The organism is Paraburkholderia panacisoli (genome assembly GCF_008369935.1).
GTDB classification, from domain to species: Bacteria; Pseudomonadota; Gammaproteobacteria; order Burkholderiales; family Burkholderiaceae; genus Paraburkholderia; species Paraburkholderia panacisoli.
Map to the genome: position 1 here is coordinate 1 of NZ_VTUZ01000003.1, position 115,343 is coordinate 115,343.

Annotated in this window: 95 protein-coding genes, 4 pseudogenes and 1 riboswitch; of the genes and pseudogenes, 71 read left to right on the forward strand and 28 right to left on the reverse strand. The window is 60.5% G+C overall.

Annotated elements, in window-relative coordinates; genetic code table 11:
* Positions 1-115: 115 nt before the first annotated feature.
* Entirely contained in the window at positions 116-1,303 is a 1,188-nt protein-coding gene (locus FVF58_RS04780) for a tyrosine-type recombinase/integrase (RefSeq protein ID WP_149668780.1), read from the reverse strand.
* Positions 1,304-1,631: 328 nt separating this feature from the next.
* Here FVF58_RS04780 and FVF58_RS04785 point away from each other — a divergent pair, with 328 nt between their 5' ends.
* The 3 genes from FVF58_RS04785 to FVF58_RS04795 are packed head-to-tail and all read left to right on the forward strand — an operon-like array spanning position 1,632 to position 5,516.
* Positions 1,632-3,302, forward strand: a complete 1,671-nt coding sequence (locus tag FVF58_RS04785) for a GMC family oxidoreductase (RefSeq protein WP_149668781.1) — start codon at positions 1,632-1,634, stop codon at positions 3,300-3,302.
* Between the two features lie 24 nt (positions 3,303-3,326).
* Positions 3,327-4,583, forward strand: a complete 1,257-nt coding sequence (locus FVF58_RS04790; RefSeq protein WP_149668782.1) for a CaiB/BaiF CoA transferase family protein — start codon at positions 3,327-3,329, stop codon at positions 4,581-4,583.
* A gap of 30 nt (positions 4,584-4,613) precedes the next feature.
* On the forward strand, positions 4,614-5,516 hold the full coding sequence (locus FVF58_RS04795; RefSeq protein ID WP_246216931.1) for an enoyl-CoA hydratase-related protein: 903 nt from the start codon (positions 4,614-4,616) through the stop codon (positions 5,514-5,516).
* Positions 5,517-5,831: 315 nt separating this feature from the next.
* On the opposite strand, the gene pqqA is transcribed toward FVF58_RS04795, so the two are convergent.
* Positions 5,832-5,906 (reverse strand): pyrroloquinoline quinone precursor peptide PqqA, encoded by a 75-nt coding sequence (pqqA, locus tag FVF58_RS04800; protein WP_149669113.1) that lies wholly within the window; start codon positions 5,904-5,906, stop codon positions 5,832-5,834.
* Between the two features lie 508 nt (positions 5,907-6,414).
* Between pqqA and FVF58_RS04805 the strand changes: the two genes are divergently transcribed.
* The 3 genes and pseudogenes from FVF58_RS04805 to FVF58_RS04815 form a co-directional block, all read left to right on the forward strand.
* Positions 6,415-7,176 (forward strand): carboxymuconolactone decarboxylase family protein, encoded by a 762-nt coding sequence (locus FVF58_RS04805; protein ID WP_149668783.1) that lies wholly within the window; start codon positions 6,415-6,417, stop codon positions 7,174-7,176.
* A gap of 391 nt (positions 7,177-7,567) precedes the next feature.
* On the forward strand, positions 7,568-9,088 hold the full coding sequence (exaC, locus tag FVF58_RS04810) for an acetaldehyde dehydrogenase ExaC (protein ID WP_149668784.1): 1,521 nt from the start codon (positions 7,568-7,570) through the stop codon (positions 9,086-9,088).
* A 275-nt stretch (positions 9,089-9,363) separates the two neighbouring features.
* A pseudogene (locus FVF58_RS04815) lies at positions 9,364-9,798 on the forward strand (HPP family protein); the annotation flags it as partial.
* Between the two features lie 162 nt (positions 9,799-9,960).
* Here the strand turns inward: FVF58_RS04815 and FVF58_RS04820 are convergent.
* Entirely contained in the window at positions 9,961-11,943 is a 1,983-nt protein-coding gene (locus FVF58_RS04820) for a sigma-54-dependent Fis family transcriptional regulator (protein WP_149668786.1), read from the reverse strand.
* 838 nt (positions 11,944-12,781) lie between these two features.
* On the opposite strand from FVF58_RS04820, the gene FVF58_RS04825 reads away from it, so the two are divergent.
* The 5 genes and pseudogenes from FVF58_RS04825 to FVF58_RS04845 all read left to right on the forward strand — a co-directional run bounded on the left by FVF58_RS04825 (position 12,782) and on the right by FVF58_RS04845 (position 19,938).
* On the forward strand, positions 12,782-14,938 hold the full coding sequence (locus FVF58_RS04825; protein WP_149669114.1) for a PQQ-dependent dehydrogenase, methanol/ethanol family: 2,157 nt from the start codon (positions 12,782-12,784) through the stop codon (positions 14,936-14,938).
* A 482-nt stretch (positions 14,939-15,420) separates the two neighbouring features.
* Positions 15,421-16,398 carry a LysR family transcriptional regulator gene (locus tag FVF58_RS04830; protein ID WP_149668787.1) on the forward strand — a complete coding sequence of 326 codons (978 nt, stop codon included), beginning with the start codon at positions 15,421-15,423 and terminating at the stop codon, positions 16,396-16,398.
* 395 nt (positions 16,399-16,793) lie between these two features.
* Positions 16,794-18,503: an FAD-dependent oxidoreductase gene (locus FVF58_RS04835; protein WP_149668788.1), complete on the forward strand. Its 1,710-nt coding sequence runs from the start codon at positions 16,794-16,796 to the stop codon at positions 18,501-18,503.
* An 80-nt stretch (positions 18,504-18,583) separates the two neighbouring features.
* Positions 18,584-18,904, forward strand: a pseudogene (locus FVF58_RS04840) (MlrC C-terminal domain-containing protein); the annotation flags it as partial.
* Between the two features lie 20 nt (positions 18,905-18,924).
* The gene (locus FVF58_RS04845; protein ID WP_149668789.1) at positions 18,925-19,938 is read left to right on the forward strand and encodes a D-cysteine desulfhydrase family protein; all 1,014 of its coding nucleotides are present in this window, start codon (positions 18,925-18,927) and stop codon (positions 19,936-19,938) included.
* Positions 19,939-20,007: 69 nt separating this feature from the next.
* Here FVF58_RS04845 and FVF58_RS04850 read toward each other — a convergent pair whose 3' ends face one another.
* Positions 20,008-21,444, reverse strand: coding sequence for an MFS transporter (locus tag FVF58_RS04850; RefSeq protein ID WP_246216934.1), 1,437 nt, complete (start codon positions 21,442-21,444; stop codon positions 20,008-20,010).
* 301 nt (positions 21,445-21,745) lie between these two features.
* On the reverse strand, positions 21,746-22,861 hold the full coding sequence (locus tag FVF58_RS04855) for an enolase C-terminal domain-like protein (RefSeq protein WP_246216935.1): 1,116 nt from the start codon (positions 22,859-22,861) through the stop codon (positions 21,746-21,748).
* A gap of 178 nt (positions 22,862-23,039) precedes the next feature.
* Between FVF58_RS04855 and FVF58_RS04860 the strand changes: the two genes are divergently transcribed.
* The 7 genes and pseudogenes from FVF58_RS04860 (at position 23,040) to FVF58_RS04895 (ending at position 29,861) form a co-directional block, all read left to right on the forward strand.
* On the forward strand, positions 23,040-23,720 hold the full coding sequence (locus FVF58_RS04860) for a FadR/GntR family transcriptional regulator (protein WP_188130711.1): 681 nt from the start codon (positions 23,040-23,042) through the stop codon (positions 23,718-23,720).
* A gap of 94 nt (positions 23,721-23,814) precedes the next feature.
* Entirely contained in the window at positions 23,815-24,786 is a 972-nt protein-coding gene (locus FVF58_RS04865; RefSeq protein ID WP_246216936.1) for a ketopantoate reductase family protein, read from the forward strand.
* 108 nt (positions 24,787-24,894) lie between these two features.
* Positions 24,895-25,998, forward strand: a complete 1,104-nt coding sequence (locus tag FVF58_RS04870; RefSeq protein ID WP_149668791.1) for a mandelate racemase/muconate lactonizing enzyme family protein — start codon at positions 24,895-24,897, stop codon at positions 25,996-25,998.
* 468 nt (positions 25,999-26,466) lie between these two features.
* The gene (locus tag FVF58_RS04880; protein ID WP_149668792.1) at positions 26,467-27,351 is read left to right on the forward strand and encodes a LysR substrate-binding domain-containing protein; all 885 of its coding nucleotides are present in this window, start codon (positions 26,467-26,469) and stop codon (positions 27,349-27,351) included.
* 266 nt (positions 27,352-27,617) lie between these two features.
* Positions 27,618-28,307: pseudogene (locus FVF58_RS04885) on the forward strand (MFS transporter); the annotation flags it as partial.
* 152 nt (positions 28,308-28,459) lie between these two features.
* Positions 28,460-28,882, forward strand: coding sequence for a VOC family protein (locus tag FVF58_RS04890; RefSeq protein WP_149668793.1), 423 nt, complete (start codon positions 28,460-28,462; stop codon positions 28,880-28,882).
* Between the two features lie 136 nt (positions 28,883-29,018).
* Positions 29,019-29,861, forward strand: coding sequence for an oxidoreductase (locus FVF58_RS04895; protein ID WP_149669118.1), 843 nt, complete (start codon positions 29,019-29,021; stop codon positions 29,859-29,861).
* A gap of 20 nt (positions 29,862-29,881) precedes the next feature.
* On the opposite strand, the gene FVF58_RS04900 is transcribed toward FVF58_RS04895, so the two are convergent.
* Complete coding sequence (locus FVF58_RS04900; protein ID WP_246216937.1) at positions 29,882-30,787, reverse strand: LysR family transcriptional regulator; 906 nt, start codon at positions 30,785-30,787, stop codon at positions 29,882-29,884.
* 142 nt (positions 30,788-30,929) lie between these two features.
* Between FVF58_RS04900 and FVF58_RS04905 the strand changes: the two genes are divergently transcribed.
* Complete coding sequence (locus FVF58_RS04905; RefSeq protein ID WP_149668794.1) at positions 30,930-32,441, forward strand: CoA-acylating methylmalonate-semialdehyde dehydrogenase; 1,512 nt, start codon at positions 30,930-30,932, stop codon at positions 32,439-32,441.
* Between the two features lie 101 nt (positions 32,442-32,542).
* Here FVF58_RS04905 and FVF58_RS54650 read toward each other — a convergent pair whose 3' ends face one another.
* Positions 32,543-32,710 carry a hypothetical protein gene (locus FVF58_RS54650; protein WP_188130712.1) on the reverse strand — a complete coding sequence of 56 codons (168 nt, stop codon included), beginning with the start codon at positions 32,708-32,710 and terminating at the stop codon, positions 32,543-32,545.
* A gap of 57 nt (positions 32,711-32,767) precedes the next feature.
* On the opposite strand from FVF58_RS54650, the gene FVF58_RS04910 reads away from it, so the two are divergent.
* The 10 genes and pseudogenes from FVF58_RS04910 (at position 32,768) to FVF58_RS54655 (ending at position 43,422) form a co-directional block, all read left to right on the forward strand.
* The gene (locus tag FVF58_RS04910) at positions 32,768-33,685 is read left to right on the forward strand and encodes a LysR family transcriptional regulator (RefSeq protein ID WP_149668795.1); all 918 of its coding nucleotides are present in this window, start codon (positions 32,768-32,770) and stop codon (positions 33,683-33,685) included.
* A gap of 195 nt (positions 33,686-33,880) precedes the next feature.
* A complete protein-coding gene (locus FVF58_RS04915) occupies positions 33,881-34,906 on the forward strand; it encodes an NAD(P)H-dependent flavin oxidoreductase (RefSeq protein ID WP_223191121.1) in 1,026 nt (341 codons plus the stop codon).
* Positions 34,907-35,909: 1,003 nt separating this feature from the next.
* Positions 35,910-37,319: an MmgE/PrpD family protein gene (locus tag FVF58_RS04920; RefSeq protein ID WP_149668796.1), complete on the forward strand. Its 1,410-nt coding sequence runs from the start codon at positions 35,910-35,912 to the stop codon at positions 37,317-37,319.
* Between the two features lie 26 nt (positions 37,320-37,345).
* Positions 37,346-37,576: a tautomerase family protein gene (locus FVF58_RS04925; RefSeq protein WP_149668797.1), complete on the forward strand. Its 231-nt coding sequence runs from the start codon at positions 37,346-37,348 to the stop codon at positions 37,574-37,576.
* A gap of 18 nt (positions 37,577-37,594) precedes the next feature.
* Positions 37,595-37,798, forward strand: coding sequence for a tautomerase family protein (locus tag FVF58_RS04930; protein ID WP_149668798.1), 204 nt, complete (start codon positions 37,595-37,597; stop codon positions 37,796-37,798).
* A 188-nt stretch (positions 37,799-37,986) separates the two neighbouring features.
* Positions 37,987-38,283 carry a DUF485 domain-containing protein gene (locus FVF58_RS04935; protein ID WP_149668799.1) on the forward strand — a complete coding sequence of 99 codons (297 nt, stop codon included), beginning with the start codon at positions 37,987-37,989 and terminating at the stop codon, positions 38,281-38,283.
* A gap of 17 nt (positions 38,284-38,300) precedes the next feature.
* Positions 38,301-39,947, forward strand: a pseudogene (gene actP, locus FVF58_RS04940) (cation/acetate symporter ActP).
* Between the two features lie 609 nt (positions 39,948-40,556).
* On the forward strand, positions 40,557-41,444 hold the full coding sequence (locus tag FVF58_RS04945) for a LysR family transcriptional regulator (RefSeq protein WP_149668800.1): 888 nt from the start codon (positions 40,557-40,559) through the stop codon (positions 41,442-41,444).
* Positions 41,445-42,591: 1,147 nt separating this feature from the next.
* Positions 42,592-43,116, forward strand: a complete 525-nt coding sequence (locus FVF58_RS04950; RefSeq protein ID WP_425468927.1) for a YceI family protein — start codon at positions 42,592-42,594, stop codon at positions 43,114-43,116.
* Positions 43,117-43,185: 69 nt separating this feature from the next.
* Positions 43,186-43,422, forward strand: a complete 237-nt coding sequence (locus FVF58_RS54655; protein WP_425468915.1) for a hypothetical protein — start codon at positions 43,186-43,188, stop codon at positions 43,420-43,422.
* A gap of 81 nt (positions 43,423-43,503) precedes the next feature.
* On the opposite strand, the gene FVF58_RS04965 is transcribed toward FVF58_RS54655, so the two are convergent.
* Entirely contained in the window at positions 43,504-44,391 is an 888-nt protein-coding gene (locus tag FVF58_RS04965) for a LysR family transcriptional regulator (protein ID WP_149668802.1), read from the reverse strand.
* Between the two features lie 307 nt (positions 44,392-44,698).
* On the opposite strand from FVF58_RS04965, the gene FVF58_RS04970 reads away from it, so the two are divergent.
* From FVF58_RS04970 to FVF58_RS04985, 4 genes are all read left to right on the forward strand, one after another.
* Positions 44,699-45,898 (forward strand): MFS transporter, encoded by a 1,200-nt coding sequence (locus FVF58_RS04970; protein WP_149668803.1) that lies wholly within the window; start codon positions 44,699-44,701, stop codon positions 45,896-45,898.
* A 145-nt stretch (positions 45,899-46,043) separates the two neighbouring features.
* Positions 46,044-46,658, forward strand: coding sequence for a gamma-glutamylcyclotransferase (locus FVF58_RS04975; protein WP_223191122.1), 615 nt, complete (start codon positions 46,044-46,046; stop codon positions 46,656-46,658).
* A gap of 337 nt (positions 46,659-46,995) precedes the next feature.
* Complete coding sequence (locus FVF58_RS04980; protein ID WP_149668804.1) at positions 46,996-47,955, forward strand: alpha/beta hydrolase; 960 nt, start codon at positions 46,996-46,998, stop codon at positions 47,953-47,955.
* Between the two features lie 874 nt (positions 47,956-48,829).
* Positions 48,830-49,141 (forward strand): hypothetical protein, encoded by a 312-nt coding sequence (locus FVF58_RS04985; protein WP_149668805.1) that lies wholly within the window; start codon positions 48,830-48,832, stop codon positions 49,139-49,141.
* Between the two features lie 707 nt (positions 49,142-49,848).
* On the opposite strand, the gene FVF58_RS51210 is transcribed toward FVF58_RS04985, so the two are convergent.
* Positions 49,849-50,013 (reverse strand): hypothetical protein, encoded by a 165-nt coding sequence (locus FVF58_RS51210; RefSeq protein WP_188130734.1) that lies wholly within the window; start codon positions 50,011-50,013, stop codon positions 49,849-49,851.
* A gap of 656 nt (positions 50,014-50,669) precedes the next feature.
* On the opposite strand from FVF58_RS51210, the gene FVF58_RS04995 reads away from it, so the two are divergent.
* Together FVF58_RS04995 and FVF58_RS05000 are read left to right on the forward strand one after the other, a co-directional pair.
* Positions 50,670-51,713 carry an AraC family transcriptional regulator gene (locus FVF58_RS04995; protein WP_149669121.1) on the forward strand — a complete coding sequence of 348 codons (1,044 nt, stop codon included), beginning with the start codon at positions 50,670-50,672 and terminating at the stop codon, positions 51,711-51,713.
* A gap of 297 nt (positions 51,714-52,010) precedes the next feature.
* On the forward strand, positions 52,011-52,943 hold the full coding sequence (locus FVF58_RS05000; RefSeq protein ID WP_149668806.1) for a hypothetical protein: 933 nt from the start codon (positions 52,011-52,013) through the stop codon (positions 52,941-52,943).
* A 331-nt stretch (positions 52,944-53,274) separates the two neighbouring features.
* On the opposite strand, the gene FVF58_RS05005 is transcribed toward FVF58_RS05000, so the two are convergent.
* Positions 53,275-54,576, reverse strand: a complete 1,302-nt coding sequence (locus tag FVF58_RS05005) for an MFS transporter (protein ID WP_149668807.1) — start codon at positions 54,574-54,576, stop codon at positions 53,275-53,277.
* Between the two features lie 74 nt (positions 54,577-54,650).
* Positions 54,651-55,874 carry a CaiB/BaiF CoA transferase family protein gene (locus FVF58_RS05010; protein WP_149668808.1) on the reverse strand — a complete coding sequence of 408 codons (1,224 nt, stop codon included), beginning with the start codon at positions 55,872-55,874 and terminating at the stop codon, positions 54,651-54,653.
* A gap of 146 nt (positions 55,875-56,020) precedes the next feature.
* On the opposite strand from FVF58_RS05010, the gene FVF58_RS05015 reads away from it, so the two are divergent.
* From FVF58_RS05015 to FVF58_RS05090, 16 genes are all read left to right on the forward strand, one after another.
* Entirely contained in the window at positions 56,021-57,232 is a 1,212-nt protein-coding gene (locus FVF58_RS05015; protein WP_149668809.1) for an ABC transporter substrate-binding protein, read from the forward strand.
* Between the two features lie 11 nt (positions 57,233-57,243).
* A complete protein-coding gene (locus FVF58_RS05020; protein WP_149668810.1) occupies positions 57,244-58,086 on the forward strand; it encodes an HTD2 family dehydratase in 843 nt (280 codons plus the stop codon).
* A gap of 40 nt (positions 58,087-58,126) precedes the next feature.
* Complete coding sequence (locus FVF58_RS05025; RefSeq protein ID WP_149668811.1) at positions 58,127-58,870, forward strand: SDR family NAD(P)-dependent oxidoreductase; 744 nt, start codon at positions 58,127-58,129, stop codon at positions 58,868-58,870.
* Between the two features lie 17 nt (positions 58,871-58,887).
* Positions 58,888-59,814 (forward strand): NAD(P)-dependent oxidoreductase, encoded by a 927-nt coding sequence (locus tag FVF58_RS05030; protein WP_149668812.1) that lies wholly within the window; start codon positions 58,888-58,890, stop codon positions 59,812-59,814.
* Between the two features lie 4 nt (positions 59,815-59,818).
* Positions 59,819-60,697, forward strand: a complete 879-nt coding sequence (locus FVF58_RS05035; RefSeq protein WP_149668813.1) for a branched-chain amino acid ABC transporter permease — start codon at positions 59,819-59,821, stop codon at positions 60,695-60,697.
* 1 nt (position 60,698) lies between these two features.
* Complete coding sequence (locus FVF58_RS05040) at positions 60,699-61,697, forward strand: branched-chain amino acid ABC transporter permease (RefSeq protein WP_223191130.1); 999 nt, start codon at positions 60,699-60,701, stop codon at positions 61,695-61,697.
* The gene (locus FVF58_RS05045) at positions 61,694-62,488 is read left to right on the forward strand and encodes an ABC transporter ATP-binding protein (RefSeq protein ID WP_149668814.1); all 795 of its coding nucleotides are present in this window, start codon (positions 61,694-61,696) and stop codon (positions 62,486-62,488) included. The genes FVF58_RS05040 and FVF58_RS05045 overlap by 4 nt, the downstream gene beginning before the upstream one ends.
* On the forward strand, positions 62,481-63,242 hold the full coding sequence (locus FVF58_RS05050; protein ID WP_149668815.1) for an ABC transporter ATP-binding protein: 762 nt from the start codon (positions 62,481-62,483) through the stop codon (positions 63,240-63,242). Before FVF58_RS05045 ends, FVF58_RS05050 begins: the two co-directional genes overlap by 8 nt.
* A gap of 30 nt (positions 63,243-63,272) precedes the next feature.
* The gene (locus FVF58_RS05055; RefSeq protein WP_223191123.1) at positions 63,273-64,196 is read left to right on the forward strand and encodes an SMP-30/gluconolactonase/LRE family protein; all 924 of its coding nucleotides are present in this window, start codon (positions 63,273-63,275) and stop codon (positions 64,194-64,196) included.
* An 87-nt stretch (positions 64,197-64,283) separates the two neighbouring features.
* Positions 64,284-65,498: an FAS1-like dehydratase domain-containing protein gene (locus tag FVF58_RS05060; RefSeq protein ID WP_149668816.1), complete on the forward strand. Its 1,215-nt coding sequence runs from the start codon at positions 64,284-64,286 to the stop codon at positions 65,496-65,498.
* Between the two features lie 34 nt (positions 65,499-65,532).
* Complete coding sequence (locus FVF58_RS05065) at positions 65,533-66,699, forward strand: CoA transferase (RefSeq protein ID WP_149668817.1); 1,167 nt, start codon at positions 65,533-65,535, stop codon at positions 66,697-66,699.
* Entirely contained in the window at positions 66,696-67,895 is a 1,200-nt protein-coding gene (locus FVF58_RS05070) for a CaiB/BaiF CoA transferase family protein (protein ID WP_149668818.1), read from the forward strand. The genes FVF58_RS05065 and FVF58_RS05070 overlap by 4 nt, the downstream gene beginning before the upstream one ends.
* A gap of 43 nt (positions 67,896-67,938) precedes the next feature.
* Positions 67,939-68,520 carry a cysteine hydrolase family protein gene (locus FVF58_RS05075; protein ID WP_149668819.1) on the forward strand — a complete coding sequence of 194 codons (582 nt, stop codon included), beginning with the start codon at positions 67,939-67,941 and terminating at the stop codon, positions 68,518-68,520.
* A gap of 7 nt (positions 68,521-68,527) precedes the next feature.
* Entirely contained in the window at positions 68,528-69,340 is an 813-nt protein-coding gene (locus FVF58_RS05080) for an HpcH/HpaI aldolase/citrate lyase family protein (RefSeq protein WP_149668820.1), read from the forward strand.
* A 111-nt stretch (positions 69,341-69,451) separates the two neighbouring features.
* Positions 69,452-70,081: a GntR family transcriptional regulator gene (locus FVF58_RS05085; protein ID WP_149668821.1), complete on the forward strand. Its 630-nt coding sequence runs from the start codon at positions 69,452-69,454 to the stop codon at positions 70,079-70,081.
* A 314-nt stretch (positions 70,082-70,395) separates the two neighbouring features.
* Positions 70,396-71,709, forward strand: a complete 1,314-nt coding sequence (locus FVF58_RS05090; protein ID WP_149668822.1) for a replication-associated recombination protein A — start codon at positions 70,396-70,398, stop codon at positions 71,707-71,709.
* Between the two features lie 100 nt (positions 71,710-71,809).
* On the opposite strand, the gene FVF58_RS05095 is transcribed toward FVF58_RS05090, so the two are convergent.
* Complete coding sequence (locus tag FVF58_RS05095; protein ID WP_149669124.1) at positions 71,810-73,120, reverse strand: multidrug effflux MFS transporter; 1,311 nt, start codon at positions 73,118-73,120, stop codon at positions 71,810-71,812.
* 103 nt (positions 73,121-73,223) lie between these two features.
* On the reverse strand, positions 73,224-74,207 hold the full coding sequence (locus tag FVF58_RS05100; RefSeq protein WP_149668823.1) for an aldo/keto reductase: 984 nt from the start codon (positions 74,205-74,207) through the stop codon (positions 73,224-73,226).
* 805 nt (positions 74,208-75,012) lie between these two features.
* Between FVF58_RS05100 and FVF58_RS05105 the strand changes: the two genes are divergently transcribed.
* The 5 genes from FVF58_RS05105 (at position 75,013) to FVF58_RS05130 (ending at position 80,426) form a co-directional block, all read left to right on the forward strand.
* The gene (locus FVF58_RS05105) at positions 75,013-76,008 is read left to right on the forward strand and encodes an ABC transporter substrate-binding protein (protein ID WP_149668824.1); all 996 of its coding nucleotides are present in this window, start codon (positions 75,013-75,015) and stop codon (positions 76,006-76,008) included.
* Between the two features lie 24 nt (positions 76,009-76,032).
* Positions 76,033-77,067: an ABC transporter permease gene (locus tag FVF58_RS05110; protein WP_149668825.1), complete on the forward strand. Its 1,035-nt coding sequence runs from the start codon at positions 76,033-76,035 to the stop codon at positions 77,065-77,067.
* On the forward strand, positions 77,061-77,885 hold the full coding sequence (locus FVF58_RS05115) for an ABC transporter ATP-binding protein (protein WP_149668826.1): 825 nt from the start codon (positions 77,061-77,063) through the stop codon (positions 77,883-77,885). Before FVF58_RS05110 ends, FVF58_RS05115 begins: the two co-directional genes overlap by 7 nt.
* A gap of 185 nt (positions 77,886-78,070) precedes the next feature.
* Complete coding sequence (locus FVF58_RS05125) at positions 78,071-79,114, forward strand: ABC transporter substrate-binding protein (protein ID WP_149668827.1); 1,044 nt, start codon at positions 78,071-78,073, stop codon at positions 79,112-79,114.
* A gap of 325 nt (positions 79,115-79,439) precedes the next feature.
* Positions 79,440-80,426 carry a hypothetical protein gene (locus FVF58_RS05130; RefSeq protein WP_149668828.1) on the forward strand — a complete coding sequence of 329 codons (987 nt, stop codon included), beginning with the start codon at positions 79,440-79,442 and terminating at the stop codon, positions 80,424-80,426.
* Positions 80,427-81,081: 655 nt separating this feature from the next.
* Here FVF58_RS05130 and FVF58_RS05140 read toward each other — a convergent pair.
* Positions 81,082-81,636: a fasciclin domain-containing protein gene (locus tag FVF58_RS05140; protein ID WP_149668830.1), complete on the reverse strand. Its 555-nt coding sequence runs from the start codon at positions 81,634-81,636 to the stop codon at positions 81,082-81,084.
* A 664-nt stretch (positions 81,637-82,300) separates the two neighbouring features.
* Here FVF58_RS05140 and FVF58_RS05145 point away from each other — a divergent pair.
* A complete protein-coding gene (locus FVF58_RS05145) occupies positions 82,301-82,846 on the forward strand; it encodes a site-specific integrase (RefSeq protein WP_246216938.1) in 546 nt (181 codons plus the stop codon).
* 46 nt (positions 82,847-82,892) lie between these two features.
* Here FVF58_RS05145 and FVF58_RS05150 read toward each other — a convergent pair whose 3' ends face one another.
* Positions 82,893-84,140: an acyl-CoA dehydrogenase family protein gene (locus FVF58_RS05150; RefSeq protein ID WP_149668831.1), complete on the reverse strand. Its 1,248-nt coding sequence runs from the start codon at positions 84,138-84,140 to the stop codon at positions 82,893-82,895.
* 314 nt (positions 84,141-84,454) lie between these two features.
* Between FVF58_RS05150 and FVF58_RS05155 the strand changes: the two genes are divergently transcribed.
* On the forward strand, positions 84,455-85,366 hold the full coding sequence (locus FVF58_RS05155) for a LysR family transcriptional regulator (protein WP_149668832.1): 912 nt from the start codon (positions 84,455-84,457) through the stop codon (positions 85,364-85,366).
* A gap of 66 nt (positions 85,367-85,432) precedes the next feature.
* Here the strand turns inward: FVF58_RS05155 and FVF58_RS05160 are convergent, their stop codons facing one another.
* From FVF58_RS05160 to FVF58_RS05175, 4 genes are read right to left on the reverse strand one after another with little or no spacing between them, the layout of a single operon-like run.
* Positions 85,433-87,040 (reverse strand): rhodanese homology domain-containing protein, encoded by a 1,608-nt coding sequence (locus FVF58_RS05160; RefSeq protein ID WP_149668833.1) that lies wholly within the window; start codon positions 87,038-87,040, stop codon positions 85,433-85,435.
* Positions 87,037-87,633 carry a cysteine dioxygenase family protein gene (locus FVF58_RS05165; protein ID WP_149668834.1) on the reverse strand — a complete coding sequence of 199 codons (597 nt, stop codon included), beginning with the start codon at positions 87,631-87,633 and terminating at the stop codon, positions 87,037-87,039. The genes FVF58_RS05160 and FVF58_RS05165 overlap by 4 nt, the downstream gene beginning before the upstream one ends.
* Complete coding sequence (locus FVF58_RS05170) at positions 87,633-88,445, reverse strand: class II aldolase/adducin family protein (RefSeq protein WP_149668835.1); 813 nt, start codon at positions 88,443-88,445, stop codon at positions 87,633-87,635. The genes FVF58_RS05165 and FVF58_RS05170 overlap by 1 nt, the downstream gene beginning before the upstream one ends.
* A 15-nt stretch (positions 88,446-88,460) precedes the next feature.
* Positions 88,461-89,537 carry an LLM class flavin-dependent oxidoreductase gene (locus FVF58_RS05175; protein WP_149668836.1) on the reverse strand — a complete coding sequence of 359 codons (1,077 nt, stop codon included), beginning with the start codon at positions 89,535-89,537 and terminating at the stop codon, positions 88,461-88,463.
* Positions 89,538-89,828: 291 nt separating this feature from the next.
* Between FVF58_RS05175 and FVF58_RS05180 the strand changes: the two genes are divergently transcribed.
* On the forward strand, positions 89,829-90,185 hold the full coding sequence (locus FVF58_RS05180) for a cupin domain-containing protein (RefSeq protein ID WP_149668837.1): 357 nt from the start codon (positions 89,829-89,831) through the stop codon (positions 90,183-90,185).
* 512 nt (positions 90,186-90,697) lie between these two features.
* Here the strand turns inward: FVF58_RS05180 and FVF58_RS05190 are convergent.
* Positions 90,698-91,549, reverse strand: a complete 852-nt coding sequence (locus FVF58_RS05190) for an alpha/beta fold hydrolase (RefSeq protein ID WP_149668838.1) — start codon at positions 91,547-91,549, stop codon at positions 90,698-90,700.
* Between the two features lie 123 nt (positions 91,550-91,672).
* Between FVF58_RS05190 and FVF58_RS05195 the strand changes: the two genes are divergently transcribed.
* The 8 genes from FVF58_RS05195 (at position 91,673) to atzF (ending at position 102,712) form a co-directional block, all read left to right on the forward strand.
* Positions 91,673-92,494: a LysR substrate-binding domain-containing protein gene (locus FVF58_RS05195; protein ID WP_188130730.1), complete on the forward strand. Its 822-nt coding sequence runs from the start codon at positions 91,673-91,675 to the stop codon at positions 92,492-92,494.
* Positions 92,495-92,869: 375 nt separating this feature from the next.
* Positions 92,870-92,969: riboswitch (guanidine-I (ykkC/yxkD leader) on the forward strand.
* Between the two features lie 58 nt (positions 92,970-93,027).
* The gene (locus tag FVF58_RS05200) at positions 93,028-94,098 is read left to right on the forward strand and encodes a putative urea ABC transporter substrate-binding protein (RefSeq protein ID WP_149668839.1); all 1,071 of its coding nucleotides are present in this window, start codon (positions 93,028-93,030) and stop codon (positions 94,096-94,098) included.
* 36 nt (positions 94,099-94,134) lie between these two features.
* Positions 94,135-94,947, forward strand: a complete 813-nt coding sequence (locus FVF58_RS05205; RefSeq protein WP_149668840.1) for an ABC transporter permease — start codon at positions 94,135-94,137, stop codon at positions 94,945-94,947.
* Positions 94,944-95,735 carry an ABC transporter ATP-binding protein gene (locus FVF58_RS05210; RefSeq protein ID WP_149668841.1) on the forward strand — a complete coding sequence of 264 codons (792 nt, stop codon included), beginning with the start codon at positions 94,944-94,946 and terminating at the stop codon, positions 95,733-95,735. The genes FVF58_RS05205 and FVF58_RS05210 overlap by 4 nt, the downstream gene beginning before the upstream one ends.
* A 16-nt stretch (positions 95,736-95,751) precedes the next feature.
* Positions 95,752-96,456, forward strand: coding sequence for an urea amidolyase associated protein UAAP1 (locus FVF58_RS05215; RefSeq protein ID WP_149668842.1), 705 nt, complete (start codon positions 95,752-95,754; stop codon positions 96,454-96,456).
* Positions 96,457-96,472: 16 nt separating this feature from the next.
* On the forward strand, positions 96,473-97,114 hold the full coding sequence (locus FVF58_RS05220) for an urea amidolyase associated protein UAAP2 (protein ID WP_149668843.1): 642 nt from the start codon (positions 96,473-96,475) through the stop codon (positions 97,112-97,114).
* Positions 97,115-97,288: 174 nt separating this feature from the next.
* On the forward strand, positions 97,289-100,888 hold the full coding sequence (uca, locus tag FVF58_RS05225) for an urea carboxylase (protein ID WP_149668844.1): 3,600 nt from the start codon (positions 97,289-97,291) through the stop codon (positions 100,886-100,888).
* A gap of 18 nt (positions 100,889-100,906) precedes the next feature.
* A complete protein-coding gene (atzF, locus tag FVF58_RS05230; protein ID WP_149668845.1) occupies positions 100,907-102,712 on the forward strand; it encodes an allophanate hydrolase in 1,806 nt (601 codons plus the stop codon).
* 87 nt (positions 102,713-102,799) lie between these two features.
* Here the strand turns inward: atzF and FVF58_RS05235 are convergent, their stop codons facing one another.
* From FVF58_RS05235 to FVF58_RS05250, 3 genes are all read right to left on the reverse strand, one after another.
* Positions 102,800-104,038 carry a hypothetical protein gene (locus FVF58_RS05235; protein WP_188130713.1) on the reverse strand — a complete coding sequence of 413 codons (1,239 nt, stop codon included), beginning with the start codon at positions 104,036-104,038 and terminating at the stop codon, positions 102,800-102,802.
* A 577-nt stretch (positions 104,039-104,615) separates the two neighbouring features.
* Positions 104,616-106,043 carry a cytochrome P450 gene (locus tag FVF58_RS05245; RefSeq protein WP_149668846.1) on the reverse strand — a complete coding sequence of 476 codons (1,428 nt, stop codon included), beginning with the start codon at positions 106,041-106,043 and terminating at the stop codon, positions 104,616-104,618.
* A gap of 375 nt (positions 106,044-106,418) precedes the next feature.
* The gene (locus FVF58_RS05250; RefSeq protein ID WP_149668847.1) at positions 106,419-108,383 is read right to left on the reverse strand and encodes an alpha amylase C-terminal domain-containing protein; all 1,965 of its coding nucleotides are present in this window, start codon (positions 108,381-108,383) and stop codon (positions 106,419-106,421) included.
* Between the two features lie 338 nt (positions 108,384-108,721).
* On the opposite strand from FVF58_RS05250, the gene FVF58_RS51215 reads away from it, so the two are divergent.
* The 3 genes from FVF58_RS51215 (at position 108,722) to FVF58_RS05265 (ending at position 111,562) form a co-directional block, all read left to right on the forward strand.
* Complete coding sequence (locus FVF58_RS51215; RefSeq protein ID WP_188130714.1) at positions 108,722-109,609, forward strand: hypothetical protein; 888 nt, start codon at positions 108,722-108,724, stop codon at positions 109,607-109,609.
* 2 nt (positions 109,610-109,611) lie between these two features.
* Complete coding sequence (locus tag FVF58_RS05260; protein WP_425468918.1) at positions 109,612-110,178, forward strand: hypothetical protein; 567 nt, start codon at positions 109,612-109,614, stop codon at positions 110,176-110,178.
* Between the two features lie 454 nt (positions 110,179-110,632).
* Positions 110,633-111,562, forward strand: a complete 930-nt coding sequence (locus tag FVF58_RS05265; RefSeq protein WP_149668850.1) for a hypothetical protein — start codon at positions 110,633-110,635, stop codon at positions 111,560-111,562.
* A 241-nt stretch (positions 111,563-111,803) separates the two neighbouring features.
* On the opposite strand, the gene FVF58_RS05270 is transcribed toward FVF58_RS05265, so the two are convergent.
* Entirely contained in the window at positions 111,804-112,205 is a 402-nt protein-coding gene (locus FVF58_RS05270; RefSeq protein ID WP_149668851.1) for a hypothetical protein, read from the reverse strand.
* Here FVF58_RS05270 and FVF58_RS05275 point away from each other — a divergent pair.
* Positions 112,204-112,404: a hypothetical protein gene (locus FVF58_RS05275; protein ID WP_149668852.1), complete on the forward strand. Its 201-nt coding sequence runs from the start codon at positions 112,204-112,206 to the stop codon at positions 112,402-112,404. The two genes, FVF58_RS05270 and FVF58_RS05275, sit on opposite strands and share 2 nt — an antisense overlap.
* 149 nt (positions 112,405-112,553) lie before the next feature.
* Here the strand turns inward: FVF58_RS05275 and FVF58_RS05280 are convergent, their stop codons facing one another.
* The 4 genes from FVF58_RS05280 to FVF58_RS05295 form a co-directional block, all read right to left on the reverse strand.
* Positions 112,554-113,666, reverse strand: a complete 1,113-nt coding sequence (locus FVF58_RS05280; RefSeq protein ID WP_149668853.1) for a PAS domain-containing sensor histidine kinase — start codon at positions 113,664-113,666, stop codon at positions 112,554-112,556.
* A gap of 284 nt (positions 113,667-113,950) precedes the next feature.
* Positions 113,951-114,427, reverse strand: coding sequence for a hypothetical protein (locus FVF58_RS05285; protein WP_149668854.1), 477 nt, complete (start codon positions 114,425-114,427; stop codon positions 113,951-113,953).
* Between the two features lie 35 nt (positions 114,428-114,462).
* Positions 114,463-114,837, reverse strand: a complete 375-nt coding sequence (locus FVF58_RS05290) for a DUF3564 domain-containing protein (RefSeq protein ID WP_149668855.1) — start codon at positions 114,835-114,837, stop codon at positions 114,463-114,465.
* Positions 114,838-114,906: 69 nt separating this feature from the next.
* On the reverse strand, positions 114,907-115,242 hold the full coding sequence (locus FVF58_RS05295) for a c-type cytochrome (RefSeq protein WP_149668856.1): 336 nt from the start codon (positions 115,240-115,242) through the stop codon (positions 114,907-114,909).
* Positions 115,243-115,343: the final 101 nt, after the last annotated feature.

The following is a 115,343-nucleotide window of genomic DNA, read 5'->3' on the forward strand; positions in this document are numbered from 1 at the left end:
CGGCCCCGATGGCCGCCAGGACTCTCATCATGAAACTTTATGCGCAGTAAGCTGATGCTGACGCCTTGCTCACAAAGCGTTTGCCACGGTGACTCTACATAACGATCCACGGTAGCTAATAGATCATTGAAGTGTCGAGTTCACGATGCCGCAGCACATCGGCTACTTCCTTAAGGGTGCTTCCGGTGGCCAGCAGCCGACTTGCCAGCGCGTGCCTCAGTATGTGCACCCGCGTATGAGGTAGTCCGCAGCGGCAATAGGCCTCGCGTACGATCTTGCGTAACACCTCGGGACCGATAGGGATTGCGACCGGTGCGACGTGGCGAACAAACACTCGCCTGCTTGTCGTCGGAGGTCGCTCTGCGCGAAGATAGGTTGCGATTGCCTGGCCCGTGCTCTGCGGTAACGGCAGCACGTCGACTCGACGGGACTTGTTCTTGACGATTCGGAGCGTTCCCGCTTCCCAGTCGATGTCGTCCAGATCGATGCTGACAACTTCGCTGGCTCGCAGGCCCAGGTCGACGAGACAGCGGACCATTGCGTAGGCTCGACGCCTAGATGGCAACCCTTGCGGAAAAGCGTCAAGCAATTGGACGATCTCCTCCCGCGACAGCGTCTGGGGCAATGTCGCGAGGCGCCGGTTCGCAGGTGATGCAATGACCGGCAGCAAGTGCGCTACAGAGTCGCCCAATGTTGCTCGGAAGCGAAGATATGCGCGCAGCGTGCCCGCGACAAGCTTTACACTGGCCGGACACAATCGCCGAAGCTCTGTCTCGATAAACTGCCGCAGCTCGTCCTGAGTAGGAGACCTCAGCACGCGCGAGCCAGCAACGTGGCTCTGTAGCAGAAAGGATCGCAGGATCTTGAGTCGCTGCATTCGCGTACTTCGCGCAAGTCCGCGCGCGCGATCCATGTATTCGTCAAAGCGGCAAAGTTCGTCGTCAACCGCGGAGACAACCTCGATCTTGCGTAGCACATCGGCCTCATCCAGTGAAATGAGCAGATGCCGCAATGCCGCTCGGACATCGCGCACGTGCCGTCGCACTGGCGGTGGACAGGCACAGCGCGGAAGGTGTTCGGTAATAAACTTCCGAACCGAATCATCTGTAAGGTCACACGCAGCAACTCGACGGCGTCGTAGCCAGCGGGCGAAGTGAGCTACGCAATACACGTACACCTTTGCGGTGTGGTCGGCGTAGCCTCGCCTCGCGAGATACTTCCAATATCCTGCGACGTACGGAGCGAGAACGCTGTCGTGCAGCCACGAGGCCGGAACAGCGTGAAGTGAAAGAAGCGTATCCATGAGGGCTCCTGCAGTGGTATGGCCACTGCAGGAGACTCCCGTTTTTATGTGAAGTCCAGTTCAGTCTGACGAGGTTGGCGACTGCGCTTGACTGCGCGTCCGTTGGACCGCATCCGTCAACGTGACATAAAAAAGCTGTTCGCATTAGATGCACCCAGCGCAGGACAGCCTTGGGTTGACGCGCGACGTCTCTAGGCCCGGGGGCATTGCACACTCTCGCGAACGGCCTTTTCGCTGCGCTGGGTTAGGCAGTTTCTTTCCGCTTTTTATAGATGATCGGTCTAATTTATGCCGGCAGAGCTGAAAACCGCTCGTGAGGATAAATCCGATGCAAACGCAAAGTACGACATTTGACTTTATCGTTATTGGCGCCGGCTCCGCCGGCAGCCTGCTCGCGAATCGTCTGAGCGCCGACAAGACGAAGAATGTCCTGCTGGTCGAGGCGGGCGGCACCGATGATTACATGTGGATCCACATCCCCGTCGGCTATTTATATTGCGTCGACAATCCGCGTACGGACTGGCAATTCCGGACTGAGCCGGACAAAGGACTCAATGGCCGGCAGATTCTTTACCCCCGTGGCAAGACGTTGGGCGGATGCTCCAGTATCAACGGCATGATCTACATGCGTGGCCAGGCTCGCGACTATGACCATTGGGCGGATCTGACGGGCAATCCGGAATGGACGTGGAGCAACTCATTAAAGGACTTCAGGGCCCATGAAGACTTTTACAGGCTCGATCCGAAGCAAGGTGAATTGCTGACGGGCAATGTCGAAGCGATCGCGAGGATTCACGGAAGCGGTGGCGAGTGGCGTGTCGAAAAGCAGCGTCTCAAGTGGGAAATCCTTGATGCGTTCGCCAAAGCGGCGGAACAGGCGGGCATTCCTATCATCGACGATTTCAACACCGGCGACAATTTCGGCGTCAGCTACTTTGACGTCACACAGAAAGACGGCTGGCGCTGGAATACTTCGAAGGCCTTCCTGCGTCCGATTAAACACCGGTCGAATCTCACGACGTGGACTAACTCCCGTGTGAAGAAGCTCAGGATCGACCGTGACAGAAACGGTGCGCTGAGTTGCACCGGTGCCGAAATTGTTCGCGATGGCGAGCTTGTCTCGGTGAGCGCCGCCCGCGAAGTCGTGCTGAGCGCTGGTGCGATCGGTTCACCGCATATTCTGCAGCACTCCGGTATTGGGTCGGCGTCTCTCTTGAAAAAGCACGGCATTGATATTGTCCAGCACACACCGGGTGTCGGTGCAAACTTGCAGGATCACCTTCAGATTCGCGTGGTCTATAAGGTTGAAAACTGCGAGACACTGAACGTTCTTGCGTCGAGCCTGCTCGGCAAGGCGAAGATCGGCTTCGAATACGCGCTGCACCGGTCGGGTCCGATGAGCATGGCGCCCTCTCAGCTCGGGGCCTTTACCAGGAGCGATCCGTCAAGGAAGCACGCAAACATCGAGTATCACGTGCAGCCACTGAGTCTCGAAGCGTTCGGGCAGCCGCTGCACACGTTTCCGGCGTTCACCGCCAGTGTCGCCAATGTGAACCCGACAAGCAGGGGCACGGTGCACATCAAGAGCGGCAACTTTGAGGATGCGCCGGCCATTGCCCCGAACTACCTCAGTACGGAAGACGATCGGAGAGTCGCCGTCGACGGCCTTCGCTTGACGCGACGCATCGCGAGCCAGGCGGCTCTCGCGAAATACAGGCCGCAAGAGTATAAGCCCGGCCCACAGTACGAATCGGATGCTGAGCTCACGAAACTGGCGGGCGACATTGGCACCACGATATTCCACCCAGTGGGGACTGTGCAGATGGGCAAGTTCGCTGATCCGAATGTTGTGGTCGACAGCCATCTTCGCGTGCGCGGGGTCGCGGGGCTTCGGGTGGTAGACGCGAGCGTGATGCCCACGATCACCAGCGGCAATACGAGCTGCCCCACCATGATGATCGCCGAGAAAGCTTCCCACTGGATTCAGGAAGGCGTTTGACTTTATTCAACCAGGGAATTGGCTATGGCTGAGAACAAGACTGGGGTGAAGAAGCGCTTGCCCCTTGAAGGAATAACGGTTATCGATTTCTCGCGTGTGCTGTCGGGACCGTATTGCGCGATGACGCTTGCTGACCTCGGGGCACGCGTCATCAAGATCGAGCGTGTGGGCACGGGAGACGATACGCGTGCGTTCGGTCCGTTCGTCGATGACGAATCGGCGTACTTCATGTGTTTCAACCGAGGAAAGGAGAGCATCGCGCTCGACTTCAAGTCTCCGCGTGACCGCGAACTTCTCGACCGCTTGTTGGACAAGGCCGACGTGGTGGTCGAGAACTTCCGGCCCGGGGTGATGGCTCGGCTCGGCTACGGCGCCGAGCAATTGGCGAGAACGCATCCGCACATCGTCTACGCATCGATTTCGGGCTTTGGCCACACCGGCCCGTTCAAGGACCTGCCAGGTTACGACACCGTAGTGCAGGCTATGGGCGGTGTCATGAGTCTGACGGGCTGGCCAGACACTCAGCCGGCCCGTGTTGGCACGGCCTTCGGGGACCTCGGTGCAGCACTATTCGCCGTGATAGGTATTCTGGCGGGGTTATACAAGCGTTCGAGGGATGCGCAAGGCACGCACGTAGACATCGCGATGCTCGATTGCCAGGCGGCGTTGATGGAAACGGCGTTTGCCAGGTTCGACGTCGAAGAGAAGGTGCCCACGAGGACTGGCGACGCCCACCCCTCGCTCGCGCCGTTCGAAAGCTTTGCTGCCGGGGATGGCCGATTCATCATTGCCGCGGGCAACGATCAGCTCTTTCTTTTGATGGCGGACGCCCTGGGCGTGCCGGAAGTGGCCCTCGACCCGTTGTTCCTTACGAACGATCTCCGCGTGCAAAACCGGGGCGCCATGATCGAGGCCATCGAGCGGGTAACCCGCGCCGCATCTGTCAGCGCTTGGCTCGACAAGCTGAACGAGGCTGGCGTGCCCTGTGCTCCGATCAACACGATCGACAAGGTCATCGATCATCCGCAACTGCTCGCGCGCAACATGTTCATCCAGGTCCAGGGGAAGTCCGAGCGGAAAGTGAAAACAGCCGGAAATCCGATCAAGATGAATACGTCCCCCGATGAGGACGTAACAGTAGTCAGGAGAGCACCGGCGGTGGACGAGCATCGCGAAGCGATTCTGGCTGAGTTGATGGCTTCGTCGGGCGCCTACACATCGCAGGCTGATTCCGAATCAGGCGACGATGAACTGGAGCGCTCCACCGGCCTTGCAGCATGACGCCGCCATTTTGAACTGACAGGTGAATATATGAAGACCGACGTTTCAACAGCGCATGGCGCATCCGCCAACCAAACCAGGATGCAGATGATCGAACCGAACCCTGGACCTGCTGTCGCGGGCGCGAATGTAGTTGCCGCCGGAGCCGTGTCGGAAAACGGCGTGTATGAAACCATCAAGATCGATCGAAGGGAGCGTGTCGGCCTGATCACACTCTATCGCCCGAAGAACCTGAACGCGCTCAATGTTCAGATGTCGCACGAGGTGCTCGCAGCACTTACGAAATTTGATCAGGACGATGGAATCGGCGCCATCGTGATCACGGGCAATGCGCGCGCATTTGCAGCAGGGGCGGACATTGAGGAAATGGTCGACAAGTCCTTCGCCGACTGGCACGCGAAAGACCTTTTTGCCGAATGGGACCGCATTCGAACGATTTCGAAGCCGATCATCGCGGCTGTTGGCGGCTATGCCCTCGGCGGCGGTTGCGAACTGGCGATGGCGTGCGATTTCATCATAGCGGCCCATGATGCCCAATTCGGTCAACCGGAGATCAAGCTCGGGATACCGCCTGGTATTGGCGGTTCGCAGCGCTTGACGCGTGCCGTCGGAAAGTCGCTTGCGATGGACCTGATTCTCACGGGCCGGAATTTGCGCGCGGATGAGGCATTCGCAGCCGGCCTCGTTGCGCGCGTTGTTCCGTCGACTGACTTGCTGCAAACTGCGCTCGAGACAGCGCATACCATCGCAGGTTATAACTTGCCTGCCGTACGGCTTGCGAAGGAGGCGGTCTCTCGCGCATTCGAGACGTCGCTGAGCGAGGGTGTGTTGCACGAGCGTCGGCTCTTCCAGGCCGCGTTCGCGACAGAAGGCCAAAAGGAAGGCATGTACGCATTCCTGGCCAAGCGCGCTCCGGTCTTCCGCCATCGGTAAGCCATGGCTTAGCGTCGGTGCTCGCGCCCGACCACTTCTTCGTTTGGAAATCGTCTCCGGTTTGGTGGGCGGCTCGTCGACTCGCGGTAGTCGACGTCGTAGCGCTTGCCCATGGGAAAGTACGATGGTTCCTGTGAAATTAGCGATCAACGAGCCGCGTGAGGCGTCCAGCTTAGCCAGGCGCATGCACATTGCGTGCAACGAGGTGTTGCCTAAGAAGCGTGGCCGCGTTTTGCGTTGCGCGCATGTGTGGATGCGGTGCCACTGCAGCGCCGCCGCCCCGCGAGTGCCGGCGAGCGGCGCAGCGGCGCCCATTCAGCGGTTGGCGATGTAAATCGTGATTTCAAAACCAAGGCGAAGGTCGGTATAGGCCGGGGTAGTCCATTGCATGCATGTCTCCTTAAGTTCAGCGTAGATGAAAAGCCGCCTCACAGATGCGGCATTGTCACCAAGTGCAAGCTCCATGCCGGGGACGATTCCAAAGCCTCATGGAGCGCACGTAAGCTGCCAGGGAGTGGAAAGTGGCATCGGCGCAGGAAATACGCTTCGCCGTCGAGTTGCTGCAGACCGATATCTGTATAGCTGGTGTAAGGAGAAGAGGGCTCAGCGTTCGATTCTCCTGCACACGGTGTCGCAAAGCGAGACACTGGTCGAAGCGCACAAATGAGATCCCGCAAATGTGCTGTGTCGTTCGTTGCCGGAGCTTCGCTATCTGTCAAACAGATAGCCATATATCTTCCCTTCGCTTGTCAATCGCAGCAAACGGTGCGAGGGTTGACGTTGGTCATGCTCCTGACCGTATGGACGATATGACGGACTTTCCCCTGATATATTGGGCAACCGCGGATCGCCTTAACGGTTTGTCAGACTATCTATGTCTATCCCTAACGGAGAAGTGATGACACTTACTACCAGACAGCAATCGATCAAGGACGAGTTCATGCGCGTGCGGAATACCTGGGCTCCGCAATGGGAAAGTATTCTTCGCAACGACTGTGAGTTCCTGCATGCCTACCTTAACCTCTCGGCGGTACCACTGCGGCACAACCATCTGGAGGACAAGGTCAAGGAGTTCATCTATATTGCCTTGAATGCGTCCTCCACCCATCTGTTCGCGCCCGGCATCCAGATGCATCTGAAAATGGCGGTGGATTTTGGTGCCACACGTGAAGAACTGATGGAAGTGCTTGAGTTGACCAGTACGGTTGGTATTCACGCTTCGAATGTGGCGATGCCAATCCTCGCCGAGGTGCTTCATGAAGAAGGTCTCCGACAGCCGGAAGGACCTGCCGATAGCCGTCGTCAAGCATTGAAGCAGCGTTTCACCGAAGTACAGGGGTATTGGGATCCCATATGGGACCAGACCCTGGAACTCGATCCGGATTTCTTCGACGCGTACCTCGAGTTCTCCTCGGTTCCATGGAAGAACGGCGCTCTCGAGCCGAAGGTCAAGGAACTCGTGCTTTGCGCGCTTGATGTCGCTGCCACACATCTGTACAAGCCGGGCATCAAAATCCACATGCGCAATGCACTTCGCCACGGGGCAACTGCCGGGGAGATCATGGAGACTATCGAGATTGCGAGTGTTATCGGAATCCACGGTGCACTGATTGCTTCTCCGATGCTGGAAGATGCAATTGCGGCTGCGCAGGATGCGTGAATTTAACGGAAGGTAGATCGTATTTCCTTCATCCTGGGTCGCCAACTTTGGCGACGGGTGGTGGGCGCTCCATCAGTTCATCCCATGATGATTAGATATCCGAATCGCTGACAGAGACCCGAATAACACTGTAGCACCTTGATACAGCGTGCACGATTATGTGTCGCCAAACAATACAGATACTTCGGTCGCCGCGCTTCGGGTTGCGCATATCGGTGCATTGAAGCGTCAGCGCCTGAAACGCCGCGTCGCTTCCATTAAGCAGGCGCCGCCGAAGTGGCATGGTTCTCGCAAGGATGGTATCCAGCGCAAAGCGCCAGTCGATTGAGATCGCCGGTGCTCTCGCTCATTTCTCTTCTTTCCGGATGCCAGCTACTGGAGGTAGGTCAATATGAACCACGCAGAGTTGCAGTTTCTCGATATAGAGTTTCCGTTTAAAAAGAAGTACGCGAATTTCATCGATGGCAAGTGGGTCAAGCCGGTCGGCGGTGAGTACTTCGACAACATTTCGCCGATCACCGGCCAGCCGTTCACTTCAGTTCCGCGTTCGCGCGAAGCGGATATCGAACTCGCGCTGGACGCCGCACATCGCGCAAAAACGGCTTGGGCGAAGACGTCGCCGACGGATCGCGCAAATGTCTTGAGCCGCATCGCGGATCGGATCGAAGCACACCTGCGGAAGCTTGCAGTGGCTGAAACGATCGACAAGGGCAAACCGCTGCGTGAGTCGCTGTCCGGCGACATCCCGCTCGCCATCGACCACTTCCGCTATTTTGCCGGCTGCATCCGTGCGCAGGAAGGCTCGATCTCCGAAATCGACAGCGAAACCGTGGCGTATCACTTTCACGAGCCTCTCGGTGTGGTCGGTCAGATCATTCCGTGGAACTTTCCGCTCCTGCTGGCTGCCTGGAAGATTGCTCCGGCGCTGGCCGCCGGCAATTGCATTGTCCTCAAGCCCGCCGAGCAGACCCCAGCGTCGATACTCGTGTTGGTGGAGCTGATCCAGGACCTGCTGCCCGCAGGCGTGCTAAACGTTGTGAACGGCTTCGGGCTCGAGGCGGGCAAACCGCTTGCTACCAGCAACCGCGTCGCCAAGATTTCGTTCACTGGGGAGACCTCCACTGGCCGCCTGATCATGCAGTACGCGAGCCAGAACATCATCCCGGTTACGCTCGAGCTCGGCGGCAAGTGCCCGAACATTTTCTTCGCCGATGTGATGGATCAGGATGACTCGTACTTCGACAAGGCGATCGAAGGTTTCACGATGTTTGTACTGAATCAGGGCGAAGTGTGTACCGCCCCGTCGCGCGTGTTGATCGACGAGAAAATCTACGATCGTTTCATTGAGCGCGCGCTCAAGCGTGTCGCCGCGATCCAGCAGGGCCACCCGCTCGATCCGCAGACTATGGTCGGTGCGCAGGCGTCGCAGGAACAAATGGAAAAGATTCTTTCGTATATCGATATCGGCAAGCGGGAAGGCGCGCAGTGTCTGATTGGCGGCGAGCGTAGCGTGCTCGGCGGTGAGCTTGGCAAAGGCTATTACGTGAAGCCGACCGTTTTCCACGGCCACAACAAGATGCGTGTGTTCCAGGAAGAGATCTTCGGACCAGTCGTTTCCGTGACCACGTTCAAGACGGAAGATGAAGCGCTCGAGATCGCCAACGACACGGTGTACGGTCTCGGCGCTGGGGTCTGGACGCGGGACGGCACGCGGGCGTACCGCTTCGGCCGCTCGATCCAGGCCGGTCGCGTGTGGACGAACTGCTATCACGCGTATCCGGCGCACGCGGCCTTCGGCGGATACAAACAGTCGGGCATCGGACGTGAAACCCACAAGATGATGCTCGACCACTATCAGCAGACGAAGAATCTGCTGGTCAGCTACGGCGAGAAGCCGCTCGGCTTCTTCTGAATAGGACCGTAGTCACTTGGCCTGCGGGCGGTTGCATGTTGTTGGCGCTGCCCGCATTCGTATGTGTACGTCGCCTCGGCAACGTGCATTGACGGAGCAACACGAGACTCCTGAAGATGTACTGCGCGTAGTCGCTACGCCGGCCACCGTCGAGTTTGAGTCAACCTGGGCAAAACGCTCGTCGGCTATCTGTCAGGATACGTACGTACAGACGGTTCGGGGCACGAATTGCAACCTGTGCATCTATTGCTTTCCGGTGGACCCAAGAATATCCCATGATTGACTGGCTTCACCGCTTCATTCCGTCACGCGTCTCGGTAAGCTGGTCCGAACGCATTCGTTCGTGCGTGGGGGCATTGATCGGCATTGCGATCACAGCGATGGGTATGCGCAGCTTCAACGAGGGCAGCGCATTGGTTCCATTCCTGGTCGCGCCTATGGGTGCGTCGGCGATCTTGCTCTTTGGAGTGCCGGCAAGTCCGATCGCTCAGCCGTGGTCGTTCGTTGGCGGGAATTTGATTTCCGCCACGATTGGTGTGACCTGTTCGCAATTTATTTCTGATCCGGTGCCCGCGGCGGCTGCCGCGATCGCATTTGCGCTATGTGCGATGTTCGCGCTTAGATGCGTGCATCCTCCTTCTGGCGCCGTCGCACTCACGGCCGTATTGGGAGGACCCGGCATTCACTCTCTCGGATACGGGTTCGTGCTCTATCGGCACAGTCAGGCGTTCGCTGACTTTCAACGTACCGAATGACACGGGGCGATGTCTTCTGGCCATATGCTGGCGTATTCACCGCATGTTTCGACAAAGCAGTACTAGTAGAAGACGGTGGATTTGGATTGCCTTAGGAGTCGTCGCGTCCAGGCATGGTCACATCTTGTGCAACTTGCGATGCAGAGTCGCTCTGCCAATGCCAAGGCTGCGCGCAGTGGCCGCAATATTGCCATGGTGATGTTCGAGCGCCTGGCGAATCGCATCGGTTTCCATTGCCGCCAATGTGCCAGGTGTGCATGACGACGACGGCGTATTCACGTGAGCCGTGTCAACCTGCTTGACCAGTTCCAACGGCAGGTGTTCGGCACGGATTTTGCCATCTGGGTCGCCGAGCGCGGCCGCCGCCCGAAGCACGCTGCGCAACTCCCGCACATTACCGGGCCATCGATAATTAAGCAGCGTGTCCAACGCGTCGTTGTCAAGCCTATAGGGTGCGTGCTCTGCGAAGGCGCCGAGGGATTCGCGCGCGAGCAGCCAGTCGATCAGTTGACGAAGGTCCGAGCGCTCGCGTAGCGGAGGCAGCGTGATGCTGACACCGCTCAAGCGATAGAACAGGTCTTCACGGAATTTGCCCTCTGCGACGAGTCCGGGCAACGACCGATGAGTCGCGCATATGAGGGAGATATTTACGGCTGTCTCGCGGCTGCTTCCGAGCCGGGTGACCTTGCGCTCCTGCAGCACGCGCAACAGTCGGCCTTGAATCTCGAATGGCATGTCGCCGATCTCATCGAGAAAGAGTGTGCCATTGTGGGCTTCCTCGAACTTGCCCGGCGCTCCCCCGCGCCTTCCCCCTGTGAATGCACCGTGCTCGTAGCCGAACAGTTCCGATTCGACCAGGCTGGCTGGCAGCGCAAAGCAATTGATGGCGACAAGGGAGCCGCTGCGCCGCGGTCCCCCCGCATGCAGCCGCTGAGCGACCACTTCCTTGCCAGTGCCCGTCTCGCCATAAACGATAACCGGAATGTCGCGGTCGAATGCACGTCGCGCCTTCTCGAACGATGCCTCGAGTCGTGAATCGGCCATCAGATACGGTTCGTCGCTCGGCCGTGCGAGCGCGGAAGCGGTAGAGCGATGTGTGGCTGCTCGGGATGCGGAGCGTGCAACTCCTGCCGCGCTTCCCACGCCTGCACCACGATGGGCAGACGCGACGTACTGAGGCTCTTTTCCTCGATACTCGGAGGCACTCGCGTAGAGACGCACGCCACTATGACGGTGCAACAGCGCAGGGGTGGACAGACGACTTGCGTCAATCAGTTGCGGCAGCGACAAATCGAACAACGAAGAGAACTCGAGCTGCTCAAATGTGCTGTCGCCGAGGCGGAGTGTCGCGCGCGCATCTCGATTCGCGCCGACCACATAGCCGTCGTGAGATACCGCAAGCAACGCGGCGTAGGGCGTGCGGAGCATGTCCGCACGGTAGTGAAAGCGCACGACGTTGATGTCATGCAGGCTGTCGATCATTTGATTCTCGATTTCCCGCGCGGCAGTTGCAAGTAGCAAAAGAGGATCTACTTGCAATGCGGTGCACAAGTAGCTGATATCGAGTGCCCCCGCCAGCGCACCGAAAGGGTCCGCCAACGGCACGGCTGCGCACGCAAATTCCGCCGCTTCGTCGAGAAAATGCTCGCGACCTCGAATCAAAATCGGCCGTCGCTCCACGAGCGCGGAACCTGGGCCATTGGTACCAATCGTCTTTTCACTCACATCCGCGCCGGGGTGCAGCACGGATACGAGTTTTCGCGTTGTGGCGTGTTGGCCGCCAACGGAACGTACGACGACGCCTTCCGCATTGACCAATGCCACCAACCAGTTTTCACCACTAAACGCATGATGTAGTCGCTCCATCTCAGACCGTGAATGGCCGATCAGTTGCGCGTTCGCTTCTTCGATGTCAAGGGGTGCGGACGAGCGTACTGCATCTCGCAAGAGTCGGCTTGACGCCTGGAGCCCATGGCCCCGCGAGCGTTCCCATGACCGCAGCAACAGTGCGGAAACTTTTTGTTCACTAACGGACCCGGTTTCAAAAAATTCTCGGCGAGCTCTCAATATCCGATCTTCTGGGTCAATGTGCGGCCGCATGATGTGCGTCTCCTTCTGGTGTCTCCATATGAGTCAGGTCGTGCACCACTGACTCACTCTGCGGCACCCCCGACAATTCGTTTCAGGCACCTCTATATCGCTATATATAACCTGCTTCTACGAGTTTTGCTGTTGTTGCATTTCAAGCCGGATTCTATAGCAGGCGCAACGCGTGGCAAAACGCTGGCGGACATCACGCATGGCACAACAATGCATGTCGTTGGCATTGCTTTTGCGTCCAGTGCCAGGTGGGCCGGCAAGACGAGCGAGGCCACTCAAGCGTGATCCGATTGCAGGCGCAACTGACGCGGTTGCAAAGTGTGCGCAGCGACCGGGAGAGGCTCGGCCCATTGTTGAGCGTCGCGACAAACTCGGGCGCTTGGTGGTCGTCTGTGCAATAACGCCGGTCGCTCGCTCAGACGCTTGCGTGTGAGCACGGCAAGCCCCCTGCGGAAGCACGTCAGGAGGTGCCACCCTGAAGAAACCGCTTCACCGTTTTGGGACTTGCAAGGCGGCAGGCGCCCTTTGCGTGGCTCTCGGTGTGACGGCGTCTCGCAACAAAACCGGACCAACACGAACAAATTCGCGGCGGCCTTTGCATGATTCCCGCGCCAACATGGCAGGTTCTCGCAATTTACGGGCAGGACATCTCGGTGCAGGACCGAGTTAAGGAGGCAAATCAACTCAAACTGCGGCTGCTGAAAGTGTTCTAAGCGCCGACGGCATCAGCGCTGGCGGATCAGCTAGCGCACATCTGAACCCAAACAAGCCGACCCCCGCGAAGGCGACGCGGACGTCGACAATGGAGACATACTTGAAACCCATTCATCGTTTCGTCATGAGACACGTGATCGCGTCTGGACAGCAAGCGCAGTTTCTACGTTTGCGCTTCTGCCGTGCTGCGCATCGTGTCGCTGCGCTTGGCGCCGCGCTTACGCTGGCAGCCGTCTTCTCTCAGTACGTCGCGGCGGCGGACGCGACATCCTCCGTTGCACTGAACGTCAACGAAGCCTCTGTTCGTGCCAATGAAGCGGCCACCCGCGAATGGCCTGTGCACGGTCTTGATTTCGCAGGCACGCGCTTTAGTAAGCTCGACCAGATCAACGTATCGAACGTGAAAAACCTCGGGCTTGCCTGGTCGTATGATCTGAGCTCGATGCGTGGTATTGAAGCGACGCCGTTAGTGGCCGGTGGCGTAATGTATGTGACAGCGTCATGGAGCATCGTCCATGCAATAGATGTGAGCAGCGGCAAAAACCTGTGGACCTATGATCCGAAGGTGCCGCGCCGCTACGGCTCTCACGGCTGCTGCGATGTGGTAAATCGTGGCGTGGCGCTGTATCACGATAAGCTATTTGTCGGCTCATTCGACGGTCGGCTGATCGCGCTCGACGCGAAGACAGGCGCGAAGGTCTGGGAACAGGACACGGTCAAGGGCCAACCGGGTTCATACACGATCACCCAAGCTCCGATCGTGGTCAAGGGCAAGGTCATCATCGGCAACAGTGGAGGAGAATTCGACACGCGCGGGTATGTCTCCGCTTACGACGCCGAATCCGGCAAACAGCTATGGCGCTGGTTCATCGTACCAGGCGATCCGTCAAAACCGTTCGAGGACGCGTCGATGAAGCTGGCCGCGAAGACGTGGGATCCGAGCGCCAAGTACTGGAAACACGGCGGCGGAGGCAACGCGTGGAACGCGCTAACATACGACCCCGATCTGAACCTGCTCTATATCGGCACCGGCAACGGTACGCCGTGGGCCGCGAGGCTGCGCAGCCCGAAGCTGGGTCGGAACCTGTTCCTCGACTCGATCGTGGCGCTTAATCCCGACAAGGGCCAGTACGTGTGGCACTATCAGGAAGAGGAGGCCGAGGGTGCGGACCATGACTCGACTGCAGACTTTATTCTCGCGGACCTGACAATTGACGGCAGGCCGCGAAAAGTGATCATGCATGCGCCGAAGAACGGTTACTTCTTCGTGGTTGATCGCGTGACGGGCAAGTTCATTTCGGCGAACAACTTCGTCGACGTAAATTGGGCGTCGGGATATGACGCTAGCGGTCGCGCGATCAAGACAAAGATTGGGCAAGGTGGAACGGATCCTGTCGATGCTATCCCAAGCCCCTTCGGGGCGCATAACTGGCAGCCAATGTCGTATAACCCTCAAACAGGGCTTGTGTACATTCCCGCACAAAACGTACCGGCAACCATTGCCGACGATCCCGTCTGGTTACAAGGGTCGGAGAAGACCGACGAGCCACAAACGGGTACCGGCTGGAATCTGGGTATGACGATCAACGCGGTCCCACCGAAGAGCAAACCCTTCGGCCGACTGGTGGCCTGGGATCCGGTTCGCCAGAAAGCGGCGTGGACGCGGGAGTACGCTGCTCCCTGGAACGGAGGCACGCTCACGATGGCGGGTGGCCTCGTATTTCAGGGCACGGCCGACGGGCGACTCGTGGCCTATGACGCGAAAACGGGCGACAAGCTGTGGGAAACGTCGGTCGGCACGGGCGCGGTTGCACCGCCTGTCACCTACATTGTGAACGGCAAGCAATATGTGTCGATCGCGGTCGGCTGGGGAGGGGTGTACGGCCTGATGCAACGCCACACGAACAGGCAGGCGCCGGGTCGCGTGCTCACGTTTGCACTCGGCGGTAAGGCTTCAATGCCTCAGACGGCGGCGTACCCTGCGGCTGAACTGCTGACCGGCGTGAAGTACGATCCGGCAAACGTCACCGCAGGTCAAAAGCTCTACGTGAACAATTGCGTGTTCTGTCATGGCGTGCCCGGGGTCGACAAGGGTGGAGCGATTCCCAACCTGGGTTATGTGGGGTCGGGCTTGATCGACAATCTCGACAAGATCGTTTTCAACGGTCCATTCGTCGATAGAGGCATGCCCGACTTCACAGGCAAGCTCAGCAAGGATGATGTGATCAAGATTCAGGCTTTTATCCAGGGAACGGCTGACTCGGTCCGCAAGAATCAATAACGCCGAGCGGCGCAACGCGGCTGGCCGCAGCGCCGGCCGCGCATAGTCCACGCTACCCACATCCGCTTGTCTTGGCCATCCGTTAGGCGCTGATCAATTCCACGGCTTGGCAACACAAGCGGCGCCTTGCATAGCGATCGCGGTCCATCCACTCTCCCTGCCGCGATCAACCCAACCTGCGCGCCAGTCTGGAACGCTGGGCTCTCGGGATCAAGCCAACATGCCACCGGAACACGGTGGCATGTTGGCTATCTATTTTCACGATACCCCTATCGTCACAAACCGTCTATGCGTTCTGGAAACATTGCTAAGCTGCATTCCTATGTGATACGTCAACACTGCGAATGTACAAACGCCGTTATTTGGGTCATCGGATTTTCGATGGGTACAGCCGCGATGATGGCAGTCGCCGGATTTTTACATCCGCGACAGTCCCATGCACAGGGGATGTTCGCTTTGTGAATTTATCAGCGAGGTAGGAGATGGACCAGCTATATATGTTGCGGACGTTCGTCGCAGTCGCACAGCATCGAAGCTTTAGCAAGGCTGCCGCGTCATTGGGCGTGACTACCGGCTCGATATCCAAAGCCATCGCCAAGCTCGAAGCGAGTATCCAGACGCGGGTCCTGTATAGAACAACCCGATCTGTCACAGTGACAGATGCCGCACAGCCGTACTATCTCAGTTGCTGCCGTCTCCTCGAAGAACTTGACGAAGCCAATCGTCGCATTACCCAGGAACGTGAAATCGACAGTGGAAGATTGCGACTCGTCGTGCATCCGATGCTAGTGAGCAAGACCTTCTCCCGTCTTGTGTCGAGTTATCACGCTATCGCCCCCAACGTGGACCTGATGGTTTCCGTCCAGGAAGAAGCGGTGAATCTGTATGACGGCCATTTCGATATAGCGATTCTCCCGCCTCATCTTGTAGAGCAGTCTGCGGTAATTCGTCGAACGTTGTCCAGGTCACCGCACATTTTCGTTGCCGCACCTGCTTATCTTGAGCGATGCGGTACGCCCGAGGCTGCTTCGGAGTTGGCCAACCATTTCGTTTTGCTGGATCCCGCGTGGAGGCAGAAGGGCACGAATTTCATCGAGCTACTGGAAAACGGGAAGAGAGTGAGTGTGCTTCCAATGTCGTCCATGGACGGTAACGAAGTACTGCTTCGGGCGGCAGCGCTTACGGGGACGGGCATCGCGACCTTACCTGAAGCTATGGTTCGAGAAGACATTGCCACAGGACATCTCACGCACATCTTGCCCCAGTGCTCCACGTCAGAGAGTGGCTTCGAGATATGTCTTTTCTACTCGCACCGTGAACTGCTTCCCGTGAGGCTCAGGACTTTCGTCGATTTCTGCACCGAGTTCTTCCGGTCGGTTCCCCGACATATCTCCAATGAGAGGGCGGCGATTTCGAAACGCTTGGAGCACAACGTAGACCAAATGCTAACAACGGTTTGAGACCTAGGCGAAGTTAAATGGTTCTTCCCGTTGCGCCTCGCCGAGTTGGCGGCTGTCAAGGCGTCGGCAGATTGAGCGCCTTGGTACTATCTGTATGTGGCTAGGCGGCGCGATCCGGGACATGTGCCCGCCCATGGTCACGAGCACGTCACGCACGCTCCCAATGGACGTTCGCGTGTCGTCGAGCATCGTACCCGTCAACGCCAGGCGGGCGTATCGGGTAATGCCTGCGACGACCTGCGGCGCGAAACGTTGGTGGTCGGGGCAGAACTCGCTTGCGAGCATTGCGCAGCCTGCTTTCAAGGGTGACCAGAACCGTGAGCTCTGATTCGGACGATGTCGAAAATAGCCGGGTACCTCACCGCCGGGCATCAACAGATGGCAAGGACACTCCCATGACATTGAAAGGCGGTTCATCACCGGGAGGTCGTGTCGCGCCCGAAGACTACAAAACCGTCGAGGCGGCGCAACGCACCCAGATCGAGCGGCGTCGGTATCAGATGTATCCCCGTTTGACCGAAACGCGGGTAGCCAAGGCGGCTCGCTTCGGGACAACGGAACACTGGAAAGCCGGCGACGTCATGTTTCGCGCCGGCGAGCAGAGCGAAGGCATGAGGATCTTGACTCGTGGAACGGTACATTTGGTCGTACGAAATGGGTTTGGGCAGTCTCACCTTTTTCAGGAGGTCGGTGAGAGGCACTTTCTCGGAGAGACGGCAACCCTGAGTGGCAAACCATACCTCGTTGATGCGATTGCCACTACCGACGTCGACGCGCTCCTCATCGCACCTGAGCAACTCCGGTCGCTTCTGATTGCGGAAGCCCAGCTTGGCTCAGAGATCATGCGCGCGTTCATTCTCCGACGCGTCGGATTGATTCAGGATGGTAGTGGTCCGATTCTGATCGGATCTTCAACCGACCCGAGACTCATCGTCCTTGCAGATATGCTACGGCGCACTAATCATCCGCATCGGATCCTCGATCCGGCCACGGACGATGAGGCTCGCGATTTCCTTTCGAAATCACAGTGCGCAGAAGTGCAGATGCCGCTGGCGTTGCTGGTTGATGGCTCTATCCTGTACAACCCCGATGAAACATTCCTCGCGTCGAAGCTTGGTCTACTCTGCGGCTTCGACGAATCCGATACTTACGACGTCGTTATTGTCGGCGCTGGTCCATCCGGACTTGCTGCGGCCGTGTACGCCGCTTCGGAGGGACTATCAGTGCTGGTTTTCGATTCAAAGGGGTTCGGCGGACAGGCCGGCGCAAGCGCCAGAATCGAAAATTATTTCGGATTTCCAACCGGCATCTCCGGTCACGTTCTCGTTAGTCGTGCATTTGAACAGGCAGTTAAATTCGGGGCGGAAATAGTCACCCCTACAGAGGTTGCAAAACTACACTGCACTGGATCGCCCTTGAAGCTGGAGCTCCGGGATGGTCGGTGTGCCCGCGCGAAGACGGTGGTTATAGCATCTGGCGCCGCCTATCGTCGCCCTCAGATCAGCGGCCTCGATGAGCCTCAGATTCGTGGAGTTTACTATTGGGCGTCGTCGATCGAGGGTCGTCTGTGTCAAGACGCGGAAATCGTGCTTATGGGAGGGGGAAATTCTGCCGGACAGGCAATCGTCTTCCTGGCGAGCTATGCGGCGCATGTCCATGTGCTGATTCGACGCGAGAGCTTGCGCGAAACAATGTCAAGATATCTGATCGATCGCGTGAGCTCGTTCGCCAACGTGACAATTCATAGCAATTCTGTCATCGAATCTGTCGTGTCCGACGAGGACAGCCTGTCTGAGGTTAAATTCTGTTCGGCGGGGACTCGCACACGAATCTCGACTCGCCACCTCTTCCTTTTTACGGGCGCTGACCCTGCCACTGGCTGGTTACGTGGATGCGGAGTGGAGGTTGACGAGAAAGGTTTCGTTATAACCGGCCGCACTGGTTCGATGGAGTCCGCGGCGGCCCATTTCGCCTTCCAGACGAGTGTTCCAGGCGTGTTCGCAGTCGGCGACGTGCGCTCGACGTCAACCAAACGCGTCGCATCCGCCGTTGGGGAAGGTGCTGCCGTAGTGTCTGAAATACATGCGCTATTGATGGCCGAATAGCAATCGCAACCACTGTTCGGACGTAAAATGTATCTTTGACGCATCCGATGATGCGCGGAATGTAAGTCGATGTCGGTCCAACTGTCTGCCTCCGGATCGATGACGTGAGGGTCGCGGTGAGTTCCGTTGAGGCTCCGATGAACGATCGCCACTTTTTCAGAATGGCTGGCATCCAGCCTGAGAAAATGAGGATTCTGGTGAACAAGCGTTCCATGCATTTCCGCGCGGACCTCGGTCCAATCGCCGAGCGTATTCTCGTGACCAAATCTCGTGATCCGATGGCAGCCCATCCCGCCGATCTGCCGTGGAAACGACCAGTTGCCAATACGCGTGTGCGCCCAGTCGCCAGTTTGAACTCAGACGAGGCAGCATCGATAATCTCCGTTCAGACGAACGATTAGCCAACTTGTGGGGCGATTAAATGACATTCCGAGTACCAGACCTTTCCCGGTTTTCCAAAGCGCAATTGCGCGACGGACCTTCACCGATTCTGGCGCTGCCCAGGTTGAGCCGGCACCTGGGCGGTGCCGACATCTATGTCAAACGGGAAGACGTTGATGGCCTGGGGGGCGGGGGCAACAAGCTGCGCAAACTCGAGTTTCTGATCGGTGAAGCGCAGGCTGGCGGCGCCGACACGATCATCACGGTCGGCGGCCGACAATCGAACCATGCCCGGTTGACGGCAGCGGCGGCTGCGCGCTTTGGAATGAAGTGTGAACTGGTGCTCTCAAGGCTGGTTCCGATCGAAGACGACGATTACGTCGAAAATGGCAATGTGGTGCTAGACCGCCTCTTTGGTGCAGTCATTCATGACATTCCAGGGAACGTGAGCGCACTGCAGGTTGCGGAAGAGCGCGCCGCAACGTTGCGCAGCGAGGGACGAAAAGTCTATGTGTGTCCTCTGGGTGGATCGAGCCCGGTCGGCTGTCTGGGCTATGTCTCCTGTGCACTTGAGATTTTCGAGCAGTCGAGAGAATCAGGTATTGCCTTCGACCACATTGTTGTTGCAAATGGCAGCGGCGGCATGCAGGCGGGGCTTGTAGCCGGAGCGATCGCTGCTGGCGTGTCGCCAACGAAAGTGGTGGGGTATACGGTTCTTGCGCCGCTCGAAAAAGCCTATGCCATCACCTGCGAAAAGGTTCAGCAGACGCTGGACCTGATCGATTCCGGTCTCACAGTTTCCGGCGACGACGTTGTCCTCCATGGTGACCAGCTCGGCAGTGGCTACGGGTTGCCTACCAGTTCAATGCGCCAGGCAGTTACTCTTCTGGCCAGCCAGGAAGGTCTGCTACTCGACCCGGTGTATAGTGGCAAAGCGTTCGCGGGCCTGATTCAGAGTGTCGAAAGTGGAAAATTCGGCGCGGGACAAAAAGTTCTGTTTCTCATGAGCGGCGGTACCCCTTCGTTGTTTGCCTATCGCACCGCGTTTGAGTGACTGGGGAACTATCGGTCCCTGGTTCGGCCGGGGCGTGCCTGGCATCGATCCAGGCCCCAGCCGTTTCACTTATCGACCTGTCGGAATTTCCGGTGCAGCCTCCGACCGCGTGGCGCGCTTCGTCTGTGTATTTCCCTTTGCAGCCCATGCGGTATGGCGCGTGATGAGAAACAGTATGCAGATTGCAATGGCGCCGAAGCCAGCAACGAGCTGCATTCCACCTACAAAGGAGCCGGTCGCATCCTTGATTGCGCCGATGGCGTATGAGTCGACGAGTCCCGACAGGCTACCTACCGAATTTACGACCGCAATACCCGCTGCCACCCCACTGAGGGGAAAGAGAGCCGCCGGTAACGTCCAGAAAATCGGCAGTGAGGAAAACACCCCGAAGGCGGCAGCGCAGAGCAGCACCAGGCGAAGCACGGGCAGATCCGTGACGGTGGAGCCGGCCAATCCTGCTACGGCCAGTATCAACGGGATGACCAGGTGAAAGCGACGCTCGCCTAGTCGGTCCGACCTGCGCCCCCACCAGATCATGCCGATGCCGGCTGCAAAAAACGGAATCGCTGCCACGAACCCCGTTTGGACGATCGATAAGCCGAACTGGTGGACGATCTGCGGCAAAAAGAAGCTCAACTCGTAGTTAAGGCCGACCACACCGAAATAGACAACGCCTAAGGCGAGCACCAGTGGGTTTCGCATGGTACTCAATACACCAGCATGACCCGAGGAAACGACTGGGGCATCGGTAACCAGACTGCGTCTCAACGCGTCCCGCTCCGCATCGGTCAACCACGTGGCTTGCTCAGGACGGTCGCAGAGTATGCGGAGAACGAAAGGCGTGAGCGCAAGGGCCGGTAGTGTCTCGATGAGAAACATCCATTGCCACCCGTGCAAGCCCCCAAGGCCGTCCAGTTGCATGAGCAGTCCCGACAATGGGGCACCGATCACGCTGGCTACCGGCATTGCCACCAGGAAGCCGGCAATTACGCGGCCGCGCGCTTCGGCCGGCACCCAAAGAGACAGATAATAAAACACCCCGGGAGCGAAACCAGCCTCGGCGGCACCCAGGATCAAACGCGCCGCATAGAGGGATTTCTCTCCTTGCACGAGTATCATGGCGCCTGACGCAAGTCCCCAACCGAGCATGAGCAACGCGAACCAGCGTCGTGCGCCGAAACGTTCGAGCATGACGTTAGCGGGCACTTCGAGAATCACGTAAGTCACGAAGAAAATGCCCGCGCCAATCCCAAAGGCCGTTGATGACAGACCAAGGTCCCGACTCATCGTGAGTGCGGCGAAACCTATGTTGACGCGATCGAGCCACGCTATGACGAAACATGCAAAAAGCAGTGGAATGTAACGTCGATTGATCTTTCGCGACGCCGACGCCAAGGGGTTCTCGTCATGCATAGTTATCTCCGGTGACTCATTTTCAATGTCGATGCCGCACTGGTGCTTTGCCGGCGTGGTATTCACGATGTGCAAGTACAGCCCGTTCGACATCACGAGACATCATCCACGCCACCTCACAAGCGAATCGAGTGGATTGAGGTGAACAGAATCAAATTAACGGTTCAATTTAGTATTAAGGAATGCAAATTAATATATTGCCGAAAACAGAAAAATGATTGAATCACGAACGTCACTCGAGAATCCGCTCAACTACAGCGCGCTGCTATCGCTAACCGCACCTGCCGGCCGGAATTCTCCGGTCCGGTGGGGCGATGATCAATTGTGCTGGAAGCGGGTGTTCTAGGGCTGGGAGAAAACCCGACTCCATCCCGCCCGGTGGCAAGCGCACCCTTCAATCGGCGCGACAGCGCTCGACGCCTTCCTTCGACCACTGAAGGCCCAGACCGGGCCTGTTCGGCGGCGTGATGTATCCGTTCGAAACCTGCAACGGCTCTTCTAGGATCGCATCGGCCCAGCTCGTGTATTCGAGCCAGTGGACAGTGGGTGTTGCGGCAAGCAAATGCACGCTGATTTCGGGGAACAAATGCGAGGACACCGGTACACCGCGCGCGGCTGCAATGGCGGCGCCACGCAACCATCCGCTCACTCCACCGATGCGCGCCACGTCCAGCATGAGATAGTCAGTGGCCTTCGCCGCCACTGCGTCGTATGCGGCCTCCGGGCCATCGAGGTTTTCGCCGAGCTGGATCGGGGTAGTCAGTTCGCTCGCGATCGCCGCGTACCCTTGCAGATCGTTGTGACGAATCTGCTCCTCCAGCCAATAGATGTTCATATCCCGCAGGTCGAGCCCGCGCCGGATCGCGTCGGGCACCGTGAGCGCCTGGTTATAGTCCACCATCAGCTCGACGGTTTCGCCGATCGCCGCGCGCACGGCTTTTGTCACATCAAGATCGGTGACAGGATTGGGGTGACCAAGCCGCAGCTTCACCGCGTCGAAGCCGGGTTCGAGCAATTTGACGGCCTCTTGCGCGGCCTCCATCGCCGACATCATTCCCAGTCCGTCGCTGTTATAGGCACGAATCGGTTCCAGGCTTCCGCCCAAAAACGTGGCGAGCGGCATGTTGGCCGCCACCGCCAGCGCATCCCACGAGGCAATGTCGATAGCGGCGAGCGCCATCCGCACTATGCCCGTCACGCCAAGCAGAGCGTAGCGCCGTCCAAGCAGTTCGCCAAGCATGGCAGGCGCCACCGGCATGCCGTCGATCAGCCCCGCAGCCTCCTTCATGACTTCCGCGATGCCCTTGGCCCCGCTTTCCCGGTAACAGAAGAGATAGCTACGGCCCACCACCCCTTCCTTGGTCTCAAGGTCCACTAGCAACAACGGCGCGGCTGTCATTCTGGCGGCGCTGGTGCCCAATGGAAAGCGCATGGGCACTTTCACATAACGGGTGCGGATGGCTGAGATATGCAAAACAGGCTGAACGCCAGACGAGGAACCAGCAGTCACGTCATTTCTCCATGTAGATCACGGTGGTAGAGTTATAAACCATGTTGAACCAAATAGTAACCAAAAAATGTAACCAATTCGGGATTCCCCTGGAATTGGGTACCCAATGCAATATGTGACTGGCCTGCTTGACTCGGAGACGGCCGTCGATCAATCCACGCTTTGGAGCGCACACAAAGTGAAGAATGATGTAAGCGTCGAAATGATACGCAGTCATCTGCTGGGCACCGTTACGACAGCCGGAGCGAAACTGCCGACCGAGCGCGTCCTGGCGGAACAGCTGGGGGTGTCGCGCAACGTGATTCGCAAAGCCCTGTCCGTCATGGAGACCGAGGGCCGCGTCATGCGCAAGGTCGGCAGTGGCACTTATCTCGTCAAGCAGGCCGCCGGAGAGGCGGCCAAACGAGCAGGCCCGGCGCGCGCGCAAGCGGAAGCGCTCGACGTCAGTCCGAAGCAGATCGTCGAGGCCCGCTTCGCGTTCGAGCCCAATCTCGCGAGCCTCGCGGCCATGAATTGCACAACGCTCGATCTGGAACGGCTCGGCGAATGCGCGCGGCGCTACCACGATGCGGACAACTTCGACGCGTACGAGGAGGCCGACGAAGGCTTCCACCGCGCGATTGCCACGGCCACGCACAACCCGCTCTTGATCAGCGCGTACGAAGCTTTCCTGACGGCTGATGCGCAGGCAGAGTGGGGCAGCATTCGCCAGCGCTTCCTGACCGCCGAGCGCCGTGTTGCCTCGCGCAAGGAGCACGACAAGATACTGGCCGCGATACGCAGCCGCGATTCGGCGGCGGCGTTCGGTGCCGCACGTGAACACTTGCAATACATCAACTCGGCTTTGCTGCATCCGTGATCGGCGGCGGGCCGGCGGCTCCCGTGCGCTTCACCCTCTGTCCCACCCAGCAAGTCGATTTTTTTGTTTGACACTCCAAATTGGTTCAGGGAGAATGAACCAATTGATTAATTGGCTACCCAATTTGGAGGGCGACAAGATGAAAATTGCAGTGATTGGCTCAGGTGGCGTGGGTGGGTTTTATGGGCTGAAGTTGGTGCAAGCCGGTCACGACGTGACATTCGTGGCGCGTGGCGCTCATCTGAAGGCTATGCAGGAAACGGGGCTCCACATTGAAAACGACCTTGGCAATAACGCCTCTGCGACAGTGAAGGCGACCGATGACATTCTGTCGTTGGACCAACCCGACCTGATCATCATCGCGGTCAAAATGTGGGACCTGGAGGATATTGCGCGCGACCTCAAAAAGATCGCCGGCCCGAACACCGCGGTGCTCTCGTTGCAGAACGGAGTGATCAAGGACTACGTCTTGCGCCGCGAGTTTGGCGAGGAGAGCGTCATCGGCGGCGTGGGTTATGTGGCGACATCCATTGGCCGCCCTGGCGTGATCAAGCAAGTTGGCGCCCTGCAGCGTATCAAGCTCGGTGAATACGACGGCCAGAAGCGTGCGCGCACGGAGGAACTGGTGCGCAGCTTCGCCGACGCCGGAGTCGAGGCGAGCCTGTCCGACAATATCGCGCGAGTGCTGTGGGAGAAATACGTCTTCCTGGTCGGACTGTCCTCCATGACCTGCCTCACTCACCTGACAATCGGGCCGATTCGCGAAAGCGAAGGCAGCCGGGGTGTGCTTCGCTCCGTTATCGCGGAGGGTGTGCTGGTGGGGCGCGCTCAGGGTGTTTCGTTGCCAGAAGACTATGCTGACCAATGCATGGAACTGGTCGACAACCTTCCCTACACGATGACCTCTTCGATGTTCCACGACCTGGAAAAGGGCAACCGGCTTGAGCTGCCCTGGCTCGGTGGCGGCGTGGTGTCGCTGGCCCGGGAGGTCGATGTTCCCGTGCCCGTCAACACCTTGATCACCAATGCGTTGTCGCCGTACGTCAGTGGTCATGCGAAGGCCTGACATAGGCGGGACGAGCAAGGCAAGGCCGTAAGACACCCTATTGAGCGGCGCCCCGGCTTCGCCGTAGTTCGGGCGGCAGCCCGTCGATAACATGAGGACACGAACATCGTGAAGATCGCCAGCGTTGAGCCGATTCAACTGCGGATTCCGCTTGCCGGCGAGGGCCGGCTGGAAATCGGATCGTGGGGCGGGAAAGGACTGCCCACAGTCGATTCGCTGATTGTCAAAGTTGTAACGGATTCGGGGGTAGTTGGCTGGGGCGAAACGTTCGGTTTCGCAGGCATTCCAGCTGCCAGGGCCGCGATCGATTCGATCCTGGCGCCCGCGCTGGTGGGTCGCGATGCGGCACTGCTGGAAAAGCTGATGCGCGACCTGCAGAGGCAGTTTCATATCTTCGGGCGCGGCGGGGCTATTATCTTCGGACTGTCCGCGATCGATATCGCGCTTTGGGATATCGCGGGCAAGGTGGCGAACCAGCCAGTGCACGCACTGCTCGGCGGCACCGACGCGACGTCGCTGCGGTGCTACGCCAGCCTGGTCCGGTATTCCGACCCCGCGCTGGTGAAAGAACACGTTGAGCGTGCGCTGAAGAATGGCTTTCGCCATATCAAACTGCACGAAGTCAATATCGACTGCATCCGTGCTGCTCGTGAAGCAGCGGGCGATGACATAGAGATCACCGTCGACGTCAATTGTGCTTGGTCCGTGCGCGAAGGACTCGACATGACGAACAGGCTGCGGGAATTCAATCTCCGTTGGCTCGAAGAACCTGTCTGGCCGCCTGAAAACTATTCGGGGCTCGCGCAGGTGCGCCGAGAAGGAGGCATTCCGATTGCCGCCGGCGAGAACGCATCGACGCTAATGGATTTTCAGCACCTGCTAGAGGCGAAAGCGGTCGATTTCATTCAGCCAAGCCCAGCCAAAATGGGGGGCATCACGGAATTGAGGAAGGTATTTGCTATGGCGAATGCCAACAATGTTGAAGTGGCGGTCCATTCCTTTTATGACGGCCCGGGGTTGCTCGCGAGCGTGCATGCGAGCGCGGCACTGGGCGGCGCAGACGCCCTGGTTGAATGGCGACGCCTGGACCTGGAGGCACAGCTCTACAGTGGCGCTATCGTCCCGCGGGACGGGGCGATCGCGGTCTCGCAACGTCCTGGTCTGGGCCTTGAACCGAATCCCGACGTCATCCGCGAATATCGTGTGGCGTAAAAGGGGCGTGTTTGGCTCGCGCCTATTCTGGATGTACCGATTGCGGAACGCGATGTCGCGATCGCGTGGCAGCAACCGGGCATGTCCGGGCCAAATCATCAGGATTCCTCATTCTTTGCTTGCCAATACAATGCCAGGCGCGGCGTACCGACCAACCCGACCAATTGGATCGGCCTGAGTGTTTGTCCAAATGTCCAACAAGTTTCCATACGCCGCGCAATACATTCACAGCGCTGATGCATGCGTGACATGCAGGAACAATTGAATTGCCGCGCACTGCAATCATTTCACGCCGAAGGTCGTCCAGAATCGGGTGCATTCCGAACGCGAACGTTCGCAATCGAGTCATATCCCGGCGATGTGCCAACCATGCGTGATCAGATTCCACTCGCTCGCAAGGCTGAGCAGGCGGAGTTCGCCGCGCTTGGGCTACCGCCTGAACAGGCGCCTTTTTGATAGGACAGTGTTATGGATGTTGCCGATCTCAAGGCATTTGAAGCGGTCGCTCGCCACGGGAGCATGAACAGGGCGGCCGTAGAGCTGCATACTGTTCAGTCCAACGTAACGGCCAGAATCCGTTCACTGGAAAGAGAGGTTGGTGTTGCGCTCTTTCAGCGGCATGTCCGGGGTGTGAGCATGACCCCGGCGGGTCAGCGCATGCTTCCCTACGCGGCGCGAATTGGCAAACTCGTCGCAGACGCCCGCGTGGCGGCGATGGACGACGGTCCGCCACGTGGTTCCCTGGTACTCGGAACCATGGAAACCGCAGCGGCCCTGCGGCTCTCGCCGATAGTAAGCAACTTCGCGCGGATGTATCCGCAGGTCAGACTGTCGCTGACAACTGGAACAAGCTGCAGCCTCGCGGTGGATGTCGCGGAATGTCGTCTGGATGGGGCCTTCATAGCAGGTCCGCTTGACCACCCGGAGCTTCACAGCGAGACCATTTTCCGTGAAGAACTGGTGCTGGTAACTCCTCGCACCATACACTCGCTGGAGTCTTTGACGTCGATCCCGCACCTGAAGACGATAGTGTTCCGCGTGGGGTGCTCGTATCGGCAGCAGCTGGAAGCGCTGCTTGTGGAGAGGGGGATCCTCGTGACGACGCTCGAGTTCGGCTCGCTGGACGCAATCATAGCGTGTGTGGCGGCCGGTATTGGGATCACGTTGTTGCCACGGGGCGTGGTCACGGCGGCGGCGCAGCAGGAACTCATTGCCATCCATGAGATCTCGCCTGAGAAAGCACGTGTCGAGACGATTTTTGTTCGACGGCATGACGCTTATATTTCGAACGCCATGCGCGCTTTCGTCGAAGTCTCGCGTTCGGAGTTCGGACCTTTGATGGCGGCGGCGTAGCGGACAACGTACGACCTCGCCTGCCAATGGGTGATTCATTGCCCGTGGGCAATTCGCTTTACCGTCAGGAAACTATCTTTCAAGTTCAATCCCCGGAACGAGAAGGCAACATACCTTTTCCATACATGGAGCAAAGTAGCGTCCGTTTGGAGCCTCTCGGACTCGATACTCGGTCCAGGTTAATACAGATTGCACGGTTAGTCGCGATGGACGATTCCGTAAGCGCACTTCCTGCTTCCTCCCCGTCGGTCGAGAAGGCCACGTAAGCCGCGCGCAATACATTTTATTGGCGAAGAAACCTATGTCTGTGTATTCGGGGCGTTCACGACACTCGTCGCCTGAGCATGTTGCTGCCGTTTCTGCCGCTGTACATCCAGCAATTGGGCGTGACTTCCAGTTCAGCGGTGGTGCAATGGTCTGGAGTCGCGTTTGGCGTAACGTTCCTTGGAACAGCGTTGACCGCTTCAATCTGGGGGCGACCGGCTGACCGGTTTGGACGCAAACCCATGCCAGTCCGGGCTGCGGGGCGGTGGCCGGGATTGTCATGGCGTGTTCGGCGTTTGGCAGCATGCTGACGGCCGCGCGGCTCGGGGCCCTGGCGGACCGGATTGGCGGATGGAACGTGATTATCGGTTGCCTGGTTGCCACAGGGCTGATGATGATTCCGCAAGCTTTCGTGACGAGCTGGTGGGCTTGCCGTGTTGCATGGTTTGATGGGCATGACGCTCTCCGGTTTGCTCTCTGCAATTGCGAAGTTCGTCCGACATGCAGTTGACGAACGAAAGTCTGGAAAGATGCTCGGTTACCTACAGTCGGCTCAGTACGCAGGGCAGGTTGTCGGTCCGCTGATTGTTGATCTGATTGGCGTTCACTTAGGCATGCGCTCAGTCTTCTTCGTTACCGGTGCGTTGCTGATCGGATGTGGGGCGCTGGACGGTTGGGCAAAAAATCGTTGAGCGCGATGTCGTGGCTGATCGACGTTCGCGTCGAGGGTATCTATTTTCCGGATACCCCTATCGTCACAAACCGCTTTCGCGTTCTGGAAACGTTGCTAAGCTGCTTTCTACGCGGTACTTCAACAATCCGAAGGTACAAGCGGAGTGTGGGAATGACTGACGCACCTCTAACACTTGGCATCGACCACGTTGGTCTGACGGTCCGCAATCTGAGCGTCACCCGGGACTTTTTCATCAATGTCCTCGGCTGGACACAGGTTGGGGGGAAGCCCACCTATCCGGCGGCTTTTGTGTCCGACGGACAAGTCACGCTGACACTCTGGGAGGTCAAGGATCGGGCGAATCGTGTGGACTTCGACCGCAAGACGAATGTAGGTCGACATCACCTCGCGCTGCGGGTTGGCAGTCAAGAGGCTCTCGACGCAATCTTCGCGCGAGTCTCCGGATGGCCAGGGGTGGTGGTTGAGTTCGCACCGGAGAACATGGGTGAAGGACCCAAGCGTCACACGATGGTGTACGAGCCGGGCGGCACCAGACTTGAGTTCGATTTTGATCCGCGAGGTCAGCCTGCTTGAATCGTGTCGAGCCACGGATGAAGTGATTCAGGTAGCGCTTGGTGCGGACGACATCATTGCATCTGACACCCGATTTTTTACCACGGCAGCTGCTGGATCCGGCAGTTTGAAGATTACCCAAGGCGAGGTTTCGATCATGAGCAAATCCGCACAGCGGATCTTTTTGATTACCGGCGCGAGCTCCGGTTTCGGTCGTGCTTTGGCGGAAGCAGCATTGATCGCCGGCAACACGGTGATTGGCACTGTAAGAAGCGATTCTGCGAAAGCTGAGCTTGAGGGATTGCACGCGCACCGCGCTCACGGCGTGCTTCTCGACGTATCCGATTTCGATTCAATCGACGCAACGATTCAGGAAGTCACCGAGCGCGTTGGCCCAATCGACGTGCTCGTGAATAGCGCAGGATACGGTCATGAAGGAATCCTCGAGGAATCACCGCTGGAGGAACTGCGTCGTCAGTTTGATGTGAACGTGTTCGGCGCAGTTGCCATGATGAAGGCCGTGCTCCCGTCGATGCGAATACGACGCACCGGTCACATCATCAATATTACGTCGATGGCGGGGCTAGTTACATTTCCTGGCATCTCATACTACTGCGGTAGCAAGTTCGCACTTGAAGGGATATCAGAAGCGCTGGAACAGGAAGTGCGCGGTTTCGGTATCAAGGTGTCGGCTGTTGCGCCGGGCGCGTTTCGAACAGATTGGGCGGGCAGATCGATGGTGCGCACGGAGCACAACATCGAAGACTACGATCCGGTGTTTGCGCCGATCCGCCGCGCCCGTATGGCGAAGGATGGGAAGCAGCCTGGGAATCCGGCAAAGGTGGCGGAGATCCTGCTGGACCTGATCGACGAGGCTGACCCACCGGTTCACCTCGTGCTGGGCGATGATGCTTTAAGCGTGGTGCGGGCCAAAATATCGGCACTGAGTCGCGAAATCGACGCTTGGGAATCCGTTTCGAAATCGACTGGATTCTCGTGAAAACATAGCGTGACGGGGCGCTATGGAGGAAATCCTTCAGCGAATGTTTTCCTAAGGTAGGTGACAAACAGTTCGACAGCGCGTGGTACGTGTGGGGTGTATGGCCGGACCACATAAAGTTGCTCGGCAAAGGTGCCTATTGGTCGCCAGTCGGGCAGGAGAACAATCAGTTTTCCTGATTGTATCGCTGCGTGTGCCGTGAAATCTGGCAGCAGCGCGATGCCCAGATCGTCAAGGGCGGCGTCTCTCAATGCTTCGCTATTGTTAGCGGAAAGAGGGCCGTTTACCGTGATCATCAGAGCAGCCGAGTGCGTACGTCGCGCTGTTCTGCGTTCGAACGACCAGATTCCGGACCCTGATGCACGAGGGTAGAGCAGGCAATCGTGAGCGGAGAGATCCGTTGGTGATTCAGGCTGGCCCCGGCGCTTCAGGTATGCGGATGTCGCGACGACCACGGATTGCGTCCCGCACAGCTTCCATGCGACGTGAGTTTCAGGAACCTGGGCGCTATGCCTGATGGCAAGATCGAAGCCTTCGGTGGCAATCGAGGTCAGACGGTCAGACGCCTCAAGTTGTACTCGCACCTCGGGATTCGCCCGCAGAAACGCAGACATTTTCGGCACCAACTGCTGCCGCGTGAACGCCACCGGTGCGGTTACCCGGATCAACCCGCGCGCAACGCCCGCCATTTCCCGTACCGTCGCGAAACTCGTCGCAATGTGCTCGAACTCCAGACGAGTGTTGTCGACGAGCCGTTGTCCGGCTTCGGTGAGTCGTACGCTGCGGGTGGTACGTTGCACCTGCGCGATACCCGAGGCTCGCTCCAGTTCTGCAATGCGCTGGCTCATTGCGGCTTTGCTCACTCCAAGGCGTGCGGCCGCCGCAGTATACGTGCCTTGTTCTGCAAGAACTGTCAGCCAGTGCAAATGAGTTCAAAGGCCTTCAACTTTTTGCGGGTCCATATGCTCTTTGTTCACCATCGAAAACAATCATTTCAATCTTAGCGTCTTTGCAGACTCAATGGACACTCCTAAACTTCATGCACCACCCATCAACCAAGGAGTCGAGATGCAAGCCTTCAATGACACAGCCGACGTCACCCATTTCATTCATGGCGAGCGAGTACGCGGGTCAGGAACACGTACCCAGGCGATTTTCAATCCTGCAACTGGTCAACGGCCACGCCAACTTCTGCTGGGCGAGATCGCAGATGTTGAAGCCGCTGTGGCAAGTGCCACGGCTGCATTTCCGAAGTGGAGCAATACGCCGCCGATCCGCCGAGCCCGCGTCATGTTGCGGTTTCTTGAGTTGATGAACAGGCATCGCGATGAATTGGCTGCCATCATTACAGCCGAACACGGAAAGGTCTTCTCTGATGCTCAAGGCGAGGTAGCGCGCGGTATCGATGTCATCGAATTCGCCTGCGGCATTCCGCAACTGCTTAAGGGGGACTATACGGAGCAGGTTTCAACCGGCATGGATAACTGGACAACGCGTCAGGCGCTCGGCGTTGTCGCAGGCATTACACCGTTCAACTTCCCGTGCATGGTGCCTTGCTGGATGTTCCCTGTTGCGATTGCGGCGGGCAACGCATTCATTCTAAAGCCAAGCGAGCGAGACCCGTCTGCGTCGTTGTTCATGGCAAGACTGATGAAGGAGGCCGGCCTGCCCGACGGTATTTTCAACGTGGTTCAGGGTGACAAGGTCGCTGTCGATGCGTTGCTGGCGCACCCGGATGTGAAGGCGGTGAGCTTTGTCGGATCGACGCCGATCGCCAACTACATCTACGCGACCGGCGCAAGGAACGGCAAGCGCGTGCAGGCGCTGGGCGGGGCCAAAAATCATATGGTAGTGATGCCCGACGCCGACATCAATCAGGCTGTGGATGCGCTGGTTGGCGCTGGATACGGGTCCGCTGGCGAGCGTTGCATGGCTATTTCGGTGGCTGTTCTCGTAGGCGATGTTGCTGACAAAATTATTCCCAGGCTTGCCGAGCGTGCGCGCAATCTCATTGTCAAAAACGGCATGGAGCCCGACGCGGAAATGGGGCCTATCGTTACGCAACAGGCGCTCGAACGCATCGAAGGCTACATCGCGATTGGCATCGACGAAGGAGCGAAGTTGGTCGTCGACGGCCGCGGCCTTAAGGTAGACGGGTTTGAGGGCGGTTTCTTCACGGGCGGTACGCTGTTCGACAACGTCACGCCGCAGATGAGAATCTACAAGGAAGAAATTTTTGGCCCCGTGCTTGCCTGCGTCCGTGTAAAGGACTTCTCGGAAGCGGTCGATTTGATCAACGCGCATGAGTTTGGCAATGGCGTGGCGTGCTACACGCGGGACGGGCACATCGCTCGCGAATTCGGACGACGTATCGAAGTCGGTATGGTCGGAATCAACGTCCCTATTCCGGTCCCGATGGCCTGGCATGGTTTCGGCGGCTGGAAGCGCAGCCTGTTCGGTGACACGCATGCATACGGGGAAGAAGGTGTCCGGTTCTATTCGAAGCAGAAGTCGATCATGCAACGCTGGCCGGAAAGCACGGAAAAGGGCGCTGAATTTGCAATGCCCACCGCGAAGTAAGCGAGCTGGTTCGACAAGTGATCGGACGCCGCGCATAGCATGGTGCGGCGTCTGACAGGTCGAAAACAAGCCCCGATCCTACACATCGCGCTCGACATGTTTCAAAACATTATCTCGTCGTCGAAACGCAGGGTATCCCGGTCGCGGTGATTGTCACTGGCGCGAACCGCAATGAAGTCATGCAAAGGCCGCCGCTCAAGATCGATGCTGAAAGTATTGCCCCTGTGGAAAAAGTGCTTTTCCCGCCCGCTGGTTGACGGCGTGTTCACCCAAACTGAACACTCGTGGTGGCTGCATTCCCGAGCGAGAATCAAACTGGGGGCGAAATGAATTTCTCATCGCTAGAAATATTCTGTGCCGTCGCTACCGAGCAAAGTGTGACCCGAGCGGCTCGCCATTTGGCCTGTGTTCAGTCCAATGTAACGATGCGCGTACAACAGCTTGAAGAGGAACTGCAGGTCCAGCTTTTCTCAAGAAGTGGAAAGCGGATGAGCTTGACGCCAAGTGGCCGAACGATGCTCGACTATGCGCAACGGCTCCTGTTCCTCGCAGAAGAAGCGAGGCTTGCGATGAATCCGGAACAGCAGCCCGGACGATTGAGCATTGGCGCAATGGAAAGCACTGCAGCCGCGCGCCTTCCGGCCCTGCTCTCGAAGTACCATAGCAGGTGGCCGCTGGTGGAGCTGGAGATTTCGATTGGTACGTCGCGCTCACTTGTCGAAGATGTGGAGAAAGGACATCTCGACTGCGGTTTTGTTGCGGATAGCAGTTTTCTGGGCACGCGTGACCCGCGGCCAAAGTTCGCCGCGCGCGGACTACGCGCAACGCGCGCATACCAGGAAGATCTGCTGCTCATCCTGCCGCCCAACCATCCAGCGGTAAGCAAGCCTGCGGAGCTCAGGCTTAAGACGCTGGCTGCCTTTTCCGATGGTTGCGCCTATCGGAACGTACTCGAACAATGGTTGGGCATCGCCAGTCTCGAGGCGGACGGTGACTGGCAGGTCACAGAGCTTGTTTCGTATCATGCCATTCTAGCTAGCGTTGCCGCGGGTTCGTGTTTCGCCCTGTGCCCGAGGTCGATTCTCAATTTGCAGCGTGTTCCGATGGATACTTGTACGCAGAAAATCGCCACGATCGATACATACCTGATCGCCCAATCGGACTATGAGAGCAACGCTTACAAAGAATTGCTTCAATTTCTTCAGGCCTCGACGTACTCCCGGCCCGGCGGCATCAACGACTGATGAACACGCTTCGCGTGGATTTCGAGTTTTTTCCATCTGAAGGACCCACATTCGTGCACATTCACTGTGCCCTATCTGCTTGAGAGATCGCTGGTATCAAAACAATTCGTTTCAGATGCTGTGATCTGAGTAGCAGTATTACACCTGCGGATGCAGGCGAGACTGATTCGTTGAGGAAGAAACGAGGAGACAAAAGTGTTTGAGCGATACGAGCAACTCAAAACGATACTTGGTATTGATCATCCGGTACTGCTTGCACCGATGGACCTGGTGGCCGGCGGCAGGCTTGCTGCAGCGGTCAGTGACGCTGGTGGGTTCGGAATAATAGGCGGCGGGTACGGCGACGAGATGTGGCTGCGAGAGCAGTTTGCCGCGGCACACGGGGCTCGAATCGGAGTGGGTTTCATTACATGGAGTCTGTCCAGGCAGCCGCATCTTATTGATGTCTGCATTGAACATTCGCCAGTTGCAATCATGTTTTCGTTCGGTGACGCAAGCAAACACATCGAGCGAACGAAGAAGGCAGGAGTTCTCGCGATCTGCCAGGTCCAGACTGTTGCGATGGCACGTGAGGCGGTTAGCCAGGGCGCGGATATCATCGTCGCTCAAGGTGCTGAAGGCGGCGGCCATGGCGTGTCATGCGGCACGATCTCACTGGTTCCAGCTGTCGTTGACGCAGTGGGTGAAAAGGTACCGGTGGTTGCCGCTGGAGGCATTGCCGACGGCAGAGGGTTTGCAGCGTCTCTTGCGCTTGGCGCGGCGGGCATTGTATTGGGAACCCGCATGCATGCAAGCCCCGAAGCGATTGGGCACGATGATGCGAAACGGCGGATTGTCGAGTGTACGGGCGGCGAGCAAACCATCCGCGGCATTTTGTTTGATATCGCGCGCGATAACGTTTGGCCGGCGCCATACACGGGCCGGGTGCTGCGAAACCAGTTCTCCGAAAAGTGGGTTGGCCGCGAACGCGAACTGTTTCAGCATCTACATGCAGAGCGGACGAGGTATTCAAGCGCTCGTGAAAAACACGACTACGACACCGCTGCCGTGATCGCGGGCGAATCTGCTGCCTTGGTCCACGAGGTGTCGCCGGCCAGATTGATAGTCGGAGATATCGTCAGAGAAATGGATGCGATACTTGGCTACTCGCTTTACGCGAAAAATCGTACGCTGACCTCTGCAGCGCAATCGCTATCGGAGTGCAGTGGCAACCCGTACTGAACGAGATCGATTGTGTGCACATAGCGCAATACGGATATCGCTATGCAACAGCAACTGGCGCACGCAACCACGGTTAGGACGGGTTCAATCACCGCCCGGCTACTCGCGGTTAGCGTGGGTTCGAGTGCCCCATTGGATGTGGGTAGTACCTCGCCACGGGTGGTGGTTAAGTCCGGAATATGCAAAACCCCTGTCAGCATACTTCACAACCAGGCTTGGATCGAGGTTCGCAGGCTGGGCCTGGTCGGCAATGAGCAAGTAGACCTTAGTGCGCGTCAAGGCCTTCAGAAGGCTCGTCGGCAGGAGTCAGTAAGTGCGATGCTGGACCTTCGGTTCAGCATCGCACGGCGGGAATCTTAAACCGGACGCTGCGTTTGCCTCGTCCCGCGTGGCCGCCGGTCATGAGGCTTCGTTGATGAAGCCTATATTGCTGCGGTATCAAGCCAACGCAAAATATCCCTATGCAATTGATCGCTCGATTGGAACGTATGGTTTCGGTGGGCGTTGCGCGCCGAAACCGGCAGAGCGGTGGGAGATTGTGATTGCGATCGCGATAGATCTTTCGATCCCGGCGAGGAAATAATTCTGGAAGTTGGTGGCCATTGAGAAACAGCGTAACCATAAAGCACGTAGGTGGAATCCCATGAACGGCTCCACTGACGCAGCGGCCGGATTGTCCGGCGTTCTGAAGTGGCCGGGCTATCTCTGGGATAGATACCCCTATGTAATACCTTCGCTTGATATTCGGTTAAAACGGTGCGAACTTGAACTACTGGATTAAGAACCGCCATGTCGTATTGGAAGTAGACGTCGGGGGAAATACCAAGTGCCAGAGTCGCTGCTGAAGAGGCGAATTCGTTAGGTAGCGAAGGGGAATCAGGGCCCGGCAGCTATAGAGGCGTGGCCGAACGGCGAAGCGCATCATTTTGAAGAAACGAATGCGAATCGCCAATTGGGCCGCTGTTCGGGGCAATCCGGAATCGTTTTGAGGAATAGACTTCAAATGAGTACACCTACGACTGCTCAGCGTATCGGCCGTTTTACGTACGACATGCGCGCAGAGCATCTCACGCCTGGCGCAAGGGCAATTTTCAAGCGGAATATTCTGGACAGCCTGGGTTGCGCAATAGCGGCGCTGCCAGGTAAGCCGTTCAAGGCGCTTCGAGATCAGTTCGATGAGTACCGTGGTTCGGGGACGTGTTCATTGATCGGTGGCGGGAAGACTTCGCCCGATCAAGCGGCGTTGTATAACTCCGGTCTGGTCCGGTATGTCGACCTATTGGATAGCTACATGTCCCCCGGCGGGCTCTGTCATCCGAGCGATAACTTTGGGGCCATTCTGGCTGCTGCTGAACATGCGTCTGCGAGCGGCGAGGAATTCATGCTGGCGTTGGCCATCTCCTATGAAATTGGCTGCCGTATTACGGCGATCGTTCCTGTTATGGCCAAAGGGTTCAATCACGCAATCCAGCTTGCGGTGTCCGCCGCTGCGGGGTCGGGGAAGCTGTTCGGTCTCGATGCCGATCAGATCGCAAACGCGATTGCAATTGCAACGATCGACAACATTTCGTTGACGTGTGTGCATTCCGAACCGGTTTCGCAGTGGAAGGGCTTCTCTCCTGGCATCACGGGTATGAGGGCCGTCTATTCAGCATCGCTTGCCAAGCGTGGATTTACAGGTCCGCTTCGCCTTTTCGAGGGACCTAACGGTCTGGTGCGAATGTTTGACCAACCGCTCGAAGTCGATTGGGAAGACCCGCGGCTCGAGGTCGTTCACCAGACCGTCATGAAGAAATACTGTTCGCTCATCCATGGTCAACCCGTCCTCGAGGCTACGCTCGCGTTAAAGCGCAAGCATGGTTTGACGAGCGATGACGTGGATGAAGTCCAATGCGACATCTTTCAGACCGGATTCGACATTGCCGGCGGCGGCAGCTTCGGCCCAAAAGACAACCCGCAGACTAAAGAGCAGGCGGACTACAACCTCAAGTATCTGATTGCAGCTGCGTTGCTCGATGATCAGGTCGGCCCGGCTCAGCTCGAACCTGAGCGCGTACAGGCTCCCGATGCACAGGCACTGCTCAAGAAAGTGACTGTGAAACCCGATGCCGAATTCTCGGCGCAATACCCGCGCGCGCTAAACACTCGCGTGACGATCAAATGCAAGGACGGTCGGGTTTTGGCTACTGAGCATGTGGGCTTCGAAGGCGGATTGGATAACCCCTTTACGTGGGAACGTACCGTCGAGAAATTCAACTGGTTGAGCGAACAATACGCGGAGCAGGAGCTTCGAGACCAGATCATCGATCTGGTCTCGAAGCTGGAGGAACACCGGATCGAAGAGTTAATGAACCTCTTGGTGAAAGTAAGTCCAGAGCCACGATTCCCGGTGACGCATCCGGGGATTCAATAATCCATAACGATATTTAGGAGATTTATATGGCACTCATTTCTTGTGACATGCGTTTTGGTAGGACCGACGAACAGAAACGGCTACTTGCTGCGGGCTTACTCCGGGTAGTCAGCGCCGCAACAGGTGAAACGAAGGACGACATTTTTCTCGTGATTCGAGAAGGACGTGGAATCAATTTCGTCGAACATGGCGAGCATCTCCCCGAGTATGTTGAAGGTGCGGCGAACGACAAAGAACTCATTGAACGTCTTAAATAGAATTACCGGAGAAATATCATGCCTTTCATCGAATGCCATATCAAGAGCGGTCTTACGCATGAACGACGTGAGCGACTCATCAGGGACATCATCCAGGTCACGCATGACTCGATCGGGTCGGATCCAAAGATTATTAATGTGATCTTGCACGAACATCCAGCTGAAAATATCAGTGTTTCCAGTCGGATCAATGGAGAGGACTTCAAGAGGTCCGTAGGGTAGCCACGCGAAACAGTTGGTTAGGGTCTGTTCTGAGTTCCGCCGGGCCTCGCGTCCGGCGGTAGCCTCCGGATACACGCGACGACGATGGAGGATCTGGCGAAGCCATAGGCATGTCCAGGTCACCAGACCGGATGAGCGGTAAGTTTTCGAGATAGATAATACGTAATACAAAAGAATGTGGAGGAGATATGAGCAGAGCAAAGATGGTGGCCGACCGTGTCGATGCCGGACGTGAGAGCGTAGGGTTGGCAATATTTCTGACGCTCGTCGAAGTGTTGATGTTTTTTGGGTTCATTACGCTTGCCGTTGTGTCGCCGGCAACGCTCGCTTCGCCATTGATAGATGGGTCGAGGATTACGGTTGCGTTTCTGTACGGAATAGTAATTCTGGTCGCTGGCGTGCTGCTAATCGGAGTGTATGTCCTGGTCGAAAACGCAGCGGACTCACGAAATTTTCGTACCGATTCAGCGAAAGTTAACCGTTGATTACCTGGTGACCGACCATGACTATTCTTCGATATAGCGTTTTGCTCGCGCTGTCAGCGTCCGCGTGCGTTGTGAGTACCGAATCCTTTGCTGCTCGAAGCGACGTAGGTACGGGGAACGGCGTAGCAATACTGTTTTTTCTTGCCTTCGTAGCTGGAACACTGGCTATTACCTACTGGGCCGCGAAGCGAACCAAGTCGACTGACGATTTCTACGCGGCTGGCGGCGAGATAACCGCATTTCAGAATGGTCTTGCGATCGCGGGTGACTTCATGTCGGCCGGTGCATTTCTTGGCCTGACCGCTTTGGTGTTCAGCAGTGGATTTGATGGTCTTGTCTATGCGGTTGGATATTCGACAGGGATGCCGATTGTTGTATTCCTGCTGGCAACGAGACTGCGAAAGCTCGGTAAATAAACAGTCGCAGATGCAGTTTCCGTACGTCTTGGCGAAAAACCGATTCGTATTTTTTCGGCCTGTGCATCACTATGTATTGTTTCGCTCTATCTCATCGCGCAGATGGTCGGGGCAGGGCAGTTGATCAAGCTGCTGTTTGGAATTGACTACATCTATGCTGAAATTCTTGTGGGCACTCTCATGATGTTTTATGTGGCCTTCGGAGGCATGGTCGCCACGACTTGGGTGCAACTGGTGAAGGCGGCGTTGCTGCTGATTGGCACAGTTATGATGAGCTTTCTGGTCTTGCGAGATTTCGGCTTCAGCTTCTCCGAACTGTTGCGACGTGCAGTAGAGATTCACCCAAAGGGCAGTGCGATCCTGAGCCCCCAGTTTCTGGTAAAGGATCCTGTATCGGGATTTTCGTTGGGTCTAGCGGTGATGTTTGGTACCTCAGGCTTGCCGCATATTCTTATGCGTTTCTTCACCGTTCCTGACGCACGGGCTGCACGCGGTTCGGTATTTTGGGCCAGTGTATTCATGAACATATTCTTTGCACTCGTGTTTGTCATCGGGTTTGGATCTATCGCTCTGGTCGCCTCAAATCCAGACTTCCTGGATGCCACGGGCAAACCACTCGGCGGGGGAAATATGGTTGCCGTCCATCTTGCAAAGGCGGTAGGGGGAAACGCGTTGCTGGGGTTTATTTCGGCAGTTGCATTCGCTACCATCCTTGCGGTTGTGTCGGGTTTGACACTCGCCGGATCTTCGGCGGTTTCGCATGACCTTTACGCGTGTGTGTTTCGCAACGGTGCCACAAGTCAAGCCAATGAAGTAAGAGTGTCGAGGATTTCGACTTTGGTGCTTGGAGTAATCGCGGTGGTATTGGGCATTGCATTCAGGACGCAGAATGTGGCTTACATGCTTGGGCTCACGTTCTCGGTCGCCTGTAGCTCAACTTTCCCAGTGTTACTACTTGCCCTTTACTGGAAACGATTGACCACGTTTGGAGCCGTTGCGGGCGGAACGGTTGGGTTGGTCTCCGCCGTATTGCTGACCGTCGCAGGCCCAGCGGTCTGGGTCCACGCTATGGGAAATACGAGGCCACTTTTCTCGATCGATCCACCCACCATAGTGACCATGCCGCTCGCGTTTATGACGTGCTGGTTGGTATCCGTTCTGGACCGTAGCAAACAGGCGGATACTGATCGGGCGCGGAGCGCGACTCTACAAGAGCGTCCGGTATTCGCGGGACCGGTTGGCCACTAGATAGCGGCGGCATAGAGAAGTCGTGTCGCCGTCGGGTGGTTGAACTTGCGGACCAGTTGGCTCGGCACTCCGTCGCGAGACAAAGCGGCACGGCGTATGTTGGCGGATCATCGAGATCCGCTTTGCCTGTGTGCGCTGCGTCTTTGCGTCAAATTCGAAACGTCTGACATTTGGATTGTCGAGCCTATTCTGCACTCTCGTGTCAGGAGAAAGAATCCATCAGGTTCGGCAACAAGCTGAACCTGGCTACAACACTGCTCTATTTTTGCGCCGGCGCTCGCGTTTGCGAAACGACCAATTGGGCATCGTTGCCGTTAGATCTTCAATTTCGCTTTGGTGTACGATGGAAGAGAAGTTCACAGCGCTGCTCGAGCGGTCGCACAGTTGCCGAGGCTACTGTCCCTCCTGAATTTGTCGCCCCTTGGTGCTGGATAGCGGTGCAATTTTTGGCTGACTTCGAAAATTGCCGAAATTCTGCATGCATTTTCAATGAGCTTCGCCATGCAAGCGTAGAATAGGACAAAGTATCGAATTGCTTGCATTGATAGGGTGCTGGTCGGACAACGAAAGCTTGATCAAGGTTGTGGCCATTTCATAGAGGTGCAAAGCATGGACGTTGCCGACCTCAAGGTCTTCGAAGCCGTAGTTCGTCATGGAAGCATGAACCGCGCGGCTACGGAGCTAAATACTGTTCAGTCGAATGTGACAGCGCGAATTCGAGCTCTGGAACGGGAGGTCGGAGTTGTTCTCCTTCAGCGGCATGTGCGCGGCGTGAGCATGACCCCTGCGGGGCAGCGTTTGCTCCCTTATGCCGCGCGTATCGCGAAGCTAATTACGGATGCCAAGATAGCTGCGCTGGATGAAGGCGCGCCGGGCGGCACGCTCACGCTCGGAACACTCGAGACGACGGCGGCGCTTAGGCTCTCTCCAATATTAAGTAATTTCGCTCGAATGTATCCGCAGGTTCGACTGTCCCTGACGACCGGCACGAGTTGCGGTCTCACTGCCGACGTTGCGGAATGTCGGCTCGACGGGGCATTTATAGCAGGTCCACTGGATCATCCGGATCTTCACACCGAGACAGTCTTTCACGAGGAGTTGGTTCTGGTTACGCCGCGTACCATGCGGTCGCTCGAGTTGATCAGATCGGTGCAGGACCTCAAAACAATTGTCTTCCGTATGGGTTGCTCGTACCGTCAGCGGCTCGACGCATTGCTCGCGGAAATGGGCGTGCTCACGGCCGCACCCCTCGAATTTGGCTCAATGGATGCAATCATTGCGTGCGTTGCTGCTGGTATTGGAATCACGCTATTGCCGCGAGGCGTGGTCTCGGCGGCAGCGGAACAGGATCTCGTCAGTATCCACACGATATCGCCAGAAAAGGCGCACGTCGAAACGCTGTTTATTCGGCGGCATGATGCGTATGTCTCGAGTGCAATGCTGGCTTTCGTTGATGTGGCACGGTCTCAGGTCGGGCCGATGATGGCCGCCGCATAGGCTGTGGTCAGAACCAACACTACGCGGGGTCATTGCGGTTCGTGATTCAACGGCTTTGATGGAAGGTATGACATTCCCACCCACGGCTTTCATCTGAATTTGACCTACCCCCGGACAGCGAAGCGCATCTATTCCGATGTGAATAACGCTTCGTCGTCGGTCGTCTTTGACGCTCCCCTCCTGTTGATTTTTCTTTGGCAGCTAACTCGCCGCTATCAGCGAAGGTGCTTTTCTGGCCAGCGCAGGTGTCTATTTGGTCTCAGTAGCCTGAGTTGAAAAACGCCGAATTGCTTCGACTGGGGGTGTCAGCGCGAGTTGCACCCTGGACGAGGCCGGTTAAACGATCTGCATTCTGTCGAGGCCAATCTGGAAAAAACCAGTTTGGCCGGAGCCACTCGTTCACTTCGTCTATTACAGCATCGGCCAGAAATCATGTGGTGGACGCTCAATTGCGATTCTCTATTCCCAAGTCGGAGTGGCGATATTGTTGCGTAGGCGGCAAAAGAATAAGTAACCTGTTCACTTGTACTCGTCAAGTTACACGCATAGAATATCCACATGAACGTTGTCGATATTGCTGCCAGACCAATGAAATATTAGTTAGGTATCCAGATGTAATGAAAACATTTTAGAAAAAATATTTCTTTGCTAAGCGCGCATAGCACCCTATTCAACATCGCGGCAGGTAACGTGGGTCGTTTTTTCTGACAGATATTGCGGCCTACCAGCGACATTTTTTTCGAAAACTGAGGATCATTTCCTCGATGCAGGCCACTTTGCATTGAATGAGAAGCCTGATGCGCGGTAGCTGCACCTGTGCGCAGTTAGGCGAGTGATGTGTGTTATACGGAGTAAAGCTGGATCAAAGTTGGGGGGGGGTGACGGTCGCACTTCGGTGGATTCTTGTCGATGCACTGCCATTCGGATTGTCGTCACTATTTGTCCAGGAGAACTCCACGGTGTCCTGTTTCACAATTCATAGGACAACTCTAATGACCCGTAAACAGCAGTAAAACTTAAACGACAAACTAACCGTGACTTCATCGCCAACGTCAAGTTGCATTTCTCATCAGCAAAACTTAAGGAGTCTGAATTGAACAAGCACCTGATTGTATCTGCCGTTCTTACGCTGATCGCGGGATCGGCCATGGCGACCCCGACGACTTACAACCTTGACCCGAGGCACACCTATCCCAGCTTCGAATCCGACCATTTTGGCGGCATTTCGATCTGGCGGGGTAAATTCACGAAAAGCGGCGGCGTCGTCACACTTGATCGCGCCGGGAAGACTGGCACAATCGACGTATCGATTGACACCGCGTCGATTGATACCGGTAATGCGCAACTCGATACGCGCGTGAAGTCGGAGGAATTTTTCGATGTCAGCAAGTATCCAACCGCGACGTTCAAAGGGAGTGCGCTTCGGTTCGACGGCGACACGCCGATCGAAGTATCGGGCGACTTCACGTTTCACGGGGTGACCAAACCGCTGACGTTGAAGATTGATTCATTCAAGTGCTTCATCAACCCACTGATCAAGCGCGAAGTGTGCGGTGCGGAAGCCAGTGCGCAATTCGACCGTGCCGATTATGGCGTGAATTGGGGTACTAACTATGGCTTCAAGACGCTGACTCGCTTGCAGATTCAGGTCGAAGGCGTGAAGGCGGACTAGTCTGTCGGCGGCCACTGACCACTTACCCGGTTCCGCCACCTGCTCGATAGGCACGGGCTGAGTGCACAAATGCTGGCGCTGGTCGGTGCGATCGTGGTGGAGAAAGGCTTGATGCTGATGCACCGCATTCGCAAGGGGCAGTTCAATTTCACGAAGCTCGGACTCGAGGATACCGCTGGCTGGTCCCGTGTCGTAAAAGTTCCGCGACGCGATCTTCAAGACGACCTTCGACAACATTGCCAGCACGATCAAGACACGCGAGCATGGATTTGCAGACTGCATCGATACCGAGGAGATGTACCTTGAGATGCTGACGGAATTGCTAGAGAACCACTACATTCCGTGACAACGATCACGACGGGAGAGTGCGCGCACACCCGTCGATTTTCAGACTTCGTTCTCAAAGAGGCCAAGAATGTAGTCGCGCACATAAACAATGCGTGGATTGCGCAAATACATCTTGTTCCACGCGAGATACAGATCGTTGGTCGGGGCCTTTTCGCGAGACGTGATCGACACGAGGCGTCCTGTCGCGAGCGCATCGGCGCAAAGATAGTCTGGAAGGACCGTCCACCCGTGGCCACTGGTGACGAGGTTTTCGATGATTCGCAGGTCCGGGATGGTTAGCGCGGCCTGCAGAGTTGGTGCAACCTGAAACATCGATGTCCATACCGTTCTGACAAGGGGTAAATCCTCGTCGTAGGCAATGAGCGGAATCCTCGAAAGTCTATCTGCGGTTGGGCGCTTGCCTAGCTGGGCTGCCATCTCAGGGGAAAGCACGAGAAGGAAACGCTCCGTCAGAAGACGCGCGAAACCGAGCGAATGTTCATCGGGCATGGACGCAGTGATGGCAAGGTCCGCGGTAGACTCATTGAGGAGACTATAGATGCGGTCACGATTGCCCGTGTGAAAACGGATCCGAAAGCTCTCGTTCAATAAAGGAGTGACCTCTGTCGCGATGCGTGAGCAAATGAAGTCTGATGGGCCGGCAATGTGTATGGTGCCGCCCAATGAACTGCCCGTACGATACGAGGCCAACTTCATCTCAAGGCCGTCAAGAAACGGTCCGACGGAACGGGCGAGTTCGTCGGCCGCCTCGGTCGCGGTGACACCGCGTGCGCGACGAATAAATAGCGGCTTCCCGACGAGCGTTTCAAGTGCCTGTATATGCATTGACGCTGCCGGTTGCGTAATGCCGAGACGTTCCGCGGCCTTGGAGAACGATTTCAGCCGATATGCGTCAAGGAAGGTCCGCAGATGGGTAAGGTGGCTCATGGTCGGTGCTCTCGACTAAAGTGGTGCGCCTACGAGATCGATGTTCGGTGGTCATTGGATCAACCGATCGCGGAAATGAGACAGCGGGCTTGCCGTGCGGTGATACCCGCAGGCTCCCGGAAATTCGGAATCCTGCATGCACGTGGCGACCTCTACGGTCGCCGCCAGAGGACCAGGTACCGCCGCGAGCCATAAATGGATTTATGTTTACGGCAAATATTATAATTTCAAATATCGCTGGTCACTCTCTAGACTCGTTTCTGTCCCGGCTTATCCAGCCGCTTACAGTTGCGAGGTTAGAGTTATCGTGCCATTTGTCATCTATATCTTTACGCTCAGCGCGTTTGCGTTAGGGCTTGCAGAGTTCGTCCCCATCGGGCTGACCGACGTCATGGCGCACAGCCTGAACGTCAATATCGAGCAGGCAGGCACGGCCATCACCACATACGCGCTTGGTGCAACGTTCGCCGCGCCGGTGCTGACTGCACTGACCGCGCGCTGGTCACGCAAGAGTGTGATGCTGGTGACAGCGCTCGTATTTACTGGAGGAAGTTTCGTGGCGGCCATCGCTGCGAACCTGCCCATGCTGCTCATTGCACGTTTCGTCGCTGGTATGGGCCATGGGCTCTTTCTCGCGGTCGCCTCAAGCACAGCCGCTCGTCTCGCGGGCTCCAGGAAAGCTGGCAGCGCTGTGGCCGTGGTCTTTGGAGGCTTCACCATCGCGATGGCCATCGGCGTACCGATTAGCACCTATCTGGGCGGCGCGATCGCCTGGCGGCCAGTACTTGGAGCAATCGCGGCGTTCGGCGCGCTTGGTTTCGTCGGGCTGCTACTGGGTATGCGCGATCCGGTCCGCACCACCGACCACGAGTCGTCTGCGTCGGCGGTGCAGGCGCTCAAGTCACTCTTCAATCTGAAACTCCTCGCGGGTGCACTCGTGACCGTGTTCGCCTACGCGGGCTCGTTTTCGGCATACACGTATATCGCGCCCGTACTGACAGGAGTCAGCGGCGTTAGTAGTCACACGGTCAGCATCTTCATGCTCGCCTACGGTGTCCTTGCTGCCATCGGCAACGCCATCGGCGGCAAGATGACCGACCGACTGGGGGTGAGCCGGGCGAGCCTGACAGTGATTCTGGGCATTGCACTGACCGTGCTCGGTATGTGGGCCTTCGCGCATTCCGCTGTCAGCATGGGCGTCCTCGTCGCTCTATTGGGCATGTTCACGTTTGCTGCCGTGCCGGCGTTGCAGGCACGGCTGATCGGCATCGCAGAAACACATGCGCCTCATGCACACGGGGTGGCGGCGGGGCTCAATATCGCTGGATTCAACTCCGGTATTGCACTGGGCTCGCTGCTGGGTGGTCTGACGATCAGTACATTGGGCGTTTCTTACACCGCTGTGACAGGCGCAGCCCTTTCGGCAATCAGCCTGACGATGCTTCTTGCGCAGATGATGCAAAACGGTGGTGTGGCCTATAAGCCTCTACAGGGCACTGGACATTGAATGAGGTAGCCGCGTCACTGTATTGGGGATGCTTGGTGCGTCTCCCTCAAGTCGCCGTTCGCAAAAGAGGGGGCAAGGATAATGCTTGCGAGAAACTCATCAGCACAGGTGCCTATCTGGAGACTATCTGGAGTCTTTTCAGGACTTGCATGACCATCCGGTCTGGTCGAAGCGGCAAATTCATGCCTCCATGCAGGGAACGCTCGCGCGCCGGCCGAAGGGGCCCGTGTGGCTGTTTGCTTACGGGTCGCTCATCTGGAATCCGCTATTCGAATTCAGTGATTCGAGACGTGCGACGTTGGACGGCTGGCACCGTAGTTTCTGCATTCGCCTTGTCGCGGGTCGCGGGAATGTTGAGCACCCAGGCCGCATGCTGGCGCTCGAAGCAGGAGGGCGAACCGAGGGTTTAGCTTTCATGCTGCACGAAGCCGGCCTGGAACGCGAGCTGGGCATCGTGTGGATGCGCGAAATGATTGGCGGTGTCTATCAACCGAAGTGGGAGCGGATCGCTTTTGAAGGGGGCGATGAGACGCACGCAATCGTATTTGTCGTAGATGAGGCACATCCCCTGTACGAAACAGACTCTTCCGTCGGGACCACGGCGCCGATTGTCGCGAGAGCCGCCGGCCATCTTGGTCGCAACGTGGATTACGCGATGCGACTTTCCACTTCGCTTGCGGAACACGGCATGACTGACGCATATGTTGATGACCTTGTCGCCGCTATGCGGGCCGCTGGCGAGAACGAGAACAACTATTGAAGACTGCCGAATGGATCCAGGTAGTGTCGAATGCAAAGCATTCGCTAATGCGAGCATGCAGACATGTCCCGATTGGGCGTAGAGATACTGCGGCGCCGCTTCGTTTTGGCGCGAGCGGTTTGAGCAGCCTTCGCACCGCCTCGCGGAGGGGCTGCCGCTCGCTGCGTTCTCCCAAGACACGCGCTTTGGGGCGACCAACACGGTTAGACGAACTATCCGGCGTGGCCGGCGGACAAGTACGCGTCGATCCCGCCGGCACGTTCGTTGGCCGCCCCGCAGCCAACTCTTTAAGACTCCTACACGCGACAGAAGTCGCAATGATTGAAAGGCGATGACCATGACGACCTCCAGCAACTCCTCTGCCACGCGCATCACTGTGCAGATTCCGACAGCGTCGGGTGACGCGATCGAGGCGTGGGTCTACCTGCCCGAGGGCACCGGCCCCCATCCCGTCGTCGTGATGGCCCACGGTATCGGCGCCATCAAGGCGGGAGGGTTGGCCCCGTTCGCCGAGCGCTTTCGCGAGGAGGGTTTCGTCGCCATCGCCTTCGACTACCGCAACTTCGGCGGTTCCGGCGGGCAGCCGCGCGAAGTGCTATCCGTCCCGCGCCAGCGCGCAGACTACAGCACCGTCATTGGCTGGGCCGTTGAACAGCCTGACATCGACCCGCATCAGGTCATTGTCTGGGGCACGTCGTTCGCCGGCATGCATGTCATCGAACTTGCTGCCTCCGACACCCGACTGGCTGGAGCGGTCGCTCAGGCCCCGCTCACGGACGGCTTGGCCGCTGCGCTGATGGCCCCGCCGAAGAACGGGATTCGCCTCTTCGGGCTGGCACTGCTCGACCTCCTCGGCGCACTGTTCGGCCGCCGGCCGATCTACATTCCCGGTCACGGAAAACCCGGGGAGCTGTCCATCGGCGCTACGCCGGACGGCCTGTTTGGAGAGAGGCTCATGACCCCGAAAGATGGCACGCGATGGCACGACCGCGTCGCCGCGCGGTCTCTGCTGAGCTTTTCGTGGCGTCGCCCCGTGCGACGCGCCGCCTCCGTGCGTGTCCCCTTCCTGCTGGTCGTCCCGGAGGCAGACTCCATTGCGCCGGTGCCTGCCGCGCTCAAAGTGGCCCGCAGGGCACCGCAAGCAGAATTGTTCCGCAGCGCCGGTGGTCATTACGACGTCTACGAAGGCGGAGCAGGGTTCGCGGACGTGTTGCGAACGGAGGTCGCCTTCCTCCATCGTCATGCCAGGACCGCAGCCAGGAGGAAATTGGCGCCCATCCCGAACAGGGTCACTTGAGGGGGCACGCCTGAAGTCTGAGCCAGGTGTGGAACGAACCTTTCCGGGCCTGCGTTGGCAGGCTCGCCATGCGGATTCAACCAGTGGGCGCAACATACTATGACTGTGCGAGCGAATGACCGTTGGAGTGAGTGCGACGAGCGGCAATAATGGGCCGACAGTACGCGCTCAGCCCCTTCGCCGTGAGCCGCCGGTCGAAAACTTTCGTCCGCGCCGGCGGCAGCTTTTCGGCGTCATATCTCAAAGGGTGCAACCGGCCAGGAAGTGACGTTCGATGTTTCCGCGCAGATCGTTGCCAACCGTGTGGGAGTTCGTTTGCAAGTTTGCTCACCGACCCCCGATCCACTGGTTGTTCGTTATCCACGCAGCCCAATCAGTTTCCTCGCGGGTCACGTGGCATGCAACGCGCAATGCCGAACCACGCCGGCCTCAGATTGGGGACCAGGACCCATTAAGGGTAACCCCGAAAATCGAAATTCACCCTTGCGAACAACGCGCTTAATTATCAGCGGCCGCTTTCCTAAACTTGGTATCAACTGCTATGGACTCGATCCCCCGCTGTTGTGCAATACCGGCCTGAGAAGACTTATCGCGCGTCGATTGAGCTGATTGAGACATAGAGGGCATCGTTGGCATAAGCGAGGTGCCGGTCACCTAGGTAGGCCTTAGGCGGGCGTAGATTCTTTCCGGGAATGAAGTGCCTCCCGTTGCCCCGGCCCTGAGCGGCGACCTGTGGTTTGCTTCGCATGCACCACTGCGAACGGTCGCGCGAGTTTGTTTGATCGCCACGAGCCAAGCGTACAACGACTGCTATGGAAAAATATGAATGGATCGTTTGCGTCGAAATTCCAGTCCGATCAAGGAGGAACGGGTCATGAACAAGGCAACCAGCACATTAATCGCGGCCGTCGCCGCACTCACGCTGTCGGCTGGCGCTCATGCACAGAGCAACAACACGCTGGCGACCCCGACCACCGTGTCGCCGGCCAGCGTGTCGCCGGCCAATGCAACGAGCGGCTACGGCACGCCTGGCGTCAACAACTCGGACAGCGGCATGGGTGCCGGGTCGCCGAACTCGGGCCTGCCGAATAGCACGAACAATAGCTCGACGTCCCTCACCAACGCTCCCGGGAGTCACAACACGCTCGCGACTCCGAGCGTAGTGTCGCCGGCCGCCGGCCAATAACAGTTGTTTAAGATGACAACCTGCGCAAGTAAGGGCAAACCGACTAAGCGCCTCAATCGCGTAAGGCGCAGTTGAAATTGTGGCCGGTGCCACAGTTTCGCGACTAGCAGGAGCCAGTTAATTCGATGGACCTACACGGTTCCATGCTGTCCAGCGTCACGGGTAGTAACAACTTCGCGACGAAGCGCCGTCATGGACGCGCAAATGCTGATGGGCGCGTGAGCAGTTCAAGCCCTGGCAGAACTAGACGTCGAGACGCTCAGCGTGTGTCGTAACGGACTATCCTCACGAAATCCGCAAGTCTGGAGTTCGAGTCCCTCATTCGCCACCCATCGTAAGAAAGACCGCTGCTCTCACGGACAGCGGTCTTTTGTTTCTCCCTGACCTTCCGGGCAGCGGTTTGTGGCCGACCGATTGGTTGGATGCCCGTATAGTGACCGAATAACCGCGACTGGCGACACAGTTCGCTACTCCAGGAAAAAGTTAATGCGGCACCGCACATGCTCGCGATACTCGAGGAAGCGGAAGAAGGACCTGACCGCTGCCAATCGCACATTGCGGGTCTCTGCCGAGCGTTGCCTTTCATCTTCAAGGTACTCCGCACTGGTCGATCGGTACACGGATTTGCTCCGGCGCAAGAACCCTTCGGCCAGATCGGAGAATTTCTTCTCGAGCTGCTAATCGCTCATCGGAACTTCCGTACGACACTAACCCTTGTTGAACAGGCTCAAGACACGGGACATAGATTTCGCTGCCAGAGCGAACAGAGCGCCGGAGACGTTGTAGTCGACGTTGTACATCAGTTCCGTCAAATAGAACATGGATAGCGCTATGTGCGGGTGGTACATCGCATGGCTTATCAGGCGTTTCATAGACATCTCACGCTATGTCGTTTGCCCGAATCGGTAAGTCACTGCACGCGAACCGATCTGTGCAAATCAGGTGGCGCAGCGGGTTTCCGAAAACCATCAAAGATGTCGCCGCGAAGGACGGCTGACGTTGATCTGTCACGTTCCGTCCTGTGACGAACTTTGCGTCTCGCACCCGGTTGTCGTCCTGCCCGCGCGTCGACGTTTTTTGCCCGATCGTCCAAGTCTTGCGGATGGTTCGCCTGGCCATTGCCGGGCGTCCAGAAAGATTGCCCGGCACTCCTGCACAAGCGCACGACGCAGCGGCGCGTACGCACTCAAAGGTTCGAGGCAAGCCCAAAGGGAAGGTAATGACGAGGCAAGACGTCGCGGCGTTGACACACCGTGAATCCAAATCGCGATGGCCGCGGAGATCGCAATCGACAGAAGAATGAGCGAACTCAGGACCGCGTGACGCCGGAACCGATCGGGCAAGACACGTTTGCTAACGAGTGCCCGTGGGCCGCCTCGCGCATTATGAGGCAGACTGAACTGAAAGCACCGGTAAGGAATTTGTCATCGACTGCCGCAGCGGGTATAACATGTACCGCTCGGCCATCTGACGAATGACCGCCATCGCGGTTCCTTGTCCGGGAATTCGCATTTCACGCGAGCTAGTCATGGATGCAGTTTCTGACGTACTGCGCGCTGTGCGCTTAAGCGGCGCGGTGTTTCTGAACGGGATCTTCACCGCACCGTGGTGCTTGATAGGCCGCACGGATGCCGCGCTCTGCGGGGCCTATCTACCGCGTTCGGAGCGCGTCGTTTCATATCATCTGATCATAGAAGGGAGTTGCTGGGCGAAGTTGGCAAACGACCCCCGTTCGGCTATTCATCTCAATGCCGGCGATCTGCTGGTGGTGCCGCAAGGTGAAACGCATGTGATGGGCAGCGCCATGGATCTTCCGCCCACGCCGTCGGAGTTGCTATTAGCCGGTCCGATGGCGGAATCACCTGGTGAGGTGATGACGCTGTCCTACGGAGGCGGCGGCGCGACGACTCGCATCGTATGTGGCTTTCTCGCCTGTGACGATACTCTGAGCAACCCGCTGCTCTCATCGCTGCCGCGACTTTTCAAGGTTGATATGCGTCAGGATCCGCGTGCGGCATGGCTTGAGTCCTCTCTAAAGTTCGCTGCCGCCGAGGTGGTGGATTCGCGTGCGGGCGGTACGATCGTGCTGGCCAGACTGTCCGAGCTCCTGTTCGTCGAGGCGGTGCGTAGCTGTATTGAAGCGTTGCCTGCGGACCAGACGGGGTGGCTGGCCGGCGTGCGCGATCGCTATGTGGGGCGTGCACTTTCATTGCTCCATGCTCAATCGGTCCACCCCTGGACCGTCGATGAGCTTGCACGCAAGGTGGGGTTATCGCGCTCAGCGTTGGCGCAACGCTTCACCGATATTCTGGGTCAACCGCCAATGCAGTATCTGGCGCGATGGCGCATGCAGATTGCGGCGCGCGAACTGCGGATCGGCAGTAAGTCACTGGCGGCCGTAGCGGAGCAGGTCGGCTACGAGTCGGAGGCGGCGTTCAGTCGAGCCTTCAGACGGGAATTTGGAATGCCGCCGGCAAGCTGGCGCAGAAGCGAAGGAAAGATGGACGGCGCTCCCGCATCCGAGCAAGCTTCGCGCAGCGCGAGCGGCATCACGTCACCACTGGTTCAGTGACATCGGCTGCCAGGTCCAACGGTGCTTGAATAACATTAGCAAGCGCCTGAACCGATCGTTGGCTCATTGCGCCAATTGGCCAAATCAAATCGCTGGCGTGCCCCACGCAGCGCTCATTCACACACGTCAAAGCTAACGCGGCGTTTCGATCATATCGTCCGGCGGCCCAATCATAGAACCTCGCCCTTCCCAATCGTACATTGAGCGTACCGGAATGCCAGATCAGCCATCTGGTTCTGACCGGTAGATGAAGATTCACAGCTCGACCGCGCAGCGGTCCGTATTGGGAGAAAGGCTATGAACGCAGTACCGCGACTTTCCGACCGCGATCGTTACGCCCGGTGCATTCGGGCTTCAAAGATGGTCAGTTGGGATATCGACCGTGACGTGATTGGCGGCCGCACTTTCGACACGTCCCAGAAGTATCTGCCCGACGGGCTCTCACTGGCGCCGAATTTCTTCACCCTTTCCGGGAGCGAGAAGCGGTTTGTCAGTCAGATTCAAGGGCGCACGTACGCCAACGTGTTCGGACTGGTCGAACGTTTCATCAACGCAAAGGTGCTTGAAGTCAGCCGCGACTACTGGCTCGGCGACCAGGTGGCGCTTGAGGCGCTGGTCCGATTCAGCGACGAGGAGCTCAAGCATCAGGCGCTGTTTCGCCGCATCGACAAAATGATCGGTGAAACGCTGCCCGCTGGCTATCGCTTCGACGTCGACCCTGATGCCATTGCCACTGTGGTTCTCGGAAAGAGCACCTGGGCCGTACTGGCGCTGACGCTGCATATTGAACTCTTCACGCAGCTCCACTACCGTCAGAGCATCAATCCGGACGATCAGCTATCCGAACTGTTCAGGAACGTATTCCTTTACCACTGGAAGGAGGAGAGCCAGCACGCCATCCTCGACGAACTCGAATGGGAACGTCACGACGCCACTTTGACGGCCGGCGAACGCGACAAGGCTGTCGACGAGTTCATCGAACTGGTCGCCGCGATCGACGGCATTTTGCAGGCGCAAGCCACTGCCGACGCGTGCTATTTCGTGGCGAACTGCGGCCGGGCAGTCGACGAGGTGGAACTTCGGTCGGTCGAAGCGAATTTCCTTGAGGCTTACCGGTGGCAATACATCCATTCGGGTGTACGTCATCCCCATTTCGGGGAAGTGCTTCACAGGCTCATCTCCGAAGATCAAGGCATGCGCATCCGGGCTGCGCTCGCCACGTTGCAATGAGCTGATCGAAACTGAACAACCCACGTAGGTAAAGGAGATGAAATATGAATGCCAATGCCCAGACCAACGAACCTACCATCGTCAACGGCCTCAATGTCTATAACCTGGCGAATGCCGTCGTGTTGAAATCGACTCTTGTGGTCGAGTGACTTCGCGAGGGGGCGTGGCGACCTGAATAGTTTCCGTTGCATACGCTCCCGCAAGGTCGAGGCCGAGCTGGCCGCAATCCAATACGGCACGATCGCACCCGTCGACATGTTGCAGATGCTGCGTGCTCGCGGTCGCATGGCGCTTTACCGAGTCGTTCGTCACGGGCATTCCGTGGTCGCGTTCAGCGCGCAAGGCCCTGTGCCGTCGCGCCGGTTGTCCGGCCGGGCCGCAGCATGATTGCCGCCATGACGACCGTCACCGCGATAAATGCCGCCAGCGCCAGCATGCCGCTCGCGAAGTTGCCGGTCGTCTGCCTGAGCACGCCGACCACGTACGGTGCGACAAAGCCCGCGACATTGCCGATCGAACTGACCACCGCGATGCCCGCGGGCGCTTCGGATTCCGCCAGCATTGCCGGCGGTATCGTCCAGAACACGGGCAGGTTGGCGAACGCTCCGAACCCGCCGGCGATCAGCGCGCCGAGGCGCAGCGGTGGATTGTCGGTGAGCGCGGCGACAATCAGCGCGAGCACCGCCACGATGCCGGGGATCAGCAAATGCCACCGCCGCTCGCGCATGCGGTCCGAGCGAGCGCCCCACCAGAGCACGCCGATCGCGGCGGCGACGAACGGGAGCGCCGACAACAGACCGACCGCCGTGAACGAGGCGCCGAACGCGCGCACGATCTGCGGCAGGAAAAAGGTCACGCCATAGTTGGCCGCGACGATGCCGCAATAAATGAATCCGAGCAGCCAGACGCGCGGATCGGACAGCGCCTGCCAGGCGCCCGCGTGGCCCGACGGTAGCGGTTGCGCGCGTCGCTCGTCGGCCAGCGTCGCCGTCAACCAGCGGCGCTCGTCGTCGCGCAGCCACGTGGCATTCGCAGGACTGTCGACCAGCACGCGCAGCACCACGAAGCCGAGGATCAACGACGGTATCGCCTCGATGATGAAGAGCCACTGCCAGCCGCTCAGACCGCCCGCGCCGTGCAGATTCAGGATCCAGCCGGAGAGCGGCGCGCCGATTCCCGCCGAGGCGGGGATTGCGACGGCAAAAGCGCCGATCACGCGAGCCCGATAGGCCGACGGAAACCAGTGCGTCAGGTACAGCATGACGCCGGGGAAAAAACCGGCCTCCGCCACGCCGAGCAGGAACCGCAAGCCGAGAAATTGCCCCTTGGTGTGAATGAACGCGAACAGAAACGACAGCACGCCCCACGTCAGCATGATCCGCGCGAACCACCGTCGCGCGCCGAAGCGGCGCAACGCGAGATTGCTCGGCACCTCGAACAGTACGTAGCCGAGGAAGAAGATGCCCGCGCCGGCGCCGAAGACGGCCGGCGAAAAGCTGAGCTCCTCGTTCATCGAGAGTGCGGCGAAGCTCAGGTTGACGCGATCCAGATAAGCCGCGAAATAGCACAACATCAGCAAAGGCAGAATGTGCCGGCGAATCTTTGCGATCGTGTCTGTCTCGTTGATGGCCATCCTTCGTCTCCTTGTGTTCGTGTCGTTTCGTGGCCTGGATGGCGGGCGCGCCGTGTCGCTGCGCGAGCACCGTGTTACCGGCTCACGGGTGCCCATGCAAACTCGTCGGACTGATGCGTCCTGACTGCGCCGGATGATAGAAGTTCGTCGCATTCACCGGGATTGAGCCCTGCGGATTGCAAAACCTCCAGCGTATGCTCGCCAAGCTCCGGCGGCGGGAGGGTTTGCATGGTGTCACTGTCGGCGCCCACGCGCGGGAATTCCGGCACTTCGAAGTCGAGCCCACGATAGCGAACCGCACGCAATTTGCCGGGCTGATGCGCTTGCGATGCTTCCAGCACACGTTCGAGCGGCAGAACTTCGCTACATCCGACTCTCGCTTCCTTCAGGCGCGCGACCACGTCGTCGAAGCGATGGGCGCCGACCGCCGCCGTCACGATTGCCTCGACCGCCTCACGCGCTTTCTTTCGCTGGCGCAATGTCGCGAGCGATTCATCGTTGGCTTGCGGCAACTGCATGGCTTCGCAGAATTTTCGCCAATGCCCGTCGTTGAGCATGAGCAGGTAGATCCAGCGTTCGTCGGCGGTGAGATAGGCGCCGTATCCCGGCATGCTGAACTCGCCGTGCGGTTCGCGCTCAGGCCGACCTAGCAATTGCGACTTGAGCTGGACGCCCACCAGATCACGCGACGCCACGTGCAATCCGGTTTCGTAGAGCCCGACTTCCACCTGGCCGCCGCGCTCCTCATAACGGGACTGCAGCATCGACGCGAGCATACCGATCACCGCATAGGCGCCGGCGAACTGGTCGTGATACGACGGCCCGAGTCGGCTGGGTCTGCCGTTGATCCGGTTGGCTTCCATGACGCCCGTCGAGGCCTCGGCGACGGGATTGGACGCGAGATCTTCCGCTTGCGGTCCTGCCGCATAGCCGCGGATGTGACAGTAGAGAAGCGCGGGGTTCACTGCGGCGCAATCCTCGCGCGTGACGCCGAGCTTGCGCGCGGCTTTGGGCGCGAGGTTGTGCACCAGCGCGTCGGCATTGGCGATCAGCCTCAGCAATGCCGCGCGGCCCTCGGGCTTGCCGAGGTCGATGCACACACTCTTCTTGCCGTGGCTGTAGGCAATGAAAGTGCCGCTCGGTCCGCCGCGCACCAGGCTGCGCGTCGGATCGCCGTTGGGCGACTCGACCTTGATCACTTCGGCGCCGAGTTGCCCGAGGATATGGGTGGCAAAAGGGGCGGCCAGCATGGTGCCCAATTCGATGATGCGCAGTCCGGCGAGGGGAAGACGTGCCATGAAATTTGCCTGTTTGTAACAAAGATAATGCATTCTATATTCTGGGTAGACTAAGTAAACCTGTGTATTTACTGTGAAAACCCTGAATTGCGGTCGCTGTCAAAGAATATAGAATGCATTCGTATCGTCACTGACTCCACACGACCATGCGCAGAAGAACCTTCGTCTTAACCGGTGCCGCCGTCGCTTCAGCGGCTTTTTCCGACGTCGGATTCGCGCAGCAGGTGTCGCCCGGCATCGACGTCGCGAGCAAGACGGTGACGGTGGGGGCGTTCACGCCGATCACCGGGCCGGTGCCTTTCTACGCGATCCTCACGCACGCGGCGGAGTCCTGTTTCCGGTGGTCGAACGAGACCAACGCGCTCAACGGCTGGAAGATCAAGTACGTGACCTACGACGACGGCTACGAGCCGTCGCGCAGCGTCGCCGTGACGCGGCGACTCGTCGAGGAAGACAAGATCTTTGCGCTCGCGGCGCCGATCGGCACCGCGCAAACCGGCGCCGTGATCCCCTATATCAAGGAAGTCGGCGTGCCGATGATCGGACCGATCGGCGGATCGAGCGCGCTGTTTGCCGAGCGCCTGTCGTTCCCGCTGCTGCCGGACTACGGCTGGTCCGCCGCGTCCAACCTGGACTATGCGCTCAATGGTCTGAAGCTCAGTCGCGTTGCGCTGCTTTGGGAAAACGACGAGCTGGGGCGCTCGGCAAAACGCGGGTTCGAGTTGTACCTGAGCGGGGCGAAAAAGCAGGCGATCGAATCCATCCCGTTCGAAGTGCGCAACACTGATTTCACGCCGCATATCCGGCGCCTCGCGAATGCGAAGGCAGATGTGGTGATCCTGTTCGGCTCCAACGCGAACCTGGCCGCCGCGTTGAAATCGGCCGACCGCCTCGGTTTCGAGGCGAAGTGGATGGCGCAATTTTTCACGGCGGACCCGACCACTCGCAAGCTGGCCGGCCCGCTGCTGGACGGCGTCTACTTTTCTTCGTGGCTGATGCCGGTCACGTCCAACGATGCGCCGATCAAATCCTATCGGGAGAGCATCGCCAGGTACTATCCGAACGATCCGGTTGGTGTGTTCGGCCTGAACGGCTGGAGCAACGGCATGCTGTTCGTCAAGTCGTTCCAGATGTTGCTCGCGAGCGGCAAGCCTCTTACTCGCACGAGTCTCATCGAAGTAATGGAGACGATGAAGAACGCCGACATCGGCGGCGCGCGCGGGGTGAGTTTCAGCAGCGACGATCATCGTGGCGCGCGCCAGGAAGGCATCATCCAGGCGGACGCGGACGGCGGCTTCAAACTCGTGCAGGGTTTTCGCCCGTATCCGGCGCAGGTCTTCGACGCCAAGCTGGCGTAACCGGAGTGACGATGACACACGCTTACGCAGACTGGATCGGACGGGAAGAAAAGCACGAAGCACACATCGCCGAGCCGGCCGTGCGCGCGATGGCCGCCACGCTGGATCTCGAAACGGCGCCCGCGTCCGGCGCGCCGCTGCCGCCGGGTTGGCAATGGCTCTTCTTCAACCCTGCCGCGCGCCGCAGCGGTCTCGGCGCGGACGGCCATCCGCAACGCGGGGGCTTTCTGCCGCCGATCGACTTGCCGCGCCGCATGTGGGCCGGCAGCCGGCTGCGCTACCTGGCGGACCTGCCGGTGAACGCGCAGGCGACGCGGCGCAGTCGCATCCTCAAGGTCGAGAACAAGGTGGGCAAGCGCGGCTCCCTGTGGTTCGTCACCGTCGGCCATAGCATTCATAGCGATGGCAGGCTCTGTATCGAAGAGGAGCAGGACATCGTGTACCGTGATGCGACTGCGCCCGGCGCGGCGTCGGCGGCATCGCCCGCGCGTTTCGACGAGCTGGCGCAATGGGGCGTCGGCGTCCGTCCGGATACGACGCTGCTGTTCCGCTATTCCGCGTTGACGTTCAACGGTCACCGCATTCACTATGACCAGTCCTATGCCCGCGACGAAGAAGGCTACCCCGATCTTGTGGTGCACGGTCCGTTGACGGCGACGCTGCTGCAACAGTTCGCCGTCCGGCATGCTGGCGGACGACGTCTTGCCGGTTTCGATTTTCGCGGCGTGAGCCCGCTCTTCGTCGGCCGGGAGTTCAGGCTCGAAGGGCGCGAAGCAGACGCCAGCAGTATCGTGCTGTGGGCACGCGGTCCCGACGGCGAACTTGCGATGTCCGCTACCGCAGTTTTCGCATGACGACTTGCATCGATCAATACAACGAAAGGAGACGTGATACATGGCACAGCATCTGAGCGGTCCCCCGAGTCTGGAAGGCCAGGTCGCCTTGATTACGGGCGGCGCGGGCGGCATGGGCCGCGCGATTGCGAACACGTTCAGGGACGCGGGCGCACGCGTCATCGCAACTGACATTGCCGAACACGCCGACATCGGCGCGAGCATCCAGTATCGCCGCTATGACGTGACCTCGCGCGCGCAGACCGACCGGGTGATCGACGAAGTGCTGACCGAGCATGGCGCGATTGACATCCTCGTGCTGTGCGCCGGCATCATCGCCCGCACGCCGTTGGGCGACAGCACCGACGAAGAGTGGGACGCGATCATGTCGGTCAACGTTCGCGGCGTGGTCAACCCGACACGCAAGCTGTTCCCGCTGATGTGCGAGCGCGGCTTCGGCAAGATACTCGCGGCCGGCTCGATTGCCGCCAAGAACGGCGGTGTGGCGTCCGGTCCCGCGTATGTGTCGGCGAAGGCCGCGGTGCACGGCATGATGCGCTGGGTCGCCAAGGCTGGCGCGCCGCACGGCGTGTACGCGAACGTCCTCGCGCCAGGACCGGTGGAAACGGCGATGTGGTCGAACGTGACGGGCAACGTCGCGCCGTCGGCCAACGCCACGGTGCCGCTGGGGCGGTACGGCAATGCCGACGATATCGCGCAGGCGGCGTTGTTTCTGTGCTCGCCCGCTTCCAACTGGATCACGGGCACGTCGCTGGATATCAGCGGCGGCATGTGGATGGACTGACATCGGAGGAGCGCGCAATGGCAGCAGATACACAGGCGGTGATCGGCTTTGTCGGCCTCGGTGTGATGGGCGGTCCGATGTGCCGCAACATGGCGCTCAAGCATGCGGGCGACGTGCTTGCATTCGATGCGAATCCGCAAGCATTCCAGATCCTCGACGGCACGAAGGCGCGCCGCGCCGCGTCGCTGGCGGAGATCGCCGCGCAAGCCGACATCGTCTTTCTGTCGCTGCCAGGCACACCGGCAGTCGAAGCGGTATGCCTGGGACCGCAGGGGCTCACCGCCGGCACGCGCCATCCACGCGTGATCGTCGATCTGAGTACGACCACCGTGGCCGGCGCGCGCCAGGTGGGCGAAGCGCTCGCCGCGCACGACATCGCGTTCGCCGATGCACCGGTCGCCCGCACCCGCGAGGCCGCGCAGCGCGGCGAACTCAGCATCATGGTCGGCGCGGATGCGGCGCTCTTCGCGCGCATCGATCCCTTGCTGCACTACATCGGCACCGACGTCACGCATTGCGGCGGCTTGGGCTGCGGCCAGGTGGTCAAGCTCATCAACAATGCACTCGTGTTCGAGAACACGGTTGCCCTCGCCGAGATGATGGTGCTGGGCGAACGTGCGGGCGTCGCTCCGGCGACCTTGCTCGACGCGGTATCCAAAGGCTCTGGCGACAGCTTCGTGCTGCGCAATCACGGACGCAAGGCGATGCTGCCGCGCCAGTTCCCGGACAAGTCGTTCCCGCCCGAATACGTGCTCAAGGACATCCAGTACGTGCTGGAACTCGCGGCCGAGACCGGGGTGGCGGCCCGTGTCACCGAGCTCGCGCAGCGCTATTACGCCGCGGCCGCGCAAGGCGGCTACAGCGGCCGGTATTTTCCCGCGGTGATCGAGGTGATCGACGGCAACGCCGATCTGCCGTCCACGACGACTCTTCGCAAGGACTGATCACATGGCGGACTTCCTCGGACTGATCTGGGCGGGCGTGATCAGCGGATGCCTGTACGCGCTCGGTGCGATCGGGCTCGTACTGATCTACAAAAGCTCGAACGTCGTGAACTTCGCGCACGGCAACCTGGCCGGGCTGGCCGCGTTTCTCGTGTACGGCTTCACCGCCGGCACATTCGCGCAGTTCAGCTGGGGTGTCGCCGTACCGTTGACCCTCGTGATCATGGTCATCGTGATGACGCTCAGTTGCGCGTTGATCGGACCGCTGCTGTTCAAGTCCGATCTGACCAGCACGATCGCGACGCTCGGCATCGGCCTGATCGCGCAAGGCGGCACGCAACTGCTGTTCGGCGCGAACGTGGTGTCGCTGGACCTGCCGTTGCCTGCGTGGCGCGCGCATGTCGGTGCGATCCGTGTGTCGAGCTACGACCTCGCTGTGCTGGCGGTTACCGCGGCGATTGTCGGACTGCTGTATCTGCTGATCGAGCGCACGCGGATCGGCATCGCGTTCCGGGCGGTCTCGGCAAACCCGTTCGCCAGCCGGGTGTGCGGACTCAACCTGCAGCGCATCCATCTGTTCTCGTGGGTGGTGGCGGGGCTGCTCGGTCTGGTCGCCTCGCTGCTGATCGTGCCGACCACGTTCCTGTCGTCGACGAGCGTCGCGTCTTTCATGTTGCAGGCGTTTGCCGCCGCGGTGGTGGGTGGCTTCAGCAGCCTGCCGGGCGCAGTGGTGGGCGGGGTTCTCGTAGGTGTACTGATGAACCTGCTGTCGTTCTACGTCTCAGCCGAGTTCAACAACACGTACATGCTGTTGCTGATCCTGCTGGTTCTAAACCTGTTCCCGAAGGGCGTGCTGGGCGCCCGGGGAGGCGCCCGTGCCTGATATGTCGATGCGCCCGAGCGCGGTCGCGGATAAGCCGCGATCTGCCGATGCACCCGCTGCCGCAGTACCGGCGACGCGTCGGCGGCTGTTCGGGCTGAGTGGCGTGCTCGCGCTCGCGCTGCTCTGTCTGCCGCTTCTCGGGGGCGGCTACTGGACCTACACGCTCGGCCTGTGCTTCGCCAATGCGATTGCGGTCATCGCGGTGAGCTTTCTCGTGCGCTTCGGCGGCGAGGTGTCGATCGGTCACGGCGTGTTCGTCGCGGCGGGGGCGTACACGGTCGCGCTGGCCGAGAAATACCTCGGTGTCTCGCTCGTCGCGAGCTTGCCGTTGGCGGCGGTGGTCGGCGCGCTGCTCGGCATCCTGTTCGCGTTTCCGTCGCGGCACCTGTCCGGCATTTCGCTCGCGGTTGCGACGATGGCCCTTGCGCTGGCGCTGCCTGAGATCCTGCTGCACTTTTCCCACGTGTCGGGCGGCTACGAAGGACTGTACGTCAAGCTGGATGCGCTGCCGGGCGTGTCGAAGCCGCTGCAGCGCTACTACCTGCCGTTGTTCGGGCTGTTCGCGATCGTCGCGTTGCTGAGGCATTTCCGCCGCTCGCGCCAGGCGATGGCGCTGCTGCTGATCCGCACCTCGACGTACGCGGCGGAGTCGCTGGGCGTGCGTCGCAGTTGGGCCCGTCTGTCGTGCATGGCGCTGAGCGCATCGATTGCCGCGATAGCGGGCGCATTGCTGTCGTTCAGTTCGTCTACGGTCTCCCCGAACAGCTTCACGTTGTGGACCTCGATCTTCCTGCTGGTCGGCTCGGTGGTCAGCATGTACTCGCTATCGCTGATGGGCGGCCTGATCGGCGGTCTGTTTCTCACGCTCATGCCGCTATTGCTGGCGGGTGCCGGCGACTGGGTGCCGATTCTGTACGGCGCCGCCCTGCTGGCGGTCATGCTCGGTGCAAACGCGTTGCCGGCTGCGCTGCGCGGCCGGCTCGAAGGGAGGGGGCGATGAGCGCCGCTTTGCTACCCGTCATCGAAGGCCAGCCGGTCGTCATCGAGAATCTGGCGTTGTCGTTCGGCGGCAACGAGGTCCTGCGCGATATCGGCTTGTGCCTGCAACCGGGCGAGATCACCGGCTTGATCGGCCCGAATGGCGCGGGCAAGACCAGTTTCTTCAACTGCCTGACAGGGCTGTATGCGCCGCAGCGGGGCAGCATCGTGTTCGGCGACCTGCATCTGGAAGGCGTGCCGCCCACCGGCCGCGCGGCGTTGGGATTTTCGCGCAGTTTCCAGCATGTGGCGCTGTGCCCGGAACTGACCATCGTCGAGAACGTGATGATCGGGCTCGAGCGGCAATCGGCCTGCGGCTGGCTCGATGCGTTCCTGCCGTTCACGCGCGGGCGTGAGGAGCGCGCCCGCAATCAGGAGTTGGCGCTTGCGGCGCTGGCGCGCCTGGGCATCGCCGATGTCGCCGGCGAGATGCCGTCGCAGTTGCCGCCCGGCGTGTTGCGGCTGGCCGAGATCGCGCGGGCGATTGCGGGCGAGCCGCGCGTACTGCTGCTCGACGAGCCGGCCGCCGGGCTCAATTCCGTGGAAACGCGCGACCTCTCGACGGCGCTGATGAAGCTGCGTTCGCCGCAGCTCGTGCTGGTAGTCGTCGAGCACGACATGGACTTGATCATGGAAGTGTGCGACGTGATCCATGTGCTGAACGTCGGGCGCCTCTTCGCGTCAGGCAGTCCGGCGCAGATACGGTCGAACGCCGACGTGGTTCGCATCTATCTCGGAGACGACGATGAGTGAGCCGCATCCGAATCTGCTGGCGGTCGAAGGACTGACCGTGCGCTACGGCGCGGGACCCGTGGTGCACGGCGTCAGCTTCGGCATGCCGGGCTCGACGGTCGGCGCGCTGCTCGGCGCCAACGGCGCGGGCAAATCGAGTACGCTGCGGGCCATCGCCGGGCTGGAGCCGGCCCAGGGCCGGGTCTTTTTCGACGGCGCCGAAATCACGCGCCTGAATGCCGCCGCGCGATTTCGCGCTGGCATCGTGTATGTGCCGGAAGGGCGCGCGATCGTGACGGACCTGTCGGTGACGGAAAACCTCACGCTCGGTTCGTACTTCGTGAATCCGCGCATCCGCGAACGCCGCCGCGCGATGGTGCTCGAGTTCTTTCCGGAGATCGCCAACCGGCTGAAGGCGCCGGCGGGTCTGCTGAGCGGCGGCGAGCAGCAGATGCTTGCGATCGGCCGCGGCTTGATGTCGGGACCGCGTCTGCTGTTGCTGGACGAGCCGTCGCTCGGACTCGCGCCCTTGCTCGTCGCGCGTGTCTACGAACGGCTCGCGCGAATCCAGCAGGAGCAGCAACTCGCCGCGCTGCTCGTGGAACAGAGTTTTCACGCGGCGGCGCGGCTCGCGTCGCACGCGTGGGTGATGCGGCATGGGCATATCGTCGGCGAACTTGACGAAGCGTTATTGCGCAGCCGGGAAGGACGCCAGCAAGCGGTCGATGCGTACCTCGGCGCGCGCCAGGATGAACTCCCGAACGCGTGCGTCTGATTCGCGCACTACCTGAAACGGAGAGAGGGGATGAACATGAAACTGCAGGGCGAAGTGATGGCGACCGGACTCCAGTTCCCGGAGGGCCCCATCGCGATGCCGGACGGCAGCGTGCTCGTGGTGGAGATTGCCGCGGGGCGTCTGACGCGCGTCTATCCGAACGGCGAGAAGAAGGTTGTCGCAGAGGTGGGCGGCGGCCCGAACGGAGCGGCGCTTGGGCCCGATGGTCACTGCTATATCTGTAACAACGGCGGTTTCAGCTGGCGCACGGACAAAGGTTTCAAGCGTCCCACGGGCGCAGCCACCGATTATCGCGGCGGCGCGATCCAGCGCATAAATCTCGAAACCGGCGCGGTTCAGACGCTTTACACGCATTGCGGCGATATCCCTTTGCACGGACCGAACGACATCGTTTTCGATCGCGACGGCGGGTTCTGGTTTACCGACTTCGGCAAGACCTTCGAGGATCGCATCATGCGCGGTTCGGTGTACTACGCGCGCATGGACGGCAGCCACATCACGTGCGCCGCACATCCGGTGCTCACGCCGAACGGCGTGGGTCTGTCGCCGGACGGCCGCACGCTGTACGTGAGCGAGACGGAAACCAGCCGGCTCTGGTCCTATCCGGTGCTCGGGCCCGGTGAACTCGGCCATGAACCCTGGCCGTCGCCGAATGGCGGACGGCTCGTGCATGGGCTCGCGGGATTCCAGCGCTTCGATTCGCTCGCAGTGGAAGAGAACGGCAACATCTGCGTGGCGACGCTGGTGCGCGGCGGCATCAGCGTGTTTTCACCACACGGCGAGCTGCTCGAATTTCATGAGGCACCCGAGGGCTACTGCACCAACATCTGCTTCGGCGGCGCGGATCGGTGCACGGCATTCATCACGCTGTCCGGGTACGGCCAGCTGTTCGCGGCACGCTGGCCGCGAGCGGGGCTGCAACTGACGGCGTAACAGGTTTCAAGCCCCTCGTGACGACGAGGGGGGCGGATGGAAGGCACTCTGGCACAACATTTCGGAACCCTAACTGTGGAGATTGAATTGGATACGACTCTTACCACCCCCCAAAGCGACGTAGGCAGCGCACCCGCGGAAGGCCGCATCACCGACGAGGCGATCGCGGAGGCGAGAGCGATGATCGGTCTGCACCTGCGGCCCGAAGGTCCGTACCTTCAGGATGCGACACCGGACACGCTGCGCAACTGGTGCAACGGTATCGGTGACCTGAATCCCTTGTATCGCGACTACGGTTACGGCGCCGAGACGCGCTATGGCTCGATGGTCGCGCATCCGATGTTTCCGATGGCGTTCGGCTGGCTCGGCAGAACCCGTTGGGGGCTCGCGGGCGTGCACGGCTTCTATGCGGGCAACGACTGGGAGCTGTTCCGTCACGTGCGTCCGGGCGATCGCATCACGGCCATCGAGCGCGTGGTCGGCGTGGAGGAAAAAGAGAGCAAGTTCTCCGGGCGTCTCGTGTTGCAGTACGTGGAGGCGTGCTACTACAACCAGCGCAGTGAACTGGTGGCGCGCGCGCTCGGCACGTGTACGCGTCACGAACGCAAGGCGGCGCGCGAGACCGGCAAGTACAAGGAAATCGTCCAGCATGAATACAGCGACGAGGAACGTGACCGCATCGACGAGATGGTGCTCGACGAACCGAACCAGATCCGCGGCGCGAACGTGCGGTACTGGGAAGACGTGCGCGAAGGTGAAGAACTGCCGACCATCGCGCGCGGCCCACTGTCGCTGATGGACACGATGGGTTTCCTGGTCGGCTGCGGTCGCGGTCATACGCACGGTGTGGTGCTGCAAACGGCGGTCCGGCATCCTGGCCACTTCTTCCGCAACCCTGAAGCGGGCGGTGGCGTCGAATACACCGGCATCGGTCACCATCGCGAGTCCGTCGCCAAGGAGGTGGGCGTGCCCGGCACATACGACTACGGTCCGCAACGCTCGTCGTGGATGTGCTCGCTCGTCACCAACTGGATGGGCGACGCGGGCTTCATCAAACGTGTGCGCACGGAGATGCGGCGTTTCAACATCATGGGCGACACGACGTTCTGCAAGGGCAAGGTGGTGCGCAAGTACGTGAAGGACAACGTGGCGCTCGTGGACATCGAACTGGCTGCGGTGAACCAGCGCGGCGAGGTCACCACGCCGGGTCTCGCGACTGTCGCGCTGCCGTCGCGCGACGCCCGGCTGCCGGCGTTCATCGACGGCGCCGGCGTGGACCTCGACTTGCCGCTCGTTCGCTGAGCGGCGCACCCCGGTCACTTAGGAGGGAGTCCAGATGCACGTCAACGACAACCCCAAAGCCGCGGCGCTGCCGTTGTCCGGGTGCTGCGTCGTCGAGCGTTCGCGCACGGTCGCGGCGGCCTACGCCGGCCGCCTGCTGGCCGCGATGGGCGCGCGCGTGGTGATGCTGGAGCCCGGCGCCGGGCACCGGCTGCGCCGGGCGGCGCCGCTGCTCGAACAGACCGGTGAGAGCGCACTGTTTGCGTACCTTGCCGCGGGCAAGCGCAGTCTCGTGTGCGACCTGGAGACGTCCGAGGGGAGGGTGTTGCTCGAGCGCGAGCTCGACCATGCCGACATCCTGCTCGACGATACGCCGGTACGCGAGCGGGCAGCGCGGGGATTGGACCCGGCGGACGTTGCAAAACGTTTTCCCGCGCTCGTGCACGTGTCCGTGCTGCCGTTCGGCGCGAGCGGTCCGAAAGCGGACTGGGACGGCGAGGAAGTCAATCTGGTGCATGCCGGCGGCGAAGGGTTCCTGCTGCCGAACGGCCTGTCGAACGAACGCTTTCCGGACCGCCCGCCGCTGATGATCTACGGACACTTCGCGGGCTATCAGGGGGGCTGCTCGGCGGCGCTGTGCGCGCTGACCGCGTGGTGGTCTGCTCCGCTGGCAGGTGGCCAGTACGTCGACGTGTCGGTGCAGGATGCCGCGGTGGCGGTCGGCGCATTCGCGCTGCAGCGGCTCGGCGACGGCTCGCTCGAACATCGTACGACGCGCAGTTTCCGCTATGGTGGGGTGTTCGAAGCGCTCGACGGGCACGTCGAGGTACTCACGCTGGAAGACCGGCAGTGGAGCGCGTTGGTGCAATTGCTCGGCTGTCCAGCGTGGGCGGATGAAGCCGCGCTGAGCGACCCGCTCGAGCGCAGCCGCCGTGGCGGCGAGATCAACGGACACATCCGCGAGTGGATGGCCCGGCATCCGGTCGAGGAAATCGTGGCACGCGCTCAGGCGCTCGGTGTGCCGGCCGCGAAATACCGCACCCCGGCCGAAGTGGTGGCCGGCACGCATGAAAACGCGCGCGGGCTATTCGGCGAGGCAACCTTGGAAAGCGGCATGCAGCTCGACGTGCTGATGGCGCCGTTCCAGTTTCGCTGCACACCCTTGCCTCGCGAGGCGAGAGTACCGGCACTGGGAGAACTGGCTGAGGAGGTGCTGCAATGACGCGAACCCGCGCCCCGCTCGCCGGGGTACGCATAGCCGATTTTACGATCCATGCCGCGGGGCCGTTCTGCACGCATCTGCTTTCGCAACTCGGTGCGCAGTGCATCAAGATCGAAAGCCGCACGCGGCCGGATGCATTTCGCAAACCGCATGCGGTCTACGGGCGGATGTGCGCGGCGACCTTCGACCAGGTGTCGGCCAACAAGCTGTCGGTACGGCTCAATCTCAAGCAGCCCGAGGCGGTCGTGCTGGCGAAGCGCCTCGTGGCGATCTCGGATATCGCCGCCGAAAGCTTCAGGCCGGGTGTGATGGAGCGCCTCGGACTCGGCTTCGAAGCCTTGCGCGAGAGTAAGGAAGACATCGTCGTGATGTCCTTGTCTTCGTGCGGACAGAGCGGTCCCGATTCGCATTTTTCTGGCTACGCGCCGCTCTTCGGCGCATGGGGCGGACTCGGCTGGATGAGCGGCTACAGCGATGGTCCGCCGATGGAAATGCGCCACGTGATGGATCATTCAGCCGGGCTGCATGCCGCACTGGCGACCGTTGCCGCGCTGCACCAGCGTCGTGTCACGGGCCGGGCGCAGCATGTCGATCTGGCCGCGCGCGAGGTCGCCTCGGCGATGATCGGCGATGCGCTCGTGCTGGCGAGCGCAGGCATGACGCCGGTGCGCCCAGGCAACGCCGGTCTGGACATGGCGCCGCACGGCATCTATGCGACCGCCGCGCCGGACCGCTGGCTCACGCTGGCGATCCGCGACGACGCGCAATGGCGCACGCTGGCGCAGATGGCCGGCTGGTCCGCCGCCGATGCGCGCTTCGCGACGGCGCAGGCGCGCCTCGCGCATCGCGATGTACTGGACGAGCAGCTCGCTGCGTGGCTCGCGCAATGCGATGCCGACGCCGTGGCGGCCGCCTTGCAGCAAGCCGGCGTGTGCGCGCACGTGTCGGCGAATATGCAGGACATTGCCACCGATCCTCATCTGCTGGCACGAGGCGCCGTCGTCGAGGTCAGCGCGCCGGGCATCCCGCCCCGGCCGGCGGTGGGCCCGCTGGCACGTTTCTCGGGTAGCGGCGAGGTGGGCATACGTTCGTTGACGCCCGCGCTCGGTCAAGACGAGGACTATGTGTTCGGCGAGTTGCTGGGGTTGAGTTCGGCACAGCGCGCCGACCTTGAAGCGCGTGAAGTGATTTCGTGAGCGCCCCGATGCGCACACAGATCGATACGACAAGGAGAGCTTCGTGAAGGATGCTATCTATCTGGTGCTGGACATGGAAAACGACCTCGTCCATGCCGACGGCCCCAACGGCAAGGCTGCCTACGGCGAGCAGGTGAGGGCGCGCGGCGTGCTGGCCAACACGCGCCGCGCCATCGACAAGGCGCGTGCCGCGGGCGTCGCGATCGGCTTCGTGCGAGTCGGGTTTTCACCGGACTATCGCGAATGCCCGCCGAACTCGCCGATTTTTTCCGGCGCGCGCAAGAACGGCATTTTCAAGCTGGGCACCTGGGGCACGCAAGTGCATCCGGATCTCGGTCAGCAGAGTGGCGACTTCGACATCGTCAAGCATCGCGTGAGTCCGTTCTATGCGACGAACCTCGACGCGATTCTGCGCGCTCGTGGTGTGCGGCGCATCTACTGCTCGGGCATCTCGACCAATGCGGTCGTGCAGGCCGCCGTGCGCGAGGGTCACGATCGCGATTACGAAATGGTCGTGCTGGAGGACGGCTGCTGCGGGTTGTCGACCCAGGAGCATGAAAACGCAATCGAAAGTCTGAGGCGCTTCTGCGTGGTAACGACATCCGTCGACGTTGTTTTCGAGTGAGGCAACCATGGTTGAAGTAGCACGCAGTCTCCTCTTCGTGCCGGGCAATCGCCCGGAGCGATTCGACAAGGCCAGTGCAAGCGGCGCCCATGAGGTGATTCTCGATCTGGAAGACGCGGTAGCGCCCGCAGAGAAAACCACGGCGCGCGATGCTGTCGCAGCGTGGCTCGATGGGCGTCGCCGGGCGTTGGTGCGGATCAACGCAGCGCAGACGGAATGGTTCGAGGATGACATCCGGCTGATCCAGTCGATGCCGTCTGTCGGCGTGATGCTTCCCAAGGCCGATAACGAGTCTCTCACCCGGACAATCGCGGCGCTCCCAGGGTGCAGAATTATCGCGTTGCTGGAGACGGTGCAGGGCTATATCGATTTGCGTTCGATGGCGGCTTTGCCGGGCCTGGAACGCATTGCATTCGGCAGCGTCGACTTCGCGGCGGAGAGCGGCATCTCGGATGAGGGCGACGCGATGACGCCGGTTCGCATCCAGATCGTGCTGGAATCCTGTCATGCGGGGCTGGCGGCGCCCGCAGACGGTGTCAGTGTCAACTTCACCGACCAGGACCGCATGCGCCAGGACGCACGGATTTCGCGCCAATTGGGCTTCGGCGGCAAGCTTTGCATTCATCCAGCCCAGGTCGGCGCAGTCAATGCCGCGTTCCTGCCGTCGGCGGACGAAATACAATGGGCGGAGCGCGTGGTAGCGGCGTTCACGGCCAGCGCGGGTGGGGCCACCTCGGTGGATGGAAAAATGATCGATAAACCGGTGGTCGATCGCGCGCGGCGCATGATCGCCGAATTCACGGGCGCCAGTTTGGCTTAAAATCAGGCCGATGGCTGAATTGTCGGAAGCGGCTCATGAGCGGCGCCGCGTCACAGAACGGTCGGACCATATTGCTGTCAACAGAAATCATACCGGCCAGAGTTACATTTGATGGAATACCGAACCAAAGAAGATCAGGTTGCCGACTTCCTGCGCGAACGCATCATCTCGGGTGTGATCGCTCGTGGATCGCGGCTCAAGCAGGCCGAGATCGCCGAGCAACTCAATCTGAGCATCACGCCGGTGCGCGAAGCGCTGAAACTGCTCGAGGCTGAAGGCTATATCAGCACCGATTCGTATCGCGGTGCGCGGGTCGTGCCGTTCGACGCTTCGGCCTCTTCGGAAATCCTGACTCTACGGCTGCTGTTGGAGACGCAACTCGTGCGAGCTGCGGTCGAAAAAATCACGGCCCAGGACATCGCGGAACTCCGTCAGCTTGCCGACGAATTCGCGAAAGCGTTCGAGTCGGGTGACCGGGCCACCGCGAGAGGTGTGAACTACCGTTTCCATCGGCGCATGTACGACATCGCATGCATGCCGCAGACCTTGCACTTCACGCAGATTCTGTGGGCGCGTTATCCGTTCGATATCATCAATGCGGCCGAGAACCGCGGTCAGGATGCGGTTGCGGAGCATGACGAGATCCTGCAGGCGCTTGCGTCGGGGGACGTCACCGCCGCGATGCTGGCGATGCGCAAGCACATCGAGTCGGGCTGGACGGTTTTGAAGTCGGCGAGGTAGTCGATTGGAAAGTCGGCCTCATCGGGGCGAAGCGTCCGGATGTTGAGCGATGCAATCACGCCGTACCTCACCGCGACTCCTTCACGAAGTACGTCTCGAACCTTTCAGTAAGTCGCGCTCCATCTTCACTTTGGCTAACAGAGGCTTGAGCAGCCCCAGCGCAGCTATTGCGCGGAATGCCGGCATCCACTTTCAGCAACCGACCTCAAGGTGGCCGAAGCTCGAATTTTGCGCTTTCGTCCATGCCGCCACGTGCGGTAGTCTCGTTCCGTCCAATCGGACCTGCATTAGCAACCCGCACGCTATTTTCGAACATGACGGACCTCTTTGCTACCCAACCTCGCGCGCCGCTTGCCGAGCAACTCCGGCCCGAATCGCTCGATGATGTCGTCGGGCAATCTCATCTGCTCGGCCCCGGTCGTCCCCTGCGCCTCGCGCTCGACGGCAGAAGGTTGCACTCGTTCATTCTGTGGGGGCCGCCGGGTGTGGGCAAGACGACGATTGCAAGGCTTGCCGCGAAGGCCTTCGACTACGAGTTCATCGCCGAGTCAGCCGTGGCCGCCGGTGTCAAGGAACTGCGGGAGGCCGCTGCGCGCGCCCAGCAGGCGCTCGACCACCATGGTCGCTCCACCGTCCTGTTCCTCGACGAAATTCATCGTCTCAACAAGAGCCAGCAGGATGCGCTGCTGCCGCACGTGGAGAACGGTCGGCTGACCCTCATCGGCGCCACCACCGAAAATCCGAGTTTCGAGGTCAACAGCGCGTTGCTCTCCCGCGCGCAGGTGTATGTGCTAAAACCGCTATCCGATGCGGAATTGCGGCAGCTATATGCGCGCGCTCAGCCATCGCTGGAAGGCCCCGCGTTCGAAGAGCCCGCGCTGGAAGCCGTAATCGGATTCGCGGATGGAGACGGCCGCAAGTTCCTGAACCTCGTCGAGCAACTCGCCAATGCTGCTGTTGCGGCTGGCGTCGAGCGTATCGACGGTGGCTTCGTGAGCAGTGCATCGGCAGCAACCACGAGGCGTTTCGACAAGGGCGGCGAAGCGTTTTACGACCAGATCTCGGCGCTGATCAAGTCCGCTCGCGGCTCGGACCCGGATGCCGCGCTGTACTGGATGGCTCGCATGATCGACGGGGGTGTCGACGTCCGTTATCTCGCGCGCCGCATCATCATTCTGGCGAGCGAGGAAGTCGGCAATGCCGATCCGCGAGCGTTGCAGGTCGCGGTGAACGCATCGGAGGCCTACGAGCGGCTTGGCTCGCCCGAAGGCGAACTGGCACTCGCACAGGCCCTCGTGTATATCGCCGTCGCGCCGAAGTCGAATGCGGTGAGCGTCGCATGGCATCAGGCGTTGTCGTTCGTGCGCAGCGATCGCACGCGGCCGGTGCCGCTGCATCTGCGCAATGCGCCAACGCAGCTCATGAAAGATCTCGGCTACAAGAAGGACTACCGTTACGCGCATGATGAACCGGACGCCTATGCGGCGGGCGAACACTACTTCCCGGAAGATGTGCCGGAGCAGCGCTGGTATCAGCCCGTGCCGCGCGGACTCGAAACGAAGATTGCCGACAAGCTCGACCATCTGCGCAAGCTCGATTTCGAAATGCGCAAGAAGGAGAAGCGCTAACGCACGCGCTGCACGGCAGAATGGTTCGTCGAAGCTGACGGATTGAGGCAGCCGAGACGGATCGTCTGTTCCGGCGATCTCGCCGAGCGGCTCATTCGATTCATTCGATCGCCATTGCTTCGTTGGACATGGCGGCGCCTGAGGGCACGAGAAGCGTGGCGCACAGGAGGCTGCCGATACTCATTAGCGCGATGACGGTGCCCATCGGCCGGGGCGTGCCATCGGCGAAGAAGCCGACGAGGGCCGATCCAAGGATTCCGGTCCCGTACTGGCTCGCACCGATGAGCGCCGACATGGCGCCCGAGCGCGCGGGGAAAGCGCCGAGCGCGCCAGCAATCGCGTTGGCGACGATAAATCCCGTCGCGGAGACGAACCCGAAGAGCGGTATGACGAGGCCCAGCAGGCCGCCCCAATCGGTCCATGCGGCGCTGGCCAGCAACACACTGGCGATCGCCGCGCCGAGTGCGCCGGCACGCATCAGCCGATCGCTGCCGAAGCGTCGCACCATTCTCGCATTGAGTTGATTCGTGACCATGATGCCGACGATGCCCGCCGCGAACAGCACGCCATAGAACTGCGGCGAGACGTGGTGATAGGTGATGTACGCGAACGGCGTGCCCGCGATATATGCATACATCGCGCCGTAGAAAAAGCCGCCGACGCCCGCATAGCCAAGCACCCGGCGATGCCGCAGCAACTCGGCGTAGGTGGCCAGTGCGCGCCCGAGCGGTTCCTGGTTGCGGCGTGCCGCAGGCAGGGTTTCGGGCAACGCGCGCAGCGCGGCCAGCGTCGCGATGCCGACACCGACGAGTACCCAGAAAATCGCGCGCCACGACGCGACGTGAAGGATCAGCCCGCCGACGCTCGGCCCCAGCAGCGGCGCGATCGCCATGACCGTCATCAACATCGACATCATCTGCGCCGCGCGGTGGCCGGTGTAGAGATCGCGCACCATCGCGCTGGCAAGGACCACGCTGGCGCACGCGCCGACGGCTTGCACGATGCGCCAGCCGACCAGCATCGGCGCGCTGGTCGACAATGCGCAGCCGGCTGAACCGATCACGAACAGCACCAGCCCGATCGCAATCGGCAGGCGGCGGCCGTAGCGGTCGCCAACCGGACCCCACAACAGTTGACCGAGGCTGAAGCCGATCAGATAGCCGGAAATCGTCAGCTCGACCGCGCCGGCGTCGGCATGCAGTGCGAGCGCCATCGCGGGAAGCGCGGGCAGGTACAGGTCCGTCGAAATCGATGCAAAAGCCATCAGCAGGCTCAGGATTGCCAGGATTCGCAGGCCGTGCTCCTCGGCGGCGTGACGCACGTCGGCACTGGCGCCGGGGTTCGTCGTGTTCCGGGGCACATCGCCGGGATATGTTCCCGCCGGGGTGGATGATGAGTCGTTCAACGACATGGTCCGTGGATTCGGTTCGGTCATTCTTGTCGGGCCAATAGCGGTCCGCCGGTGCCGCAGCGTGGCTGCACCGGCGGAACCGCAATGGTCTCCAGTCAATGCGTTAGCCGTCGACGCGCTGCTGCAGGTGGGCCGGATAGCGATCGCCGACGACCTTGATCTGCTTCAGTGCCGCCTCGATCGCAGATAGATCGTCAGCCGACAATTCGAGCGCGGCCGCGCCGACGTTTTCTTCCAGTCGATGCAGTTTGGTCGTGCCCGGAATCGGCACGATCCACGGGTTTTGCGCAAGCAGCCAGGCCAGTGCGATCTGCGCGAGCGTGGCGCCTTTGGCGTCGGCGATCTTGCCGAGTACGTCGACAAGACCCGCATTGGCCTTGCGGTTTTCCTCGGAAAAGCGCGGGACGATGTTGCGGAAATCGGTCTTGTCGAACGACGTGTTCGCGTCGATTGCACCCGTCAGAAAGCCTTTGCCCAGCGGGCTAAACGGAACGAAACCGATGCCGAGTTCTTTTAGCGTTGGCAGCACGGTCTCTTCCGGCTCGCGCCACCACAGCGAATACTCGCTTTGCAGTGCGGCCACGGGCTGCACGGCGTGCGCGCGGTGGATCGACTGCGCCCCAGCTTCGGACATGCCGAAGTGCTTGACCTTGCCTTGCGCGATCAGATCCTTGACGGCGCCCGCCACGTCTTCGAGCGGCACGTTCGGATCGACCCGATGCTGATAGAACAGGTCGATGCGGTCGGTTTTCAGACGTTTGAGCGACGCCTCGGCCACCGCACGAATGCGCTCGGGCCGGCTGTTCAGGGGCTTCTTCGAGTCACCGTCCTCGAAGCCGAACTTGGTGGCGATCACGATCTGATCGCGAAACGGCGCGACCGCTTCGCCCACCAGTTCCTCGTTGGTGAATGGACCGTAGCACTCGGCGGTATCGAAGAAGGTGACGCCTTTTTCGAAAGCAGACCGAATCAGTTTGATACCGTCGGCCTTCTCGGTCGCCGGTCCGTAGCCGAAGCTCAAACCCATGCAGCCCAGGCCGAGCGCCGAGACTTCCAGACCGCCGTTGCCCAATTTGCGCTTTTGCATATGCATTCTCCATTCGATAAGAGGCGAGCGTGGTGCCCATCATCCGCGGGGCAGACAGCAGTCGCTCGATGTTCATTGAGGTAAGGCTTAGGCCGTTGTGCGTTGCTCAACGATACGGAAGCCTTCAAATGATGCCGCGCACGTAGTCGAGTGCCTCGGTAAGGACGTCGATTTCCACTTGCTTCGCCGTCAGTTCCCTTTGAAGCTTGGCGATCTGATCGGCCGCGTCCGAAAGGGCCGTCATTTCGTACGGCTGCTTTCCCTGTCTATCGGCGCGGGTGGTGGACGGATCGCGCTTCGGGTCCCAGCCGTGCAGCGCGTGTTGCCCGCTGCATGCGCAACACGAAGTTTCTTTCTGTCCTTTGTGTCGTACCGCCAAAAACATGAACTGTCCCGATGAGACTGGATATGCCCGATCACCGCTGGCACGTTCGACATGCCGCCCGCTGATAACCTCCCGGTCCACAGCCGATGTTCTCGACTGCCAATTTAACCGGGATTGGCTTGTTTTTATAGGCGGGTAGGGCGCATGCCCCTATGAGGTGATTTCATGAATGGCGGGTGGCAATCCGCCTGCAGCGATGGCGGAAGTAACTGCGCAACTGGACGACTAGCCGCACGACGCCGTGCACATCGTCGCGACCCTCGAAGCACAAGCAGTTTCCGCGCCGCCGCCGCTCGAATCAAAATATGCAAACGATAAATATTGATTCCATATAAACATATCGAAACAGAATAATTCTCACGGACGTTCTTCGTCGTTACGCTTGCATCCATATCGCAATCGAGGAGCACGCGAAGAACTATGGACGCATCCGTTTCAACGTTTTTTCCAACGCGGCGACGAACGCTCGGTCTCGTTGCGGCCGCTCCTGTCATGGCTGCCCTCGGCGTACTGGGCAGTGGTAACGCGAGGGCAGCCGATCTTGCGTCCACCACCCTCGTGCTCGGCGATCAGGCCGGCGGCACGCGTGCGTTAGCCGAAGCGGCGAAGGTGCTCGACGGCACGCCGTACGCGTTTCGCTGGGCTAACTTTCAGGGCGCCGCGCCGCTTTTCGAAGCTCAGCGCGCCGGTGCCGTCGATCTCGCGCCTGCGGGCGATCTGCCGGTGCTCGCGGCGGCGGTCGGCGACCCGGCGCTCAAGATCGTCGCGACGCGCGTCGGGTCGGGCGCGCAACTGGGCATTCTCGTTCAGCCCGATTCGCCGATTCGCGGCGTCGCCGACCTGAAGGGGCGCACGGTGTTCGTGTCGTCGGCGCGCGGCAGCATTTCCCAATTCCAGCTCTATGGTGCACTCGCCGAAGCCGGCTTGAGTAAGGACGACGTGTCGGTCCGCTTCATTCTTCCCGTCGACGCGTTCGCCGCATTTGCGTCGCGGTCGATCGACGTATGGGCCACGTTCGATCCGTACTACGGCATCGCCGTGCAACGAGGCGCGCGGATTCTGCGCGACGGAACCGGCATCAATAGCGGACTCGGTTTCGTCACGGCGTCGGGCGCGGCCGTGACGGAACCGCGCAAGCGCGCCGCGATCGCCGACGTCCTGCTGCGATTACAGCGCGCGGGCGACTGGGCGCTGGCGAATCCGGATGCTTACGCGCGGATCTATGCGTCGCTGACACGTGCGCCTATCGACGCGGCGACGCAGATCACGAAACGCTCGGCGCTCAAGCAACGCTTCGTTGCCAACGCCGATATCGCCGCGTTGCAGAAGGTCGCCGACAGTGCGTTCCGCGACGCGATCCTGCCGCGCCGTATTGACGTGCGCGCCATCACCGATACCGACATCGCCGGCGCGTAAGCCGCACATAGGGATGCATTCGACATGTCCACCCAACCGCAAACACTTGAACTGACCGGTCTGCACGAAAGCGGCGAACCCGCCCGGCGCGACACGGGCAAGCTCGCCGTCGCAGCGCTTGCCGCAGCTGCATGGCTCGGCGGCGCGGCCATCACGCAGTGGTGGCCGGACCTCGACGACTGGCCCTACACGAGTGAACTGCTCATTCTGAAGCTGATACTCGCGGCGCTTTCTGTATTCATCGCAGTGAGTAGCTGGCGTGTACCGGCATCGGCGCAACACCGCGACGCGCGCGCACACAGATGGCTCGCGTCCGCACCGTGGCTTCTGGCGCTCGCACTGGGCGTCAGCGGCTGGGAAATCGTGACCGCCAAGCTCGAATGGTTGCCGCGGCCGTTCTTCGCGCCGCCACAAGCACTGATCGCCGTGTACTTCGACGATTTTCCGCGACTGTCGTCGAGCGTCTTCCATTCGCTCGGGCTGCTCGTCTACGGCTACGCGCTGGGCGCGCTGACCGGCTTCGTGGCCGGCGTGAGCATCGGCTGGTCGCGCGCAGTCGGCTACTGGCTGCATCCGGTTTTGCGGCTGATCGGTCCACTCCCGGCGACCGCATGGCTGCCGCTCGCATTCTTCTTCTTTCCGTCGAGCTTCAGCGCGAGCGTGTTCCTGATTGCGCTGGCGACGGCGTTTCCAGTTGCGGTGCTGACGTGGTCCGGCGTCGGCAGCGTCAACTCCGCGTACTACGACGTGGCCCGCACGCTTGGCGCGCGGCCGTCGTTCCTGATTCTGAAGGTGGCGATTCCGGCCGCGTTGCCGTCCGTTTTCGTCGGCCTGTTCATGGGACTCGGGGCGTCGTTTTCGGTGCTGATCGTCGCGGAGATGATGGGCGTCAAGGCCGGCCTCGGCTGGTATCTGCAATGGGCGCAAGGCTGGGCCGCCTACTCGAATATGTATGCCGCGCTGCTCGTGATGGCGTTGATGTGCTCGGGCCTCATTTCGTTACTGTTCCTGCTGCGCGACCGGCTGCTCGCCTGGCAAAAAGGATTGCTCAAATGGTAACCACCTCTTCACTCGCGACGTCCGCGCACGTTGCTGCGAACCCGAGCGAGGCGCGCGACGGCGCGCGCATCGATGTGCGGCGCGTCAGCCATCGTTTCGCGATGCGCGGCGAGACGCTTCCCGTGCTCGACGACATCAGCCTGTCGGTCGAACCCGGCGAATTCGTCGCGCTGCTCGGCCCGAGCGGATGCGGCAAGTCGACCTTGCTGCGGCTCGTCGCCGGCCTCGACAAGCCTGCGGCTGGCGTCTTGCAGGCGAATGGCGAGCCGATTACCGGTCCCGATCCGTCGCGTGTCGTGGTGTTTCAGGACCCGACGCTGTTTCCGTGGCGAACCGTGCGCGACAACGTCGGCCTCGGCCCCGAGGCGCAGCGCGCGGGCCGCAAGGGTCGAGGGAACGCCGCCGAACGTATCGACGCGGCACTCGAACTCGTCGGACTGTCGAAGTTCGCCGATGCGTTTCCGCATCAGCTGTCGGGCGGCATGGCGCAGCGCGCGGCCTTGGCGCGGGCGCTCGTCAACGATCCGCAACTGCTGGTGCTCGACGAGCCGTTCGGCAAGCTCGACTCGCTCACGCGCATCAGGATGCAGGGCGAACTCGTGCGGCTCTGGCAGCACGCGCGTTTCTCGGTGCTGCTCGTCACGCACGACGTCGAAGAGGCGTTGTATCTCGCGAACCGCGTGATCGTGCTGAGCGAGCGGCCGGCGCGCATCGTCGCGCAAGTGCGCAACGACGCGCCGTACCCGCGTCACCGCGACGATCCGAAGCTGGTCGCGCTGCGCCGGGAAGTGCTGGCGCAGCTGGGACTCGACGTTTGAGGCGTGCGGGCGCACGCACAGAACACACAGAACACACAGAACACACAGAACACACAGAACACACAGAACACACAGAACACACAGAACACACAGAACACACAGAACACACAGAACACACAGAACACACAGAACACACAGAACAACCGCATCACACGCACTCACATTACGAACCGGGAAGCAAGGACATGGACTTCACTGACAACGCGGCACCGCGCAACCTCTCGCGCCGTGCCTGGCTGCGCAACGCAGCATGGACCGCGGGCGCGGCGACGCTCGGCGGTGCATCATTCGGCTTGCCCGGTCTGCAAGCCGTCGCGCAGAGCACCCGGAGCAATCTGCAGCCGCTCAAGCTCTCCTGGAACGCCGGCGCGATCTGCACCGCGCCGGTTCCGGTCGCGCTCAAGCAGGGCCTCTTCGAAAAGCACGGGCTGCAGGTCGAATTGATCAACTTCGCCGGCTCGACCGATCAACTGCTCGAAGCGATTGCGACTGGCAAATCGGATGCGGGTGTCGGCATGGCGCTGCGCTGGATCAAGCCGCTGGAGCAGGGCTTCGACGTCAAGCTGACGGCTGGCATCCACGGCGGCTGCATGCGTCTGCTCGCGACCAGGGCCTCGGGCATCGTCGATCTGCAAGGCCTGAAGGGCCGCACGGTCGGCGTCAGCGACATGGCGAGTCCGGCGAAGAATTTCTTTGCGATCACGCTGAAGAAGCTCGGCGTCGATCCGGACAACGACGTGCACTGGCGTCAGTACCCGGCGACGCTGCTGGGCGAAGCGTTGAAGAAGGGCGAAGTGCAGGCGATCGCAGACGGCGACCCGACGATCTGGACGCTGCGCGAATCGGACCATCTCCAGGAGGTGTCGAACAACCTGTGCGGCGAATATCAGAACCGCGTGTGCTGCGTGCTGGGCGTACGCGGCTCGCTGATCCGCAAGGACCGCGCGACCGCGCAGGCGTTGACGAAAGCGTTGCTGGAATCGACCGAGTGGAGCACCAATCATCCCGCCGAGGCCGCCACGATTTTCTCGGCGTACGCGCCGGGCGCGGATGTCGGTCAGTTGACCGCGATGCTCAAGAGTCACACCGACCACCATCATCCCGTCGGCGATGCATTCAGGAAGGAGATCGCGCTATATGCCGACGATCTGAAATCGGTCGGCGTGATCAATGCGGGCACGAACTCCGACCGTTTCGCGAGCCGAGTGTTCTCCGACGTGCTGGCATAAGCCCCCGCCCGCAAGCCCACGCCAACCGACCATCGTACTCAGCCACGGCGGAAAGGCAAGTTCGGAAGGCTCTTGCTTCCAGCGTCAAACTGCGTCGAAGACCCGGGACGCATTTGTAACGTGCGACCCGTGAGTCCCCAAAACCGCGAGCGTTATCGGGCCATCGGGCGCGAGCAGTGGAGGGCGTTTTCTTCTCGGATTTGCGTCTGACGGTTCCGGGCCCTTGAGCGTCCACATGTTTACCCGGATACGCTTGGAGTAATGACGACGCTTCATATAATGCAGATGCCTTGCCACGAATAACAGTAAGCGGATGGAGGTAGTCATGGTCTCACGACTAAGCACTTCCCTTGCCTTTTTGCGTGTTGCGCTGACGAGTCTGTTTCTTGTCACGATGGCGCAGAGCGTCCAAGCGCAAACCTCGGAATCTGTATCGAACACCCCCCCGTCAAACACAACAACCGCACTGCCGCCGGCGTCAGACGCAGCAGCAAGCACACCGCAGACTGCACTGACGCCGGCATCGGAGGCGTCGGCGGCCGTCCCAGCCAGTTCCCCCAGTCCTGCAAGCGGTATTGCGACGTCGCCCTACGCGCTGTCGGTCGCCTTACAACCCGGTGGCCGCGTCGCCATCGAGCAACCCCTTCAGGTTCAAGTTTTGTCTGTCCCGGCAAATGACAACGAGCCGACTCGCACGGAAAAACTAATCGCTTTGTACATTGCACCTGCCGTGGCGCTAATTGTAGGCGGTATTGCTGCAGTTCTCTCATGGCGAAACTGGAAAACTGCAAGAGTCAACGTGCTTATCAAGTGCCACGAGACTTATGGGGACATTTACCTTGACTTGTTTCGCTTGGCCGAGGGCGAACGTCCGCCCGCAATAATCCAATGGACCCCTCAAAAGAGAATCGAGGCGAAAGTCAGTTTCATCCGGCTATGGAATCTTCAGTACGAAGAATTCGTGTACTTCAAGCAAGGCACGATACCGGAGGAAGTCTTTGAGAACTGGATGATGTATCGATACAAGGACTATCGACATCCCGACTTCGACCGACTTCCCGTGAATTACGCGAAAACGTGGGATGAGCGGAAAAGAGAATTTGGCCCCACCAGTGAATTCGTCGAGTTCATGCGCAGAGCAATGGAACAGACTCCCGCGACACTACCGGCAACCGCCACACCGGAAGAGCAGGCGAAAGCAGCCGTCGCCGACGCAATGGCCTGGTATCTGGCACGACAGAATTGGTGTGTTCGATTCCGGCGTTGGTGCGCACGATGCCTGAAGCCAGTATGCGGAGGCCGTGTCCGCTGATATTGAATAGCCCCTTGTCTCGCGTATTGGGAGGAAGGGCGTCAACCCTTGCACCGTGTATCCGCACATGACGTAGCGAGTACCTGCGAATATGTTGCCGGGCGCGCAGAGCAGCGCCGTCTGGCGCCGGCGAACTTTCGAGCCTTTACTGCCCAGTTTTTTTAGGCATAGTGCTGTCGTCAGGCGTTACCCCGGGCATATCCCTATGCGCCATGTCCGCGCTCCTGCTCATGTCACCAGGAACCCGGTTCCATGGGCTCGATATAGGTTCGCTGTGGTACGTCATCCCTGCAGTCGCGGCACCGTGCGCGCCGCCACCGCCACTTCCACCGTTGCCATTGCCACCAGCCTGCGCAAACGTCGCGGCGCACGCGCAGAGTGACGCGACAGCGACACGCGCGAACAGAGTTTTCGTCATCAATTTTTCCATGGTATTTCTCCTTTGATACGGGCTCGTGCGTTATCCACGCCGAAGTCCCGTATGCCGCTAAAGTCTGACTGCTTGCGCAGCGGTGAATCGCAAGCGGACACTCCGATGCAAACAAGGCAGACATCTGCTGCGTCCAGATGTGAGGCATGTAGTGAGTCGGAGCCCGGCACCGAAAATGACAGCGCTTCGCTGAATTCGAGTGCCTGAAGCGGATTGCTGGTCCTATTACTTCGGCATCAGCACCTTGTCTACGACCATGATGACGCCGTTGCTCTGGGTGACGTCATAGGTAGAAATGTCGGCAGTGTGGCCACTGGCATCCATGACTACGATGTTGTGCGGACCATTCTCGGTGAACGTCAGTTCCGCTCCGTTGACTGTTTTCAGTTCCGCCTTGCCGCCACCAGCCTTGATGGCCTGGTCGAGCTTGCGGAAGTCGTAGCGCCCGGGAACGACGTGGTACGTCAGAATGCTGGTCAGCATCGCCTTGTTTTCCGGCTTGACGAGCGTATCGACCGTGCCAGCCGGCAATGCTGCGAAGGCCTCGTTGGTCGGCGCAAATACAGTAAACGGCCCTGGGCCCTTTAACGTATCGACGAGACCTGCGGCTTTGACCGCAGCGACAAGCGTGGTGTGGTCGGCCGAGTTGACGGCGTTGTCCACGATGTCCTTGCTCGGGTACATGGCCTGACCGCCGACCACAACCGTGTCACTGGCGGCAAAGGCACCTGATACCGCTGCAGACAGCGCGACAGCGACGAACATAATTCTGTATTTCATGGCGTACTCCTCCAGAGTTGCCACGCGTAATTGCGTGGGTCTGACCGCATATACGGGGAATACTTGCGACTGGATTCAAAACGGGATGTTCGCGATGACGCAGCCTGATGTGTCCCAGCATTGATGACCGGCGAGTTGAGGGATTGGACACTTCGACAATTGATATGCAACACATGCGGGCATCGGATGCAGGGGATGCTGCAGCACACCCGGCGCCGCCCGCGCCTTTTCACATCGCGTTGCAGCGTGCCATTCTCCTGGATGGTTACCGCGCGCCGATTCATGGTGTGCGCCTGGTAGCTTCGGCCTTGGTACTGTCAGGAGGTCGTGTCCTGGAACTGAGTATTTCGTCTCCCCTTCGGGGGGGTGCTGTTACTTCAACAAATCATGTCCAGTTGCAATCGGGGGCGCGTCGTACCCGGAGCGCTCGCGCGAGCCGAGTCGCATCATCGACGGGACACCGTGATGCATTGCCACATTCGGTTGATGTACATGATGGGCAATCCGCGAAGGGGATTGATTTGCAGACTCGACCGTTCTCCAGAGTCTGCCGAATTTGTCAATCATCTACGTGTGGCCTCCCGGAGCCGCTTGCAACGGTTGCTACCAGGCATACCCGGCCCTGAGGGGGCCGAACCGAGACAAACCATGTTGTGCGGTTTCGATGACGATCTCGCTGCGCAGCACGCAGAGCAACAACCGCATTTGCGGCCTGCTCACCCAGATCCGTCCCGCACTGGAACGAGTTAAACATCATCGTGCGCTACCATGGGGAAGAACTGCCGGCGTTCATGCGGGAACTGGAGCAACGCCCCGACGTGCCGCACGATTACTGCGCCTGCTGATCCTCACGGCGACCCGCGCGAACGAGGTGCGCTATGCGCAGCCGGGGGAATTTGATCTGCATAATCGTGTCTGGTCTATTCCCGGCGACCGTACCAAAAGTGGCCGGCCGCTGCGCGTGCCGCTTTGTGAGCAGGCCATCGACATAGTTCGCAGTGCGCTGCCCAAGGCGAAATACGGGTATCTGTATCCCGGTTGCAAGGAAGGGCCTGTCGCGGCATGGGATCACCGTGAATGGATTCCGGTCGACGTTCCGCGACTGGGTGGCGGAGTGCACGGAATACCCGGATTCGCTCGCGGAAGAGGTGTTAGCTCACGTTATCGATTCGCAGACGGTGGCCGCTTACCGGCGTCGCGATCAGCTTGAGAGTCGGCGTGGCGTTTCTCTCCTCTTTCGATGAAATGGCAGGCGTTTAGTGGGCGGCGAAGGTGGCGAAGGCGGCGCGGCCCAGGCTGCCCAGCACGGTATCGTTTTGCGGTGTGTGAATGCGTGCGCAGAGCACATCCCGGTAGTGCCGCTCCAGCGCGTTGTTGCGGCTCAGTCCCGGATTGCTGCTCGCTTCGAGCGCGAGTTCCACGGCGTCGATCGCGTTTTTGCTGACGAGATACTTGATGGTCGCGGCCTCGTTCACCGCGATCTGGCCGACCGCGCCCGCGTCGAGCAGGACCCGGTTGTTGAGGAGCAGCGCGTCGATGCGCCCCGCCGTCTGCTGAAAGCTGTCGAGACTCGCGAGCGGCGCCTTCAGGCCGGACGGCGTGCGCGTCGCGGCCCAGTGCACGAACCAGTCGCGCGCGGCGCGGGCCACGCCGTCGTAGATCGACGGCAGCAGCACGCTCATCCAGAGAGCGGTCACCGGGTCCATGCCATTCGACGGGCCCGGCGATTGCAGGTCGACCGCATAGTCGGCAGGCACATGCACGTTGTCGAAGATCACTTCGTGGCTGCCCGTCGCACGCATGCCGAGATGATTCCACGGCTCGCCGAAGCGAATGCCGGGTGTGTCGCGATGCACGAGCCATGTGCCCACGCGCGGCTCGGGCTCGTCGGTGCGTCCCCAGACGGCGAACCACGTGAGTCCGGGGCTGCCCGTCGAATAGATCTTGCGGCCGTTCAGAATCCAGTGATCGCCTGCGCGCTTGCCGACCGTTGCGGGCAAGCCGCCGCGCGAGGGCGAACCCAGTTCAGGCTCGACCCGCAGCGAATTGATCAGCGCACCACGCTCCACTGCGTCGCGGGCAATCTGCTGCTTCAACGCGACCGGCCAGTTGGCATTTGCTTGCAACCGAAGGTGATAGAGACACTGCATCACGAGGATCAACGCGGTCGACGGTTCGCCGCGCGCCACGGCCCGAACTACCTTCAATGTTTGCGCGAGAGTCGCCTCGTGGCCACCGAGCGAGCGCGGCACGGTGAGCGACAGCAATCCCGCGCGACGCAGTTGCGCGAGGTTGTCGTGAGGAAAATGCGGACCCTGATCGAGCGCGGCCGCGCCTGCCGCGAACTCCGCAGTCAACGAAGCCAGCCAGCGATCGGCGCGTTCGCTGTCCAGATCCGCAAGCGCGGAGACGGCCACGGGGTCGTGTTCGGCGTCGCGCGCGCTGTGGTGCTCAGGGCTGTGCTCGGGAACGATCAGGTTGGTGTCGGGATGTCGGCTCGTCATGCTTTTTACGGTGTCGGGCGCGTGAAGGACGCTCGTGAATCACGGCGATGCGACCGGGAACTGCCTGACCGGCAGTGCGCCGGTCAAGCGAGTCATCGATACATGGGTAGTTCCCGCCGCAGCTGCGCGCAGAAACGATGAGACACCTACGATACGGACGCGCCGGTCATTACGCAAACGCATTGTTCTTCTTTGTTAATATGCGAGAGCGCAATGCATCGCGGCGTTGAACGATGCGGGCCAAATGCGCTAAGCTCGGACAATCCCGATCAACGTGGTGAGTCCACATATCGTTCCGGAAGCGAAAGAGATCAATGAAACTCGATGAAATCGAGGCGTTTGTCGCGGTCGTGCGCAGCCAGTCGTTGAGTCAGGCAGCCGAATCGCTGGCGCTCACCCAGCCTGCCGTGACGCGGCGGATTCAGAATTTCGAAGAAGCGCTCGGCGTCGAACTGCTGGATCGCAATACCAAACCGTTGAAAACCACGCCCATGGGACGCGCGGTCTACGAGCAATGTCGCGCGATCGTGCGCGAGGTCGATGCGCTGCGCCATCTCGTCACCGACGATGCGCCGCTTGCCGGCGTGCTCAGGCTTGGTGTCGCGCAAACGGTCGCGGACGTGGCGATGCTCAGTGCACTGCATGCGCTCAGACAGGCGCATCCCGAGCTTCAGGCGAGGGTATCGACGGGCTGGGGCAGCCCATTGCTGCAAAAGGTCGAAGACGGCGAACTGGATGCTGCCGTCGTGTTGTTGCCGGCCAATCGTTTGTTGCCCGAGACCCTGGTCGCCAATTCGCTTGGAGCGCTCAAGATGGCGGTGGTCGCGCGCAAGGGCAGCATGAAGAAGCGCGCCTATTCGCTCGCCGAGTGTCAGCCCTTGGGCTGGGTTCTCAACCCGGATGGTTGCGGCTTCCGGGCGGGTCTTCAACATGCGCTCGCCGCGCAAGGCTACACGCTGAAGCTCAATCTGGAGACCCTCGGCACGGAACTGCAACTTGGCCTCGTCGCGGACGGCGTGGGGCTGGGTCTCGTCCCCGTTCCGCTCCTCAGCAGGAGCACGCACGCAGCTGAACTGGACATCGTTCCGGTCAGCGACTTCAAGCCCGAAATCGCAGTGTGGATGGTTCGCTCGCGCGCGCTCGGCAAGATGCAGAGTGCGATCGCCGTGTTGTCCGAGAGTATCGAGCAGAGCTTCAAGGCCGCGCGTCTCGCACGCGCTGCCTGACACCGCTCGCGTGTGCGGCGCGCGGCCGGTCCACGTAAAGAGAGACGCGGGCCGACACCGCCCGGATCAGATCACGAAGAAGCCATGCGTGCCGTCGCGTTCGAGCTGCGCGACCAGCCCGTATTCCCATTCTAGATAGGCGTTCATCGCTTCATGCGCGTTGTCGGTGCCTTCATAGGGCCGGCGATAGCGATCGATCCGCGGCGATGCCAGAGAAGCTTCACCCGTTTCGACAGGCAATCCTGCGCGAATCCATGCGGACGTGCCGCCTTCGAGCACCTGCACGGACTTGCCGGTTAGCGCCGCGACCTCGGGCGCGGCGAACGGTGCAAGCGCATTCGTCGCGCACGTGACGACATAGCGCTTCGCATCGGGCAATACGCGCAGATCGTCGAAGTCGTTCGACAGACGCGAGCGGAGCAGCCAGCGCGCACCGGGAATATGGCCTTTGACATGGTTCGCGCTGGACGTGAAATCGAGCACGACCGTCTGGCTCGCCTTGTCCGCCAGCAGCGCGGCGAGCTGCTGCGGCGAGATCGACGGCGTCGCAGATGGCTGCGGCTTCGGCGCCTGCCATGCGCCGCTCTGGGTCAACTGGTCCGGCGACGCGCCGTCGATCACATAGACGTCGATCTTCATCTGCGCAAGCCATGACGCCGTCATGTTGGCGCGCACGCCATCGTCGTCGAACAGCACGACACGCGCACCGCGCACTGGCGCAAACATCTCCGTTTCCTGCACGAGCTGGCCGCCAGGCGCACCCTGGAATCCGGGTGCGTGAGCCTGCTCGTACTCGGCGGGCGTCCGGACGTCGAAGCGGTACGTGGTGCGTGATGCGTCCGTAGCCCAGCGTGCGGCTTCTTCGAGCGACGTGCGCCCCACGCCCGCGCGCTCGGCGAGCGCAAGCGCCGCCGTGCGCGCCGCGGCGAGGTTCGCCGGGTCGCGCCCCGCGCCGATATCGAACGTCCGCTTGCTGCCGTGCTGCAAGGTCTGCCCGGCGAGTGTCCAGCCGATCGTGCCGTTGCGCAACGCAGCGACAGGATTCGGCAAGCCCGCGTTGACGAGCGATTGCGCGCCGATGATGCTGCGCGTGCGTCCCGCGCAGTTGACGATGACGCGAGTCTTGGCGTCCGGCGCGAGGGCCCGCGCGCGCAAGACCAGTTCCGCGCCGGGCACGCTGAGGCTGCCCGGAATGTTCATCGTCTGATATTCGTCGAAACGGCGGGCGTCGAGTACGACGACATCCTCGCCGTTCTGCAACAGCGCATCGACTGCCTGCGCCGACAACGACGGTGTATGCCGCTGCGCCTCGACGAATTCACCGAACGCCTTGCTCGGCACGTTGACGTCGCGGAACACTTCGCCGCCCGCCGCGATCCAGCCCTTCAGGCCGCCTTCGAGCAACGTCACGTCGGTATAGCCGAGCGCGGTGAGCCGCTCGGCCGCGCGCCCGGCAAATCCTTCGTCCGCATCGAGCAGCACGATGGGAATGCCCGGGCGCGGCAGACGCGTGTACGCTTCCAGTTCGATCTTCGAGAGCGGGAAGTTTGCGGCGAACAGCGGATGACTCTGCGCATGCGGATCTTCCTCGCGCACGTCGAGCAACGCGATCTCGCGTCCGGTGAGCAGCGCTTCCCGCACATCCTGGTAGGTACGTTCGCGATATGACTTCATGAAAGACCGAGTTCCTTGCTGAGGTCCCAGAGATTGGGGACGGTGTCGTTCGAATAGCCTGAAATAAAGGGCTTGGGCGTGGCGCCGGGTGGATACGTGGAGCGATGGACCGCGCCGATGTTCGCGCCATAAACATGAATGCTGATCGACACGCGGTCGTCGTAGGCATGACGGACGCGGTGAATGTCGCCGATGGTCGGAGAGACGGCTTCGATCGCGCCACGCTCGAGCCGCACTTCATCGCCTGTCTGGCGCGGCGTGCCGTCGCGATCGCGCACGAAAGACGCCGCGAGTTCCGCGCCGCGCTGCACGCCGATCAAACCCCATACCGTGTGGTCGTGAATTGGCGTTTGCTGGCCCGGTCCCCAGACGAAGCTGACCACGGAGAATCGCTGGCGCACGTCGGCATAGAGCAGAAATTGCTGATAGCGATCCGCCGATGGTTGCGCGTACGCGTCGGGCAGCCAGTCGTCGACGCTGATCAACTCGCTCAACGCGGTCGCGCCGCGTTCGAGCAGGTCGGCTTCGCTGGCGGCCGTGTCGACCAGTTCCGCGATGGTGCCGACAAAGTGCCGAAGTTTGCGAATGGCCATCAGTCGAGCAGCTCCGGTTCGGCTTCGACGAGACCTTCGTAGAGGCTCTCGAACGAATATTGCGCGCCGCCCGGCCGTCCAACCTGCGCGTGCGTCAACGCCGCCATCTCGTGAGGAATCGGCTGTGGCTTGCCTGCGGCCTCAGCGAGCAGTTGCGCATGACACGCGTTGTCGAGCGCGAGATACCACCAGGCCGCCGCTTCGACTGTCGGGCCGGCGGTCAGAATGCCGTGGTTCTTCAATATGACCGCCTTGAAGTTGCCCAGCGCGGCGGCAATGCGTGCGCCTTCCGTCGTATCCAGCACCACGCCCCTGAAGTCGTCGAAGAGCGCGTGGTCCTCGTAGAAGGAGCACGAGTCCTGCGTGAGCGGATCGAGTGTGCGGCCGAGCGTCGACCATGCCTTGCCATACAGCGAATGCGTGTGAGCCGCCGCGACGATGTCGGGCCGCGCTTCGTGAATCGCGGCGTGGATCGCGAATGCGGCCTGATTGACCGGGCCCGCGCCAATCACGATTTCGCCCCGGCTATTGACGAGCAGCAGGTCCGACACGCGCATGCGTCCGAAATGCCGGCCTAGCGGGTTGACCCAGAAGTGGTCGGTCCATTCGGGGTCGCGCGCGGTGATATGGCCGGCCAGCCCCTGTGCGAAACCGGCCTGGGCGAACAGACGAAACGCGCCGGCGAGCCGCTCCTGACGATGGCGGCGTTCCTCGGCCACGGTTCTCGCGGGGCCGTTTTCGTCGAACCAGAACTTGCGGATCGGCGGGTCGCGAAACGGCAAAGTGGAAGAGTCGGGCAGTCGGGGGCTCATGATCTCGCGTTCCGGTCAGGCCGCATGGCGCGCGCGCGACGTCAGTTCGCGCGTCGCGGGAATCAGTTCTCTGCCATAGTCGATCGCGTCTTCGAGCGGATCGAAGCCGCGGATCAGGAACGTCGTCACGCCAAGTTCGTGATACTCGGATAGCGTTTGCGCGACCTGTGCGGGCGTGCCGACCAGCGCGGTCGAATTCGACCGGCCGCCGATTTCTCGCGCGACCGCGGTCCACAAGCGCTCGTCGGCGCGGACCCCGTCGCCCGCTGCCGCGAGCAGACGCCGCGCGCCTTCGCTCTGTTGCGGGCCGCCGCGCGAAAAGCCCTGCTGGACGCGCAGCCGGCGCGTCTCTTCGAGGATGTGTTCCGCCCGTTCCCACGCCGCCTTTTCGGTCGACGCGAGAATCGGGCGGAACGACACCGAGAAACGCACAGTCCGCCCGTGCTTCGCGGCCTCGGCGCGCACTCGCGTGATCTGCTCGAGTACCTGCTGCTTCGATTCGCCCCATAGCGCGTAGACGTCGGCATGTTTGCCGGCGACTTCGAGCGCGGGGGCCGACGCGCCTCCGAAATAGATCGGTACGTGCGGTGACTGCTTCGGTTTCACCTCGGAGAACGCCTGAGCGAAGCGATAGAAGCGGCCTTCGTGGTCGAACGGCTTGTCCTCCGTCCACACGCGCCGAAGGATCTGAAGGTATTCGTCGGTGCGGGCATAGCGCTCGTCGTGGCCCAGATAGTCGCCATCGCGGCGCTGGTCCTCGTCGCTGCCGCCCGAGATGAAGTGCACCGCGAGACGGCCACCCGAGAAATGGTCGAGCGTCGCGATTTGCCGCGCTGCAAGCGTCGGCGACACGAAGCCGGGGCGATGCGCGAGCATGAAGTGCACGCGCGATGTGACGCTGGCCGCATAGGAAATCGTCATCGCGGCGTCGGGGGTCGTCGAGCTATGCGGGACCAGAATGCGGTTGAATCCCGCGTTTTCGTGCGCCTGAGCGAAAGCGCGCACGTAGTCGACGTCGATTGCGGGACCGCTGGGCGCATGCGTTTCAGACAACTTTCGCTGCTGGATCATGCCAATGAATTCGACGCTCATGTTCGCTCCTGTTGATCTCTCAACCCCGCCAGGCGGGAGGGTTTGCGGAGCAGGCGAGCGTATGGGCCGCGCCTGCGGGACCCATGCAGGCTAACACCGGGTTATGCGCAGGTTAAATAGTAAATTCAGATAAACATATCGAACCCGCATGATAGTCGCGCGACGCCACCTTTCCCTGAGCTGTTTCCTATAGATTCCGGCCAACGTTTAGAATTCTCGAAGTCCTTGTGGACTGACGCGCGCTGCCTTTCGTTAGCCCAACCCGTCGCTTACAACTTCAGCGGAGACGACATGATCAAACCGATAGATGTTCGTGCAGTCGCCGGCTGCACGCGTGAAGGCTATTCAAATCAGGTGCTGACGAGCGTGAATGACCACGACGTCCACTTGAGCGTCATGAACGAGCCGTATTACTGGCATCTGCATCCGAACTCGGACGAAACATTTTTTGTCGTTGAAGGCGTGCTTAGCGTCGATTTCGAGGATGGATCAGTCGACCTCCAGGCGGGCCAGTTGCTGACTGTGCCCGCAGGTATGCGCCATCGCACGCGGCCGGCCGGCGCACGCTCTGTCAACCTTACCGTTGAAAAGTCTGATGCGGCTACCGTGCAGTGCGAAGCACCGCCGCATTGGACGAAGTCGCCCTAAAGCCGGATCAAAGCGTCGAGCAACCCGGCCGTGATCAGCAGCGACAGCAATCCCGATCCATGAGATTCGGCAGCCGTGCACGACTCTCGATGCTCGGGACCGGCTGTATCATGAGCATCGGCTCGCGGCGTGAGCGCCGCTTTGGTTTTGCGATCCGCGTAGTTCCAGAAGCCGGCGACTATGACCGTCGCAACAGTTGGCAGCCCACGAATGGACCTTTGGATTCAACCTTGCGCACTGTGCGCTGACCTCTACGGGCAGCCGTCCACCGCGACCCCGCACCGCGATCTCACGCTCAATGGCGTTGGGGCGGTGAAGGATGCGCGGGCGGAGGAGCACTACACGTGCATTCGGTGCCGCGCGGTGTTTGCGCGAATTCTTGCCGGACCGCCGACGCGGCAGATCTGGCTGTTACTGAACGCCGGACAGCACTAGCGCGAGTTGTTGCGGACGCATGCGCCGCCGTTCGCGCGTGCTGCACGAGCCCGGCTTGCGCGCCTCGCGCGCAATGTTCAGAAGCGCGCGAACGCACTCACCAGCCTGTTAAAGGCACCGGCATTCGACACATTCATTCCATGCGACGCGCCGGCGACGGTCTGCCGCTCTGCGTAGTCGATCCATTCGGCGAGCTTTTCGACGTTGTTGCGAAACATCCGGGGACTTTTCTGGCCGTCGATCAGCAACGTCCTGCACTTCACGTCGCGCGCCGCTTCCCGGGAATAGGCGGGCAACGGATCGCGCAGCTGTTTGGGCAACGTGCCCGCGTTGTCGATCGCCATGGTGCGAAACGCAACCGGACTCCTGCGCCATGATCCAGGCGCGCTCACCGAGTCGACGAACAGCTCCAGTCCCGCGTCGATCTGTTGATTTTCGATAAGTTCGGCGACGCGCGCACGCAACACATTGGTCGATGCAGGCAGCGACGCATCCGCCATCCCCTCGATCTGCAGCGGACCGCCCGGGTCCGCGAGCGTCAGTGATTTCACGAGACGCGGATGCTCGCGTGCGACATGAAACGCGATACAGCCGCCACGCGAATGCCCGACCAGATGGACGGGCGCGAGACCGATCGCCTCGATGAACTCGGCCAGCTCGGCCACGTGCGTCTGCCAGCCGAACTCGCCCTGGATACACGCCTCGCTCGCCGGCCAGTAATGGCTCAGGCTCACCGTGATACAGCGGAAATGCTGCGACAGCGCCGCGGTCTGCGCATTCCAGTAGCGGTAGTCGCACAGCGACCCGTGCACGAATAGCAGCGGTTCGCCTTCCCCGCACTCCACATACGGCACGCAGATGCCGGATGCGATCGTCGCAAACGACAGTTCTGGTACGGCAAGCACTGAGAAATCGGTACGGGCGTTCATTGACTGGCTCCTTTGCGGCCACTATGCCCGATGTCGAATTCCAGGAAAATCGCGTAATATTGATCGAATCTATCTATTTTTCTGATACCAGCATTGAAAGCTCTCGACCTGGACGTCATGACGATGATCGTCGCGGTGGCCGACACCGGTAATATCAGCCGGGCGGCCGAAGTGGTGCATCGCTCGCAATCGGCGGTAAGCATGCAGATCAAAACCCTCGAAACCGCGCTGGGCAAGCCGCTTTTCGTCCGCAAACCGAGGAACGTGGTCCCGACCCAGGACGGCGAGGTCTTGCTGACCTACGCTCGCCGCATGCTGGCGTTGCGTGACGAGGCGTGGGCCGCGGTGGTTCGGCCAGACGTGACCGGACGCGTGAGCATCGGCGTGCCGGACGATTACGCTTCCTCGCTGCTGCCGCCGATTCTCAAGAAATTCTCCGCGACCTATCCGAAGGTGGAGATTCAGGTCGTGGGCTTGCCAAGCGTTGCGCTTGCGCCGCTGGTGAAAGACGGTTCGGTCGATCTGGTATGCGCGACGCGGGTCAAGGGTTTGTCGGGCGAGTTCATCCGCTTCGAGCCGATGGAGTGGGCAGCCGCGCCGAGCGCCGATGAAATCTGGCGCGAGAGGCCGCTGCCGATCGCGGTGTTCCTGCCGGGCAGCGTCGCGCGGGAAAATGCCATTCGCAGCCTCGAGCGCGCAAAGATCCCTTACCGGACTTCATATGAAAGCCCCAGTCTGCTCGGTCTGCTTTCGATGGCCGAGGCTGGGCTCGCGGTTGTGTCACTGGCTCGTTGCGCCGTGCCGCCGCACTTCGTGCTGCTGGGACAAGCCCACGGCTTACCCAATATCGACGCCCTTGAAATGGTGCTCGCGCGAAGCACCGGATCCAGGCGGCCGCCTTGCGAATTTCTCGCGGAGAAAATTCTCGCCGAGTTGAGGCGCTAGTTGCAGACACCGTTGTTACAGCGTGATCGGGACACGTCAGTCTCGGGCTGTTGCAGTTGCCGGATTGCGGCGGCATTGGCGATTGCCCCGAAGAAAACATGCGCTACGTTGGGTCGTATGCCGGACTGGCGGGATGTGCACTTCGCAGTCGATGCTCTCACAGCCGCATTGAGCGAGCTTATGACATGAGCGCAAAGACCTGCTGCACATGCACGAATAAGGTGCCGGATCGGCATCCGTGGGTGCGTGCGTTCACCTGAACAGGGCGGAAACCCACTGCGATGCGCCGAAATGCGGTGATTTCCGCATGGCACGCTTCTCGCTGAAGAACGAGGGCAAGGAGCCGGCGCATCATCCGGTTCAGTACACAATCTGGAAATGGACGGCTAGGGTTCCGGCCTGCTTCACGCAGGCGCTGGTCCGAGAGCCGTCGACCTCAGGCGAGGTTACACGGCGGGACAAAAGCCCGGGAGAGAACGCGATGTTTGCGCTGCTCCCTGCCGTCGCTAACCGTCCCTTCCGAGGTCAACCTCATGCGCAAGCTCGTTCGCTTTCTCGGCATCGCCGCTGTCTCCCTCGCCACCTTCGCCTCCACTTCCGCATTTGCCGCAGGCCGCACCGACTTCAAGGTTTGCTGGACCATCTACGCCGGCTGGATGCCGTGGGGTCAGGCAAAGACCCAGGGCATCGTGTCGAAGTGGGCCAAAAAATATGGCATCAACGTCGATGTCGTGCAACTGAACGACTACGTCGAATCCATCAATCAGTACACCGCCGGCAAGTTCGACGGCTGCGCGATGACCAACATGGATGCGCTGACCATTCCGGCCTCGGGCGGCGTGGATTCGACGGCGCTGATCGTCAGCGACTATTCGAACGGCAACGATGGCGTGCTCATCAAGGGCAAGGGCAAGCAGATTGCCGACCTGAAGGGCAAGCAGATCAATCTGGTCCAGTTCTCCGTGTCGCACTACCTGCTGGCACGCGCCCTCGAGAGTGCGCATATGAGCGAACGCGACCTCAAGGTGGTGAACACATCCGATGCCGATATCTCCGGCGCGTTCGCGACGCCCGCCGTCCAGAACACGGTGACGTGGAACCCGATGCTCGCTGACCTCAAGGCGCAGCCGAACGTGACCGAAGTCTTCGACTCCAGCAAGATCCCCGGCGAAATCATGGACATGATGGTGGTCAACACCAGAACGCTGCACGACAACCCCGCCCTCGGCAAGGCGCTGACGGGCGCATGGTTCGAGATGGTCGCGCTGATGCGCGCCAACAACGCCGACAGCAACACCGCACTCAGTGCGATGGCCAAAGCGTCGGGCACCGATCTCGCGGGCTTCAAGGGGCAGCTGTCGACCACCGCGCTGTTCTATACGCCGAAAGCCGCGCTCGATTTCGTCACCAGCCCCGACATGCCGAAGATCATGACGCGCGTCGCCCGGTTCTCGTTCGATCACGGTCTGCTCGGACAGGATGCCAAAAACGCGGACGTGGTCGGCATGGCGTTCGACAAGGGCGTCGTGATCGGCAACAAGAGCAACGTCAAGCTCCGTTTCGATCCGACCTACGTCGAAATGGCGGCGGCCGGCAAGCTCTGAGCCAGATATCCCACGCATTCGACAAGGCGGGCATCCATGCGACTCATCAATCGACATCCCAGCCGAAGCGGCGGCTTGATGCTGCTGTTGCTGCCGTTCATCGTGCTGATGGCGGTGTATTTCACCGGGTCGTCGATGCGGCTCAAGGCCAATCCCGATGACAAACTGCTGCCGGGCGCGACGCAGATGAGCGAGGCCATCAAGGAAGTCGCTTTCACGGAGGACAAGCGCACGGGCGAGTATCTGCTGTGGGCCGACACGGTATCGAGCTTGCGGCGGCTCGGCATCGGCCTCGTCGTGAGCGCCGTGATTGCCCTGGTGGCGGCCATCGCGACCGGCTCGTTGCCGTTGGCGAGCGCCACGTTCTCACCGTTCATCACGGTGGTGTCGATGATCCCGCCGCTCGCAGTGTTGCCGATTCTGTTCATCGTGTTCGGGCTCGACGAATTGTCGAAGGTGGTGCTGATCGTGGTTGGCATTACCCCGATGATCATCCGCGACCTGCATTCGCGGGCCCGTGAAATCCCGGCCGAGTTGTGGGTCAAGGCGCAGACGCTCGGCGCGACGAGTTGGACGCTGATTCTGCGACTCGTGCTGCCGCAACTGCTGCCGCGTCTGCTGGTGGCGATGCGTCTGTCGCTCGGCGCGGCGTGGCTCTTTCTGATCGCCGCGGAAGCGATTGCTGCGACGGACGGTCTCGGCTACCGCATCTTTCTGGTGCGCCGCTATCTCGCGATGGACGTGATCCTGCCTTACGTCGCGTGGATCACGCTGCTCGCGTGGCTCATCGACGAACTGCTGCGCCGCCTGACGCAATGGTCGTTCCCCTGGTATGGAGGCGCCCGATGATCGAAGTTCGCAACGTCTGGAAGGAATACGGCGATCAGGTCGTGCTCGAACGATTGAACCTGCGCATCGAAGAGGGCGAGTTCTGTTCGATGGTCGGCGCATCGGGCTGCGGCAAGTCCACCTTCCTGCGGCTGTTGCTCGGCCAGGAGCGCGCGACGCGCGGCGAGATTCTGCTGGACGGCGAACCGTTGCCCGGCGAACCCGATGAGCATCGCGGCGTGGTGTTTCAGCGCTATTCGGTGTTCGACCATCTCACGGTGATCCGCAACGTGATGCTGGGACTCGAATTGCCGCGAGCGAAGTTCACGGGCCGGCTGTTCGGTGCGCGACGGCGCGCGGCGCGTGACGAGGCTGCTGCGATGCTGGAACACGTGGGCCTCGGCGCGGCGTTGGACAAATATCCGGCGCAACTGTCGGGCGGCATGCAACAGCGCCTTGCGATTGCCCAGGCGCTGATGATGAAGCCGCGCGTGCTGCTGCTCGATGAGCCGTTCGGCGCGCTCGATCCCGGCATCCGCAAGGACATGCACGAATTGCTGCTGAGCCTGTGGCGCGAATCGAAGCTGACGATCTTCATGGTCACGCACGACCTGAAGGAAGGCTTCACGCTGGGCAGCCGCGTGCTGGTGTTCGACAAGGTCCGTGTCGATCCTCAAGCGCCTGGCGCCTACGGCGCGCGCATCACCTACAACATCCCGCTCGACCATAGCCGCGACTCCGCATCGTCCCTTCATATGGCCCAGGCCGTGGTGGAAGGCGCATCCCGTGTCGAAGCGGTCTCAGCCTGACAGGAGTCTTGACAACATGGATCTACTACTTGAAGAAACCGTCCCCGGCGGCGGGCATGCATCGTTGATCGTCAAGCGCGGCCAGTCGCTGCGCATTACCGACCTGCGCGGCGGAGCGAACGTCAGCGTCATGTTGGTCAATGCAAACGAGAAGAGCGAACGGCTCAACCTGCCCGATACGCTCAAGTGCCAGCACACGGCGAAACTCACGGCCGGCCATTGCCTGTACTCCGATATGGGCCGCGTGCTTGCCGCGATCGTGGCGGACACCTGTGGATGGCACGACAGCATCGGCGGCGTATCGAATGCGGAAGAGGTCCACGAGCGCTACGGCATGGGCCGGTATCAGGAACTGCGCAACGCGTTCTATCGCAATGGCACCGACAACCTGCTCGTCGAGATGGGCAAGTGGGGGCTCGGCATCCGGGACCTGCTGATGACGCTCAATCTCTTTAGCCGTGTCGATGTCACGGACGAAGGCGCGCTGAATTTCGTGCCCGGCAATTCGAAGGCGGGCGACTACGTCGACCTGTATGCGCCGATGAACACGCTCGTCGTGCTCACCGCGATCCAGCATCCGCTCGATCCGCATCCGGAATACGCGCCCAAGCCGGTCAAGCTTGCGCTGAGCCACGCGGAGCGTGACGTTGCCGAGTTTTGCCGCACCGCATGTGAAGAAAACGTGCGCGGTTTCATCAATACCGATCGCTTCTTTCTTTGAGCGGAGCCCCGACACCATGACTACGACGCTCACAGCCAGCGACAAGCGCCCCGAACACGCGGTATTTCGCGAAACACTTGCAGCCGGTGAACCGTGGCTTCACGAACTGAAGGCGGGGCAGACGCTGCGCATTCTCGATCTGGAAGGCAATCAGGCCGTCGATACGCTGTTCTACAGTCTCGCCGATCCGCGCGAGCGCTTCGATCCGCAACGCACGCTGCGCCGGCAGAAAAGCCTGTACCTGACGACTGGCACCGTGCTGTACTCGAACCTCGGCAAGCCGATGCTGACCATCGTCGCCGATACCTGCGGGCGTCACGATACGCTCGGCGGCGCTTGCGCACAGGAGAGCAACACGGTGCGCTACGCGCTGGAAAAGCGCTACATGCATAGCTGCCGCGATAACTATCTGCGCGCCTGTGCACACGACGGACGTTTGTCGAAGCAGGATATCGGCGCGAACATCAACTTCTTCATGAACGTACCGGTGACGTCAGACGGCGGTCTGACCTTCGAAGACGGCATCTCGGCGCCGGGCAAGTACGTCGAATTGCGCGCGGAAATGGATGTGATCGTGCTGATCTCCAACTGTCCGCAATTGAACAATCCGTGCAATGCCTATAACCCGACGCCCGCGGAGCTGCTGATATGGAACTGAAGCGTATCCGCAACTGGCTTTACTTCGTCATGCTGGTTCGCTCCGGACGATGCTGCACCCGCACGCGCGAACAACTGACCCACGCAGATCGCTGACACGGACCTCTGCCGCGGACGACCCCGGCATGCATTCCCACGTGGCGGGACGGCCCGCCCATGAATCAAGATCCCCCTCATGTTCGAGAAAATCCTGATCGCCAATCGCGGCGCGATTGCGTGCCGCATCCTTAGAACGCTGCGCGAACTCGAAGTCACCGGTGTCGCCATTTACGCGGAAGCGGATCGCGCGAGCCTTCATGTGAGCGAGGCGCCCATCGCGCACGGACTCGGCGATGGCCCTGCGTCGGCCACTTACCTCGATACGGAAAAGATTCTGGAGATCGCTCGCCGCGAGAACGTCCACGCGATCCATCCGGGTTATGGGTTCCTGTCGGAGAACGCAAGCTTCGGCGAAGCGTGCGAAGCGGCAGGCATCGCGTTCATCGGACCGACGCCCGCGCAATTGCGGGCGTTTGGCCTGAAGCACACGGCTCGTGCAATCGCGGCGGAAGAGGGCGTGCCGATGCTCGAAGGCACCGGCTTGCTCGACGATCTGCCTGCAGCGCTCGGCGCAGCGGCGGCGATCGGCTATCCGGTGATGCTGAAAAGCACGGCGGGCGGCGGCGGCATCGGCATGCGGGTGTGCTGGAGCGTCGAGGAACTGAGCGCGCATTTCGAAGTGGTCAAGCGCCTTGGCCAGAACAACTTCAGCGATGCCGGCGTGTTCCTTGAAAAGTACATCGAGCGGGCGCGGCATCTCGAAGTGCAAATCTTCGGCGACGGGTGTGGCGACGCGATCGCGTTGGGCGTGCGCGATTGCTCGGTGCAGCGGCGCAATCAGAAGGTGCTCGAGGAAACCCCAGCGCCCTGCTTGCCGGACGGCATGTCGGCCGCATTGTGCGACGCCGCCGTGAAGCTCGCAAAAGCGGTGAATTACCGCTCGGCCGGCACGGTCGAATTCGTCTACGACAGCGCCGAGCAGCGGTTCTACTTCCTCGAAGTGAACACGCGCCTGCAGGTCGAGCACGGCGTGACCGAGCAGGTCTGGGGTGTGGATCTCGTGCGTTGGATGATCGAACTGGCCGCGGGCACGCTTGCCCCGGTGCGAGAACTCGCGGCGCGGTTAAAGCCGCAGGGACACGCGATTCAGGCACGGCTCTACGCCGAAGACCCTGGCCGCGATTTCAAGCCGAGCCCCGGCTTGCTGACCGATATCGCGTTTCCGCACGCCGACGGCCGCGCGCTGCGCATCGATACATGGGTGGAAGCGGGCTGCGAAGTGCCGCCTTACTTCGACCCGATGCTGGCGAAGGTGATCGCCTGGTCGCCGACGCGCGACGCGGCACGCGTTGCGCTCAACGACGCGTTGCGGGATACGCGCATCTATGGGGTGGAGACGAACCGCGACTATCTGCGGCAGATTCTCGACGATCAGCCGTTTGCGTCAGGCGAACCGTGGACGCGTTGTCTCGAAGGACTCAGGTATCGAGCCAGCACGATCGAAGTGGTCAGCGGCGGCACGCAGACGACCGTGCAGGATCATCCGGGCCGTCTCGGCTATTGGGCCGTCGGTATTCCGCCTTCGGGTCCGATGGATGACCGTGCGCTGCGCCTCGGCAACCGGCTGCTCGGCAATGCCACAGACGCTGCCGCGCTCGAAATCACCATGAGTGGGCCGACCTTGCGCTTCAACACGGATGCGGTCGTTGCGGTGACGGGCGCGCATCTGTCCGTGCTGCTCGACGATATCGAACAGCCGCTGAACACGACGCTCTTTGTCACCGCCGGTTCGACGCTCGCGCTCGGCACGATCCGCGGCGCGGGCGCGCGTGCCTACCTCTGCGTGCGCGGCGGCCTGGATGTCGCGGTCTATCTCGGCAGCCGCAGCACTTTCACGCTCGGCCAGTTCGGCGGACATGGCGGGCGGGCACTGCGTGCGGGCGATGTCCTGCATCTTCACCCGCTGCAGGACGAACGGGCGGGCGCGGTGCTTGCCAACGTCCCCGCATTGGAAACCGTGCGTACGCTGCGTGTGATTTACGGTCCGCACGGTGCGCCGGAGTACTTCAGCCCGCGTTATATCGGGCAGTTTTTCGACACCGAATGGGAGATCCATTTCAACTCCAGCCGCACCGGCGTGCGTCTGATCGGACCGAAGCCGGAGTGGGCGCGCGAGGACGGCGGCGAGGCGGGGCTGCATCCGTCGAACATTCACGATAACCCGTATGCAGTCGGCGCCGTCGATTTCACCGGCGACATGCCCGTGATTCTCGGACCCGATGGCCCGAGCCTTGGCGGCTTTGTTTGTCCTGTGACGATCATCGAGGCTGATCTTTGGCAAATCGGCCAGTTGAAAGCCGGTGACAAGGTACGCTTCGTGCCGGTGCGGATCGATGAAGCGCGCGAGGCCGCACGTCAACGTCTGCGTGAATTGCAGACGCTCGAATTCGACGCGAGACCGGTATTCGCGAAGGCGGCAGCGCTTACATCGCCTATCGTGCTCGATACCGGTACCGATCGCGAGCGGCTCGTCGCGCGTGTTTCCGGCGACACGCATCTGCTGCTCGAAATCGGCCCGGCGGAACTGGATCTCGTATTGCGCTTTCGCGGCCATGCGCTGATGCAGTCACTCGAAGCGATGGCGCTGCCTGGCGTGATCGATCTGACACCCGGCATCCGCTCACTGCAGATTCACTATCAGCCTGAAACCCTGCCTCTGCCGCAGTTGCTCGCGATCGTCGAGCGTGCATGGCAGCACGTCCTGTTGCAGAAGGATTTGCGCGCGCCGTCGCGGATCGTGCATTTGCCGTTGTCGTGGGACGATCCCGCGTGTCGGCTCGCGATCGATAAATACATGATCACGGTGCGCAAGGACGCGCCCTGGTGTCCGAGCAATCTGGAGTTTATCCGCCGCATCAACGACCTCGACTCCATTGATGCCGTCAAACAGATCGTCTTCGATGCCAGCTATCTGGTGATGGGGCTCGGCGACGTGTATCTCGGCGCGCCGGTCGCGACGCCGCTCGATCCGCGCCACCGGCTGGTGACGACCAAATACAACCCGGCGCGCACGTGGACGGCGGAGAACTCGGTCGGCATCGGCGGCGCGTATCTGTGCGTGTATGGGATGGAGGGGCCAGGCGGTTACCAGTTCGTCGGCCGCACCTTGCAGATGTGGAACCGCTACCGCGAAGTCGCGGATTTCGCGGGGCGGCCGTACCTGTTGCGCTTCTTCGACCAGATCCGCTTCTACGAAGTGCCTGCCGACGAACTGCTGCGCATTCGCGCAGACTTTCCGCTGGGGCGATATCCGCTGAAGATCGAGCAAACCGAATTGTCGCTGGCCGACTATCAAACGTTTCTCACGCGTGAATCCGTCGGCATCGAGCAGTTCCGCGCGCGGCAGCAAGCCGCGTTTCAGGCCGAACGCGAGCGATGGCGAGCAGCGGGAACGGCGGAGGAGAGTTTCGACGCGCCGCTCACCGAGGGCGCCGAACTGGCGCCGCTCAAAGATGGGGAAATAGCGGTGGACAGCGAGATTGCGGGCAGCCTCTGGCAGGTGCGCGTGAGCTCTGGCGATACCGTCGAGACAGGCGACGTGCTGCTCGTCATCGAGTCGATGAAGATGGAAATCTCCGTGTGCGCACCGTGTGCGGGGACCGTCGGCGAAATTCATGTGGCGCCCGGCTCTGCGGTACGCGCGGGGCAGCGTGTTGCCGTTATCGAACGTCTTTGATTTGCGGGGAAAACATCTATGTATTCATTCGATTTGCGTCTGTCCACGCTACGCACCGCCTATCGTGCCGGGACGCTCACGCCGCGCAAGCTGATCAGCGAACTGTTGGCGAAAGCCGCTGCACTGAATCCCGAGTTCAATCTGTTCATCCACCTTCTTAGCGAAGCGGAAGTCGCGCCCTATCTGGACTGGCTGGACACTCAGGATATCGAAGCATTGCCGCTTTACGGCATTCCGTTCGCGATCAAGGACAACATCGACCTGGCCGGCATTCCGACCACGGCCGCCTGTCCCGCGTTCGCTTATACGCCGGTCGAGTCGGCGACGCTCGTCGCGCAGTTGATCTCACTGGGCGCCGTGCCGCTCGGCAAGACCAATCTCGATCAGTTCGCCACCGGCCTGAACGGCACGCGTTCACCGTACGGCAAGTGCCGCAACAGCGTGCATCCCGACTATCCGTCGGGCGGATCGAGCGCGGGGTCGTCGCTAGCCGTCGCGCTGGGTGTCGCGAGCTTTGCGCTCGGCACCGACACTGCCGGCTCCGGGCGCGTGCCGGCAGGGCTGAACAATCTCGTCGGACTCAAGGCGACCAAGGGTCTGCTGTCTACCGCCGGCGTCGTGCCGGCCTGCCGCACGCTCGATTGCGTGACCTATTTCACGGCGACCGCGCGCGAAGCCAGCCAACTGCTGGCGCTCACCGCGCAAGCCGATCCGCGCGATGCATACAGCCGCAAGAACCCGCAATGGAACAACGCACGCGCGTTCGGCAAGCTCGCCCTATTCCGCTTCGGCGTACCGTCGCGACTTGAATTCGCGGGTTGTGCCGAAAGTCCGGGGTTGTTTGCGAAGGCGCGCGCGATGCTCGAAGCCGCAGGCGGCGAGGCCGTCGAAATCGACTTCGGGCCGTTCGTCGAAGCGGCGAATCTGCTCTATCAAGGCCCGTGGGTCGCAGAGCGCTACCACGTCGTGGGCGAATTGATCGAAGCGAACGGGGAGGCCGTGTTGCCGGTCATCCGCGACGTGCTGGCGAAGGCGCCGGGCGCCACCGCCGTCGAACTGTTTCGCGCGCAATACCGCCTGCAGACATTGAAGGGCATCTGCGACGCCGCGCTCGATTCACTGGACTTCGTTCTCACGCCGACTTATCCGCGTCCCGTCACGCTGGCGGAGTTGGAGCGCGACCCCATCGGGCCAAACTCGTTGCTCGGCTACTACACCAACTTCATGAATCTGCTCGATTACGCGGCCGTCGCGACGCCGACCGGGTTCATGAAGAACGGCCTGCCGTGGGGCGTGACCGTGTTCGGGCGCGCGTTCACGGATCATTATCTGTTGAGCGTGGCCGACACGCTGCAACGGATCAGCGGCGTCGAATGCGTGGGGGGCGGCAGGCCCGATGCGAGCGAGCGGCCGATTGCGGCCAACGATCGGGTACGCGTCGCGGTGTGCGGCGCCCACATGGCGGGCCTGCCGCTCAACCGCGATCTGGTCTGCCGCGGCGCACGGCTGGTGGAGGCGACGCGAACTGCGCCGCACTATCGGTTGTCTGCGCTCGCAGCGACGCCGGACGGCACAAGGCGGCCCGGCATGTGGCGAGTAGCGCGCGGCGGCACGGCGATCGCAATCGAGATCTGGGAGATGCCCAGTCTGGAATTGGGCTCGTTCATCACGACCATTCCCTCTCCGCTGGCGCTTGGGAAGGTCGAGCTGGCGAATGGCGCGTGGGTGACCGGCTTCGTGTGCGAAGGTTATGGTATCGAGTCCGGGGCCGACATCACGGAATTTGGCGGCTGGCGAGCATGGCTCGCCAGCGAGCGCAGATGACGTAAACGCCGGATGGACCGCGCACCACTTGCCACGTTAGAAGCGACTGGCGGACGGACGATTACGCGTCCGCCACGTCACGATCAATCACTGCGGCTCGTACCACGAATAGGTGGCCAGCGTGCTAACTGGCGTGCCGATCTGCAATGTGATGTCGCGCAGCGAAGTCAACTCGATGTCGCGCAAATCGCCCATATAGCGGCGCGAGTCGCCATTATCGTTGATGTAGGCGACCACGTTCCCGGTCACGCCGGCCACGTTCGTGCTGCTAAGCGGTTGACCCCAAATATCGAAGAACTGGCCAAGCGTGTACCTTTTGAAGGTCGGCGTTTCAATGTGGATGATGCCGGTCTGGTCGTGCGTGTGCATTTCATAGTCGCACTGCGACAGAATGCCGACATTTGCGGGCATTGCGAGCCACTTGCCGTCCTTGAAAATAGCGAGGTGTGCATGGACGTGATACAGCGCGCTCATGTTGGGTGCGCAGACCAGACCGTCCACTGGCGAACCGGTGCCGCCCGTCGACGTGTTGCCCGCCGGCCAGAAATTGTTCCCCACCACACCGAGGTACACGAGCGTGACCGGCTTCGGATCGAAGGGTGGCGGATCGGTCCATGTGTACGTTGGGATCTGAGTCAAAGGCGTGCCGATTTCAATCGTCACCTCGCCGTGCACGGGTAGCACAAGACTTGCAGGATCGCCCGTGTATTTCGTGAGAGCGCCGCCATCGTTCACGTAGATTGTGATGGGCGAGCCGGTCACACCGGCGACCTGGGACGCGTCCAGCGTTTCGCCCCAGATCGCGAAGAACTGACCGAGCGTGTATGACGCGTTAGTGGTCGTGTCCATGTGAATTTTCCCGCTCGAATCCACCGTGTGCAGTGGATACGCGCAGCCCGTCTGGGCGGCCATGGTCGGCTCGACCATGCCGACATTGCCCGGTAACGCAAGCAGGCGGCCGTTCTGATAGATGGACAGATGCGTGTAGGTATAGGCCGTGCTACGCAGGCCGCAGTTGAGTCCGCTCACCGGTTGACCTAGCCCACCCGACGACGTCGAGCCCGCAGGCCAGAAGGCATCACCGAGCGTCGTCCCGTCGATCACCGGTGTCGCGGCGGCCAACGTCGGCGTAGTCGTGCTGGGGGCTGACGCGGCTGACGCGGGGCTCGCCGCTCCCGTTGCCCCGGCCGAGCCGGTAGATCCGGTAGAGCCTGCGGCGCCGGAGGCATCCGTAGTGCCCGCGCTGCCGCCCCCGCCTCCGCCGCACGCGGTCAGTATCAGGACGACCCCAATGACGAGCAATCGTGAACTCAATCCTGTGGACATGTCGTCCTCCGCCCTGGAAGTTAAAAGAGGAATTGGGTACACCGGATTACTTCCGGGGCAAGCGCCGCGCTAGAAACATATCGATGGGCCGGGACGACCCAGTCGAGTCCCGCGAAAGCATGGACTGTGCAATTCGCGCGAACCCGCATGCCAATACAGGATTAAAGAATCGCTTCAGATTTCTGACACATGTAATTTAGCGTAACAGATGCAATCAGAAAGCGAACCAAATGAACCACGTCATTTTGTGCCTTTCGGTGTCGCATTTAGGCGAATCGGCCCGTCCGTTTCGATGGAGTTAAGAACGGTTTGGACGACTGAGAATAAGCCGCGGTTCTAATGGGGAGCATCGAGACTGCTCTTTTAAACGAAGGCTTGATTAAGAAAGCCTCGCTGCGTGCAGCACGACAATGAACTGGATTGCAGGAACGAACGCCGCCTTTATCGCGCATGATGCAAGCATGAACGCCGCCATGCCACGAGCGGAAATAAGCGCGTTCAACGCCCCGTTTGACCGCGTTGACCGCGATCATGCCCGGAACGTCGCAATGTGTGCGGCAACCAGCAGGTCGGCAAATCAGGCACGGAGTTCAAGTCTCACAGGCATTCTGTTCGGCACCATCGTGAAGGCGGAAACCTCTTCAATCTCGGCCGGATTGATTGTCAGTTCAATCTTGAAGTTCCTCATCAACATCGATATAACCAGCCTCATCTCGACCGCTGCGAGGTATCGACCCGGGCACACTCTCGGCCCTGCTCCGAATGTCAGATACGCCTTCTGATCATGCGCACCGTCCGACGGGTCTCGCGGATGCTTCCAGCGATCAGGGTCAAATGTTTCGGGGTGCACGAAGTGACGTGGATCCAGCATGCTTGGACGCGTGAGAAATAGCATGCGCGTTCCTGCCGGTATGGCAACACCTCCCAGGCACACGTCAGTCAGTGGTTCGAACGTTTGTATTGCGGCAACCGGCCGCAATCGGAGTGCCTCACTGCATACCGCCTCGCATAGATCGAGATACTTCAATGCGTCGTAATCCGGACAGATCCTTGACTCACCGAGCGCCTCACGCGACTGTTCGAATAGCCGGTTCTGTAGACGCGAATCTGCGGCAATGTACATAAGCGCCCAGGCAATCGCGTTAGCCGTCGTATCCTCTCCCGCGACCAGAAGCGTCAGGACGTTCGCCGATACCTGTTCGTCGGTCACCGTCGAATCGGGCTCGTTGTGCGCGGCAAGCATGGCTTCGAGCAGGTTGTGCGGTGGCGCATCAGGCGACTGGCGCATGCGCTCGCGCGCCCGTTCGATCATTTTCCGAATGTAGCGGTGTACCTCCACCATCGCCCGCGCGAGTCGCCGGTCTTCGGGAAGCGTGACGTAATGCCAGTATGGAAAGAGGGCGGTGACGCGCCTCATGAGCGCCGGAGGTATGAGAGCAAGCTGCTCCTGGATGATCCCCTGTTCCCGTTCGAGTGTATGCGGGTCCTCGCCGAAGGCGAGTGTACTCGTCACGTCGACGGTGTAGCGCTTGAGTTCTTCTGTCATTTCGAGCGTTCTATGCTCCCTTGCCGCCTGTTGCAGGCGAGCGAGAAAACGCTCGGTAATGATTGCCAGAGTCGGATAGAAGGCCTTGATGTTGGAAAAAGACAGTGCGCGCATGACGAGCCGGCGCTGTGGTTCCCACGCCGGGCCTTCGGCGGAGAATAGTCCGTTGCCGCCAAGCTCCGCCATGACGGATTCCATTGGCGCAAAGCGTCGATACAGATGTGGACGCTCGCGCATGACGGTCTGGAACAGTTCCGCCTGCGTCCACACCGTGACCGGAATCGTGCCGAGTTGAGCCCTGAATGGTGACCCGAGTTGCCTCGCCCATTGCTCCATGATCAGGTGAAGTTTCGCCGGTGGCATCTGCAACAGATTTCCCAGCAGGGGCAAACCGTGCGGGCATGGTAGATCTGCGACCGTGCGCAAGATCCCGTTGGCGTCGAGTTGAAGGTCCGCCATAGTCTCCTCCGCTTCGCATGCCACAGTGCGCTGACAATGGGCGTGTAGAACGCTCTTGTAGAGAATAGGTCAAGGCCTGCAAATCGAAGCCGTTAATCGCGAATGCAAGCGCGGAAAAATTTGCCTTTGGCCGCGTGACACTAAGTTTGGGCGCCCAGATCTAGTTAATGTCTACACAGATCCTGCTGCCGACCTGGGTCCGGCGCTTTGACTCGGCAAGGACTGCCGTTCCGCTGCGCGAGCAATCTTCGGGCCCAACGGGACGCGACGGAGGTCGCCATGTTTGCCGCCATACGAAGCTGGCGTTCGCGAGCTAGCCGTTTTGCTAACGGTAGGCCGCCTAAGCGAACGCCAGTCAGACAACGCCGGCCGGGATCAGCCCCTCACGAATATGAGTGCGCCGTTCGCGGGCACCGCGAGCCATGCGGACGCCGCAAAACCATCCAGCGGCGGCCCCGATGCGTCTACATGGCCACCATTGCCAACCGGTGAGGGATTCGGATAGCCGTCATAGACGTCGCTATTGAATACTTCGCGCCACGTGCCCGCCGACGGCAGTCCGATCTGATACGCCCGCTTGGCGATTTCATCGAAGCTCACGACAACGATCACGTCGCCGCCGACGCCTTCGATCCAGCGATGCATCACCAGCACGCGCTCGAAATCCTGTGCGCGGGACACCCGAACGCTGGCCGAGCATAGTGCGGGCAACGCGCGGCGCAAATGGACGAGATCCGTCGAGCAACGCAGAAGATCGCGCATCGACGAATCCGCCGCCGTCAGGCCGGCCCAGTAAATCAGGCCGTTAGCGCTTCGATCGTCGCTCCAGTTCTTGTCTTCCAGGCACTCCTGGCCCATGAACAGCGATGGAATGCCTGGCGCGCACAACAATAGCGTCGCGGCTGCTCGTACGCGGCTGCGTGCATACCACGAGCGCCGGTCGGCGGAATCCGCGAGAAACGGCAGTCGCGCGGCGCCTTCATGTCCCGCGTAGGTCAGATCGTGATTTTCAAGGCACGTGTTGAGCTGCCATGCTTCGACGGGTGTCGATGTCAGCGAACCTGCGACTGCGGATAGATCGAGTGCCGCCGATAGGCCGTAACTTGTTTGTTTGAGCAGTGCACGCACGCTATCCCGCAAGCCGTCCGCGAGCTCGGCGTCGAAGCCCAGGCCGCCGGGAGGCGGCCCGATGGCGCGTGGGCGATCGCCGTTCCAGTACTCCGCAATCTGCACCGCTGAGCGGCGCGTCGCCCGCACGGTTTCACTCAGGTGTTGCGTGAACGTTTCACCGCCATGATTCACGATTGCGCTGACTTCGTCATAGCGCAGGCCGTCGACGTGATACTCGTCGAGATAGAAGCGCGCGTTGTCGATCAAAAACTGACAGACCCAGCCTTGCCAATAGGCGAATATCGGTCCTATCCATGTCTGATCGATGAAGTAAAGACTTCGGTTGGGATCGGGACGCTGCTGGAAGTCATAGAACCAGAGACTCCTCGAGTCGAACGCGCCCTGGCTGTCATGGCCGAACGCGTGGTTATACACCTGGTCGAGAATCACCGCGAGGCCCTTCAAATGGCACAGATCGATGAGACATTTGAGCTGGTTGATTCCCGGTGTCAGGTCCGTTTCTGTCAGCGCCGGCTGGCCGTTATCGGCGAGCATCGCGTTGATGCCGGCAAGCCGCCAGCGCAGGTCATCGGGCGCAACGCAGTAGGGAATTTCCGGCGAATAAAGGTCCGTGCCGTTATAACCGAGGCTGTAGCTGGTTTCGAACTCCTGGATCGGCAGTAGCTGTATCGCGGTGATGCCGAGATCGATCAGGTAATCGAGCTTCGCCACGACATCGAGGAACGTCCCGCTGCGCAGCGTGCGCACGTCATTGCCCTGTTCGTCTTGCGCCCACCATGTGCCGACGTGCAACTGATAGACGATCAGTTCGCTGAAAGCGGGAGCTTGCCAAGCGCTGTCATGCCACGGATAAGTCGCTGGATCGCGGACGAGGCACCAGGAAGCCGGGTGGGGCGGGGCAAAGCTGAGTTCGCGTGCGAAGGGATCGCGTTTCCATCCGCTGCCGCCCGCGCCGTCGACGTAGAAGAGATAAGGGTCGCCTTCCTTGATCGAACGCAGAAAGCCGCCCCAGGTTCCATCGCCGAGCGGTTCCATTGCGTCATCCGACTCAGGCTGCCAGTCTTGCGCCTGAGACGGTTCGAGCGCCGCACCCGCCACGACGAACACGGCCGTTGCGTTGGGCGCCCAGGTACGAAAGCCGGTGCCGTCCGTCGTCAGCGATGCGCCCATCGGACTCGTGCGGCCGACACGCCCTTTCACCACGCTCATGTTCGCTCCAGCGAAGCGGGCTAACCGATGCAGTATAGGAAATCGGCTGGCGCACGCACGGATTGGTCAGCGTTCTTCCCGGTGAGAAGCGGGTCGGCTGTCGACCTAATTGCCGCTCGCCATTGCGCATGCCCCTTCAGAGTGCGCGTCCCTTGCTTTGCACTTATCGAACGCGTCATTTCTCGCCACCGTCTGCGCGACTTGTCTTGTGCGATGCGGTGCATCGGCTATGCTGACCGGAAGCGAGGAGGGCCGTGATGAAAAACGAAAAAGCACGGGCTACGGCGGCTCGTCAGACTATCGTCGCGGGCTGCGTTCTGGCGTCGTCGATCGTGTGCGTGCCGTACGCCGCGCAGGCCGCCCAGCCGCTCAAGGCGTATGACGTCAAGCTGGACGAGACCACGGTCTCCGGTGTTTCGTCCGGCGCCTACATGGCGGTGCAATTTGCCGTCGCGTATTCGTCAATTGTGAAGGGCGTGGGTGCCACGGCAGGCGGCCCGTACTTTTGCGCGGGAACATTCTTGAACCGCGACTTCACGACCAGAAGAGTGATAGCTCATTGCATGCAGGGCGATCCGAGTTATCCGGCTATTGCGATCAAGTCCGCTGATGCAGCCGGCTTTATCCGTCATGTGCAAACGCTCTCCGCAAGGGGCGACATCGATCCCGTCGAGAATCTCGCGCGTCAGAGAGTCTGGATTTTCCATGGCTACAACGACGGCCTTGTGAAGAAACCCGTGACCGACGCTCTCTATGCCTTTTACGCGCACTATGCTGGAACGCAGGTGTTCTACAAAGACAACCTGCGTTCGGGACACGCTCAGATCATCGATTACTGTCCGAGCGGAACGGGTGGGCCGCCGCCGCTGCAAAACTGCGATTGCGGCGTAACCGGGAATGAGTACATCAAGAACTGCGGTTACGATGCGGCCGGCGTGCTGTTGCAGCATCTTCTTGGCGACCTGCATGACAAGATAGCGACGCCACACGGAGACCTTGCGACGTTCTCGCAGGATGAGTTCGCACTCGACAGCCTCGGGCGGAAGAGTGCCGCCGCGATTCCATGGGTGCGACCGGCTATGTATACGTGCCGGCGAGCTGTGCGGCGATGCAGCCTTGCAGCGTTCACGTCGCACTGCACGGATGCAGCCAGAACGCCGACACGATCGGCGACCGCTTTGCAGAATACGCGGGATATAACGAGTGGGCGGATGCGAACCACCTGATCGTGCTCTATCCGCAGACCGCGTCAAGTCCTTCGTTCGATGCTCCCTTCATCAACAATCCACAGGGTTGCTGGGACTGGTGGGGATATAACCAGCAGACAGATACGCAGGGCGCGTACGCGACCAAAGCAGGCTTGCAGATCGCGGCGATCAGGCGAATGCTCGATCGGCTGTCGGGCGGATATAGCGGCTGGCAAACACCGCGAACACCGGGCGCGCTCGCGCTAACTGATTTCACTGATCGGCAGGTTGCACTTAGATGGGGGAGCGTGGCGAATGCCGTCGCCACCAATGTCTACCGGGGCAGTTCGACGGGCGGTCCGTTCATGAAGCTGAATAGCGCGGGCCCTGTCGTGGGCAGCGTATTTGTCGACATCACCACCGCGCCCGGCACTACCTACTTTTATGTGATCAAGAGCGTCGACAGCATAGGCGGCGAGTTGCAACAGTCAGCGCCTGTGAAGGTCACGACCGCGTCCGCGCCTCCGAAGTGTGATCCGTACTTCAGCATTCTCGCAGATCATGCCGTGACGAAGGCCGGCATTCCGACGAATCAGACTTGCCCATAGCGTGCCAGTAAAGAGTCGAATCGCATGAAAGTGAAATGAGCCAAGTTGCGTTCCATTCTAGTTAAAACGACGTGTGCGACACGCAGAAAGATGGAACGTAATATTGCAAAGCCGGTTTCAACTGCTTTATTGTGCCCTTCCACCCATCGTGCTGCACGCTTTCCTCGCTGCCGTTGCTGGTGTAGCGGTCGGATTGCCGGTCGTCTATCTTATGCATCCAACTGGCCCACTCCCGGGGGCGCTGGTTTCCCAAGAAATTTGGTCTACCGCTGATCAGCCAAATACCTATCACTTGCTGCGGGTGGAGGTCGGCGACGACTCGGTGATTTCTGAGTCGGAAGACAGCGTACGGCAGGAGTGGTGGGCGATCTCCGTGAGCGCGGTCCCGGACAGGCAATGACCGACGGGGTATGCTGTATGGCAAGTACCAGCAACCAGAGGCGGGAGCACTTAAATGGCCGCACTTGCTAAAAGCATCGGCAGCAACAGACGAGGCATATTCAGACTGTTGTTAGCGACGCTGGCTATATGCTGGCTGTGCCATGGCCTGCTCGCGTCGGCGGCAGACGATGCTTCGAGGTTGCGCGGCAAATACGAGAGCCTGTCGCAACAGCTTGAACATAACCCGTTCCGGCGCCCGCTGTATCTTGAATCGGCAGAGACACCGACCGCGCTCAAGGGTGACATTTACGCCGTCGTCGACTACCCATTCGCCACGGTCAACAGTGCACTCAATGACCCAGTACACGGCCCTGCCAACTGGTGCGACTTGCTGATACTGCACCTTAATATCAAGTATTGCCACGCTTCGACCAGCAGCAGCGGCAGCATCGTGAGCGTGAACATAGGCAGAAAAGTCGAACAGAAACTCTCGGACAGCTACCGCGTGCAATTCCATTACCACGCATCAGCCACGAGCCCGGGATACTTCCAGGTGGTCCTCAACGCCGACAGCGGCCCACTGAGCACAAAGGATTACCGTATCGTGCTCGAAGCGGTAGACATCGGTGGCGACCGGACCTTTCTGCACCTGACCTACTCCTATAGTTACGGCATGGCGGGGAGGGTCGCGATGAAAACGTATCTGGCGACTATCGGCAGCGATAAGGTCGGGTTTACCACTGCCGATGCTGCGTCCTCCGAACAGACTGAATACATTGGCGGAGTTCGCGGTCTGGTGGAACGCAATACGATGCGCTACTACCTGGCGATCGATGCCTATCTCGGCGCGCTGTCCAACTCACCCGACAAGCGTCTGGAGCAACGCCTGACGACCTGGTTCGACGCCACGGAACAGTATCCACGGCAACTACACGAGTTGGATCGGCAGGAATATCTCCAGATGAAACATAAGGAATATGAACGACAGCAGACGGAACAGTAAGCGGGTGGCCGCGAGGCAGTGTCCATTCCGTTTCGGCCGCACCGTGTCAGACGGGTGAGGATTCCACTTCGGTCATCCAGTGATATTCACGTATGTCACCTGAGGGTCGGTCTTGCCGATTGCCTTCCGATAGCGGTATCAGCAACACGGTCGAACCGGAAGACGGTGACAACGTGGTGACCGCTCTCAAGCGCCGCCGGCCACCCATGGAAATCGTCATCGGTTGGTGCCGTGACAGCTTTCACTCGTCGCATTTCACGTCCTGCTTTGGCACAACGATTATCACCGGGTAGGTCCCCTGGTCGAGTTCCACGCGCGCGACCACGGCCATCGTCGTGCTGTCGATGTCGTCGTACACGCTGACTTTTTCATTCCGAAGGCTTGTGATGCCGGTACACGCAGACGCGCGCCCCTCGTCGGAGATCTTGCATCGGATCGGGTTGTCTGCCAGGTAGCGATATTTGTCCCTGTCGGGGGCCGCAAGATATTCGCGAACGCCCTGTGCCGATCCACCGACGCCGGTGACATACCCAATGGCGCACTGCTGTTGGGATGCATCACTGCCCCCGGATGTTTCAGCGTTCGCGGTTGTGCCTGCTGCTGCGATGACCGCCGCGAGTGTCGATGCAAGGAGGTATTTCATGGCGCAAATCACGGTTGTCGAATTGAAGTGCTGGATTGTAAAGGGATCTTTGCCGATGCGTCGGGAAGCGAAGACCGGCCGCTACTGCCTGTCTATCGAAGAATCGGGATGGAGCGCCGGATTCCAGTTTTTCCTGGCGATATCATCGGCTTCGATGGGCTGCACAGTAGCCACCAGGAGGTCACCGGGATTGCGCTGAAGAACAGCGCAGTTTTCAATCGGCAGCTAACAGGGCTTGAAGCTCGAGACGGTGCACCGGATTCGCTTCCACAACAATGGGATGGTGCGGGTCCTGGGGCAAGGAGATCCGGATTCTCGATCCTGACGGTTTGCGCAGCGTCTGAGTCGTCACGCCTGGTCTTTCACGAGGATCCGCGACAGCGGAACCTGTGCGTCAATGGTGACGCCATTGCCCGGGCTGCTTTCGACGGACAGGACGCCACCCAGCAGGAGAATTCGTTCGCGCATGCCGACCAGACCGAACGCATCGCCCCGCGGCGGGAAATCTTCCGGTAATCCGACGCCGTCGTCACGGATCCGCAGATGGCACTGACGATTTTCCGTCGACAGCCTGACCGATACGTGATTCGCGTGGGCATGGCGCGCGACATTGGTCAAGGCTTCCTGGACCACGCGATACAAACAGATAGCGGCGAGATCGTTCAGACGCAAGGCATCAGCCTGGATCTCGCACCGGGCCGACACACCGTAACGCTGCTCAAACGCTTCCGTCATCCATTCGAGCGCGGCTTCCAGCCCCAGGTCATCAAGGACCGGCGGGCGTAGATCGGCCGCAATGCGCCGCAGCGACGCGGCCATGGTATCGATCTGGGCGGCAAGCTCGCGAACTGAACGCAGGGCGCCGGGCGCATCCGTGCCGACGTGCTGCACCAGTTCGGTTTCGTGCAGCGCCAGCGTCATTTTCAGCGCGGTGATCTGTTGGCCCAGGTCATCATGCAGTTCACGTGCGATGCGTTTCTGCTCATTCTCGCGCGCCTGCTGCACGAGTGACGACGTGCCAACAGCACGTTCAAGTTCCTCCAGCCGACGCCGTTCGCTCAGGTCTCGCGTGATCTTCGCAAATCCGAGCAAGGCGCCGTTTTCATCGTGAACGGCCGTGATGACAACATTGGCCCAGAACCGGCTGCCGTCCTTGCGCACCCGCCACCCTTCGTCCTCCGCGCGCCCCTGCAACGTCGCAGCGGCGAGCAATTGCGCGGGCTTGTTGGCGGCGACATCCTCGTCGGAATAGAAAACTGAAAAGTGCTGACCGACGATGTCGTCTGGAGCATATCCCTTGGCTCGCTCGGCGCCGGGATTCCAGCTCGTCACATTCCCCGCAGGGTCGAGCATGAAGATCGCGTAATCCTGCACCGCATCGATCAGCAGGCGGTAGCGGTGGCCGATTTCGATGTCGCTCAGGTTACGTGAGCCATACAAAGCGGAGCTACACTGCAGCATGGTGGTCTCCGGGAAACAGCCTGAACCTGGCAGGGAGCAACCTGATCACAGACGGGGCGATCCACCGAGCTGGCGCTGGCTCGCCGTTACCTGATAAAAAGATGGTACATCAGTAACGTCTCGGTCCAGCGGTGTTACACAACTACCGATGCGGCAAAAAATCGCTTCTGGTGTCGGAAATTATTTCGCGCCGTGTACCGGCGGCGGCAACGCGTCGTTTGTACTGTTGCTCGATTCGACGCGCGACGGCGATACATAAGTGCGGAGGTTCTGCGCTGCGCCGCTCATGCAACATCTGTCTCGCGTCCGCACTTTACAGCCCTCGGCGGCCCGGGAGGCTCGCTCGGCTCGAGCCGTAGCGCGCCCCAGCCGAGCGGCGCGAATACATGGCCGCCAGCCAGTTCGACCAGTTCCACGAATTTTTCGAGCGACGCGCCCGCAGCGATCCGAACCGGCGCGTTGCTGATGAAATCCTGCGTGCGCAGCCACGGGGCGTCACCGCGATTGATCTCGTTGACACTGCGCTCGCGGCCGTCGTACCCGGCGTCGGGCGGCAGCAGCGGCCCGTCGAACGCGACGGTCAGGATCTGCTGCGGCGCGTCGTCGTAGGGCAGGCCGGCATGTCTTTCATAAGGCGCGCGCTCCCATCCGTCGCCCCATTGCTGGTCGAGTGGCGCGCGTGTGAAATAGGCCCACGGCGCGCGTACGAAACACAGTCCGTAAGCGTGGCGGACGCCGTCCAGATCGGTTGCAAGTGCCATGACGGTAGCCTCGAAATGTGGATGACGTCAGCGCTTTACGCTTCGTCGCCAGCAGCAAACAAGCCGTGCTCCGGCTGTGCCTGCTCGTTATCGACACACTGCACATGCCAGTGGCCGGTCATCAGGATGCGGCCGCGGTCCGCGCACCACTGCGCGCGCCCGGTCTCGCCTTCGAACGGCCCGCTGCAATCGTTCAGATCCAGGCCTTCGAGCACGCACACGGGGGTCGCGTCATGCGGGCCGCATACCAGCGTATTGCCGCAATCCACATGCAGCGCGCCCCATTCGGGCAGATCGAGCCCTTGGTGGCCTTCGCGAGACCATTGCCGTGTGTCCTTGTCGAGCCAGAGAATGGCAAATGCCATTGGATGGACACGATCGAACGTGTCGAGGTGTACTGTGAGACGCATGAAAATTCTCCGAAACATGTGGGCCGGTTTAATTGAACCAGGCCGCAAAAACCGTGACTGAAAGGCGGTTCATTGACTCAAGACCCATTGCACCAGGGTGTGCGCATCGTCCGCCGATAACGGCCCGCCGCGATCGGCCGGGAGCGGCATCGCCATATCGCCCCAATGCGCCTTGCCGCCGAGCCGCAACTTATGTTCAAGCTTGAACTGCGCGTCCGGCACGTTGCGGTAGCGCTCGGCGATCTGCTGGAACGACGGCGCGAGAAACGGCGCGTCGCGCGTGTGGCAGAACATGCAGTGTTGCTGATCGACCAGTGCGGCCGGCTCCGTCTCGGCGTGCGCGACAGAGCCAGCCAGCACCAACACGGCACATGCCGCCAGACAGCTGCGAGTTGGGGCAGTCACGGCACGGACTCCTTTGCTGGGGGAATGAGTTCAGTGTAAGGGCACAAACCTGGATGCCGTTGACCTTGGTCAACCAGCACGCAAGGTCTGAATTTGACGTG

What these genes read in the sequence shown, in the direction of transcription:
- FVF58_RS04780 (WP_149668780.1), bottom strand. Translation starts at nt 1,303, where the DNA reads ATGGATACGCTTCTTTCACTTCACGCTGTTCCGGCCTCGTGGCTGCAC.
- FVF58_RS04785 (WP_149668781.1), top strand. Translation starts at nt 1,632, where the DNA reads ATGCAAACGCAAAGTACGACATTTGACTTTATCGTTATTGGCGCCGGC.
- FVF58_RS04790 (WP_149668782.1), top strand. Translation starts at nt 3,327, where the DNA reads ATGGCTGAGAACAAGACTGGGGTGAAGAAGCGCTTGCCCCTTGAAGGA.
- FVF58_RS04795 (WP_246216931.1), top strand. Translation starts at nt 4,614, where the DNA reads ATGAAGACCGACGTTTCAACAGCGCATGGCGCATCCGCCAACCAAACC.
- FVF58_RS04805 (WP_149668783.1), top strand. Translation starts at nt 6,415, where the DNA reads ATGACACTTACTACCAGACAGCAATCGATCAAGGACGAGTTCATGCGC.
- exaC (WP_149668784.1), top strand. Translation starts at nt 7,568, where the DNA reads ATGAACCACGCAGAGTTGCAGTTTCTCGATATAGAGTTTCCGTTTAAA.
- FVF58_RS04820 (WP_149668786.1), bottom strand. Translation starts at nt 11,943, where the DNA reads ATGCGGCCGCACATTGACCCAGAAGATCGGATATTGAGAGCTCGCCGA.
- FVF58_RS04825 (WP_149669114.1), top strand. Translation starts at nt 12,782, where the DNA reads ATGAGACACGTGATCGCGTCTGGACAGCAAGCGCAGTTTCTACGTTTG.
- FVF58_RS04830 (WP_149668787.1), top strand. Translation starts at nt 15,421, where the DNA reads ATGGACCAGCTATATATGTTGCGGACGTTCGTCGCAGTCGCACAGCAT.
- FVF58_RS04835 (WP_149668788.1), top strand. Translation starts at nt 16,794, where the DNA reads ATGACATTGAAAGGCGGTTCATCACCGGGAGGTCGTGTCGCGCCCGAA.
- FVF58_RS04845 (WP_149668789.1), top strand. Translation starts at nt 18,925, where the DNA reads ATGACATTCCGAGTACCAGACCTTTCCCGGTTTTCCAAAGCGCAATTG.
- FVF58_RS04850 (WP_246216934.1), bottom strand. Translation starts at nt 21,444, where the DNA reads ATGTCGAACGGGCTGTACTTGCACATCGTGAATACCACGCCGGCAAAG.
- FVF58_RS04865 (WP_246216936.1), top strand. Translation starts at nt 23,815, where the DNA reads ATGAACCAATTGATTAATTGGCTACCCAATTTGGAGGGCGACAAGATG.
- FVF58_RS04880 (WP_149668792.1), top strand. Translation starts at nt 26,467, where the DNA reads ATGGATGTTGCCGATCTCAAGGCATTTGAAGCGGTCGCTCGCCACGGG.
- FVF58_RS04890 (WP_149668793.1), top strand. Translation starts at nt 28,460, where the DNA reads ATGACTGACGCACCTCTAACACTTGGCATCGACCACGTTGGTCTGACG.
- FVF58_RS04895 (WP_149669118.1), top strand. Translation starts at nt 29,019, where the DNA reads ATGAGCAAATCCGCACAGCGGATCTTTTTGATTACCGGCGCGAGCTCC.
- FVF58_RS04905 (WP_149668794.1), top strand. Translation starts at nt 30,930, where the DNA reads ATGCAAGCCTTCAATGACACAGCCGACGTCACCCATTTCATTCATGGC.
- FVF58_RS04910 (WP_149668795.1), top strand. Translation starts at nt 32,768, where the DNA reads ATGAATTTCTCATCGCTAGAAATATTCTGTGCCGTCGCTACCGAGCAA.
- FVF58_RS04920 (WP_149668796.1), top strand. Translation starts at nt 35,910, where the DNA reads ATGAGTACACCTACGACTGCTCAGCGTATCGGCCGTTTTACGTACGAC.
- FVF58_RS04925 (WP_149668797.1), top strand. Translation starts at nt 37,346, where the DNA reads ATGGCACTCATTTCTTGTGACATGCGTTTTGGTAGGACCGACGAACAG.
- FVF58_RS04930 (WP_149668798.1), top strand. Translation starts at nt 37,595, where the DNA reads ATGCCTTTCATCGAATGCCATATCAAGAGCGGTCTTACGCATGAACGA.
- FVF58_RS04935 (WP_149668799.1), top strand. Translation starts at nt 37,987, where the DNA reads ATGAGCAGAGCAAAGATGGTGGCCGACCGTGTCGATGCCGGACGTGAG.
- FVF58_RS04945 (WP_149668800.1), top strand. Translation starts at nt 40,557, where the DNA reads ATGGACGTTGCCGACCTCAAGGTCTTCGAAGCCGTAGTTCGTCATGGA.
- FVF58_RS04950 (WP_425468927.1), top strand. Translation starts at nt 42,592, where the DNA reads ATGGCGACCCCGACGACTTACAACCTTGACCCGAGGCACACCTATCCC.
- FVF58_RS54655 (WP_425468915.1), top strand. Translation starts at nt 43,186, where the DNA reads ATGCTGGCGCTGGTCGGTGCGATCGTGGTGGAGAAAGGCTTGATGCTG.
- FVF58_RS04965 (WP_149668802.1), bottom strand. Translation starts at nt 44,391, where the DNA reads ATGAGCCACCTTACCCATCTGCGGACCTTCCTTGACGCATATCGGCTG.
- FVF58_RS04980 (WP_149668804.1), top strand. Translation starts at nt 46,996, where the DNA reads ATGACGACCTCCAGCAACTCCTCTGCCACGCGCATCACTGTGCAGATT.
- FVF58_RS04985 (WP_149668805.1), top strand. Translation starts at nt 48,830, where the DNA reads ATGAACAAGGCAACCAGCACATTAATCGCGGCCGTCGCCGCACTCACG.
- FVF58_RS51210 (WP_188130734.1), bottom strand. Translation starts at nt 50,013, where the DNA reads ATGAAACGCCTGATAAGCCATGCGATGTACCACCCGCACATAGCGCTA.
- FVF58_RS04995 (WP_149669121.1), top strand. Translation starts at nt 50,670, where the DNA reads ATGGATGCAGTTTCTGACGTACTGCGCGCTGTGCGCTTAAGCGGCGCG.
- FVF58_RS05000 (WP_149668806.1), top strand. Translation starts at nt 52,011, where the DNA reads ATGAACGCAGTACCGCGACTTTCCGACCGCGATCGTTACGCCCGGTGC.
- FVF58_RS05005 (WP_149668807.1), bottom strand. Translation starts at nt 54,576, where the DNA reads ATGGCCATCAACGAGACAGACACGATCGCAAAGATTCGCCGGCACATT.
- FVF58_RS05010 (WP_149668808.1), bottom strand. Translation starts at nt 55,874, where the DNA reads ATGGCACGTCTTCCCCTCGCCGGACTGCGCATCATCGAATTGGGCACC.
- FVF58_RS05015 (WP_149668809.1), top strand. Translation starts at nt 56,021, where the DNA reads ATGCGCAGAAGAACCTTCGTCTTAACCGGTGCCGCCGTCGCTTCAGCG.
- FVF58_RS05020 (WP_149668810.1), top strand. Translation starts at nt 57,244, where the DNA reads ATGACACACGCTTACGCAGACTGGATCGGACGGGAAGAAAAGCACGAA.
- FVF58_RS05025 (WP_149668811.1), top strand. Translation starts at nt 58,127, where the DNA reads ATGGCACAGCATCTGAGCGGTCCCCCGAGTCTGGAAGGCCAGGTCGCC.
- FVF58_RS05030 (WP_149668812.1), top strand. Translation starts at nt 58,888, where the DNA reads ATGGCAGCAGATACACAGGCGGTGATCGGCTTTGTCGGCCTCGGTGTG.
- FVF58_RS05035 (WP_149668813.1), top strand. Translation starts at nt 59,819, where the DNA reads ATGGCGGACTTCCTCGGACTGATCTGGGCGGGCGTGATCAGCGGATGC.
- FVF58_RS05040 (WP_223191130.1), top strand. Translation starts at nt 60,699, where the DNA reads ATGTCGATGCGCCCGAGCGCGGTCGCGGATAAGCCGCGATCTGCCGAT.
- FVF58_RS05045 (WP_149668814.1), top strand. Translation starts at nt 61,694, where the DNA reads ATGAGCGCCGCTTTGCTACCCGTCATCGAAGGCCAGCCGGTCGTCATC.
- FVF58_RS05050 (WP_149668815.1), top strand. Translation starts at nt 62,481, where the DNA reads ATGAGTGAGCCGCATCCGAATCTGCTGGCGGTCGAAGGACTGACCGTG.
- FVF58_RS05055 (WP_223191123.1), top strand. Translation starts at nt 63,273, where the DNA reads ATGAACATGAAACTGCAGGGCGAAGTGATGGCGACCGGACTCCAGTTC.
- FVF58_RS05065 (WP_149668817.1), top strand. Translation starts at nt 65,533, where the DNA reads ATGCACGTCAACGACAACCCCAAAGCCGCGGCGCTGCCGTTGTCCGGG.
- FVF58_RS05070 (WP_149668818.1), top strand. Translation starts at nt 66,696, where the DNA reads ATGACGCGAACCCGCGCCCCGCTCGCCGGGGTACGCATAGCCGATTTT.
- FVF58_RS05080 (WP_149668820.1), top strand. Translation starts at nt 68,528, where the DNA reads ATGGTTGAAGTAGCACGCAGTCTCCTCTTCGTGCCGGGCAATCGCCCG.
- FVF58_RS05085 (WP_149668821.1), top strand. Translation starts at nt 69,452, where the DNA reads ATGGAATACCGAACCAAAGAAGATCAGGTTGCCGACTTCCTGCGCGAA.
- FVF58_RS05090 (WP_149668822.1), top strand. Translation starts at nt 70,396, where the DNA reads ATGACGGACCTCTTTGCTACCCAACCTCGCGCGCCGCTTGCCGAGCAA.
- FVF58_RS05095 (WP_149669124.1), bottom strand. Translation starts at nt 73,120, where the DNA reads ATGTCGTTGAACGACTCATCATCCACCCCGGCGGGAACATATCCCGGC.
- FVF58_RS05100 (WP_149668823.1), bottom strand. Translation starts at nt 74,207, where the DNA reads ATGCAAAAGCGCAAATTGGGCAACGGCGGTCTGGAAGTCTCGGCGCTC.
- FVF58_RS05105 (WP_149668824.1), top strand. Translation starts at nt 75,013, where the DNA reads ATGGACGCATCCGTTTCAACGTTTTTTCCAACGCGGCGACGAACGCTC.
- FVF58_RS05110 (WP_149668825.1), top strand. Translation starts at nt 76,033, where the DNA reads ATGTCCACCCAACCGCAAACACTTGAACTGACCGGTCTGCACGAAAGC.
- FVF58_RS05115 (WP_149668826.1), top strand. Translation starts at nt 77,061, where the DNA reads ATGGTAACCACCTCTTCACTCGCGACGTCCGCGCACGTTGCTGCGAAC.
- FVF58_RS05125 (WP_149668827.1), top strand. Translation starts at nt 78,071, where the DNA reads ATGGACTTCACTGACAACGCGGCACCGCGCAACCTCTCGCGCCGTGCC.
- FVF58_RS05130 (WP_149668828.1), top strand. Translation starts at nt 79,440, where the DNA reads ATGGTCTCACGACTAAGCACTTCCCTTGCCTTTTTGCGTGTTGCGCTG.
- FVF58_RS05140 (WP_149668830.1), bottom strand. Translation starts at nt 81,636, where the DNA reads ATGAAATACAGAATTATGTTCGTCGCTGTCGCGCTGTCTGCAGCGGTA.
- FVF58_RS05145 (WP_246216938.1), top strand. Translation starts at nt 82,301, where the DNA reads ATGACGATCTCGCTGCGCAGCACGCAGAGCAACAACCGCATTTGCGGC.
- FVF58_RS05150 (WP_149668831.1), bottom strand. Translation starts at nt 84,140, where the DNA reads ATGACGAGCCGACATCCCGACACCAACCTGATCGTTCCCGAGCACAGC.
- FVF58_RS05155 (WP_149668832.1), top strand. Translation starts at nt 84,455, where the DNA reads ATGAAACTCGATGAAATCGAGGCGTTTGTCGCGGTCGTGCGCAGCCAG.
- FVF58_RS05160 (WP_149668833.1), bottom strand. Translation starts at nt 87,040, where the DNA reads ATGAAGTCATATCGCGAACGTACCTACCAGGATGTGCGGGAAGCGCTG.
- FVF58_RS05165 (WP_149668834.1), bottom strand. Translation starts at nt 87,633, where the DNA reads ATGGCCATTCGCAAACTTCGGCACTTTGTCGGCACCATCGCGGAACTG.
- FVF58_RS05170 (WP_149668835.1), bottom strand. Translation starts at nt 88,445, where the DNA reads ATGAGCCCCCGACTGCCCGACTCTTCCACTTTGCCGTTTCGCGACCCG.
- FVF58_RS05175 (WP_149668836.1), bottom strand. Translation starts at nt 89,537, where the DNA reads ATGAGCGTCGAATTCATTGGCATGATCCAGCAGCGAAAGTTGTCTGAA.
- FVF58_RS05180 (WP_149668837.1), top strand. Translation starts at nt 89,829, where the DNA reads ATGATCAAACCGATAGATGTTCGTGCAGTCGCCGGCTGCACGCGTGAA.
- FVF58_RS05190 (WP_149668838.1), bottom strand. Translation starts at nt 91,549, where the DNA reads ATGAACGCCCGTACCGATTTCTCAGTGCTTGCCGTACCAGAACTGTCG.
- FVF58_RS05195 (WP_188130730.1), top strand. Translation starts at nt 91,673, where the DNA reads ATGATCGTCGCGGTGGCCGACACCGGTAATATCAGCCGGGCGGCCGAA.
- FVF58_RS05200 (WP_149668839.1), top strand. Translation starts at nt 93,028, where the DNA reads ATGCGCAAGCTCGTTCGCTTTCTCGGCATCGCCGCTGTCTCCCTCGCC.
- FVF58_RS05205 (WP_149668840.1), top strand. Translation starts at nt 94,135, where the DNA reads ATGCGACTCATCAATCGACATCCCAGCCGAAGCGGCGGCTTGATGCTG.
- FVF58_RS05210 (WP_149668841.1), top strand. Translation starts at nt 94,944, where the DNA reads ATGATCGAAGTTCGCAACGTCTGGAAGGAATACGGCGATCAGGTCGTG.
- FVF58_RS05215 (WP_149668842.1), top strand. Translation starts at nt 95,752, where the DNA reads ATGGATCTACTACTTGAAGAAACCGTCCCCGGCGGCGGGCATGCATCG.
- FVF58_RS05220 (WP_149668843.1), top strand. Translation starts at nt 96,473, where the DNA reads ATGACTACGACGCTCACAGCCAGCGACAAGCGCCCCGAACACGCGGTA.
- uca (WP_149668844.1), top strand. Translation starts at nt 97,289, where the DNA reads ATGTTCGAGAAAATCCTGATCGCCAATCGCGGCGCGATTGCGTGCCGC.
- atzF (WP_149668845.1), top strand. Translation starts at nt 100,907, where the DNA reads ATGTATTCATTCGATTTGCGTCTGTCCACGCTACGCACCGCCTATCGT.
- FVF58_RS05235 (WP_188130713.1), bottom strand. Translation starts at nt 104,038, where the DNA reads ATGTCCACAGGATTGAGTTCACGATTGCTCGTCATTGGGGTCGTCCTG.
- FVF58_RS05245 (WP_149668846.1), bottom strand. Translation starts at nt 106,043, where the DNA reads ATGGCGGACCTTCAACTCGACGCCAACGGGATCTTGCGCACGGTCGCA.
- FVF58_RS05250 (WP_149668847.1), bottom strand. Translation starts at nt 108,383, where the DNA reads ATGAGCGTGGTGAAAGGGCGTGTCGGCCGCACGAGTCCGATGGGCGCA.
- FVF58_RS05265 (WP_149668850.1), top strand. Translation starts at nt 110,633, where the DNA reads ATGGCCGCACTTGCTAAAAGCATCGGCAGCAACAGACGAGGCATATTC.
- FVF58_RS05275 (WP_149668852.1), top strand. Translation starts at nt 112,204, where the DNA reads ATGGCGCAAATCACGGTTGTCGAATTGAAGTGCTGGATTGTAAAGGGA.
- FVF58_RS05270 (WP_149668851.1), bottom strand. Translation starts at nt 112,205, where the DNA reads ATGAAATACCTCCTTGCATCGACACTCGCGGCGGTCATCGCAGCAGCA.
- FVF58_RS05280 (WP_149668853.1), bottom strand. Translation starts at nt 113,666, where the DNA reads ATGCTGCAGTGTAGCTCCGCTTTGTATGGCTCACGTAACCTGAGCGAC.
- FVF58_RS05285 (WP_149668854.1), bottom strand. Translation starts at nt 114,427, where the DNA reads ATGGCACTTGCAACCGATCTGGACGGCGTCCGCCACGCTTACGGACTG.
- FVF58_RS05290 (WP_149668855.1), bottom strand. Translation starts at nt 114,837, where the DNA reads ATGCGTCTCACAGTACACCTCGACACGTTCGATCGTGTCCATCCAATG.